This is a genomic window from Hoeflea algicola (assembly GCF_026619415.1).
Lineage (GTDB): Bacteria > Pseudomonadota > Alphaproteobacteria > Rhizobiales > Rhizobiaceae > Hoeflea > Hoeflea algicola.
In genome coordinates this window covers 4,661,224-4,776,566 of sequence record NZ_JAOVZR010000001.1, presented here as the reverse complement: position 1 = coordinate 4,776,566, position 115,343 = coordinate 4,661,224, and the positions used below count along the sequence as shown (strand labels likewise).

Below are 115,343 nucleotides of genomic sequence, written 5' to 3'. Positions count from 1 at the left end.
GATCAGCGGCGAGGAAAATGCCGACGAAATGCGCATCGGCGCCGATGGCGAGCCGGTATTCCTGTCCAACAATGCCGGTGGCATTCTGGGCGGCATCTCCACCGGACAGCCGGTGATCGCCCGTTTCGCGGTCAAGCCCACTTCCTCAATCCTCAACGAGCGTCGCTCGATCGACGCCGATGGCAACGAAGTGGATGTGCGAACCAAAGGCCGGCATGATCCTTGTGTCGGTATCCGCGCCGTGCCGATCGGTGAAGCCATGGTCGCCTGCGCGCTGGCCGACCATTATTTGAGAGACCGCGGCCAGACCGGCCGCCTCGATTGAGAGACTGCCTTATGAGCTATGATCAAGCCCGCGTCGTTGACGCCATTCGCGCTTTTGAAGCCGGTGAAATTGTTGTCGTCACCGATGATGGCGGACGCGAGAACGAAGGTGACCTGATTGTCGCCGCAGTTCATTGCACGCCCGAAAAGATGGCCTTCATCGTGCGCCACACATCCGGTATTGTCTGCACGCCGATGCCGCGCGAGGAAGCCAAGCGGCTAAACCTGAACGCCATGGTGGCCGATAATGATTCGGCCCACACCACCGCTTTCACAGTGTCGGTAGACTACAAGCACGGCACCACCACCGGTATTTCAGCCGATGACCGGACGCTGACGGCACGCAATCTGGCCAATCCGAATGCCGGCGCCAGCGATTTCACCCGTCCCGGTCATATCTTTCCGCTGATCGCGCGCGAGGGCGGCGTGCTGATGCGCTCGGGCCACACGGAAGCCGCGGTTGACCTGTGCAAGCTCGCCAGCCTGCCTCCGATCGCCGTGATCTGCGAACTGGTCAATGACGACGGTACGGTGACGCGCGGCGAGCAGGTCGATAGTTTTTCCGCCAAGCACGGGCTCAAGCAGGTTTCGGTGGCTGATCTGATCGCCTACCGGCAGCGCAAGGAAACGCTGATCGAGCATATCGACAGCTTTGAGGTGGAAACTGTGGCGGGCAAGGCCAAGGCCTTTACCTACAAGCTGCCATGGGATCCGATGCACCATCTGGCGGTCGTCTTTGGCGACATCCGCGACGGCGTTGGCGTGCCAGTGCGGTTACACCAGGAATCGGTGGTCAATGACGTGTTCTCAAAACAGGAACCGATGAACGCGGTGATGGAGAAGATGGCGTCGGAGGGCCGCGGCGTGGTGATCTATCTGCGCGAGGGCTCGGTCGGCGTCGGGCCGCAGGCGTCACGCCGGACCACCGTGATTGAGGGCGAAGGCCATGCCGAAGCGCAGGCGCGCGAAGACGAATGGTTGGAAATCGGGCTTGGCGCGCAGATCCTGAAGGATCTCGGCATCACCTCTATCAAGCTCTATGCCTCGCGCGAACGCCATTATGTCGGGCTCGAAGGTTTTGGCATCAAGATAGCCTCGACCGAGATCATCTAGAACGCTTGTAAGCTTTCACTGCCTCACCGAAGGCCTGAAACAGCGACCTGTTCACCGGATTTTTCTGCGGGTCGTATTCGGCGTGCCATTGAACGCCGAGCGCGAAGCCGTCCGCATCCTTGAAACGAATAGCTTCGATGGTGCCGTCTTCAGCCACGCCTTCGGCGATGATTTTGTCGCCGAGTTCGAGAACACCCTGGCCGTGCAGCGAATTGACTCGGACCAGGTCGCTTCCCAGAATGCGGGCGAAGACGCCATCCGGGATCAGCCGGACATTATGGCGGTCAGCGAAAACGACAGTTGGATCAGGGTGGATTTCGCCTGTTTCAAGGCGCGGCATGCGGTGGTTAATCCGTCCCGGCAATTCGCGGATTTCCGGATGCAGCGAGCCGCCGCCTGCGACGTTCATTTCCTGAAAGCCGCGGCATATCCCGAACAGCGGGACAGCTCGTTCGACGCAAGCCTCGATCAGCGGCAGGGCAATTGAATCCCGCCCCTCATCATAGGGCTCATGCCGGGGATCGGGTTCGGCGCCAAACCGGCTTGGGTGGACATTTGCCCTGGCTCCAGTCAGCAGTATGCCATCCACCACGTCCAGCAAGTCCGATATGTCCGTCATTTGTGGATCGCCAGCGAAAATCAGCGGCAAGGCGTCCGCGACATCGGCGACGGCCTGTAGGTTGTTCTCCCCGGCCATCTGAACAGAAAACCTGTTTTCCACACTGTAGGTATTGCCGATGACGCCGATGACAGGCCTGCTCATGGAATTGTCTCGCATTCGATTTCTGACCACCCGGATTAGAGCGGTTCACCTTGAAATGGAAGCAATTTGAGCGCCGAGCAAATTCACGATGGCCGATTCCAGCCTTCCGCATAGACAATGTCGCTGACACCGGCGAAACGGGCAACGCGGGCGAGTTCGGCATCGAGCCGGGCCATGCGGCCCGCTGAGGCGCGGATTTTCGGTTCCAGCCACAGCCGAGTGACATTGAGCGTGCCCGTCTTGCGGTCGGCCTTCATGTCGATGCGGCCGATCAGCCTGTCGCCTTCAAGCAGCGGGAATACGTAGTAGCCAAATTCGCGCTTGGCTGCGGGGACGAACACCTCGATGCGGTAGCGAAAGCCGAACAAGCGCTCGGCCCTGTCGCGGCCGCGCAGCAGCGGATCGAAAGGGCTGAGTACGCGGATGCGGGCGGGTGGTTCAGGCCAGTCGTCGGCATTTGCCGACAGATGAGAGAATGCGTAGCAAGCGCGCGCCTTGCCGCCGCCGACGCACTCGATTTCGACATCGTCGAGCGTATCGCGGTTTGCCGCAACCCAGCCCTTGGCCTCCTCCGGCGAAACCAGGTCCCAAAACGCCGAGATCTCGCCATGGGTGGCAAAGCCGAGCCGCTCGAGTGCGGCGCGACAGGCCCAGTCAACGAAGGCTGCATGCGTAACCTCGCTCTCGCGGTGATGATCCGGGATCACCCGTTCGCTCAGGTCATAGATCTTCTGGAAATTCTCCCGGCCACGAATCGCAAGCTTTCCTGTTTGCCAGAGGAATTCCAGCGCGGTCTTCGATGGATGCCACTCCCACCAGCCGCCGGATTTGTGACCGGTCTGCCTGACCTCGCGGGCCAGCACAGCACCGTTTTCGACAATGCGTTGATAGGTTTCATCAAATGACTTGTCGAAGCCTTTGCCGTGCCATTTCGCCCAGCGCTCGCGCATCCGCTGTTCCTTGCGGGCAAAGCGGTGCTTCCAATAGGGATAAAACGCAGTAGGAACAATCGAGGCATCGTGGGTCCAGTGCTCGAACAGCGCCCGGTCCTCTTCCAGCAATTGGCGCAGGTGATCGCGTTTGTAAGTCTGGTTGCGCGAGAAGATGATCTGCTGATGGGCGCGCTCGACAGTGGCGATGCTGTCGACCTGCACGAAACCGAGATCATGGATCATTTGCAGCAGATCGGGCTTGGACAATGCCCGTGACGGCTGGGCTGAAAGCCCCTGTTTGGCGAGAAAGATCCGCCGCGCCGCTCTGTTCGATAGTTCAATGACCATGCGTAGAGGGTACACATGTTCGCTGTTTGTTCAAGCAATAAGCCGCACTTTCCTGCCCCTGCTCCCGGAACCTTCCATGACTGGCAGCGCGGCCCCGGCGAAATGCGTGCCCTCAGGACTGGTTGGCCACGTATTGAAACCCGGGCTTGCCGTGCACAAACCCGTTCATCCGCTGCGCGGGAACGCTCGTCTGGTCGAGAATGGCATCGAGTTCGCTGGCGCTGATCTCGCCATCGAGCAGTTGCCGATAGGCTGATGCTACCTGGACCATGTCGCAGCTGTGGGGCGACAGCCTGAAGGCCGTCACACCTGCCTCTTCCAGCGCCGGCAATTCGGAGGACAGGGTCAGGTATTTTTCCGACAGGGTCTGAATACCGTTGACTGACAGGAACGGTTTGCCGGAGTGGGTTTTCAGATCCATGCCGTCAGGGTCTTTTTCGCAGACAAATTGGCAATTGTCCTTGGTGCGGTTATGGGCACGGGCGTGGTAGCAGCGCGCCGACAGCGCCAATGATACTTTGCCAAACACCTGCACCTCGACGCCTGCGCCGGTTTCACCAGCCGCTTTCGCCAGTTCCGCCACCGCCGGCATCGGCAATTCCACCGGCAGGCAGAAATGGGTGGCGCCGTTGTTGGACAAATGGCGCACCGTCTCCTCGTTGTAGATGTTGAGATACTGGCCGATCCGGTGCGGCCTGCCTGTCAGATAGTGCAGCGCCGAGACGTCATTGGCCTCGACTTCGTCAAAACCGCAGAAAGATTCGATGACCTTGCGGTCAAGCTTGTTGACGACCTCTACCAGCGTTGACCAGACCACCCGCTTGCCGCCGCGCTGCAGTCGCTCGGCAACAGCTTCGAGGCTGTGATCAAAAAACGGCGTGCGCTTCGAGCACACGACTTCGCCCAGATAGGCAACATCGACAGGCGCCTCGTCGGCGATCCGGAACCAGAAATCTCGTTTTTGCTGTTCGGGCCAGTGAAACAGCACCGGTCCCATGGTCAGGTTTGCGGTCACCGTCATCTCCACTTCTTGGTCTTGAAGGCGCCCTGGGTCTCCTTGCCGCCTTCGGACAATTGCGCGAGACCACTCAGATCCGGTCTCTGGCCTGTGGATATGTCGTCAACTGCACGGCGGAAGGCCGATACCACCATCTGCACATAGGAGCGCGAGCGCTGCCTGCCCTCTATCTTCAGGGCGGTAACGCCGGCATTCATCAGATCGGGCAGCAACGAGGACAGGTTGAGGGTAATCGGTTCCTCGAACGCGTAATAAGGCTCCGGCCGGTCGGCATTGGTATAGCGGCCCTTGCAGATTGTCGGGTAGCCGGTGCTTTGTTCGGCCGAATAGCAATCAATGTCGAACGGCCCCAGTTCCGCCGATGTGCCGCCATCGGGCTGGCTAACATATTGCACCGCGCTGGCCGGCGAACAAACGCCATGCATGTTGGTGGACACGCCAGTGGCATAGTTGGTCAGGCTGCAGCGCCCTTCCGACATCATGCCGATATTGCCGAACACGAAGGCCTCGATCTCGCACGGGATCTGGCGATGGATGGCGCTGATTTCGGCGACCGTGAGAATCCGCGGCAACACCACCCGCTTGACGCCAAACTGCTCGCAATAATATCGGATTGCCTCTGGCGAGGATGCGCCTGCCTGCACCGACAGATGCAACCGCAAACCCCGATGACGTGCCGCCACGTAAGCCGCCACGCCGATATCGGCGACAATGACCGCATCGGCGCCGAGTTCGGCTGCAATATCGACCGAGATCCTTCCACAGCTGCGTGCGCGGCGCGGTGGCGAACGAGTTGACGGCCAGCAACACCTGGGCATTGCGCTCATGGGCATAGACAATCGACTGGGCCAGCGAGTCGGCGGAAAAATTCAACCCGGCAAAATTTCTGGCATTGGTTTCGTTAGCCAGGCCGCAATAGATCGCGTCGGCGCCGGCATCGACCGCGGTGCGCAACGCCGCCGGGGTTCCCGCCGGGCAAACCAGCTCTGGTTTGCGGCTCAGTGCGGGCTCGGTCATGGCTGGTCTCCCGGTTTTGCCTTGCGCAGCCGCGTCAACGCGAACCGCAGCGGGGCGTAGAGTGGCCCGCTCATATGCACCAGATCCTCGATAATCGAGCCTTCAAGATCATCGAGCGCACTGCGCAGGCAGACTGCGGCTTCGGTGTTGCCGCTGATGGAAATATCTCTGGAGAAAAACAGCGCGTCGGAATCTGCAGTGCCGTCCATGACATCAAACAAGGCCGAAAACGGGCCGGCAATTGTGGCATCAGGGTCGAGTTGCTCGGTGCGTCTGTGTGCGGTCAGGCCGGGTGCATCCGGATCAGGTCGCAAACGCAGGACAAATGACAACTCGGCAACATCGATGACATAGGTGGAATGGATGTGCGGGCCGAGCCGCTCGAACAGTTCCGGACGCTGCCGCGCCACTTCCCGCACCATCCGCCGCAGGATCGACTGAATCGGAAACAGCGGCAGTGGCGCCGTGATCTTGCCGATGAGCCTTGGCAAATTGTCAGCAGCAAAAACCGACTGCCGGGGCAGAGCCGGTGCTGCGCGGCTTGTCTGGTGCGGCATCTCGCCAACCTTCGGGATATGCGATCAATCCGACATCGGATCGCTCGACTGATGGTTTGGGGTAACACAGGGCCGATACCGGCTTTTGATCTAGATCAACGAATCTGCACGTAGGGGCTGCAGGGAAAAGCCGCGTCAATTTGGCACTTCTGCGGGCTTGCAGGCGCACAGGCTCCACGGCGCCGGCCTCGGACGTCTGCCGCTGCAGCCAAACAGATGCAGGGGGCAAAGGCGCTCGGCACTGGAATCGTCGAGGTTTCATCGCTAGATAGAAATGATGAGCACGTTTTATTATTCCAATCCCATCGGCCTCGAACACATAGTGCCCACCGGCCACCCGGAACGTCCGGACCGGTTAAGGGCGCTCGAGGCAGTCTTTGAACACGAGCATTTTGCCTCGCTCGAACGCCATCTGGCGCCGGAGGCGGCGGCTGAAAGCGTGCTGCTGGCACACCCGGAATCACATCTCGCGCGGGTCCGCGCGGCGATCCCCGAATCTGGCATGGCGCAAATCGATGCCGATACGGTGGCAGGCCCGCGGGCAATGGAAGCGGCCCTGATCTCGGTTGGCGGGGCAATGGCGGCGGTCGATGCAGTGTTTGCCAAGGAAGCCGACAACGCCTTCGTCGCCACGCGCCCGCCGGGACACCATGCCGAGAAAGACCGCTCGATGGGGTTCTGTCTGTTCAACCAGGCGGCGATCGCTGCGCGGCACGCGCAAAAGGTTCATGGCGCAGAGCGGGTGGCGATCGTTGATTGGGATGTTCACCACGGTAACGGTACGCAGGACATTTTCTGGGACGACGAAAGCGTGTTCTACTTCTCCACCCACCAGATGCCGCTTTATCCGGGCACCGGTGCGCTGGGCGAGACCGGCAAGGGCAACATCTTCAACGCGCCACTGTCGACCAATGACGGCAGCGACCATTTTCACGAGGCGTTCCGCACCCGGATCCTGCCGGCGCTTGAGGCTGCGCATGTGGATCTGATCATCATCTCGGCCGGGTTCGACGCCCACCACCGCGACCCGCTGGCCGAAATCAACCTGGTGGCTAACGATTTCGACTGGGCCACAGGCAAGGTGATGGAAATCGCCGGCCGTCACGCCAATGACCGGGTCGTCAGCCTGCTCGAAGGCGGGTATGATCTGGTTGGTCTTGCCGAATCGGCGGCCGCCCATGTCATGCGCCTGCAAAAAGGTTGATCGATGAGCCAAGCCAACGACATTTCCGAGATGAGCTTCGAAGCTGCAGTCTCCGAACTCGAACGTATCGTCGAGCAGCTCGAACGCGGCGACGTGGCGCTCGACAAGTCGATCGAGATCTATGAACGCGGCGAAGCGCTGAAGGCCCATTGCGAAAAGCTGCTGTCAGCCGCCGAGAAACGGATCGAGAAGATCCGCCTCGACCGGCAGGGCCAGCCGACCGCGACCGAGCCGCTCGATACCAAATAGAAACGCGGACACAGGAGCATGGCATGAGCTTTTTCCCCGGCGGCGACCCGGAACCCGGCGACGCCTTTTCCTGTGATGCGATCGAACATCTGATCATCCCATCCTCGCGCGATATCGGCGGTTTTTCGGTCAAGCGGGCGTTGCCGACAGCGCGCCGCCGGATGGTCGGTCCGTTCATCTTTTTTGACCGCATGGGCCCGGCCATTCTCCGCGCCGGTGATTTCATGGACGTGCGACCGCACCCGCATATCGGACTGTCGACTGTAACCTACCTGTTTGACGGCGCGATCCGCCACCGCGACAGTCTGGGCACGGAAATGGTGATCAAGCCCGGCGACGTGAACCTGATGACAGCCGGTCGCGGGATTGTTCATTCAGAGCGCTCGCCCGAGGAAATGCGTGGCGGCGACATGCCGATGTCAGGACTGCAAACCTGGCTGGCGCTGCCCGACCATCTTGAAGAAACCGATCCGGTATTCTCGCATACCGACATTGCGGCATTACCCGAAATCACCGATGCGGGCGTGCACGGCCGCGTGGTGATGGGCAATTTTGGCGGGCTGGTCTCTCCGGTGCCGCAGCACATCGGCACGCTCTATGTGGATCTGGCACTGGCGCCCTCGACCTCGGCACCGTTTGATGCCAATTGGGAGGAACGGGCGCTGTATCTGCTGGAAGGCGAGGTCGAAATCGCCGGTGACCGGTTTGGCCCGGATCAGTTGCTGGTGTTCCGACCCGGCGACGCCATCACAATAACTGCCGGCACGTCCGGCGCACGCATGATGCTGTTTGGCGGCGACAGCATTCCCACCAAACGCCATATCTGGTGGAACTTCGTTTCCTCGTCGAAAGAACGCATCGAGCAGGCCAAGGCGGAGTGGCGCAGCGGCCGTTTCGACATTGTCCCGGGGGATGCAGAAGAGTTTATCCCGCTGCCCGATTGACGCCTGCATTGTAAGGCCTACCTTGCGGATCAACCCGCGCAGGGCAAGTTGACCCTGCGGTGTTGCGACGTTGGACCGGGTTTACACGTCAATCTTTCCGGGTTACGGCGTGATCGATTGTGAGGCATAATTTGACAAACCTGCCAGCTACCCCGCTTCTGGACACCGTCCGGATACCATCCGACCTGAAGAACATCGACGACAAGCAATTGCCGCAACTGGCGGAGGAATTGCGCGCCGAGATGATCGACGCGGTGTCGCGGACCGGCGGACATTTGGGCGCAGGCCTTGGTGTGGTCGAACTGACGATTGCCATCCACAAGGTGTTCGACACACCCCATGACCGGCTTATTTTCGATGTCGGGCACCAGTGCTACCCGCACAAGATCCTGACCGGACGGCGCGACCGAATCCGCACCCTGCGCCAGGAAGACGGCCTGTCGGGTTTCACCAAGCGCGACGAAAGCCCCTACGATCCGTTTGGCGCGGCACACTCGTCGACGTCGATTTCCGCCGGGCTGGGCATGGCCGTGGCAAGCGAAATGACCGGCACGCGACGCAATGTGATCTCGGTGATCGGCGATGGCGCGATGTCGGCAGGGATGGCCTATGAGGCCCTCAACAATGCCGGTGCGCTGGATGCGCGGTTGATCGTCATTCTCAACGACAATGACATGTCGATCGCGCCGCCGACCGGTGCGATGAGCGCCTACCTGGCACGGATGGCCTCGGGGCGCACCTATATGGGCTTCCGCGAAGCCGGCAAGAAATTGACGGCCTATCTCGGCAAGAACATCGACCGGGCAATCACCCGCGCCGTCGAGCATGCGCGCGGCTATGTCACCGGCGGCACCATGTTCGAGGAGCTGGGGTTTTATCACATCGGACCGATTGACGGTCACAATCTCGAGCATCTGTTGCCGGTGCTGCGCAATGTGCGCGACAATGGCGACGGGCCGGTGCTGATCCATGTCGTCACCCAGAAGGGCAAGGGTTATGCGCCCGCCGAAGCAGCGGCGGACAAATATCACGGCGTCAACAAGTTCGATGTCATCACAGGCGCTCAAGCCAAGGCCAAGCCGAATGCGCCGAGCTACACCGCCGTCTTTGGCGAGACCCTGACCCAGGAAGGCGCTCTTGACGACAAGATCGTGGCTGTCACCGCCGCCATGCCATCGGGCACCGGGGTGGACAAGTTCGCCAAGGCATTTCCCGGACGCACCTTCGATGTCGGTATCGCCGAGCAGCATGCAGTGACCTTTTCCGCCGGCATGGCGACAGAGGGCATGAAGCCGTTCTGCGCGCTCTATTCGACCTTTCTGCAGCGCGGCTATGACCAGGTGGTCCATGATGTGGCGATCCAGCGGCTCCCGGTCCGCTTCCCGATTGACCGGGCCGGGTTTGTGGGCGCCGATGGCGCCACCCATGCGGGCTCGTTCGACACCGCCTATCTCGCCTGCCTGCCCGGTTTCGTGGTGATGGCGGCGGCTGACGAGGCCGAGCTCAAGCACATGGTGCGCACGGCCGCTGCCTATGACGAAGGCCCGATCTCGTTTCGCTATCCGCGCGGCGAAGGGGTTGGCGTAGAAATGCCCGAACGCGGGCAGATTCTCGAGATCGGCAAGGGCCGGATCATGCGCGAAGGCACCAAGGTGGCGCTGTTGTCGTTCGGCACCCGGCTTGCCGAGTGCCTGCTGGCGGCAGAAGACCTGGAAGTGGCCGGACTTTCGACCACTGTGGCCGACGCTCGTTTTGCCAAGCCGCTCGATCATGAGCTGATCCGGCAACTCGCGCAGCACCATGAAGTGCTGATCACCATCGAGGAAGGCTCGGTCGGCGGTTTCGGCAGCCACGTGCTGCAGTTCCTGAGTACCGAAGGGCTGCTTGATGGCGGGCTGAAAGCACGAAGCATGGTGATGCCCGACATCTTCATGGATCACGCCGCACCGGCGACGATGTATGCGCGTGCAGGGCTGGACCGCAAGGGCATTGTCGACACCGTGTTTGGTGCGCTGTCGACCTCGCGCGCCAAGCTCGATGCGTCGCGCGTACTGTAGCCTGCACGGCGCTCGAACGCTTCCGGTTACCTTCTTGAAACCATAGGTGTTTGTAGCCTCGTAACCACGTCTTTTGGGCGTTCCGAAAGGTCCTTCTGCTAGTCTCTGGCCAATGACCGGGGACTTCAGGACGATGTTTCAATGACGCTGCCCAGACCAAAAATAGATACTTTCGCCTGGCTTCTGGCGTTGCCGGTTCTGGCGCTGGTAACGGCTTCACACGCGGTCGCAGCTGACGGCCAACCGCGCTACGACCGGCGGATTGAGGAAGCTGCGATCCGCATGCTGCAACCCAAGCTCGGCAGCATCCGCGGCACGCTGGATCTTCACACCGAGGACCACATTTTCCCAAGATTGCGCCAGCGTCTGGCCGACAGCGGCACGCCCAACTGGCCTCCCGATGCGTCTGGTGACACCCGGCTAGGCAGCATCATACGCTACTGACAATCGCGCTATTTGCCATAAAGCGCTTGCCCTGACCCCGCTTACGGGCCAAGACGGCGTCATGTCCAATATATCTTCGCCCCCCTTCGCCCGATAAAGACCGGTTGGACCAGATGCTGGTGCAACTCGGACATTACGACAGCCGCTCGCGTGCGCGCGATGCCATTGCCCGTGGCGCTGTGGTGGTCGACGGCCACCCCGTCACCAAGCCCGGCACCCAGGTCAGCGCAACCGCCGCAATCGAGATTTCCGACCCGGCGCGAGACTATGTTTCGCGCGCGGCCCTGAAACTGAAAGCCGGGCTGGAAGCGTTCGACTTCGATCCTGCCGGACGCGATGCGCTGGACATCGGTGCATCAACCGGCGGCTTTACCCAGGTATTGCTCGAAGCCGGCGCCACCCATGTGGTGGCAGTCGATGTCGGCCATGACCAGTTGCACCCCACGCTTGTCGCTGACCCGCGTGTCAGCAATCTCGAAGGCGTCAACGCCCGCGACTTGACGGCCGCCCATCTTGAGGGCCGCACGATCACGGCAATCGTTTCCGATGTGAGTTTCATATCGCTGAAACTGGCGCTGCCCGCCGCCCTTGAACTGGCCGCGCCGGGCGCCTTTGCCGTGCTTCTGGTCAAGCCGCAATTCGAAGCCGGACGAGCCGCCATCGGCAAGGGCGGGATGCTCAAATATCCCAAGCTCGGCCGGCAGATCGCCGAGGATCTGGTGCAATGGCTGGCTTCCCAGCCAGGATGGCAGGCGGTAGGTCCGGTCCCTTCGCCTATTGAGGGGGCGACGGCAACCGCGAATACCTCATTGGAGGCGTCAAGGCATGAGCACACGCACACTCGACATTACCCGGCTTGGCGGCCAGGGAGACGGCATCGCCGAGACTCCGGAAGGGCAGATCTTCGTGCCGTTCACGCTGCCCGGCGACCGTATCACCGCGGCCGTCGACAAGGGGCGTGGCACGCTGATTTCGCTGATCGAGCCGTCACCTGACCGGGCAACCCCGCCCTGCCCGCATTTCGGCGCCGACAGCGACGAAGCCGGATGTGGCGGCTGCGCGATGCAGCATGTCGCCGATGCAGCCTACCGCGACTGGAAACGCGAGCTTGTGGTCTCGACTCTTGAGGGGCGTGGCATCATGGCCGAAGTTGCCCCACTGGTGACCTGCGCACCCGGCGCCCGGCGCCGGGTGGTGTTTGCCGCACGACGTACCGACAAGGGCGCGATTCTGGGTTTCAACCGCGCCTCCAGCCACCAGATCGTGCCGATTGAGACCTGCGTTGTCGCCTCGGAGCGAGATCAACCAGGCACTGCCGGCGATCCGGCGACTGGCGACAGCGGTTGCCGTCGGCAAGGAGGCGTTCCGCCTTTCCGTGCTCGACACGCTGTCGGGCTTCGATCTGGCGGTTGATGCCCCATTCAAACTGTCGGAAGCAGACCGTTTGCGGATCAGCGCGTCGGTGCGCAAGGAAACAGGCGTGACCCGGCTCAGCTTCAACGGCGAGATCCTGATCGAAATTCAACCACCTCAACTGGTCTTTGGCGATGTTGCCGTCAATCCGCCACCAGGCGGTTTCGTGCAGGCAAGCGAGGCGGCCGAGACGCTGATGGGCGATCTGGTTACAGCGCATCTGCAAAAATGTAAACGGGTGCTCGACCTGTTCTCGGGGTCAGGCACCTTCGCGCTGCGGCTGGCCAGGCAAAGCCATGTGCATGCGGTGGAAAGCGACGGGCCCTCGCTCGCGGCGCTGGACAAGGCCGCACGGCGCGTGCCCGGGCTCAAACCGATAAGGGTGGAAAAGCGCGACCTGCTGCGGCGACCCTTGATGACAGCGGAGCTGAAGACCTATCAGGGGCTTGTATTCGACCCGCCACGGGCCGGCGCGGAGGTGCAGGTGCAGGACATCGCCCGCTCGACCGTCAAACGCATCGCCGCCGTCTCCTGCAACCCGGTTACGCTGGCTCGCGATCTCGAGATCCTGATCAAGGGGGGCTACAAGATCACCTCGATCACCCCCATCGACCAGTTTCTCTGGTCGGCCCACGTGGAAGTGGTGGCGCTGCTGGAACGGCCGAAAAGGTAGGCCACTGCCTCCTGCCTTCTCATTCCGGCCGGAGCCTGTTGCACAAGCCCAGCAATAACAGGAACAAAGCGCCGAGATGAAAAGGCTCGGCGCGATGCCATTAAGCGCACCCTGAAATCATCAATCGCCATTGCCAAGCCAAGGCGCAGCCTTCACGGTGAAAGCATGCGGTCCTTCGATCCGCTTCCAAGGGAGACTCACGATGAACAAGACCATCGCCGTGGCCGCAATCATGCTGACTTCATTGGCGTTACCGGCCAGCGCCGGACCAATGCCATCGGGGGCGTCAAGCCTGCCGGTTCTTTCGTTGGTTCTGACAATTGCCGCCAACACAAATTGCGAAGGTCTGAAGACTGACCTCGATGCTGTCCAGGACGACAGGGACGCTTACAATGGCAATGAGGAGAACTGGGCGCTCAAGGACGAAATCAGAGACCTCGACGAAAGGCTCGAAGGCATCCGGGACGAAATGTCCGCCGCCAGCTGTCCCTGACCTCACCGGGGTCCCATTCTAGCAGGCCCCTTCGACACCCCGCCTGGATCTGGCATGGCCGAGCTTGCCAACCCGACAAGGTGATTTCGGTGCGCGCCCCAACCCGCGGGCCAGCGTTCGGGAATGCAGAGACTTGGAATGCCGGCAATTGGCAGGAGGAAACCCTGCTATTTCTTGCGCGCCATGAAGTTCTGGAACGCGGCCAGCGCTTCGGCGCTCTTGAGCTGGTTGCCGAAAAGTTCAGCTTCCTCGCGCATCCGCGCCATCACCAGTTCCGGATCGGGTTTGACCAGGCGGCGGGCAATGGCCAGCGCCTTGGGCGGCTTCTGTGCGAGATTTTCGGCGGCGGCCATCACCGTGGCTTCAAGCTCATCCGAGGACACTGTCTTGTAGATCAGGCCGGCGCGTTCTGCTTCATCACCTGAAAACGGGATGCCGGCGGCGAGCAGCGCAAAGGCTTTCTGATGTCCCATGGCGGCGGGTGCCAGCAGGCTGGAGCCGGCTTCGGGCACCAGTGCCAGATCGACAAATGGCGTGTGAAAGCGCGACTCCGGCGTGGCAAAGGTCAGATCGCAATGCAGGTTGATGGTCGCGCCGACGCCGACGGCCAGGCCATCGACACCTGAAATGATCGGCTTGCCGGCGATTGCCAGCGCTGCCAGAAAATCCAGCACCTCGGTGCCCATCGATCCACCCATGGCGACTGCCATAAAATCCTGCATGTCATTACCGGCGGTAAACGCGCCTTGCGTGCCGAGCATGACATGGACGCGAACGCTGTCGTCATTGTCGCCGGCGATCAACGCCCGGGCCATCGACGTGTACATGGCGCGGGTAATGGCGTTTTTCTTTTCCGGGCGGTTGAAGCGGATCACGTTGATGGCGCCGTTGGCGCCAGCGCGCTCTGTCAGGATGTGGTCGGTCATGGGTATCCTCTTGAAAATCAGGCGAGTGCTGCGGTGGCGAGCTCGAGGCTTGCCGACCCGCTGGTCACGGCAGTCACAAGGCCTGCGGTCTCGGGCGCCAGATTGAAGGCTGCAAAGCGGGCAAGTGCTGCACGTCCCTGGGCTTCCGGCGCGTCCTGATCGGCCAGTGCACCGCGCACCAGCATGGCCGTGGTTGCGGTCAGGCCGAACAGCCGTAGATAGGGTGTGGCGCCGGTCAGCGCGTCGACCTGACGGCCTTCCGAGGCAGCCGATTGCAGATAGGTGGTGGCGGTTTCAAGATCGGCAATCGCCCGATCGAGTCCTTCGGTGACACCGGCAAGTGCCGGTGAATTCGAGGCCCGGGCGGCCTCCGCGTCGGCTTTGAAATCGGCGATGAAGGCAGCGACCGTCGCGCCACCCGAAAGCGGCAGCTTGCGCATTACCAGATCGATGGCCTGGATGCCGTTGGTGCCCTCATAGATCGGCGCAATGCGGGCGTCACGCAACAGCCGAGCTGCGCCGGTCTCCTCGATGAAGCCCATGCCGCCATGTACCTGGACACCGAGCGAGGCGACCTCGAGACCGATATCGGTGGCAAAAGCCTTGGCAATCGGTGTGATCAGCCCGGCGCGTTCCGACCACGCCTTGGCTTCGTCGCCTTCGCTGACGCGGGCCATGTCGAGCGCCTCCGCGCAGGAATAGCAGATGGCGCGCGCACCCTGGGTCAGCGCCTTCATGGTCATCAGCATGCGGGCGACATCGGGGTGTTGGATGATCGGGCTCATGCCCTCACCCTTGTATCCCGCTACGCGGCCCTGGGTGCGGTCCTTGGCGTAGGCCAATGCCTTCTGGTAGGCGGCCTCGGCGATCGCCACGCCCTGCATGCCGACAGCGAGGCGGGCGTTGTTCATCATCGTGAACATGCAGGCAAGGCCGCGATTTTCCTCGCCAATCAGCCAACCGATGGCGCCGGGCTGGTCGCCAAACTTGCCGTCGCCGTAAATCATCGTGCAGGTCGGAGAGGCGTGGATGCCGAGCTTGTGTTCTAGGCCCGAGCAGAACACGTCATTGCGTTCGCCCAGCTCGCCATCATCGCCAACAAAGAATTTCGGCACCAGAAACAGCGAGATGCCGCGGGTGCCGGCCGGTGCATCCGGCAGGCGCGCCAAAACCAGATGGACGATGTTGTCGGTCAAATCATGCTCGCCATAGGTGATGAAGATTTTCTGGCCGAAAATCCGGTAGGTGCCATCGCCAACCAGTTCGGCGCGGGCCTTGAGCGCATTGAGGTCGGAGCCTGCCTGCGGTTCGGTGAGGTTCATCGTCCCCATCCATTCGCCGGTCACCAGCTTTTCAAGATACTTAGCCTTGAGATCGTCAGTGGCGTGCTTGTCGAGCGCTTCGACCGCGCCCATAGTCAGGGTCGGGCCGATGCCGAAGGCCAACGACCCGGAGTTCCACATTTCCAGCGCCGCCACCGACAACAGCATCGGCAGCCCCTGCCCGCCATATTCCTCGGGACCGGTCAGGCCGTTCCAGCCACCGTCGATCCAGTTCCTGTAAAGTTCCTTCCAGCCCGGCGGTGTCGTCACGGCGCCATCTTCAAGCAGCGCACCATGGCGGTCGCCGATCTCGTTGAGAGGGGCTATTTCATCGGAGGCGAAGCGGCCGGCTTCGCTGAGTATGGCGTCGACCAGATCCTCGCCCAGATCACCAAACCGACCCGCATCAAGCGCCTTGCGCAAGCCTGCAACGGATTTCAGTGTATGGGCAATTTCATCAACCGGCGCACGATACATCAAGTCTTCTCCTGTTTGCCGCCTGCCGCTTACGCAGGGCTCCAATCGCGGTTATCGCTAAGTGATTTTTACGTAAACGTCAATTTACGGGGCGCGCCAATCTGGACAAGGCGTCGACTCCTCGCAACAAAACACCATTTTTTAACCATGTTTCCGCCAGCATGGCCAGTCATCCCTTCGCGCAACCCGAAGGGATCGGGCCCTGGACGGAGCCACGCATGAGATTTTGCTTTTCACTATGGCCGGCGCTTGTCGTTGCGGCCTTGCTGGCAGCGCCTGCGACAGCCGCGGACACGCAGCCATGGAAGACCACCAGCAACGCGCTGGTGATCGACGCCTACGAGATGAACATCATCGATTGGGAAGAGATGCTGGGCGACAGCCGGATTGCCGCCTTTGTCAGCAAGGCATCGGACGGGTTGCCGGAAAGCTACAGTTGCAAGGACGGCCACAGGGGTGACACGCTGGGGCATTGCCGCACCATGTGGCGCAAATATGCCGTCAGCCGCGAGCTCTACCAGACCCGCCGGATGCTGGCTAAATCGAGGGGCTTGCTGTGGGGCGCCTACCATTTGGCGCGGCCCGGCAATCCGATCGACCAAGCCAACCACTTTCTCGATTTCGCCGAGCCGGCTGAAGACGAAATGATGGTTATCGACATTGAAGACATCAACGCCGACAAATTCATGTCGCTTGAGGACGCGGATATCTTTGCGCGCCACGTCAAGGCGAGAACCGGGCGCTACCCGGTGCTCTACACCAACCATGTCACCGCCAAGGCCATCGCCGCCAACCGCGACGCCTACCCCGTGCTGGCGCGATTGCCGTTGTGGTATGCACGCTACAAGCCCTCCATCGCCGGGGTGTTTCCGATGGGCAATTGGCAGAGCTATGCGCTGTGGCAATTCTCGACAATGCACAATTGCAAGCGGAAATCCTGCCCCTACCGGGTGCCCGGCACGCTCAAGGACATTGATGTCAATGTCGTCGCCATGGACAGAAAGACGCTTGAAAAGACATGGCCGTGGGGTGAATTGGTTCCGGAACGCGAACCGGGCGATGCTGCGACAGTGCTGGTTGCAGCCAGCAGCACCAATACCGATACGATCCTGACCGGATCGATCAATGCCACCGCACGGCTTATGTCGCCAGCCGCTGACACCGGTCTGCATCCGGCGCCGCGCCTGAAAGATGGCGGCATCCCCATCCCGGTGCTGTCGCATCGCTGGGAACTGCCGGAGGTGGCCGCCTACCGCCATGTGCAACTTCCGGCAATGCCCGAGGCGGGACCGCGCTGGACCGGTACTGTGGCAGGCGGTCTGGTGCTGCAGCCAACCAGGGCGAAGACCTTTTTGCGCGTCCGTCTTTGCCAACGCCTTCGCCGCGGATAGACGTCGCAACCGGTGTGGAGGCCTCCCCTCTGCCTGCCGCTTCTTCCCGAGTCGCTTCACATTCGGCACGAGGCCGGATCGATCCCAGATAGCTTGGCACAGCGCCTGGGCATGGTGCTGCGACCACGCGTGTGTTGCGCACCAGTGGTACGGCTGATAGAGCGGCGGCAGATATAATGGACACCTCCGGCATGGCCCGCATTCTTCCGATTTCCGACCCGAAAACACTCGATGCCGCACTCTCAGCGCTGCAAAGCGGCGAAGCAGTGGCGGTTCCCACTGAGACCGTCTACGGACTGGCGGCGGACGCTACCAACCCGGCAGCGATCACCCGGATCTACGAAGCCAAGGGCCGTCCGCGGTTCAACCCGCTAATTTCGCATATGGCGGACCTGGAAATGGCCCGGGCGCATGTGCTGTTTTCACCGCTTGCCGAAAAGCTCGCAGCGGCCTTCTGGCCGGGTGCGTTGACACTGGTGCTGCCGCTCAACCCGGAAGGCGACATCCACGATCTCGCGACAGCCGGACTTACTACGGCTGCGGTCCGGGTTCCCGAGGGCTACGCCCGCACGCTGATTGCCGCATTCGGCCGTCCGTTGGCCGCCCCCAGCGCCAATCTTTCGGGCCGGATCAGCCCGACATCGGCACAGCATGTTGCCGACGATCTGGGTGATCGGATCGGCCTGATCCTCGACAATGGCGCCTGCCGCATCGGGGTGGAATCAACAATCGTGGCCGTTAACGACGAACAACTGACTTTGCTCCGGCCGGGCGGAGTTGCCGTTGAAGATATCGAAGCGGTCGCCGGTGTTTCGGTCGGGCGGCGCGCGCCCGGACAGCATGGCGCGGTGATGGCTCCGGGCATGCTGGCCTCGCATTACGCACCGCAATCGACGGTGCGGCTGAATGTGCAGATGGCAGAGCCGGACGAATCGGTCATCCGTTTTGGTGGCCAGGCGCTGGCAAACGAGGAACAGGCGCATGCGGTCATGGACCTCTCGCCCGCCGGTGATCTGCGCGAGGCCGCAGCCAACCTATTCTCCCTGCTCAAGCGTGCCGACAAGGCCGGTGGTCGGGGCATCGCGATCGCGCCGGTTCCTACCCACGGACTTGGCGAGGCCATCAATGACCGGCTGGCGCGGGCGGCCGCGCCGCGCGACTGATCCGCTCGCGTTATAGCTGTCACCGCATCATTGTGACACGCGCCCTCTCGACTTGGGCCGGTCGCAGCGGTAAATCCCGATCATGCCCTATCCCTTGACAGACCCCGCTCTGATTGATCGTTTCGCCGCCATCACCGGCCCAGCGAATGCGTTTACCGATCCCGCCGACATTGCTCCGCATCTCATCGAGCTGCGCGGTCTCTATCAGGGCGAAAGCCCGCTGGTGCTGCGCCCGGCAAATACCGACGAAGTGGCGGCTATCCTCAAGCTCGCCCACGAGACCGAAACAGCGGTGGTGCCGCAGGGTGGCAATACCGGGCTGGTGGGCGCGCAATCGCCCCGCGCGGACAAGGCTGAAGTAGTGGTCTCGCTGTCACGCCTCAATCGGATCCGCTCACTCGACCCGCTGGGTCAGACCATGGTGGCCGAAGCAGGCGTCGTGCTGGGCCGGGCGCAGCAGGCAGCCAGCGAGGCGGGCCTGCTGTTTCCATTGTCGCTGGGCTCGGAAGGCTCCTGCCAGATTGGCGGCAATCTCTCGTCCAACGCCGGCGGCACCGCGGTGCTTGCCTATGGCAACATGCGCCAGCTTTGTCTGGGTCTCGAAGTGGTGCTGCCCGATGGCGAGATCTGGCATGGCCTGCGGGCGCTCAAGAAAAACAATACCGGGTATGATCTACGCGACCTGTTCATCGGTGCCGAGGGCACGCTCGGGATCATCACGGCAGCGGTCCTCAAGCTCTACGCCGCACCGCGCGGGCACGAAACCATCTATGCCGGCGTCGACAGCCCCGAGACGGCACTGAAGCTGTTCCGGTTGGCCCAGGATCTGTGCGGCCCGTCGCTTACCGGGTTTGAGCTGTTGCCGCGGATCGGCATCGAGTTCACCACCCGCCATATCAATGGCGTCCGCGACCCGCTTAGCGCGCCCCATCCCTGGTATGCGCTGATCGATATTTCATCGGGGCGGTCCCAGGAGGCAGCGCGGGCAATGCTGGAGGACCTGTTCGTGGCCGCCGATGCGCAGGGCCTGATCCGAGATGCGGCAGCGGCGGAAACCGAGGCCCAGCGTCAGGCATTCTGGAAACTGAGAGAATCCATGTCCTGGGCGCAAAAACCCGAAGGCGGTTCGATCAAGCACGATGTTTCGGTGCCGGTGGCGCGGGTGCCTGAATTCCTCGCCCTTGCCGACCGAGCCGTGCTGTCGGCCATCCCAGACGCGCGGATTGTCGCCTTCGGCCACATGGGCGACGGCAATATTCATTACAACATCTCCCAGCCCGTCGGCGCCGACAAGCAAACGTTTCTGGCGCGGTGGGGCGAGATTAACAAAATCGTCCATGCAATTGTTTTGGAATTGGACGGATCGATTTCCGCCGAGCACGGAATTGGCCAGCTCAAGCGCGATGAACTGGCCGCCATCAAGTCCCCGGTGGAAATGGCGATGATGCACCGCATCAAGCAGGCGTTTGATCCCAAGGGTATCATGAACCCGGGCAAGGTGCTTGCTTCCCGGTAACCTTTCCAAATCGGAAATGGGACGGTGTTCTTTCGCTAACCATCTCCAAAACATAGCTTTTCTTAACCCAAAAATTTAAGGCGGCGGGAACGGCCGCCGGGGCATTGTCCGTCTTGTGAGAGGGCGAAAAGCCCCGGACGAGAAGACCGGATAACCGGCTCTCAAGGGTTACAGAAGGCGATAATAATGACCAACACAGTTTTGAAGCCCGTATGGGCCGGGTTCGAACTCAGACTGGACCCAGGCAATTTTCCGCAACGGGTGTCCTATGCGGCACGTGACGACCTGCAGGAAGTTTCGGTGACGCTCGATCACCGTGGTGCGGTGGTCAAGAAGATGCTGTCGAAATCAGGCCTGCCGCTGTCGATCGCGCTGCCTGCCCGCGCCTTCAAGGGTGTAGCGGCGCGCGCCATCGATCATGGCGACGGCACGGTGACGGTAACGCTGGAACTGCACCACAGCGACAGCGCCTTGTGCGTGCCGCTGCTGGTTGCCCATGATCTTGACGATATCGCCGCCGACTGGCGCACCTGGGCGGAAATCTATGGCCTGCCGATGATGATGGTGGAGGCCGATGGCATCGCCCGTCCGCTCGACGACGGCCAGAACCAGCCGGCAACGGCGCCGACACGCCGCCGCCGCCACAACCAGATTGCCGACCGGCGTCCGCGCTTTCTGGTGCGTCGCTCCACCGGCAAGATGGGCATTCGCATGCGCATCGAGGGCCGCGAGATCATCGCGCGGCGCTAAACCATCATAGCGAAACGACCCAAAATCCCGGTTGCTTGAAAGAAGCGGCCGGGATTTTGCTTGTCACGGGAGTGCGGTGTTCAGGCGAGCAGCGCTGTAATGAGGCCAAGAAACACGATCAGACCGACATGGCTGTTGGCCTTGAACAATGCCAGGCACTGGTCGGCATCGTCAATATCGATGACCCGGATCTGCCAACCAAGCAGGACAATCGCCAACGCCAGTCCGGCATAGGCGGGCCATGCGACCGCAGTCAGAACGAAAGCCGACAACGCAAGTGCTGCAAACAGCCCGTAAAACGCAACCAGCCAGGCTTTGGTGTTGGCGCCAAACAGCCGCGCGGTGGACCGCACGCCGACCAGCGCGTCGTCCTCCTTGTCCTGATGGGCATAAATCGTGTCATAGCCGATGGTCCAGGCGATCGCGCCGGCATAAAGCAGTAGCGGCGGCAGCGACAGGGAACCAAACATCGCCGCCCACCCCATCAGCGCGCCCCAAGAAAATGCCAGGCCGAGAAAGAATTGCGGCCAATCGGTAAATCGCTTGGCAAAGGGATAGATCGCCACAACAGCGAGCGAGGCTATGCCCAGCGCAATCGAAAACCCATTGAACTGGACCAGCACCAGAAGCCCCACCAAGGCCTGGATGAACAGGAACGCAATTGCCGCACGGCGTGAAATTCGGCCCGACGGCAAGGGCCGCGACCGGGTGCGCGCCACCATCGCGTCGATCTTGAAGTCGACCAGATCGTTCCAGGTGCAGCCGGCGCCGCGCATGGCAATCGCGCCGGTCATGAACAGGATAAGGTGCCAGAGCGTGGTTGCGGGCGTCCAAATGCCGGCCTGGCTGGCTACATTGGCGGCAAGCCCTGCCGACCAGAAACATGGCCACATCAGCAATTGCCAGCCGATCGGGCGGTCCCAGCGGGCAAGCTGGGCATGCGGCCAGAGCGCGCGCGGCAGCACCCGGTAGACCCAGTTGCCCGAGGGCGCATCGGCGACCCTGGCGGTTTCGGTTTCGGATTCGGTGGTTTGTGGAGCTTCCGACATGGCGCGACTGTTGGCAGCAGTGCCGGCTGGCGTCAAGTTTCGCGCTTCAACATCCTGCTTTCGGGCGATTGGCATGGGAGCAGACACACGCCTTGTCTTGACGCTGAGGCTGCTATTCCCTACCCCGTCCCCACGCCCGCAAACTGCGCGCGGGAGCTTGCAACGGAGTGCGCAAAGATGAAAATCCTGCTGATTGGATCGGGCGGCCGCGAACATGCCTTAGCCTGGAAGATGGCACAATCGCCGATACTCGACACCCTGTTTGCCGCACCCGGCAACCCGGGCATCGCTGAGCACGCGACGCTGAGCGATCTCGATGTCGGCGACCATGCCGCCGTGATTGCATTCTGCCGCGACAAGAATATCGACCTGGTGGTTGTCGGACCGGAAGCACCGCTGGTTGCCGGTCTTGCCGATGCGCTTGTTGGCGCCGGCATCCGCGTGTTCGGCCCCTCGGCGCAGGCGGCACAGCTGGAAGGCTCGAAGGGCTTCACCAAGGATCTGTGCGCGAGCCAGAACATTCCCACCGCTGCCTATCAGCGTTTCAACAATGCGCCAAAGGCCAAGGCCTATGCACGGGCGCAAGGCGCACCGATCGTGATCAAGGCCGACGGGCTGGCCGCCGGTAAAGGTGTCACCGTGGCGATGACCATCGAGGAGGCGATGGCCGCGATCGAGGATTGCTTCGAGGGCGCGTTTGGCACAGCCGGCGCGGAAGTCGTGGTCGAGGAGTTCCTGACCGGCGAGGAGGCCAGCTTCTTTTGCCTGTGCGACGGCAAGACAGCGCTTCCGTTCGGTACGGCCCAGGACCACAAGCGTGTGGGCGACGGCGACACCGGCCCCAATACCGGCGGAATGGGCGCCTATTCACCGGCGCCGGTGCTGACCCCTGAACTGATCGAGCGTACCATGAAGGAAATCATCGAGCCGACCATGCGCGGCATGGCCGAGATCGGCGCGCCGTTTACGGGTGTTCTCTATGCCGGATTGATGATCGACGCCGACGGCCCCAAGCTGATCGAGTACAATGTGCGTTTCGGCGATCCCGAATGCCAGGTGCTAATGATGCGGCTCAAGGACGACATCGTGGTGCTGCTCAACGCCGCCGCCCAAGGTGGCCTCGCCCATGTTTCGGCACGCTGGAGCGACGAGGCGGCGCTGACCGTGGTGATGGCGGCCTCAGGCTATCCCGGCACACCCAAAAAAGGGACGCCGATTGCCGGACTGGCAGCGGCCGAAGCAGACGGCGCCAAGGTGTTTCACGCAGGCACAGCGCTCAACGGCGCAGAACTGGTCGCCAATGGCGGGCGCGTGCTCAATGTCACCGCGCGAGGGCCGGGCGTCAAAACCGCGCAGGCGCGGGCTTATCACGCAGTGGACGCGATTGACTGGCCGGACGGCTTTTGCCGCCGCGACATCGGCTGGCAGGCGGTTGCGCGCGAGTCCTAGAGAATTTCAGGGGCTGTTTGAAGCACTCCATCTTAATCAATTGGTTACCTCTTTCGACAACCGGATCGTAACGGCCCTGAGCTAGAGTGAACTCACCAGAACCGGTATTTCCGGCGAAAAGGGGAGTAGCCACCATGCTGAGATTGATCCTGACGGCGAGCCTGTGTGCAGGTGCCAGTGCAGCCAGCGCCTCATCGATCGGACCGTACACGGCGACCGGGAGCGAGCGGACCAGCATCGTCGAAATCGGCTGTCCGGCTTGCGTGCGCGAAGCTGCGGAAAAAGCCGCCGCCGAAGCCGAAGTCAAACTCGGGCTGGGCGAGCAGATCATTGAGGTCCGGGAAGTCGACGGCCAGATGATGATCTACCGCACCGAAGGGTGGCTGGGCGGATCGCCGGTGACCATGGTGCGCAAAGCCAGCGACATGGACCTGGTTGCGCTGGGTGTCTCCCAGCCAAGTGAAACCCAAATTGCAGACCTGCCCAAGGCTGCCGACGACGTTGCGGCTGATCAGCCGATGACTGCTGCGGCCATCATCAAAACCGACATGCCACGAACCGCAACGCCGGTGACCGAACCGGTGCTGGTGGCACCGCCGCTGTACAAGCCGGTGATCGCCAACACCGCGCCCGGGATCGACACCGAGGCCACGACGTCGGCGCTGGGCATTGATACCGCCGAAGCAGCCAAGCCGTTTGATGCGTCAAAATTCGAGCTCAGGCTGAACTAGCCCTTCCCTGCCCCGCACAGACCCCAACACCGGGTCGTCGCGAAGGCACCAGGCCGGCGCCCTCCTCCAGGGGTTGCCGGCTTCGGGCATTGGAGCTTTCCCACGCACGAACTCTGACCACAGGCTGTGGCCTCGGCTGACCGGCAAACCGGGCCGGCTTGCGAGAGTTGCTATCCGGCGATACGGGAGAAGTCGGCGACTGCGCCGGTGGCCTGACGGATCATGGCGAGCAACGCGAGGCGATTGGCCCGAGCACTTTCAACTTCTGCGTTTACCAGCACTGCTTCAAAAAATGAATCAACGGGTTCACGTAAAGTGGCAAGTGCGCTCATGGCGGCGGAATAATCTTCATTCCCAATCGCTTGAGTCGCTGCGCTGACAGATTGATTCACCGCAGCAAAGAGGTTTTTCTCGGCATCGAACTCGAACAACGCCGGGTCAACCGTCTCGGCAACAGCCGTGCCCTTCTTCTCCTCGGCGGCAAGAATATTGGCGGCGCGCTTGGCGCCGGCCAGCAGGTTCTTGCCGTCCTCGGTATCAAGGAACGCACCCAGTGCCTCGACGCGGCGGGTAATGTCCAAGAGGTCATCGGAGGACGGCGTGATCACCGCGTCGATGAGATCGTGGCGGGCACCCTTGTCACGCAGGTAAACCTTGAGGCGGTCGTGGAAGAAGGATAGGAGGTCATTTGACCGTTGTATTTCCCAGTCCTGAGGCGGAATGCGGAAACTCTCGCTAGTCAACACATTGACCGCTTTGTCGGACACGTCAGCAAGCTCAGCCACAGTTTTTGCCATCTCGCTATTCAACTCAACAATTGGAAGCGAAATTTTCTGAGCGTACGCAGTCTTCAGCATTTGTCCCATGACTCTTCGCCCGGCAATAACAAAGCCAGGCCACCACCCCAACTCTATTTGATTCTCGACCACTATCCGGATCATGCCCAGCGCCGCGCGGCGGAGAGCATAGGGATCCTTCGACCCTGTCGGCTTTTCGTCGATGGCCCAGAAGCCGACCAGCGTGTCGAGCTTGTCGGCCAAGGCGACGGCGATCGACACCGGGTCGGTCGGCACTTCATCTGACGGGCCTTGCGGCTTGTAGTGTTCTTCGAGGGCTGCTGCGACGCTCGCATTCTCGCCCTGCAGGCCGGCATAGATGCGGCCCATCACGCCCTGCAATTCGGGGAATTCGCCGACCACTTCGGTGGTCAGATCAGCCTTGGCGAGCAGTGCCGCGCGGGTGGCCAGCGCCGGATCGGCACCGACCGTTGGCGCCAGTTCGGCCGCCAGTTTGGCGATGCGCTGAACGCGTTCGCCCTGCGAACCAAGCTTTGCGTGGAAGGTAACGTTCAACTGATCCAGGCGCGCCATGCGCTGATCGAGCGGCTTGGTCATATCGAGTCCGAGCTTTTCAGCCGAAGTTTCAAGCTTGGCCATGTCGGGCAGATTGGCCTGGTCGGTGGTCCAAAAATAGAGTGCATCGGAAAGCCGCGCGCGCACCACCTTGGCGTTGCCGAGGGCGATTTCCTTGCCGCCGTCGCTGGCCTCGATGTTGGAGACCAGGATGAACTTGTTGGACAGCCCGTTGCCGGGCTTTCTGAGCACGAAGCATTTCTGGTTGGTCTTGATGGTCAGCCGGATAATGTCGTCGGGGATCTGCAGGAAATCCTCCTCGAACTCGCCCATCAGCACCACCGGCCATTCGACCAGTCCGGAGACTTCGTCGAGCAGCGCCTCGTCCTCGACCAGTTCCAGCCCGGAGGCAAAGGCGAGGTTGCGGGCATCGGAAAGAATGATTTCCTTGCGCCGGTCGGCGTCGAGCACCACATGCGCGCGCTCGAGCTTTTCGGCGTAATCGTCAAACCGCCGCACGGTGAACGGATCGGGCGCGTGAAAGCGGTGGCCGGCGGTCTGGTTGCCGGCGACAAGACCATCAATGGCAAAATCGATGACGGTCGGGTCCTCGGTTTCCGGGCCGAAAGTGCAGATGATCGATTGCAGCGGCCGCACCCATCTGAGCGCTTCGCCACCCTTGCCTTCGATGCCGTTGTAGCTTGCGCCCTTGGGCATAGAGGCACTGCCCCAGCGCATTGATTTCGGCCAGGAGAAACCGCGAATGATGCCCGGCATCACGTCGGCGATGATCTCCTCGGCGGACCTGCCCGGTCGGGAAATGCGGGCGAGATAGAAATCGCCCTTCTTCGGATCGGTATGAATATGGGCTTCGGAAATGTCGTTGAGCCCGGCCTTGCGCATGAAGCCGGCGATTGCCTGTTCCGGCGCCTTGGTGGATGGGCCCTTGATCTCGTCTTTGACGTCCTTGGACCGAGCGGTCAGGCCGCGAACATCCAGCGTCAGCCGTCTCGGCGTCCAGTATTCGCGCGCGGCCTGGTAGGTCAGGCCCGCATCAACCAGTGCGTCGGTCACGGATTTGCGCAAATCGCCGGCAGCCTTGCGCTGCATGCGTGCGGGAATTTCCTCGGAGCGGAGTTCAATCAGTAGGTCGGGCATGGGATATCCTGCAATCGGAATTCGGCCGGGACTTAGCAAGCCCGGCCGGAAATGTCATCTGTCGATTGAGGATTATCCGCCCAAGCAGGGACGCGCCCTGTGCGAGAAAGGGACAATGAGGACACCTGGCTCAGTCGAGCGACTGACCGAACGCGATGTCGCGGCCATCGGGATCCTGGATACCGAACTCGAGCACTCCGTAATCCTGGACGCAGGGGCCGTAATCGATCGGCGCGCCGGCTGCGACAAATTCCGCATGCAGCGCCTTGGCGTCATCCACCCAGAAATAGGCGTTCCAGAGCTTGTCCTTGATATGCCAGTTGGGGATGATTTCGTGACCGGCAGGCTTTTGCGACAGCATCAGATGCATGCCGTCGCGGCGAAGGATGGCGAAATCCGGCGGGTCCCCCCACAGATTGGCGGTAAAGCCGCACCGGGCCTTCCAGAATTCGACGCTCTCGATCAGATTCGAGGCCAGCATCACCGGAGCCTGTGCCGTCAATCTCGCCGGTGTCATCACACAGCCAACGCCTTGTGCGAGCCATCGCAAAAGGGTTGGCCGTCGGTCTGTTTGCAGGCGCAGAAGAATTTCGCCCCACTGGCTTCGGCGGTCCATTTCACCGGGGAAAATTCGGTACCCTTGTGGCTGCCGTCGCAAAAGGGCTGCTTGGCCGAACGACCGCAGGCGCACCAGAAATAGTTCTTTCCGGCCTCAACCTCGATGCGAATGGGGGCGGTTCCGGCGATTTGACCTTTGGCCATGGCACTATTCCTGTCTACGTCTTTCGAAGCAATTGCGGTTTACGATACGCACACGCACACGTAGCGCAAGCACAGCTTCGGTTGACAATGCGTCAACATGGCAAACGAGACAAAAAAGCGCAGATGGAGGCCGATTTACCAGCCACCACCGCCGCCGCCGCCACCACCGCCGCCGGAAGAACCGCCGCCGGACGAGCCAGATGAACTCTTGGGCTCGGGCATGGATGCGGCCATCGCCGCAGATACCGCTGCCACCGAGGATGCGGCTGCCGCGCCGATATTGCCGGGCGACCATGAATTGCCGTGGTACCAGCCAGGGTGATAGTCATCAGCGCGGTCGGGGGCTACCCGCGCCAGATGCGAGGCCCAGGCTTCCGACCAGGGCTTTTCAACGCCCAGACCCGCCGCATAGGGCAGAAACCGCTCAAACAGCTCCTCCGACATTTTCGGCGCGTCGCGCAGATTGAGCCGGTTGGTTTCAGCGGTTTCGAGGTAGAGCTTGAAGCCCTTGATATCGGTGAGAACTTTGGCGCCAAGCGCGGTCGGTGCGCCCAGTAACCAATGCATCAGGATGATCACCGCGAAGCCGATAACAACAAGCACGGCGGCCAGGCGATAGATCGGCACCTCGCCGGGCATCGCCACCACGGCGACGCCGCCACCCAAAAACACCGCGGTGCCGATGAACAGCAACAGGCCACCAAAGAAACGGCTGACACTCCCTGCCCCGGGGCTGCCGTACACAACCCGACCGATGACCAGGATGACGCCGCCGAACAGCGAGGTGAGCAGCACCGGGATCAGATACCCAAGTCCTTCGTCCGGTGGGTCCTGCAGAATGATGCCAACTATGAATGTGACAATCGCGATGGCAACGCCGAAGACGAACCATGCAGTGTTGGCACGATAATACTTGCCCTGATATTCGACCTGTATGGCGCTGCGTAGGGCTGCCTGCGCACTCTGCAAGGCGGGTCCGTTGTGCTTGTCGAGATAGATTTCGGAGCGATTGCCGAGCAGGCCTGCATAAAGCGCGTTTTCACCGGCAGGCAAGGCAGGCTGCGGGTTCTTGCCGGCGACAGGCCCGCGTTTGAAGGCGATGTTGCCATCCTGATATTCGTCGATTGTCAGGAAGCGTTTCACGCCCAGCGACAAAAGTGCTGCGATGAAAGACAGGTCAGCTCCCTTGGCGCCCTGGCGAAACCGGTTGAAATGGGCATAGGAAAGTGCTGCCGGCGACAGATTGTCAGGCGCATGAAACAACGGAATAATGGGCGGCGACGGCGGATCACGGCCGACCTTGTTCCAGGCAAACAGGAAATAGAACGGCACAATAAGCCAGCCCAGGATCAGCAGGAATATGCCGACATTGCTGCCAAACCCGCCCCCGGATCCGTCCGCATCGGCAGAAACCACGCCCTTGGTGAAACCCACGGCAACGGTCATGCCTTGTTGTGGATCGAGCGCCTTGGTGAGTTGGAACCGTGCTTCGGAGGTCCCCTGCCCGGAGGCTGTATAATCGCTGCCATTATCGCCAAAGCCGCCAGTATAGGCGGCAAGCTGTTGGGCGCGGGCGCCGTCGGGCAGATGCACGCGGGCTTCGGCGGCGAGAATCGGAAAACTCCAGAAATTGCCGGTCACGTTCCAGTAGAGCTCATCATAATCATCGAAAAACCGCAACTGCCGGGTGGTCAGGTAGCGGATCGTGTAGGTGTGCTCACCGTGCGGGATGATGGTATCGGCATCACCGATATAGATCCGGAAGAAGCGACCCTGCCATTCAGTGTTGTAGGGCGATGGCTGACCGTTGTGGAGCACCTCGATGAGATCGAAGCCATTGCTCGACCACAGCCCCCACTCATCGAGCGCACGCAGCGGAATATCGCGATAAATGCCGCGCCGGATGTCGCCGCCCTCGGCATTGACCGTGATCGTTTCGGTGACCTCGATCGCCGCATCGGTGCGAACCTCGATGTCAGCGATGTAGGAGCGTATTTCCTCGCGCGCCGTGGCTGCTTGCGGAACAAGCAGCACCCAGCAGGCAACGATCGCGATAAGCCAATGCCGCATTGTCTGGCCTCCCTGGAGAGAGTTTCTTACTGGAAAGAAACCTTGGGAACGGCGCGGTCGGCCTCTTCCTCGATTTCGAAATACTCGGCCTTGACGAAGCCAAACTGGTTGGCAATCAGCACCGAGGGGAAGGTTTCCACCGAGACATTGAGATTGCGTACCGCGCCGTTGTAATAGCGCCTGGACATCGAGATCTCGTTTTCAGTCTCTTCGAGTGCCTGCTGGAATTCCTTGAAATTCTCGCTGGCCTTGAGGTCGGGATAGCTTTCAGCCACCGCCATCAACCGGCCAAGCGCACCGCTCAGCGCGCCTTCGATCGACGCCCTTTGCTCGGGCGAACCGGTGTTGCCGGCGACAGCCTGGCTGCGCAGCCGGGTTACTTCCTCGAGAAGTTCCTTTTCGTGCGACATGTAGCCTTTGACTGCTTCGAGAAGATTGGGGATCAAATCCGCCCGCCGCTTCAATTGAACGTCAATGCCGCTCCAGCCCTCACCTGCCATCTGGCGGTTCTTGACCAGCGTGTTGTAGAGCGAAACCCCGTAGACCACGATGCCAACCAGCACCGCCAAAATAATCCAAGTCATCATGCGCCACACTCCCCTTTTATAATTGATTTGCCCAGGCACGACCGAACAAGATTGCGACCTTATGCCGGAAGCCCGGAAAAATCCACGGGACAAGGCAAGTAAACCGGTGTTGTTACAATGAAATCTGCAGATTACTGCTGTGTGCCAAATTTGGCCGCCGCAGTGATTTTCCACGGGGTTTCGTCAAGCATTACTTTACCATTGGCAGTCGATAATCGGCCACATGGATTCAGACGCGCCTGGCAACGACGCAAGCCGGGCTGCCTCTTCAGAAACAGGGACGCCGATTGAATGAATAATTCCGAGACCGGTATCTTCGACTTGGCGCCGATTGCTATGTGGATCGAGGATTTTAGCGGCGTGAAGCTGCTGTTCGACCGCTGGCGTGCTGACGGCGTTACCGACATCCGCGCCTTTCTGAAGGAAGACATTGCGAGGGTTGCTGCGTGTTCGGCGGCGATCCGGGTTCTCAAGGTGAACCAGAAAACACTGGACCTGTTCGAAGCGGACAGCCCGCAACACCTCATCGACAATTTGTCAGTCGTGTTTCGCGACGAAATGCTCGATAGCCATGTCAACGAACTTGCCGAGTTGTGGGACGGGAAAACCGACTTCCGCAGCAATACGGTCAATTACTCGCTTTCCGGCCAACGCATGGACATCCTGCTCCGCGGCGCTGTGCTGCCGGGCCATGAGCAGACGCTTGACCGGATCCTGCTGACCACCGAAGACGTTACCCAGCGCGAGGATGCGCGCCGCAACGAAGTCCAGAGCCGCCGTTATGCCGAAGGCCTGTTTGAATATTCGCCGGTATCGCTCTGGGTCGAGGACTTCAGCCAGATCCGGAACCTGCTTGAAACCGTGCGCAACCGTGGCATCGAGGATTTTCGCGTGTTCATGGATGTGCATCCGGAATTCGTGCAGCAATGCATGAGCGAAATCCGGATCATCAATGTCAATCAGGCAACGCTCGACCTGTTCTGCGCACCCGACGTTCAGACGCTGCTGCAGCGCCAGGTCGAAATTTTCCGCGATGAAATGGAAAAGCCGTTCAGAGAACAATTGATGGATCTCTGGGAGGGACAGTTGTTTCATTCCCGGGAAGTGGTCAACTACGCCCTTGATGGCACCGTGCGGCATATTCTCTTGCATTTTTCGGTGCTGCCCGGGCATGAGAACGACTGGGCGCAAGTGCAGGTCGCACTAACCGATATCACCGCGCGCAAGAAGGCCGAAGCCTATCTCGAATATCTCGGCAAGCACGACGTGCTGACAAAGCTGCACAACCGTGCGTTCTACAAGGACGAAATGAACCGCCTCGAACGCAAGCCGCTGCGTCCGGTGTCAGCCATCGTGATGGACCTCAATGGTCTCAAGCAGGCCAACGACCAGCTTGGGCACGACGCCGGCGATGCGCTGCTGCGCCGATTTGGTGAGGTGCTCAACTCGGTGGTGTCACGTCCCAATCATGCCGCCCGCGTTGGCGGCGATGAATTCACCGTGCTGCTGCCCGGCGCCGACAAGAAAACCGCCGCCGCCATGGTCGAGACCATCAATGAATTGCTTCACATCAACAACCAGTTCTATTCCAATGCGCCGATCAGTGTCTCCATCGGTACCGCCACCAGTCAGGATGGCGAATCGATGGAGGATCTGGTCAAGCGCGCGGACCGGTTGATGTATGAGGACAAGCGCGCGTACCATAATGACCGCTTGTTCGATGTTACCAAGGACGGAGAAAAGCCCGTCATCAACAAATCGATCTCCGCGGCCTGAAACCATGCCGGCAAAATGGCAGGGTGCGACGCGCGGCGTCTGATATCGTGAGAATGCGCGCCGCGCCGCTGGCGCGGTCTATGCGACACGCCCATCAGGCGCGGGCGTCAATAACCCGAATTACTGCGCCGCCTGAAGGAACTGTGCGCCACCAGCATCGGTCAGCAAGAACGCTTCGCCGCATTGCCGCGAGAGATTGCGCACCCGCAAGATATAGCCTTGGCGTTCCGTCACCGAAATGACGCCGCGGGCATCAAGCAGGTTGAATACGTGGCTCGCCTTGATGCACTGGTCATAGGCTGGCAGCACGCATCTATGAAGCGCGCCAGGTTCTGTCGGCGCGCCGGCCTTGAGAATTGCCTCGCATTCCTTTTCGGCGTCCTCGAAATGCTTGAGCAGGATCGCCGTATCGGCGATTTCGAAATTGTAGCGCGAATATTCCTGCTCAGCCTGCAGGAAGACATCACCATATGTGACCTTTTCAGCCCCCTCGCGGCCGTTAAAATTGAGATCGTAGACATTGTCGACGCCCTGGACATACATCGCCAGCCGCTCGAGCCCGTAGGTCAATTCGCCCGCCACCGGCGCGCACTCGATGCCGCAGACTTGCTGGAAATAGGTGAACTGGCTGACTTCCATGCCGTCGCACCAGCATTCCCAGCCGAGCCCCCAGGCGCCAAGCGTCGGGCTCTCCCAGTCGTCCTCGACAAAGCGGATATCATGCAGCAACGGATCGACGCCGATCGCCGCCAGCGAGCCCAGATAAAGCTCCTGCAGGTTCGACGGGTTCGGCTTGAGGATCACCTGATACTGATAATAATGCTGCAGCCGATTGGGGTTTTCGCCGTAACGGCCATCCTTGGGGCGGCGTGAAGGCTGCACGTAAGCGGCGTTCCAGGGCTTCGGCCCGAGCGCCCGCAAGGTGGTTGCCGGGTGGAAGGTGCCTGCGCCGACTTCCATGTCATAGGGCTGCAGAATCACGCAGCCATAATCCGCCCAGTAGCGGTGCAGTGCCAGAATCAGGCCCTGGAACGAACGGGTGGGATGGTTGTGATCGGCAACGGTCATGGCTTGGATCCGAATAAAACGCATGGTCTTCCCGTCGCCTCTACTGCGCCCGGGAAGTGCGGCGACAGGTGCCATGGCTCGTCATTACGGTCAAGGGTGTCTGCGGGGTGGAAGCACACACGAGGCCGCGGCGTTGTTGCTGACGCGGCCATGCGGCAAGCCTATTCGTCGGGTTTGCGCAACCGGTACTCACCCGTTTCAGGGTCCTCGATCAGGGTGCCCTGCGCGCCAGACCGGGTTTCCTTCTCGGCGGCGCGCACTCGGGCGCTGACCCGCGCAGCCTCGGCCACGAACCGCTTGTAGCCGAGCCAGGCGACGGCGCCCGCGGCGGCGAGCAGAAGAAGCTGCGGCATATGCGATCCTTTCCCTGTTTCCGGGCCAGATTTCCGGCCTGTTTGTCTACCGGTCACGCGGCCCGCGTTCGAGCCCGGTTTGCGGTTACAGCCCGTAGCGCGACCAGAGCGCCCGTTCGTCCAGTGCATTCAACCCTGCTTCGCCGATCCCGGCAAGCGCTTCGGCGGCCATTCCTGCGGAAACACCCGGCGACCGACGGCCGAACATGCCGCGCTGCGGCGCGATCAACCGCATTTTCACCTTGTCGCCATAGCGATCGCGCAGGGTTGAGCGCAGGTCGCCCAACCCATCAATCAGGCCCAGATCCATGCCGCGGATCGCCGTCCAGAACCGACCGGTGAAGAGAGCGGGATCTTCCTTGAGACGGCTGCCGCGGCTGTCCTTGACCAGATCGATGAAGACCTTGTGGATGTCGAGTTGGAGTTCCTTGAGGTAGGCGATGTCGTCAGGATTTTCCGGCTGGAACGGATCGAGCAGCGACTTGTTCTCGCCAGCGGTGTAGACCCGGCGCTCGACGCCGATCTTGTCGATCAATCCGGTAAAGCCGAATCCAGCGGAAATCACTCCGATCGAGCCGACAACGGAGGACGGGTCGGCGATGATTTCGTCACCAGCGCAGGCGATCATGTAGCCGCCGGAGGCCGCGACATCCTCGACGAAGACGAGGACCTTCTTGTTCTTTTCAGCCGCCAGATCGCGGATACGCTTGTAGATAAGCCGCGACTGCACCGGCGAACCGCCCGGCGAATTGACCATGATCGCTACCGCCGGTGCTCGTTTGTCAGCAAAGGCGCGCGCCAGCAGCGGTGCAGCCTGGGCAATATTTAGATTGGAACGGAACTGGCTGCCGCCGGCCATGATCGCGCCATGCAAGCGAACCACCGGGATGACAGTGACATCCTTGCGGTAACGGGCAGGCAGAAACGAATTCAAAGAGACCATGGCAAACAAATCCTGTTGTCAGCGATGCGTAGCAGCATCGACCCGGGAGTCGCTCCCCGGCACGATCCATGTATGTCTTTTCGGCTTCAGTGCAATGGCAGTGGCAAGCGCGCGGTACACGTTTTGACGCCGGTGCACGCAGTATTCAACGTGGGGGGCGTGTTTTCGAGCGACGCGGCCAGGTGGTGCGGCCATTGCTGAGATCATTCATCTGCGGCGACAAGGCATGGCCCGGTCCGTCATGAATGAGGATCCGGTCGCGCAACAGCAACCGCGCGCGGCTGCCCTTGATGGCGGTGACGAGGATGCGGATGGCGTCGTCGCCAAGGCGGGGGCGGACGGGAGTTATTTCAATTCCACCAAAGCGCTTGCCCATCCCCATGAGGATGTCGCCCAATGATTCGGGCCGTGCGATGATCGAGACCTGCCCTCCCGGCTTGAGGATGGCGTTGGCGGTCCTCAGCCATTGCTCGAACAGATCCTCGATTTCCATGGCGTGGGCTTCGGCTTTGAGCGGATCGGGGGTCTTGCGATCATGGCTGGAATTGAAGGGCGGGTTCATGATCACGTAATCATGGGCCTCGTCGGCAAGCCCGGCAGCCCGCCGCTGGGCGCCACGCAACGTCACATCCACCTCGATCACGCGGGCGCGTGGCGCAATGTGGGCATTTTCCCGCAATTTAAGTGTGGCACGCGCGCAATGTGCCATCGCCGCGGCGCGTTCGACCAACACCACGTTAAGATCCGTGAGCCGGCATGCCGCCGCCAGACCCGCAGCGCCGGCGCCTGCGCCCAGATCGGCAAGCGAACCACGCGCAGCCTCAGGCACCGTCGCCGCCAAAAGCATGGCGTCCATGCCGGCGCGATGGCCGGCGCCTGACGGCTGCAACAGGTGGAAAGCGCCATTGTGGAACGCATCGACGGTAAAGCCGGCAGGCACGTAGCCGGGATCAATACCGGCGCTGGTCGCGGCAACAGTTGCACGCCCCTCGCCGCTCTGCCCGGAAGCCGGCGCCGGAACCACGCCGATGCTGATCTCAGGTTCCGGCATCAACTACCGTGCCATGGTCTGAGCTCGGCCTCGAGACCAGCATCGATGACGATGCGACGCGCCTGAGTGGCCATCTCTGTCTCCACCAGGATGCGCCGTGGGATGACACCCACCGAGCCCTCGAGAATGCTCATGCCGCTGTCGGCCACCATGCAGCCAATACCGGCGTCACGCATCAGGCTCTCGACAAAGGAAATGAGCACAGGATCGTTGGTGCGGATAAGATCATGCATAGGTTTTCCTCTTCATCCCTTTGTTTCATCCCAATGTATGACTTATCAAGCCCCGCCGCGCCAAATCGCCGCTTGCGATGGTGTTCGGGGCTGAATAATGTGGCGCTCAACATGCAACAGGAGTCCAGTCCCTTGGGCGTAGTGATATCACTGGAAGACGGAAACCGCCGCGATGCCTCGGTCAAGCCGCTGGTCGACAACACACGTGCCGACATGGACCGGGTCAACCAGTTGATCCTGTCCAAGGCCGGGTCGGACGTGGCGATGATTCCGGAGGTTGCCAACCACCTCATTTCGTCGGGCGGAAAGCGGCTCAGGCCGATGCTGACCCTCGCCTCGGCAACCATGTTCGGCTACGATGGTGAAGCCCATATAAAGCTCGCCACAGCAGTTGAATTCATGCACACGGCAACATTGCTGCATGATGACGTGGTCGACGAAAGCGACCTCAGGCGCGGGCGCTCCACAGCGCGGATGATCTGGGGCAACCAGGCCAGCGTGCTGGTGGGGGATTTCCTGCTCGGCCAGGCCTTCAAGATGATGGTCGAAGTGGGCTCGCTCGATGCGCTCGACGTGCTGTCGACAGCCGCGGCCGTGATTGCCGAAGGCGAAGTGCTGCAGCTGTCGGTGGCCAAGAACATGGAAACCACCGAGGATGATTACCTGTCGGTGATCCGGGCCAAGACCGCCGCGCTGTTTTCGGCGGCCTGCGAAGTCGGACCGATCATCGCCGAGGCCAGCAAGGCCGAACGCAACGCGCTCAGGTCCTACGGGATCAATCTCGGCCTGGCGTTCCAGCTGATCGACGATGTGCTCGATTATGGCGGCTCGGCCCGTGATCTGGGCAAGAATGTCGGCGACGACTTCCGCGAGGGCAAGATCACCCTGCCGGTGGTGCTGGCCTATCGGCGTGGCAACGAATCGGAACGGGCGTTCTGGCGCGAGGCCATCGAAGGCGGCAACAGCGACGAACAGGCGTTGGAAAAGGCGCTCGGACTGATCACCAAATATGGCAGCCTGAAAGACACCACGGCACGGGCGGAACATTATGCATCGATCGCCCGCGATGCGCTGGCGCCGTTGCCTGACTCGGAACAAAAGGCAGCGCTGCTGGAAGTCATCGCGTTTTGCGTCAACCGGGCCAGCTAGACGTTTCATGCAGGTATCGCCTGCTTTGATGTAGCTATCATGCCACTGCACCGCGCAGCCCTTGTCGCACTGCGCCAAAAAAGCCATGGTGTGGGGTAATTATGCTTCGGCAATTGGCCGGTGCATGGCCAGATCGAACATGAGGCACGACTTGATGCGGCGACACATGACAGCCCGGTTTGCGGCCAGCCTTGCGCTGGGCGTTTTTCTATCCATCGGTGGAGCAACGGAGACACTCGTCAATCCGGCTGCTGCCGCGACTGAAGATGAGCAGCCAAACTTCCTTGGCTTCGCCGGCGCATTCCTGGCCGGACGGACTGCCGATCTCGACAACGACACCAGTCACGCTATCGAATATTACCGCAAGGCGCTGGAATTCGACGCGGAAAACACCGACGTCAAGCAACGGCTGATGGTGGCGCTGTTTACCGATGGCCGGTTTACCGAAGGCGCCGCGCTGGCGCGCGGACTGAAAGACGATCCGGCCGTTGCCCAGGTTTCGCGGCTGGCGCTTGCAGTCGAAGCCACGACGATGCGGGAATACCGCAAGGCCGGAACCCTGCTTGATCTTGAAGACAGCAACCCGATCGATCGGCTGCTCAACACGCTGCTCAAGGCCTGGGCCGATTTCGGCGATGGCAAGGGCGAGGCAGCACTGAAATCGATCCTGGCGCTGGACGGATCGCCCTGGTACCCGGTTTTCACCCGCTACCATGCCGGCGCAATGGCGCTCGCCATGGGCAAGAAGGCCGAAGCGCGGGCCCATTTCAAGGAACTTGTTGCCGACCCTCAAGGCGGCGCGGCGGCACCCGACACCTATATTCGCACGGTGATGGCACTCGCCAGCCTGGAAGCACGGGACGGCAACAAACGCGCGGCGCTGGACACACTGGCCGCCGGCGAGGAATTTTCGCCCGGCTATGCACCGCTGGCTGCGTTGCGACAGGTGATCATGACCGACGGAAAGCCCGAGCCGGGCGTGAAGACGGCACAGCAAGGCGCGGCAGCCGTATTGTTCACGCTGGGCAGCGCGCTCAATCGCGAAGGCGCAGAAGAAACGGTTGCGGTGTATCTGCAATTTGCCCGGGCGCTGGACCCCAACAACGCGGCCACACTGGTCATTCTTGGCAGCCTGAAGGAAAGGCTCCGCAAAATCGACGACGCCATCGCGCTTTACTCGGAGGTGCCGGAAAATTCGCCGATGCGCCGGGTCTCAGAATTGCAATTGGGGCTGGCACTTGCCGACGAGGGACGTAACGCCGAGGCCAAGGACCACCTCAAGGCGCTGATCGCATCGGATCCGAAGGATATCAGAAGCTACCTCGCCTATGGCAGCGTGCTGTCGCAGGACAAGGACTATGCGGAAATGGCGCTCAATTACGAGACCGCCATCGCAGTGGTTGGACCGACGCCGACGCGCAACGACTGGAACCTGTTCTTTCAGGCCGGTATCGCCCAGGAACGGTTGAAGCAATGGCCACGGGCCGAGCTGCATTTCAAGCGCGCGCTGGAACTGTTTCCGGATCAACCACAAGTCATGAACTACCTCGGCTATTCCTGGATCGACATGAACATGAACCTCAAGGAGGGCATGGATCTGATCCGTGCTGCCGTCGATCTGAGGCCGAATGACGGCTACATCGTCGATTCGCTGGGCTGGGCGCATTACCGGCTCGGCCAATATGACGATGCGGTGCGTGAACTTGAACGCGCGGTCGAGCTCAAGCCGGCCGATCCGACCATCAATGATCACCTTGGCGACGCCTATTGGCGCGTTGGCAGGACACTTGAAGCCACATTCCAGTGGAACCGGGCGCTTGCCAATGAACCCAGTGATGAACTCAAGCCGCAGATCGAGCAGAAGCTGCGCGACGGGTTGCCGACTGACGCCGGAGCAATGCCGACGACCGCCGAAGGCGGGCTCAAGGACAGCGGCGCGGTAGTGCCAGAAGCGGGCACTGCGGGCACCGACAAGAAGAGTGATCTGGCACCGGAGAACGGCAAGCTCCTGCAGCAAGGCTGAGCGGCTTTGCTATCTGGCAATAGTTTGAGACACAGCATCAATGCTGACAGCTAATGCTCCGGCCAAGATCAATCTGGCGCTGCACGTGACAGGACAGCGGGCTGATGGGTATCACCTGATCGAGAGCCTCGTGGTCTTCACCGAACTCGGAGACGAAGTGTCGGTCAGTCTGGCCGATACCGATTCGTTTGATCTTGGCGGGCCTGAAGCCGGCGCCTTGTCGGGGCTGGCAGCGGACGGCAATCTGGTGACCCGGGCGCGCGATGCGTTGCGGCAGACTGCACAGGCTGCGGGTCATGCGGCGCCGCCGGTGCAGATCAGGCTCGACAAGCGACTGCCGGTGGCCTCTGGCATCGGCGGCGGCTCTGCCGATGCAGCGGCTGCTCTCAGGCTACTGGGGCAGATTTGGCGCTTTCAGCCGGACACCAAAACGCTTTCGGAAATCGCACTCAGCCTCGGGGCGGATGTGCCGATGTGCCTGACGTCGCGCCCGCTGATTGCTTCAGGAATCGGTGAAAATCTATCTGCGCTCGATATCGGCCTTACGCTCGACATGGTGATCGTCAATCCACGGATCGCGGTGTCAACACCGGCCGTCTTTGCCGCACTTCAATGCCGTCAGAACCTGCCGCTGCCACATCCCGGTCGGCTGGATGACAGGGAAGCATTCACAGCCTTTCTGACAACCACCCGCAACGATCTTGAAGTGCCCGCAGGAAAGAAGTTTCCGGAGATTTCTGCCTGTCTTTCCGCGCTTTGCGAGATCGGGTGCTGCATTTGCCCGCATGTCGGGATCCGGGGCTAGTTGTTTCGGGCTCTATGACACCACGGAGGCAGCGCGTGCTGCGGCAGCGTCAATCCAAGCTGCACACTCCGACTGGTTCGTCACTGCAACACGGACCCTGTCTGCAAACAAAGGGATGGCCCCATCATCCCTGTGACCTGACAGAACCGCTGGCGAGGGATGCTTACTGATCGTGGCTGCCGGCTGTCTCAGCGATGCGCCAGAACTGCGGCGGGAACGATCTCGCATTTGAGCCGCTTCATCGCCAGGCCGCGACCCAGACTTTCAAGCGCATAGCCAGATTTGGCATTGGCGATGGCCTGCGCCTTGGGGACAAGCACGCCGTGTTCCAATGCGGATGCGCGATGGCGAAACCGCGCCAGGAACGGCAAACGGTACTCCCGTGACCGGCTCATCCGCGCCGCCTGCCCGCCGACAGCCAGATGCTGGCCAATGTGATCGATCCAACCCAGCAGCGGGCGCGCGCCTGGCTCCAGCAGCAACAGCCAGTCGCCGCGCGCCGAACGCACCACATCTCGAAGATCGGGATCTTCAAGAAACCTGCACCCTGCCGCATCGGCAAGCTGTGCGGTGCCGTCGCTGGAACCACGATCGAGGATTACCACCTCAGCCACCAACCCTTCGACCGCACCGGCGACAAGCACCGACAACGTCGCCGCAAGCGCGCTTTCCTGGTCCTTGCATTCAATAAATACGCTGATCATCGCCCCTTCTAGTCGATGATTGGACGATAGACCAGAAGCTGGTTTGGCGTGAAATCATGGAAATGCGAACAGCTTCCGCATTTTGTTCTTGCTTTGTTCGTCTCTCTAGCCTAGGAATATAATCACGATTATCGCCCCGAACCATTGTCCCGATAAGCCGCATGGAGGTGTCATGCCCAGTCTTTCATCTTTGAAGCAGACAGCCTTTGCGCCTGGACTGCAGGCTGTGGAAGCCGATGCGCTGGTCAAAGCCAGCGGCTTTCGGGTGAGCGATGAGCGGATTCGCGGTCGCGGCGCCGGGCTCAACATGACCGGCCGTTATGAGCTCAAGACCCGCGAAGTCTTCGATGATGGTTGGAGCAGCCTCGAAGAGCTGGCGCCGTTCAAGACCGAAGTGCAGGTGGAAAAGCCGCGCACCATCATTACCCGGAACCAGTCGCCGGATCTGTCATTTGATCGCTCGATCAATCCCTATCGTGGCTGCGAGCACGGCTGCGTCTATTGTTTCGCCCGTCCCACCCACGCCTATATGGGATTGTCGGCGGGGGTGGATTTCGAAGCCAGGTTGTTTGCCAAACCAGATGCGCCGCGGCTTCTCGAGCGCGAGTTGTCGCGTCCAGGCTACAAGGTCCAGCCGATCGCCATTGGCACCAACACCGACCCGTATCAGCCGATCGAGCGGCAATGGCGCATCATGCGGCAATTGCTCGAGGTCCTTGAAGCTGCCGGGCATCCGGTGGGGATCGTCACCAAATCGGCACTGGTGATGCGGGACATCGACATTCTGTCGCGGATGGCCTCAAAGGGGTTGGCGCGGGTAGCGCTGTCGGTGACAACGCTGGACCGGAAACTGGCGCGGACCTTGGAGCCAAGGGCCTCGACGCCCGAAAAGCGGCTTGAAGCAATGCGTGCGCTTTCCGATGCCGGCATTCCGGTTTCGGTGATGGCAGCCCCGGTGATCCCTGGTCTCAATGACCACGAGATCGAACGCATTCTCGATTCTGCCAAGGCAGCGGGCGCCGATGCCGCCGGTTACGTGATGCTGCGCCTGCCGATCGAGGTCAGCCCGCTGTTTCGCGACTGGCTGCTCAGACACTACCCTGACCGCTATCGACATGTGATGTCGCTGATCCGCTCGATGCGTGGTGGCAAGGATTATGACGCCGAATTCGGCAAGCGAATGCGCGGGACCGGGCCCTATGCCTGGCAGATTGCCCGTCGTTTCGATCTCACCGCAAAGCGACTTGGGCTCAACCTGCGCAAGGCACAGCTGAGAACCGACCACTTCATCCCGCCCCGTGGTGAAGGAGTACAATTGAGCCTGCTGTGAGGCTTACCCCGAGGCTTGCCTAATCTGGGGAACAACAGCTCCATTTACACCAAATCAGGCGAGCACGTGGCGCTTGTTGAGAATATCGAGCGACCTTTGCGTGTTGTGTAGACGCGCGACGCTCTTGAAATCCGGACCGCCAACCGCCCCGTCCAGGCGGTCCGGCGCCCGAGCGGCCTCCCGTCCCGAGCCGCCGGGCCTTGCAGAGGATCGGGCGGGTGTGCGAGCCTCGCCGCAACATGGCCCGCACCCCGCCCGATTCCCTGTTTCCCGATTACCCGGCGATGCCCGATGACCGCTTCGAGCGACATTTGGCGGTGCATGGGCTTGTGGCCGGACTCGACGAAGCCGGACGTGGCCCGCTTGCAGGGCCCGTGGTCGCTGCCGCAGTGATTCTCGACCTGCAAGCCCTGCCCGACGGACTCAATGATTCCAAGGCACTGTCTAAGAAGGCCCGCGAACGGTTGTTCGAGGAAATCCTCGTCACATCCACGGTTTCTATCGCCAGCGCCTCGGCGCGGGAAATCGAGGCCACCAATATCCGTGCCGCAAGTCTCACTGCAATGAGCCGGGCATTGCACTCGCTGCCGCTGATACCAAGTTATGCGCTGGTCGATGGCCGCGACATACCGCCAGGGGTCAAATGCCCGGCGCGAGCGCTGATCAAGGGGGATGCACGTTCGCTGTCGATTGCAGCAGCCTCGATCATCGCCAAGGTGACGCGCGACCGGATGATGACGCGTGCTGCCGCAATCTACCCGGCCTACGGATTTGACAGCCACATGGGCTATGGATCCGCCCGTCACCTTGTGGCAATTACCGAGCACGGGCCCTGCCCGCTGCACCGAATGACATTTCGTCCATTGCGCAAGGACTAAAAGGGCGGGCAGTGTTCGAACGGGCCTGGCTGAGCATCTCCGGGTATTTAGTCACGCGACCGGCGTCAGTTAGCCACCAGGTCCACCGCACACACCCAATACCGAGACGTCCCGCGTGCGGCTGCGGCGAGCTGTCTGTGAATCAAAAAAGGCCAGGATAAGATCCCGGCCTCAAATGCTGCTTATCAGGCGTATGCGTCAGTTGAGCTGCTTCTTGAATTCCTCAAGCGACGATTTGAACAGGCTGCCGGAAACCTTGTTGTCGACCTTTGAGCCGATCAGGTTTTCGGCCGCTTTCATCGCCAGATCCACGGCGGAAGCCCGGACCTCGTTGATCGCATCTGCCTCGGCCTGCTGGATCTTCTGCTCGGCCATCGCTGTGCGGCGGCTGACGAACTCCTCGGTCTTCACCTTGGCTTCTTCACGCAGCTGCGCAGCTTCCTTTTCCGCAGCGCTGAGAAGGCCAGCAGCCTCGACTTCAGCTTCCTTGCGCTTGCGCTGATACTCGGCAAGCAACTGCTGGGCTTCTTCACGCAGCTTGGTGGCCTGTTCGAGTTCATTGCGGATCTGGTCGGATCGCTTGTCCAGCGCAGCGCCCAACATCGCAGGCACTTTGACGTAAGCCAGAATGCCCAGGAAGATAACAAGACCGATAAAGGCCCAGAATGTTGCGTCCATGGTCGTCTCTCCCGCTTACTTGCCGGATGCAGCGCGGATCGCGGAGGCGACCTCGGCTTTGGTCACGGAGCCGCCAAGCAGATGCTTGACCACATCCGTGGCAGTTGTCTCGGCGATGGCGTCGACATCGGCCAGTGCCTTTGCCTTGATAGCGGAGATGCTTTTCTCGGCATCGACCATCTTGGCTGCGATTTCGGCTTCGTTCGCTGCCCGTTCGGCATTGGCAGCAATCTTGGCCTTTTCACGGGCGGTTTCGGCAATGGCAGCGGCCTTTTTGCGGGCTTCTGCCAGTTCCTGCTCATAAGCGGCAATTGCGTTGTCGCTCTCTTCCTTCAGCCGATTGGCCTCATCGAGATCCTGGGCAATCCGGTCACGCCGGTGTTCCAGGATTCCGCCGATCCGGGGCACAATGACCCGCGCCATCAGCAGATAGAACACACCGAAGGTGATCGCCAGCCAGAGCAACTGCGAGGCAAAATATTCGGGGTTGAAGGGCGGAAATACGCCGCCGCCATGGGCGTCGCCGCCGATCGCGCCGGTTTCCGAATGGGTCCCTTCGGTAGGGTTGGACTCGGCGTAAGCCGGGGTCACAACAAACATGGTCACCTCCAGATGAACCGCCACGCCGGAAAGCCGGCGTGGCAAGCCTGATCAACGTTCGTCTATTAGACGGCGAAGAGCAAAAGGAGAGCAACGAGCAGCGAGAAGATGCCCAAGGCTTCGGTCACGGCAAAGCCGAAAATCAGACGGCCGAACTGGCCGTCGGCTGCCGACGGGTTGCGCAAGGCGCCCGACAGGTAGCTACCGAAGATGTTGCCCAGGCCAATGCCCGCGCCGCCCATGCCGAGGCAAGCGATGCCGGCACCGATGTACTTTGCTGCTTCTGCTTCCATGATTGAACTCCTTTGGAATGGGATAATGCAACTGTTGTTTGGCGGCAATCCGCCGGTGAAGTGATCCTAGTGGCCCGGATGCAGGGCGTCGTTGAGGTACAGGCAAGTCAGTACCGCAAAGACATAGGCCTGCAGAAAGGCAACGAGGAATTCGAGGGCGGTCAATGCCACCGTCATCAGCAGCGGCAAAAGTGCGCCGCCTATGCCAAGTGCGCCCATGCTGCCAAGCGACACGACAAACCCGGCAAAAACTTTCAGGGTGATGTGGCCTGCCAGCATGTTGGCGAAAAGACGAACAGACAGGCTGACCGGGCGCGACAGGAAGGAGATGATTTCAATCAACACCACCAGCGGCAGCAACATGCCCGGCACGCCCTGCGGCACGAACAGCTTGAGGAAGCCCAGCCCGTGTTTCCAGAAGCCGTAGACCACCACGGTGCCGACAACGAACATCGACAATGCGAAGGTAACGATGAGATGGCTGGTAATCGTAAAGAAGTAGGGAAACAGGCCGATCAGGTTGGCGACGAGCACGAACATGAACAGCGAGAACACCATCGGGAAGAAACGCATGCCCTGCGATCCGGCCCCGTCACGCAGCATCGAAGCCACGAATTCGTATGACATTTCGGAGACCGACTGCAGCCGCGATGGCACCAGTCCGCGATTTGCTGTGGTCAGGAACAGAAATCCGGCCGCCAGGGCAACCGTACCGACCATGAACAGCGAGGAATTGGTGAACGACAGGTCAAGCCCGCCAATCTCAATGGGAACAAGCTTGCTGATCTGGAACTGGTGAATTGGATCGGTGGCCACCTGACGCCTCTTTCTCACTACCCGGACTATCCGGACTTTATTGCCTGTCGTCTTCTTCGCGTCCACCGGCCATATTGCGCCCTGTCGAGTCTGACTGGGCAACCGCGCCGGTCGAGCGCAGAACATTGAGCACTCCGGCACAAAACCCCAGGAGCAGAAAAACAATCATGCCCCAGGGCGCTGTGCCCATAAACTTGTCGATCAGATAGCCAAGCAGCGCTCCAACGATCACGCCGGCGATGAACTCGCTCGACAATTTGACCGCAAGCGCATAGCCGTTGGCAGCTTCCTGGTTTGAGGTCTTCTTCGGATCCACCTTGCGGCGGGCGAGAAGTTCGGCATCCAGGCGCTGACGACGGACGTCAAGGCTTTCCGACCGGCCGGCCTCCCTGCCATCGCTTTCACCCGGGTTTTCCGGGCCGTCAGACCCGCGCTTTTCATCCATGGATGCGCATCCCCGACACACCAGCGACAGCCGAAAAAGGCCGCTTCGAAGTCGGGCGCAACATAGTTTTAGGCTTGGGCATAGTCAAGGCGCGGAGGGTGCATCATATTGACCAATTTTTCTCATGTTTTTCAAACACTTGAAATGAGACGACGGCGTCTCGCTACGGAAGTATCAGAAAAACTTGGTGCTTGCGGAGAGACTCACACCGAGCTGTTGGCATCCTGCCATGGTATAATCACGACCAGCCGCCGCCATAGGTGACATAGAAGATATGCAGGCCGATGCGGCCAACCTTGCGCATCTTGCGGGCCCAGGGAGGGCTGACATAGGTGGCGTGGTAGTGGGTGGCGGAGCCGACCTGGTCAAGCCAGATCTTGCCTGCGGTGGTGGCAAGCGCAATTTCCTCGGCCATTTCCCAATGCTTGGGCGAGCGGACCCGGTCCTTGATACCGTCGCAGGCAAAGGAGAACTGGCAGCGATTGCGCCAGGTTTTATTTTGATAAACCACACCGCAAATGCTGTTGGGATAGGTCGGATTGCGGACCCGGTTGAGAATCACCTGGGCAACGGCAGCCTGGCCTTTGACGTTCTCGCCACGGGCTTCGAAATAGATACCGGCAGCGAGGCAGCGTTGCTCGGCTTCTGAAAACGCCTTGGCCGGCAGCGGCGTCGCGGCCCAATCATGATCCAGCTTGCCAACCGGCGGGATGAAGCGGCCGCGCTTGGTCTCTTCGCGCAGCACCGAGCTAAACGGCGACTGGCGCGCATAATCCGGCGCCGGCGGCGCATAGGCGGTGGCCAGAATGTCGGCGTTGTCGTTGGTCACCAGACTTGCCAGCATGGCCGGAACTTGCGGCGCGGCCTTCTGCTTGCCGGTGGTATAGAAAGCGGTGGCAATCTTGAATTCCTTGCCGCGAATGTCAGGCTTCAGGAACGCCATTGCATCCTTGGCGTCATCGGCCGGACGCAGGAGGTTGGACTGCCGCTCGAGCACGGAACCCGCGGAAAAGTCTTTCGGTGGCTGCACCGGGGCAACCGTCATCACCCTGCCCTTCTTGAGCGATCGGGTAACCCGCTCCTCGTCCGGACGCGGATCGGCAACACCGATCTTGCCCTGAAAGGCGATCTTGTCGCCATTGGCCAACGTGACGCCTGCTCCCGATGCGGTAGACGCCGTCAGGATCGGGTCGACGAAGGTCAGTTCCGCAGCCTGGATGGAGCCGGCGGGCGAGGCTGTCAGATTGGTCTTCCAACGGCTGTCTGCGCTTTCGCCGCCAGCCAGCATGGTGGCCATGTCGGCATGGGAGGTAATGGTGGGGGTTGAGACAAATGCCGCGAGACCGAAGATTACGGGCGCGGACAGACGGCTAAGCAGGGAACGACCGCTGCCGGGCAAACGACTCTTCTGACGCAAAACACTACTCCGCAACTCAAGGACACGTACGCGAGACTACGGTCAAGAATGGAGCATTAACCTTGATGGAGCGTTAATCGCGGCACCGACCTGACAACATCATCCGAAAAACTGAGCGGAAGGCTGAGAGCCGCCATGGATGCGCAGTGGTCGCATAACCGTCAAACCCAGTCCCTGGCTGCGAGAACAATTCTTACGCGTGGCACAACGCGCTTATGAGTTCGTCCAGGCTGTCATCGCCTGAAATAACTCAATTGAAGGTGATTTGAATCAGCTGCTGCGGCGCTTGGGCGCGAGCTTTCCCGATTTTGTGGCCCTGGCCGACTTTTTCGGCATCAGCGAAGGCCGCTTGGCCTTGCCGTCCTTCGGCGCATAGGGGTTGGCACCGCTGCGATAAACCACACGCAGGGGAATCCCGGGCATGTCAAAATCCTTGCGCATCGAATTGAGCAGATAGCGGGTGTAGGATTCAGGAACCGCTTCAGGCCGGGTACAGGAAATCATGAAACCCGGTGGGCGGGATTTTATCTGCGTCATGTATTTGAGCTTGAGGCGACGCCCCGACACGGCCGGAGGCGGATGATGGCCCTGCGTATGGTCCAGCCAACGATTGAGCTTGGCGGTCGAAATGCGTTTGTTCCAGGTCCTGTGGACCATCGCGATGTTTTCCATCAGCTTGTCCAGCCCGTCACCGGTCTGGCCAGCCACTGTCACCGCGCGGATGCCGCGGATCTGCGGCAACAGGCGTTCGGTCATCTCGCGCAATTCGGCGAGCTTTTCCTGGCGGTTTTCGATCAGGTCCCATTTGTTGAAGGCAATGACCGGCGCCCGGCCCTCGCGCACCACCAGATCGGCGATCTGCAGGTCCTGCTTTTCGAACGGAATGGTCGAATCAAACACGATCACCACGACCTCGGCAAAGCGAATGGCGCGCAGCGCATCGGCGACCGACAATTTCTCCAGTTTTTCCTGAACCCGCGCCTTGCGACGCAGCCCGGCAGTGTCGAACAGTTTGATCTTGCGGCCTTGCCACTCGAAGTCGACGGCAATGGAATCGCGGGTGATCCCGGCCTCCGGGCCGGTCAGCAACCGCTCCTCGCCCAAAAAACGGTTGATCAGGGTCGATTTGCCAGCATTGGGGCGGCCGACAATGGCGACCCGCAGCGGCTTGGTTTCGTCATATTCGGGGCCTTCATCCTCATCATCCGCGTCGCCGGGAATCGGGATGTCGACATCGGTGATGGCCTCGCCCAACGGGCCATCTTTGGACGGAAAGCAACGCTCTTCGCCGAAAGCTTCGACAATGGCGTCGCGCAGATCGAGCATGCCGCCGCCATGTTCGGCCGAAATCGGACAAGGTTCGCCCAAGCCCAGACGAAAGGCATCATACATGCCTGATTCCGAGCCCTTGGATTCGGCCTTGTTGGCAACCAGAACCACCGGCTTGCCGCGTTTTCTCAGGATATCGGCCAGCAATTCGTCAGCCGGGGTCAGCCCGGACTTGGCGTCAATCAAGAACAGCGCGCCGTCGGCCTCATCCATTGCCGCTTCGCTTTGCGCCCGCATGCGGCCTTCAAGCGTGTCAGGTCCTGCAACTTCAAGGCCCGCAGTGTCGATCATGCGGAACCGCAGGTCGACCAGTTTGGCGTCGCCCGGACGGCGATCGCGAGTCACACCCGGCGTGTCGTCAACCAGCGCCAACTTGCGTCCCGCAAGCCGGTTGAACAGCGTCGATTTGCCGACATTGGGGCGCCCGACAATGGCAAGAGTGAGGCTCATGATTGCTCCTTGCCCGAAGGCGCGGCTAAGGCACGGACGTTCAGGTTGTGCCGCCACGTGCGGCAATAAGGTCAAGCATGATGCCGGCGCGCGTTGCGATGCCATTGGGGGACTGGGTGTCGGCGGCGATGTCGCCAAACCACTGCGCGGCCTTGGCCAGATCGCCAGCCTTGAACGCGGCGGTTCCCAGTGCTTCACGGGCCGAGTGGCGGGCCGGGTTGCCCGGAACTGCCAATTGCTCGACTTCAGCGGAAACATCAGCGTAGCTGCCGTGATCGACCAGCAGGTAGGCAGCCCGCAGCCGTGCCGCGTCGCGGATCGCCTGGGGCTGCGAGGAATCCTTGGCAACCGATGAAAACGCTGAAATTGCCGCCGCCGTGTCGCCCTTGTCGGCAAGCACGGTGGCCGCACGCATCTGTGCCAGCACCGGATAGGCGCCGTAACCGCTCTTTTCGATTTCCTGGAAGCCGGCAAGGGCTGCATCGGCATTGCCGTCGCGCGCCTGTTCGAGCGCCGCCAGAAACGCATCGCCGGATTCTGCCGCCGTGGTTTCTTTCCAGTGTTCCCAGCCACGCAGGCCTGCGGTAATCGCCACGATGGCAACCGCGGCGCCGACGATGACGAACCGGAAGCGCTTCCACAGCGCTTTCATGAGATCCGAGCGCAGGTCGTCATTGACCTCGCGGATGAATGTTGAATTGTCGTCGCTCATTGCGTCACCGGCACGTGCCGGTCCTCTCAAAGTCTTGCCGCTCGCGGCGTTCCGTGTGGCCTTCTAACCGATTTTGCAGCATCTGTAAGGGGGGCTGTGACGAAAGCTAGGCGGCCCGCACCCGCTCAGGTCAGTTTATCACGATTGGCGACACGCCAATCAGCCATCTGTGCAACCAGACCAGAAACACCACATAGAACACGAGACCGCCAATAACGGCGATGATGTCCCACTTCACCGGCCCGGCGACGGGGTTGCTGCTGATGCCTGCCCGCAGCCGCTTCTTCTCGGAAATCCGGTCGATAACTGCCCAGGCGAGAAAGCCGCCAAACAGCAGCACCGAGGCAAGATCGCCATTGACCAGCAAATGCGCGAACGCCCAGATCTTGACGGCGAGCAAGGTCGGATGCTTGACGGCTGCCTTGATGCGGCCGGCTGGCAATTGTGCTGCAACCAGCAGGATCATGACGAAGACCATCAGCAGCGCCACCACATGGCTCATCCACGAGGGCGCCGTCCAGAACACGATCGGGTCCTGCCGGGCCACCGAAAAGCCCCAGACAAGAACCACAAACCCGACAATCGAGGCCAGCGAATAGATGCCCTTCCAGGCATTGAGCCCACGCGCATCGATTTGAGCCTGGCGGAATGCCGGGGCGACGATGCGAACCGAATGAATGCCCAAGAACAACACCAGTCCGACAATTAGCCAGATCATCTCTTCATCTCCCCTATCGCGCGGCAGCTTGTGCAGGGCGCGTTTGCGCGCGACCATAGCCTGAGCACTCAAGTTTTAGAAGCGGGGGTTATCAAGCAATTGAATCATGCCTCTGCCTGGTTCAGAGTGGCGGGATGGAACCTGATCTGGAGGCCGCTCGGAAGCGGCTGGCTGAAAAGAAGGCCGAACTGGAAACGATATCGGCCATGACCGAACAAGCGCGCGCGCCGGTGATGCTTGACCAGCAGTCGGTTGGCCGACTGTCGCGCATGGATGCCATGCAGCAGCAGGAAATGGCGGCAGCCCAGGAGCGTATCCGCAAACGCGACATGATGCGCATCGAAATGGCCGAGCGACGGCTTGGCGACGGTGATTACGGCTGGTGCGTCGAGTGTGGCGAGGTGATTCCCGACAAGCGGTTGGCGATCGACCCGATGGCCGAAAAATGCGTTCACTGCGCCTCCGGCTGAAACGCCACGCGCTCGCCTGAATGCGCAACGGCAGGTTCATAACGCTGCCGCAATTGCCGGGCACTCAACCGGGTCTCGTTCCTGATCACGCGTTATCCCGGGTCCTCTCACACAATGAACTCCCCTGCGAACTCCCTTGCCCCCTCGACATTGCCATTTCGGCACCAGCTGGCTGCAGGCTGCGCAATCATCGCCGGTCTGGCGGCAACGATTGCCGCAACACTGCCCTCGGTTGCCTCGGGGGCTGGTTCGAGCAAATTGCCGGATCAGCTGGTGATCATCTCGTTTGATGGCGCACATGACAACAGACTGTGGGACCGCAGCCTGAAGCTTGCGGCACGCAGCGGTGCGCGGTTTACCTATTTTCTGTCCTGCACCTTCCTGACCGAGAAAGCCGAGGCCAGACGCTACAAGGCTCCGGGTCATACCGCCGGCCGGTCCAATGTCGGCTTTGCCAAGGATCGGGCCGAGGTACTGACGCGGCTTGACCACGTCTGGACCGCCTATCGGGCCGGCCACGAGATCGGCAGCCACGGTTGCGGCCATTTTGACGGCAAGGGCTGGAGCGAGGCACAATGGCAATCCGAATTTAACCAGTTCGACGATGCGCTGTTGAATGCCTGGGCCAACAATGGCGGCAAAACCCCTGCCGGTTGGAACAGCTTCGCCAAATCCGCCATCAAGGGGTTTCGCGCACCCTATCTGTCGACGGGCAAGGAAATGTTCGCGGCGCTTGAAAAGCACGGCTTTACCTATGATGCCAGCAGCGTATCACGGGGGCCGGCGATGCCGGATTTCAGCCACCTTACCGCCCGCTTCGCGCTGCCGCTGATTGCCGAGGGGCCGAAAGACCGGCGGATCATCGCGATGGACTATAATCTGTTTGCCCGGCACTCCGACGCGATCGAGACGCCGGCGAAATCCGCCGAATTTGAAGAACGGGCGCTGAGCGCTTTCCGGACTGCCTTCGCAGCGGAGTATTCGGGCCAACGCAAGCCACTGCAACTGGGATTTCATTTCGTCGAAATGAACGGCGGCGCCTATTGGCGTGCACTCGAACGCTTTGCTGGTGAGACCTGCGGACGGCCGGGCGTTGCCTGCGTGACCTACCAGGAAGCGATACGGCGGCTCAGAGCAGAAGACGGATCGGCGAGTTAGGAAGCCACCCACCCCGTCGGAACAACCCGTTTATTTCGGATCGTCAATTGTCTGCACCGCATCCGGCCCGCCAGCACCAGGGGCAGGGTCGGGGAGCGATTGGGCAAACCCGTCGCCCTGGCTGGAGAGGTAGTTCATTTCAAGTTCGGAAAGCTCCTGACCTTTGAATACGGCTTCAAAGGCGTGCAGACGTTTGTAGATCGATATCAGCTCGACAATCGTGGTCCAGGAACTGACCAGAAACTGGAACGAGCTGGAAACCTGACCGAAAGCGGTGAGGATCTGCTGCCAGATGCCAAGCGTGATTTTGCCCGCTACAATGGTGGGCACCAGAAGGACACTCACATAGATGTTGTCGGCCTGGAAATAGAGACTGCGTGCAACATTGAAATACATGTAGTGGAAATAGAGCCGGAAATAATTCTTCCGGACATTGTTGAACAGCTCGACCACGGTGGCCGGTTGGGCGCGGTCCGCATTGTCTTCGCCATAGACCAGTTCCTTGCGGTAGGCAGCCTCGACGCGCTGGTTCTTGAACTCGAGCCCCGGCAGCTTGACCCCGACAATGGCCAGCAATCCGGTACCGAAGGCCGCCCAGAACAGCAGTGCGGTGAACAGGGCGTGCGGAATTTCACCGACCAGCGGCAGCTCCGTCACGTATTGCGATAAACCCCACAGAACCGGCAGAAACGCCACCAGTGTCATGATCGCATCTACAAAGGCCACGCCGAGGCCTTCCATGATCGAGGCGAAGCGCATGGTGTCTTCCTGCACACGCTGGGACGCACCTTCGATGTGGCGAACACGGGTCCAGCGCTCCATGTAGAAATCATTCATCGCCGTGCGCCAGCGGAAGACATAATGGCTGACGAAAAAGCGGGTAATGACATAGACGCCAAGCGAGACAAAGGCGATCTGGGCAAAGATCAGAAGCAGGCCATAGAGATCGCCAGCACTCACCGAACCGTCCCCGGTCAATGCCTGCTGGAACTGATCGAAAAACGGACGGCGCCAATTGTTGATGGCGACAGAGACCTGCACGCCAAAATAGGTGCTGAAGAGAATGAAGATCGAACCGAGGATCGACCAGAGCTGCCATTTGTGAGGTGAAAAGTTAAACCAGAAAACCGTGAAGATCAGCGACCAGACGGTGTAAAAGATATAAAACCAGAGAAATGACGGGGTATAGAAATAATACAGCCCGACAATTGGTTCACCTTCTGTCGCAGGCAAGTCGAAGCCAAGTGCTGCGCCGATGGAATCGCCCACCGTGTACCAGATGAAGATGCCCAGACCTGCCCAAAACAACATTGACGAGAAAAAGAGTTTTGGTCTGGGGAAAAATGATTCAAACACTGGGCGGATCCTGGAAATGGTCCTGGCGGGCAGAACATGATTCGTCGTGAGTCGTGGATTTACCTAAAACACTGCGAACAGCACGGCAATTGCGCCGTTCAGCAATCACGGCATTGTGCTAAAAAAATGGCCCGCCCCAGGGAGATGGGGCGGGCCGGATTTTGCTGGTCAATGAACAGAGCTACTTGCCCTTGAGCATTCGGTGCTCTTCCATCAAACCCTTGTAGGTAGACCAGATCATCAGCAACAGCAGTGCTGCGAACGGCACCCCTGTGGCCACCGCTGCAGCCTGCAGCGCGCCGAGCCCACCGCCAATCAGCAGCACGATGGCAACAATGCCCTCGAACGTGGCCCAGAACACCCGTTGCGCCACCGGTGCATCAACCTTGCCGCCAGCAGTAATCGTGTCGATGACGAGCGAACCCGAATCCGACGAGGTGACGAAGAACACGATCACCAGCACGATGCCGATAAAGGAAGCAATCTGCGTGATCGGGTAGCTCTTGAGCATCTCGAACAGCATCACTTCCTGAACCGAATTCTTGACCACTTCGTTGCCGTGGGTGATCACCTGATCGATCGCGGCACCGCCGAAGGTCGACATCCAGACGATGCTGACGGCTGTCGGCACCAGGATCACGCAGGTGACGAATTCACGCACGGTACGGCCGCGCGAAACACGGGCAATGAACATGCCGACAAATGGCGACCAGGAAATCCACCAGGCCCAGTAGAATGCAGTCCAGCCGTGCATGAAGTTGGTGTCTTCACGCCCAAACGGGTTGGACAGCGGAATGATTTCCTTGACGTAGGCCACGGTGTTTTCGAACACGCCGGTGATAATCACCAGCGTCGGACCAGCGATCATCACGAAGGCTAGCAGGATGAAGGCGAGGATCATGTTGATCTCGGACAGGCGCTTGACGCCGGCGTCGAGTCCAGCAACCACGGAGCAGAGTGCCACGGCGGTAACCAGCAGGATCAGAACGATCTTGGATGTACCGGTGATCTCGATCCCGAACAGGAAATTGAGACCGGCGATGGCTTGTTCCGCGCCGAAACCGAGCGACGTGGCAAGACCGAACAGCGTGGCGAATACCGCCAGCGTGTCGATCACATGCCCGGGCCAACCCCAGACCTTTTCACCCAGCAATGGATAGAATGCCGAACGCAGGGTTAGCGGAAGCCCACGATTGTAGGAGAAAAACGACAGAGCCAGTGCCACAACGGCATAGATCGCCCAAGGGTGCAGACCCCAGTGGAAGATGGTGGCCGCCATGGCATTGAGCCGAGAGGCTTCAGCATCGCCAACCGCACCGGCAAGCGGCGCCCAGTCGGTGCGCACCCCGTTTTCAACGACGGCGCCGCCAAACGAGCTTGCATAATGGGACAGCGGTTCGGAAACACCGAAGAACATCAGGCCGATGCCCATGCCAGCTGCAAACAGCATCGCAAACCAACCCATGTAGGTGTAGTCCGGGGCCGCATCGACGCCGCCGAGGCGGATATTGCCCAGCGGCGTGACAATCAGCGCGAGGCTGAACAGCACGAAAATATTGCCGGCCATCAGCAAAGGCCAGTCAAACAAATCGGTCAGTGCCGGGCGCAACCAGCTGAAGAAAGCGGTGGATGATTCGCCGAACATGAGCGTCAGAATGACGAAGCCCACGATAATGATGGCGGAAACAAAGAACACGGGATTGTGGACATCCAGGCCCATGACCTGAATGTTATCCTGGCCAGCTTCGAACTCCGAGCTCGGCTCCAGGTTAGTTGTATCGGTATCTGACAATGTTATCCCCCCTTTGGTAACGCGGCTGGGCAGCCGCTGTTAACGCGAGCCAAACAACCTTTGGGTGGTCCGCTCGCGTGTTTGCCATTTAATCAGTCATCGCTGGGGATGTTTCAGCGACCGACCGGCATCGAATGCCCCATATGCGTCATTTTGACTTATTAGACCACAGTCGAATGCGAAAATTCAGCCCCGGTAGGGAACTGGCTTGCGAAACAGCAGCACAATCGTCCCCGAGATCAACAATCCGGCGGCGGCGGCGAGGCTGGCCCAGGTGTAGGTTCCCGACCAATCTGCCAGGTACCCGGCAACGACCGGGCCGAGAATCTGGCCCACGCCAAAGGCTGCGGTCATCATCGCCAGGGCACGGCGCGGGCTTTCTCCGACCAATTGGCGGCCTACCTGCAGGCCGAAGGCGGTGACCATGATGAAGGTGCCGCCCAGCAGCACACCGCCGATAATCGGCCCTACCGGCAGCGGCAGCAACACGCTGGCGGCTACCCCCAGCGCCTCGACCACGCAGCCAATTGTAAACACGTGGATCAGCCCCAGACGCCTTACCACCGGCATCCAGTAGGCAACCGACGGGGCTGCGGCGAGGCCGGTAAACAACCAGACGCTGGCTTCAAACAACGACGATCCACCGCCATCGCGAACGATCGCCACCAGGAAGGTCGCGGTGACAATGTAGCCAAATCCGAAGATGCCATAGGCCAGCGTCAGCGCAATCAGCGGCGCGGTCCAGACCAGTTGCGGCTCCTTTTTGGCCGGGCCGCTGCGCACCACGTCGGACGGCAGGTAGCGAGTAACAACCGCGATTCCGACACAGGCCAGCAACGCTGCCAGGACCCAGGCCATGCGCCAGCCGCCCTGCCCGAGAATGATCAAGCCGAACATCAACGCCGAAGCGGTGATGCCGACGCCGACGCCGCCAAAATGGCTCGACTGCACCCAGGACTTGCCCGCCGCAAGCCCGTGCGAAAGCACGATGGCCGAGGTGAAGACCATCACGAAGGCACTTGCAATTCCGGCAAGAAACCGGATCAGAGACATTACCAACACGTCGCTCGACAGCCCCATGGCCAGCAGCAGCAAGGCGGTGGCGATCAGCCCGAAGAGGGCTACCTTACGCTCGATGCCTTCGGCCCAACCCCATGCGGCGAGAATTGCGCCCACCAGATAACCGGCATAATTGGCCGAAGCGATCCATCCGGCTTCGGTCGGGCTGAGGCCAAGGCCGGCCATCATGGCCGGCAGAACCGGTGTGTAGAAAAAACGACCAAGGCCCATTGCCACTGCCATGGCGATCGATCCGGCAACAGCCGTTGCCAGTATCTGTCGGTCATGGCCAGAGCCGGTGGCGAAAATTTCAGATTGAGACATGGAGGACGAATGCGCCGAGCGGTTGTTGCAACAGATTTTCTCAATGGACCCGATAATTAATTGAGACAACCCGCAGCCGCCACGGCATCACCGTAAAATTCCGCCAGTTGACCGAAACTTGATTGGAACTGTAGCAATGAGTTCTTACGTTTGCAGTGCAGCAACCAAAATGCGTTGCAACATTTTTGAAAGGACCACTCCCATGAAAACCGTGATCATTACCGGATCCACCAGCGGTATCGGCCTTGGCATCGCTGAAAATTTCGCCCAGGCGGGCTATAATGTGGTTCTCAACGGGTTGGGCAAGGATGCGGAAATAGAGGCTACCCGCATGCGTCTGGCGTCGCTCGGGGGCGGTGACGTGATCTTTCATGGCGCCAATATGCTCAATCCAGATGAAATTGCCGATCTGGTGCACACGGCGGAAAAGAAATTCGGCTCGGTCGAGGTGATCGTCCCAAATGCCGGGATTCAGCATGTCGAGAAGATCGAGGATTTCCCGATCGGCAAATGGGACGCGATCATCGCCATCAACCTGTCATCCGCTTTCCATCTGATCCGGGCCGCGATGCCGGGGATGAAGAAGCAGAAATTCGGCCGCATCATCGCCATCGCCTCGGCCCATGGCCTGGTCGCCTCGCCCTACAAGAGCGCCTATGTCGCGGCCAAGCATGGCATTGTCGGCCTGGTCAAGACGGTGGCGCTGGAAGGCGCGGAGTTCGGCGTAACCGCCAATGCGATCTGCCCCGGCTATGTCGAAACGCCGCTGGTTTCGGGCCAGATCGCCGACACCGCCAAGGCGCGCGACATGAGCGAAGAAGACGTCGTCAACGAGGTGATTCTCAAGGCGCAGCCGACCAAGCAATTCGTCAAGGTCGCCCAGATCGCCGCGTTTGCAGCCTATCTGGCCTCTGACCAGACAGCGCAGATCACCGGCGCAGCGCTGCCGATGGATGGCGGATGGACCGCGCAATGACCCGCGCCAAGGCAACGGCTGGCAGCGGGCAGATGGTCAACCTGGCACTGCAGGGCGGAGGCGCGCATGGCGCCTTTGCCTGGGGGGTGATCGACCGGTTGCTCGACGAGACCGATATCGGGTTCGAAGGCCTGTCGGGAACCAGCGCCGGCGCGGTCAACGCGGTGGTGCTGGCCCATGGCCTGATGTCCGGCGGACGCAAGGGTGGTCAGGCCGCGCTCGAGGATTTCTGGCGCAAATCGAGCCGGTCCGGGTCTGTCTGGTCGCCGCTACAGGCATTCCCCGATGCCACCGTGCCGGGGATGGAATTGCTCAATGCCGCAAGCTTTGCCGCTTTCGATACGCTGACACGGACATTCTCGCCCTATGAGTTCAACCCGTTCGACATCAATCCGATGCGCGACCTTCTGGTCGACAGCATCGATTTCGATGGTTTGCGCGAATGCGCCGAGACAAAACTGTTTTTGAGCGCCACCAATGTGCGCAGCGGCCGGGTGCGGGTTTTCAAGACCAATGAAGTCAGCGTCGACGTGGTAATGGCGTCGGCCTGCCTGCCATTCCTGTTCAAGGCGGTGGAGATTGATGGCGAGCATTTCTGGGACGGCGGCTACATGGGCAACCCGGCGCTGTTTCCTTTCTTCTACGAATGCGAAAGCCGCGATGTGATGATCGTTCATATCAACCCGATGGAACGCCACGAATTGCCGACTACCGCGCCGGAAATCCTCAACCGGATCAATGAAATCTCGTTCAATTCATCGCTGATCGACGAGATGCGGGCAATCAATTTCGTCACCCGGCTGATCGAGCAGGACTGGCTCAAGGATGAGCACAAGGACAAGATGCGGCATATCTTGGTGCATTCGATCCGCTCGGATGAGGCGATGGAGGATCTTCCGGTTTCGTCCAAATTCGATGTTCGATGGTCGTTCCTGACCAAGCTCAGGGACCGCGGCCGGGTGGAGGCCGAGAACTGGCTGAAAACCAATCGAGACGCCATCGGCAATAATTCCACCGTCAACTTCGAAAGTCAGTATCTTGGATTGCCCGGCGCCATTCACCCGCTGGACGCGGAACCGAAGGTTGATTGACCGGCTTTGCCTGAAACTGTTGCATGCGTATGGCGGTCTTTCCCAAGGTGACTGGCTGGGTTAGGTTTTGTCCAGTTGATCTAAAATTTTACGAGGCGACATGGCCCAGTCCCACCGCACATCCATCCGATTCATTCTCAACGAGCAGACCGTGGAACTCTCCGGTTTTGCCCCGGACCTGACGTTGCTTGACTGGCTTCGGCTCGAGCGACGTCTGACCGGAACCAAGGAAGGCTGCGCGGAAGGCGATTGCGGCGCCTGCACGGTTCTGGTCGGGCGGATCGAAAACGGGGTGCTGGTCTATGAAAGCGTCAATGCCTGCATCCGCTTTGTCGGCTCGCTCGATGCCACCCATGTAGTAACAGTCGAACACCTCAACCGGCCCGATGGCGCGCTCAGCGCCGTGCAGCAGGCGATGGTGGACAATCATGGTTCGCAATGCGGCTTCTGCACGCCGGGCATCGTTGCCTCGCTGCACGGGTTGTGGCTCTCCGATCCGGAACCGACCGACGCGGACATCGAACGTGCACTGCAGGGCAATCTGTGCCGCTGCACCGGCTATGAACCCATCGTCAAGGCGGCGCAGGCTGCTGCGAGGACCATTCCGACTGCCGACAATGACCGGCTGGTGGCCGCCCATGACGCCACCATCGCCACGCTCCACGAGATGGCCGACGGCGCCCGGGTGACCATCGAACACAAGTCGGGTACGACCCTGATCCCCGGCGATGTCGACGATCTGGCCGAACTTTACGAAGCTCACCCGAACGCCACCATCGTCGCCGGCTCGACCGATGTCGGGCTTTGGGTGACCAAGCACATGCGCGATATTTCGCCGGTCATCCACATCAGCCATCTCGACGGCCTCAGGCAGATGTCGATCGAGGAAACCGGCGTCACGCTCGGGGCTGGCGTGTCCTACTCCTCGGCGCGGATGGCGCTGCTGGCGCTGTTTCCGCAGCTGGAAGAACTCTGGGACCGGATTGGCGGCGAGCAGGTCCGCAACATGGGCACGGTCGGCGGCAACATCGCCAATGGTTCGCCGATCGGTGATACGCCGCCGCCGCTTATTGCGCTCAACGCCACGGTGACCTTGCGCAAGGGCAAAAACCGCCGGACTGTGCCGCTTGAAGCCTTCTTCATCGAGTACGGCAAGCAGGACCGGCAGCCCGGCGAGTTTGTCGAAAGCGTGTTTGTGCCGGCGCTTGAAGACGGAGCATTTTTCTCGGTCTACAAGATTTCCAAGCGCCGCGATGAGGACATTTCGGCCCTGTGCGGAGCGTTTTTCGTGGCCCTCGATGACGAAGGACTGGTGGCCTCCGCGCGGATCGCCTTTGGTGGCATGGCCGGCACGCCCAAGCGAGCGGCAAAAGCGGAAGCCGCGCTGATCGGCCAAGCCTGGTCATGGGAAACCATTCAGACCGCGCGCACCGCGCTTGCGCAAGACTACCAGCCGCTCAGTGACTGGCGGGCAAGCGCCGATTACCGGATGCTTTCGGCGCAAAACCTGATGATCCGCTTCTTTCTTGAAACCTGTGGGGCGCCGGTTCGCATCCAACGCCACCCGACCATGGAGGAGGCTTGATCATGGGCGCTCACACACCACGCAGCAAAACCGAAATTACCGGCGGTACCCATGTCGCGCGACAGCATGATTCAGCCCACAAGCATGTCACCGGCAGCGCCGACTATATTGACGACATGCCCGAACCGGCCGGCACTTTGCACGCCTATCTGGGCCTGACCGACCGGGCACATGCGCGCATCACCGCGCTTGATCTCGACGCCGTGCGCGCTGCCGAAGGCGTGGTCGCGGTGCTGACCGGCGCCGACGTGCCCGGCGTCAACGATATATCTCCGACCGGACGGGACGACGAACCGGTGCTGGCGACCGACACGGTGCTGTTTCACGGCCAGCCGGTGTTTGCCGTCATTGCCGAGACTCGAGACCTCGCACGCCGCGCCGCCAAACGGGCGGTGATCAGTTATGAAGATCTGCCGCACATTACCGATGTGCGGGCGGCGATAGAGGCCAATTATCCGCTTGTCACCGACCCATTGAAGCTTGAGCGCGGCGATATCGCCGCCGGCCTCAGCGCCGCACCACGACGGCTGCAGGGAGAGATGCGGATTGGCGGCCAGGACCATTTCTATCTCGAGGGTCATATCGCCATGGCGATCCCGGGCGAGGATGACGAAGTCACTGTCTGGTCCTCGACCCAGCACCCGAGCGAAGTTCAGCATATGGTGGCGCACGCGCTTGGCACGGTGTCGAACGCGGTGACCGTGCAGATCCGGCGCATGGGCGGCGGCTTCGGCGGCAAGGAAACCCAGGCCAACCAGTTTGCGGCGATTGCGGCGATTGCTGCCAAGAAACTCAACCGCGCCGTCAAGATCCGGCCGGATCGCGACGACGACATGATCATCACCGGCAAACGCCATGATTTCGTTGTCGATTACGATGTCGGCTTTGACGACAGCGGCAAGATCCACGCACTCGACGCCACATTCGCGGCGCGCTGCGGCTTCTCCTCAGACCTTTCGGGGGCGGTGACCGACCGGGCCCTGTTTCATGCCGACAATTGCTACTATTTCGAAGACGTGCGGCTGACCTCCAAGCCGATGATGACCAACACCGTCTCCAACACCGCTTTCCGCGGCTTTGGCGGGCCACAGGGGATGCTCGGCGGCGAGCGCGTGATCGAGGAAGTGGCCTATGCGCTGGGCCGCGATCCGCTCGAAATCCGCAAGGCCAATTTCTATGGCGGACCGGGCCGTGATCTCACGCCCTATCACCAGACGGTGGAAGACAACATCATCGAAAGGGTGGTCGACGAGCTCGAAACCTCTTCTGATTATCAGGCTCGCCGGGCAGAAATCATCGACTTCAATGAAAACAGCCCGGTGATCCGGCGCGGCATCGCGCTGACGCCGGTCAAATTCGGGATTTCGTTTACCGCCACCTGGTTCAACCAGGCCGGTGCGCTAGTGCATGTCTACCAGGATGGATCGATCCACCTCAATCATGGTGGCACCGAAATGGGCCAGGGGCTCAACACCAAGGTGGCTCAGGTGCTGGCCGACGAGTTCCAGGTCGATCTCGACACCATCCGCATTACCGCCACCACCACCGGCAAGGTGCCCAACACCTCGGCCACGGCAGCTTCGTCGGGCACCGACCTCAACGGCATGGCGGTTGCCAATGCGGCGCAGCAGATCAAGACACGACTGGTGGCGTTCGCGGCGGAAAAATTCAACATTCCCGAAGACCAAGTGGAATTCGAACCCAACCATGTGCGGGTGGGCAACGAGTTGATGCCATTTGGCGATTTCATCAAGCTCGCTTATCAGGAACGGGTCCAGCTTTCGGCAGCCGGGTTTTACAAGACACCGGACATTCACTGGGACCGCGCCGCCGGCAAGGGCCGACCGTTTTACTATTTTGCCTACGGCGCTGCCGTCTCCGAAGTCTCGATCGACACGCTGACCGGCGAATACCAGGTCGACCGGGTCGATGTGCTGCACGACACCGGACGCTCGCTCAACCCGGCTCTCGACATCGGCCAGATCGAAGGTGCCTTCGTGCAGGGTATGGGCTGGCTGACCACGGAAGAATTGTGGTGGGACGACAAAGGCCGGCTTCGGACCCATGCGCCGTCAACCTACAAGATCCCGTTGGCTTCGGACCGGCCGAAGATCTTCAACGTCAAGCTGGCGGACTGGGCCGAAAACCGCGAGCCGACTGTGCGCCGGTCCAAGGCTGTCGGCGAACCCCCCTTCATGCTGCCGATCTCGGTGCTCGAAGCACTCGGCATGGCCGTGGCTTCGATCGCCGATTACAAGGTCTCACCGCGACTTGACGCCCCGGCCACACCGGAGCGGGTGCTGATGGCGGTGGAGCGGCTCAAGGCGATGGCCGACGAACAGCCGGCCGAGAACAGCGAAAGCTGATCGAAATGGCACGGCTTGCCGCCTACCAAAAATTCGAGCAACGAGCCGGCGGGAACGGTTTCGTGCTGGTTCGCGTGCGCGAAGCCAAGGGATCGACACCGCGGGACATCGATGCCTGGATGCTGGTGTCAAAAGACGGGCTATTTGGCACCATCGGCGGAGGTCGACTGGAACTCGAAGCCATCGACCAGGCGCGCGATGTGCTGGCCGGCCATGGTGCTAAAGACCTGGCGCTGCCTCTGGGGCCGGCCATCGGCCAATGCTGTGGCGGCCACGTGACGCTGTCGTTCGAGATCGTCACCGAACCCCGTTATGACGAAATCGCGACGATGGTCAGCACCGAGGATGCTGCCGACCCGGAAGTCTGGCTGTTTGGCGGCGGCCATGTCGGCCGGGCGCTGGCGAATGCGCTATTGCTGTTACCGGTCAAGGTTCATGCCGTCGAGACAAGAAGCGACGAGCTCGAACAAATGCCCGAGGGCGCCAGCCGGCACCTGACCGCCCTGCCCGAAAGTCTGGTTGCAGATATTGCACCGGGAAGCGCGGTAATTGTTCTCACCCACGACCACGCGCTGGATTTCCTGATCGTCACGGCGGCACTTCAACGCGATGACCTGGCGCGGGTGGGCATGATCGGATCGGATACCAAGCGCGTCACCTTCGAGCATCAATATGTTCGCGAAGGCGGCGACAAGGCGCGGCTTGCAAGGCTGGTCTGTCCTATCGGGCGCAAGATTGCCGACAAGCGGCCTGAAGTGATTGCTGCGACCGTGGCCGCTGATATCATTGCCGCACTTGTTGATCGGCGCGAAGACGCCCGTCAGGTATTGTCCTGAAGCACTAGTTCTGATGCCCGCCACGCCGTGGCCATGGCCGCGGCATTGGTGTTACCGGTGACGATATTCGGGAACACCGAGCAGTCGACCACGCGCAAGCCGCCAACACCATGCACCCGCAGCCGTGAATCGACCACGGCACGCGCAGGATCAGGCCCCATGCGGCAGGTGGCAACCGGATGGTAGACCGTGCCGGAACGGCGACGGAAATCCTCGATCAAGGCCTCATCCTCGATCACATCGGGACCGGGCAGCAATTCCGTCTCAATGTAATCGGCCAGCGGCCTTGTCGCCGCCATCCGGCGTATGATCTTGCCGGTCGCCAACATCTCCGCGACATCGTCGGGATGCGATAGCGCATTGGCGGCAATCTTCGGCGGCTCGAACGGATCGGCCGAACGGATCATGATTTCGCCGCGGCTCTTGGGGCGGCAATTGGACCAACCGATGGAAAAGCCCGGCCACGGGTCGGGGCTCAGGATCGGCCGTTCACCGGGTCGTGGAAGAACCGTGGAGAAGGCCTGAAAATAGAGTTGCATATTGGGCCGCGTGCGGTTCGGATCAGTGCGGATGAAGCCGCCAGCCTGGTTGAGACTGACCGACAGCGGTCCGTCGCGCATCAGCAGGTAGCGCATGCCGGCTGACAGTTTTCCCCACAAGGGCCCGAGTTGCTGGTTGATGGTCGGGCAATTGGCGCGGAAGGTGTAGTTGGTGCCGATATGGTCTTCAAGATTGCGCCCGACATGGGCGTTATCGGCACGAACTCCGATCCCGAGGGATTGGAGATGATCGGCGGGGCCGATGCCCGAAAGTTGCAGCAATTGCGGCGAGTTGACCGATCCGCCGCTCAGGATCACTTCACACCCGGCCTTGATCGTCACGGTCTTGCCGCGGCGCATATAGGTCACGCCGGTGGCGCGCTGGCCGTCGAAAGTCAGACCGGTGACGTGGGCGCCGGTGATCACCCGCAGATTGGGCCGCGACATCGCAGGCCGCAGGAAGGCCCGTGCCGACGACAACCGCCTGCCCTTGTGAATGGTGAACTCGAACAGGCCGACGCCATCCTGGTTATCACCGTTGAAATCGGGATTCATCGGCAAGCCGATGGCCTGCGCGCTTTCGAACCATTTGCGGGTCAGCGGATGCACGGTCTTGTTGGGTACAAACAGCTTGAGCGGACCGGAACGGCCGCGCACGGCATCGTCACCAATGGCCGCACATTCGATCTCACGGAAAGCCGCGCAGATCTCGTCCGCCCCCCAGTCCGGATTGCCGGCATCGCGCCACTCGTCGAAATCAGCCCGCGCGCCGCGAACCCACACCATGGCGTTGATCGAGGATGAGCCACCGAGCACGCGCCCGCGCGGCCAGTGATCGATATTGCCGGCAAGCCCCGGATCCGGTTCCGCGCGGTACATCCAGTTGACCCGCTTGTCGAAAAAGGTCTTGCCGTAGCCCAGCGGCATCTGCACGAAAAAGCGCCTGTCGTCGCCGCCTGCTTCCAGCAGCAGCACCTTGTGGCGGCCAGAGGCAGACAGGCGCTCGGCCATGACGCAACCGGATGAGCCGGCGCCGACAATGATGAAATCGGGATTGTCCATGAGACCGCCGCACCAACCTGTTGCCTGACCCAGCGTTGTCACATTTTGCCATCGCGATCAACGGATTTGCATACCCGAAGGAGATCCCTCCCACCGTACAATTGCCGCGCGGTTTAGAGGCTATTGCCAAGGATTTTCGGCAATGGGGATGCTCTGCTCTACACGGAAAATTGTATGGACGACGCTTGTTCCATAAGCATGCTTACAATATATGGCGCTTATGAAAACAGCCACCATCGATCAATTCGGATTCCTGGTCCACGACGCCGCACGCTTGCTGCGCAAAAGTTTCGAGGCGCGGGTGCAGGAGCAAGGCTTGTCGTCAGCGCAATGGCGGCTGCTGGTGCGGGCGGTGCGCGAGGAAAACGCCACTCAGGCGCGGCTGGCGGAGTTGCTGGAAATCGAACCGATCAGCGTCTCACGACTGATTGACCGCATGGAACAGGGCGGCTGGGTCAAGCGCTGCGCCCATGAAAGCGATCGCCGGACCAACCGGATCATTCCGACGGAAAAAAGCATGGCTGCCTATTCGACGATCAAGGCGGTGGCAGCCGATGTGTTCGAGATGGCGATGACGGGACTTGATGACGACCATCGTCAAACGCTGGTCTCGGCACTGACCATTGTTGTTGAAAACCTGTCCTCCGATGAACCCCAGGCGGCTGCCGATGCCGCCGAATTTCAGGCTAGTTGATGAGCACCCAGACCAAACTCTCCGCTGCAAATGCCGACATTCCTACCTCGAAAGACGCGCGCCCAGGCGCGGCGCCGGTGGCAACATCGAACGCCCCTGGGGCAAAGAGCGGCGAGCCGGCGCCGATAAAGAAGAAGTCGAAGGCTCGACGCACCGTACTGATGCTGCTGGTGCCGAGCCTGCTCATTCTCGGTGGCGCCTATGCCTGGATCTCCGGCGGCCGGTTCGAGGAGACCGAGAACGCCAATCTGCGGCTGTCACGGATCAGCATCGCCAGCGAAATCGCCGGGAGGGTTGTCAGCGTCAATGTCAGCGAAAACAAGCCGGTCAAGAAGGGCGACGTGCTGTTTCAGGTCGATCCCGAGCCGTTGCAGATCGCCCTCAACCAGGCCAATGCCGCCGTTGAAAGCGCTCGCCTGAACATCATCCAGTTGCGCGCTGCCTACAAGCAGGCACTGACCCAGGAGCGGATCGCTTCCGACGATGTCGCCTTTTACCAGGACAATCTCGACCGCCAGAAGGCACTGACAACAAAGGGCGTGACAACCACGTCTTCACTCGACGATGCGCGCCACACCGCGCGCAAGGCGGCCGAAGACCTGATCGCAGCACAACAGAGCGTGTCTACCGCCAAGGCAGCTTTGGCCGGCAATCTGGATGGCGACATCGATTCCCACCCAATGGTGGTTGCCGCCAAGGCCGCGCGCGACAAAGCCGCCTACAATCTTGCCGTAGCCACGGTTTATGCCCCCGCCGACGGGCTGGTTTACCAGGCTTCGTCGTTCCGACCGGGCGAATATGTGACACCGGGTGCGGCGCTTTTTGATATTGTCGAGACTTCAAATTCCTGGATTGACGCCAATTTCAAGGAGCCGCAACTGGCCCATATGAAGCCGTCGCAACCGGCCGAAGTGGTATTTGACATTTTTCCAGACCGGCGGTTCAAGGCTTCAGTGGATTCAATCGGCGCCGGCACCGGTGCGGAATTCTCGTTGCTTCCGGCACAGAACGCCACCGGCAACTGGGTCAAGGTTACGCAGCGAATCCCGGTCAGACTGACGCTCGACAACCCCGAGGCCAACATCCTGGCGCGTTCGGGCCTGAGCGCCACCGTGACCGTGGACACCGGCGCAAGCCGCAGCTTTGGCGACCTTTTCAGTTCAGCCAAAGCCGCGGAATAATTTTCACGCCGGAAACCAACAGCCATGAGCACTTCCATCGATCCCGGCCATGATGTGCCGCATCGCGGCCTGATCACGGTCTCGATCATGCTGGCGACAATCATGCAGGTGCTCGATACGGCGATCGCCAATGTGGCGTTGCCGTCGATGGTCGGCGATCTGGAAGCCTCCCAAGACACCATCACCTGGGTTCTCACCTCCTATATCGTGGCAGCGGCGATCATGACGCCGGTCACCGGTTGGATCGCCGACCGGGTTGGCCGACGACAGTTGTTCCTGTTGTCGATTGTCGGCTTCACCATCGCCTCGATGGCCTGCGGGATGGCACCGAACCTTGAAGTGATGGTGGGGTTCAGAATTCTGCAAGGCGTCTTCGGCGCAGCAATCGTGCCGCTGTCACAGACTTTCCTGCTCGACATCAACCCGAAAGAACGGCACGGACAGGCGATGGCGATCTGGGGCGCCGGCATCATGGTCGGTCCTATCATCGGGCCGACGCTGGGTGGGTGGCTCACCGATACGCTGAACTGGCGGTGGGTATTCTTCATCAACCTGCCGGTCGGCATTATCGCCTTCATGGGCTGTGCGGGCTATTTGCCGGAAGTGCCGCGGCGGTTGCGGCGCTTCGATTTCTTCGGCTTCGCCATGCTTTCGCTCGGCGTCGGCGCCTTGCAACTGATGCTTGACCGCGGCGGCGAGGTGGACTGGTTCGAAGCCTGGGAAGTATGGATTGAACTGGCGCTGGCGATCACCGGTTTCTGGGTGTTCATCGTGCATCTGGCCAGCAATGACGACACCTTCGTCGATCCAAAAATCTTTGCCGACCGCAATTTCGCGACCGGTCTGGTGCTGATTTTTGTCGTCGGTATTGTGCTGCTGGCCAGTCTGGCGTTGCTACCGCCGATGCTGTCGCGGGTATTCGGCTATTCGACCATAACAACGGGACTGGTGATGGCGCCGCGCGGCATGGGCACGATGGTGTCGATGCTGCTGGTGGGGCGGCTGGTGCGCACCGTCGATGCCCGCTATCTGGTCATCACCGGGCTGCTGCTGACGGCATACTCGCTGCACATGATGACCAGTTTTTCCCCGCAAATGGACAGCTGGCCGGTGATTTCCACCGGCATCGTTCAGGGGCTTGGTCTCGGCCTGGTGTTCGTGCCGCTGTCGACCGTGGCTTTTGCCACGCTGCCGGTGCAGTACCGCACCGATGCGGCCAGCATGTTCAGCCTGGTGCGCAATATCGGCTCATCGATCGGCATTTCGGTGGTGACGCTGTTCCTCAGCCGCAATCTGCAGATCAACCATGTCGAACTCGGCGCCTTCATAAACCCGTACAATCCAACGCTGAAAAGCGTGATTCCAAACGCGGCATCCAGCCCGGAAATGCTGCAGGTGCTCGACGGGCTGGTCAACCAGCAGGCGCTGATGATTTCCTATAACAACGATTTCAAGCTGATGATGGTGGTGACGTTGTGCGCGGTTCCGCTGGCGCTGATGCTGCGCAAGCCGAAGATGGCCGCAGCTCCCGCCGGTGCACCCGCCGCGCATATGGACTGACAGACTACAAACAAGCGCCTTTACGGCACGGTCTGCGTGGGCCCGAGCCCGATTGGCCAAACCCGCAGGTCGGTCTATCCGGCCGGGATAATATCAGCGATGCGCTTGCCCTCAGCATCGAATGCCAGCAGCCGTGACGGGTCCACCGCCAATCCTGCTTTGTCGTCGGGCTTGGGCAGGGTGACCTCGCCGTCGATGCGCACCACCACATTGTCGCCGGTGGCAGTCAGCATGTGCACCAGCGTTTCCGCACCGAGCGGCTCGCAGAAATTCACGGTCGCGTCAAACAGGCCGCCCCCCGGTGCAACGAGCGAAATGTGTTCGGGCCGCACGCCGATTACCGATCCGGCGCCAAGGTCCCTGCCCCGCACCTGATACCCGCCGCCAACCGTGGCGGTGCCATCGGTGATCTCGGTCTTGAGCACATTCATCGGCGGCGAACCGATGAACCCCGCCACAAACAGGGTCTGCGGGTTGGCATAGACCTCGAGCGGCGCGCCCATCTGTTCGGCGACGCCAGCATTCATGACGATCATGCGGTCAGCCAGCGTCATCGCCTCGACCTGATCGTGGGTGACATAGAGCGCGGTGACGCCGAGCTTGCGCTGCAACGCCTTGATCTCGAGGCGCATCTGCACACGCAGTTTGGCGTCGAGATTAGACAGCGGCTCGTCAAACAGGAAAACCGCGGGTTTGCGGACAATCGCCCGGCCCATGGCCACGCGCTGGCGCTGGCCGCCGGAGAGTTGCCGCGGCTTGCGGTCGAGATAGGGCTCGAGTTCGAGCATCCGCGCCGCCTCGGTGACACGGTCGAGGATATCCGGCTTTGGCACATTGGCTATCTTGAGCCCGTAGGCCATGTTGTCGAACACGCTCATATGCGGATAGAGCGCGTAGTTTTGAAACACCATGGCGATATCGCGTTCACGCGGCTCGAGATCGTTGACCACCCGGTCGCCGATGGTGATCTCACCCGAGGTGATAGTCTCAAGCCCGGCAACCATGCGCAGCAGAGTAGACTTGCCACAGCCCGACGGGCCGACAATGACGATGAACTCGCCGTCGCTGATCTTTGCATCGATGCCGTGGATGACCTCGGTGCGGCCGTAGTTCTTCCGGATTGCCTTGAGGGTAATTTCAGCCATTGGAACTCATTTCTCGCTTTCGACCAGACCCTTGACGAAGAGCTTCTGCATGCCGACCACCACCAGCACCGGCGGCAGCATGGCGAGCATGGCGGTGGCCATGATCACCGGCCACTCGACTGTCTGGTCGCCGGTCGGCAGGATCTGCTTGATGCCCATGACAACGGTGTTCATCGACGGGTCGGTGGTGATCAGCAACGGCCAGAGATACTGGTTCCAGCCGTAGATGAAGAGGATGACAAACAGGGCAGCGATGTTGGTGCGCGACATCGGCAACAGGATGTCGATGAAGAACCGGATCGGTCCGGCGCCGTCGACACGGGCCGCCTCGACCAGCTCGTCGGGGATGGTCATGAACAATTGGCGGAACAGGAAGGTGGCCGTAGCCGAGGCGATCAACGGCAGGATCAGCCCGGTGTAGCTGTTGAGCAGCCCGAGGCTTGCCACCACCTCATAGGTGGGAACGATGCGGACCTCGACCGGCAGCATCAGCGTGACAAAGATCATCCAGAAGAAGAACATCCGGAAGCGGAACCGGAAATAGACGATGGCATAGGCCGACAACAGCGAGATGGCGATCTTGCCGATGGTAATGCCAAGCGCCATCACCAGCGAGTTGAACAGCATCTTCCATACCGGCGCATTGCCACCCGCCAGCAGCGCTTCGAGGTAGTTGTCAATGAAATGCGGCCCCGGCAGCAGCGGCATCGGCGGGCGCACCAGATCGGCCTGCGTCACCGTGGAGGCAACAAAGGCAATCCAGATCGGAAAACAGATAATCGCCACGCCAAGAATCAGGCCGGCATGGGTGAGCCAGATTCCGACGCCTCGTTTTTCGACCATGCCGCTCATCAGTAATGCACCCGCCGTTCAATGAACCGGAACTGGACCACCGTCAGGATTGTCACCAGCACAAGGAGCACCACTGACTGCGCTGCCGAAGATCCGAGATCCTGGCCGATGAAGCCATCGGCGAAAACCTTGTAGACAAGGATCGTGGTCGATTGTTGCGGGCCGCCCTGGGTAATCGTGTGAATGACCCCGAAGGTATCGAAAAAGGCATAGATGACATTGACCACGAGCAGGAAAAAGGTGGTCGGCGACAACAGCGGGAAAACGATGGTCCAGAACCGGCGCCAGAAGCTGGCGCCGTCGATCGCCGCGGCCTCGATGACGCTTTTGGGGATTGCCTGCAGACCGGCGAGGAAAAACAGGAAATTGTAACTGATCTGCTTCCAGGCCGAAGCCGCCACCACCAGCGCCATGGCTTCGCCGCCATCAAGATTGTGATTCCAGGCATAGCCCAGTTGAGACAGCATCCAGGCGATGATGCCGGTGAACGGATTGAACATGAACAGCCACAGCACGCCGGCGATTGCCGGGGCAACGGCATAGGGCCAGATCAGCAGAGTGCGGTAGGCGCCCGAGCCCTTGATCACCCGGTCAGCCAGCACCGCCAGCCATAGAGCAAACGACATCGACGAGACCGTCACCAGTACGGAGAAGACGCCGGTGGTGAGAAACGCCTCGCGATAATACTGGTTGGAAAACAGATATTCGAAATTGCCAAGTCCGACGAACTGGGTCTTCAGCCCGAACGGATCGGGAATGAAGGCGGACTGGTAGATCGCCTGTCCGGCGGGCCAGAAGAAGAACACGATCGTGACAAGCAGTTGCGGCGCCACCAAGAGATACGGCAGCCAGCGATTGTCGAAGACGACGCGCTTTTCCATGGTTCACCCGAAACAAGATTGGGATCGGCGGGGCTCTTGTGAACCCCGCCGAAGACTGTGTTGTTACTTGTTGGCCTGCTCGAAACGGCGGAGCAGTTCATTGCCGCGCGAGACAGCCGAGTCAAGCGCATCCTTGGCCGACTTGGAGCCGTTCCAGACACCTTCGAGTTCTTCATCGATGACGCCGCGGATCTGGTCGAAGCTGCCGAGCCGTAGACCCTTGGAGTTGGCAGTCGGTGCCTTGCCGGTCATCTGGATAATGGAGATGTCGGTGCCCGGGTTTTCGTCATAGAAACCGGAAGCCTTGGTGGCGTCATACGCCGCCATGGTGATCGGCAGATAACCGGTATCCTGATGCCACTTGGCCTGGATGTCCGAGCTGGACAGGAAGTTGAAGAAGGCTGCAACGCCCTTGTATTCTTCCGGGGTCTGACCGGCCATGGCCCACAGCGAAGCGCCGCCGATGATGGTGTTTTGCGGTGCGCCTTCGACATCGCTCCAGTAAGGCAGCGGGCGAATGGCGAAATCGAAGGTCGCTTCCTTCTTCACGCCGGCATAGCCAGCCGACGATTCGGTGAACAATGCGCATTCACCGGCACGGAACGGTGCACCACCTTCGTTGCGACGGCCCGAATAGATGAACTTGCCGTCCTTGGCCCACTGGCCCATGGTTTCGATGTGCTTGACCTGAACATCACCGTTGAAGGTGAGTTCGGTGTCGAGACCGGCAAAACCGTTCTCCTGCGAGGCAAAAGGTACATTGTGATAGGCAGAAAGGTTCTCAAGGTGAACCCAGCTCTGCCATGCAGTCGTCAGCGGGCACTTGTTGCCCGATTCCTTGAGCGCGTCGAGAGCCGTTCCAACCTGTTCCCAGGTCGAAAGATCCATTTCTGGATCGAGACCAGCAGCCTTCAGCGCATCCTTGTTGACGTAGAGCACCGGGGTCGAGGAGTTGTAAGGCAGCGACAGCATCTGGCCTTCGGTGGTCGTGTAATAACCGGCAACGGCGGCAAGATAGACTGACTGATCGAACGGCAGGCCGGATTCGGCCATCACTTCATAGACCGGCTTGATGGCGCCCTTGGCTGCCATCATCGTGGCAGTGCCGACTTCGAACACCTGAAGGATGTCAGGCTGCTCGCCCGCACGGAAGGCGGCGATGCCGGCGTTGAGCGTTTCGGAATAATTGCCCTTGTTGGTGGCAACGACCACGAACTCGTCCTGCGACGCATTGAACTTGGAAACCTGCTCGTCAAGAAGCTCGCCGAGGCGTCCGGTGAAAGCATGCCAGAAATCAACCTGGGTGGCGGCGGTGGCTGGTGCGACACCAGCCATGAGTGCGGCGATGACGCCAGCAGCGATGTATCTTTTCATTTAGTCTTCCTCCAAAGATGGGAAACACGTGAAACGAACGCATCCCGAAAGGGAAACGTACCGTTGCCCCTTCTAATGCGCAAATGAAAACAGTTATGTGACGGTCAAAATGAAAATCCGGGGGTCGTCGGCCCTTTCGCGAATATTCCGACAATCGCGAGGATTTTCAGGCAAAACCCGGAACTGATTAAACGCCGGAACATCCAACTCAGGCTTCCCATTGTGCGCCACATTGCGCATCATGACGGTAGCAAGCACCGAAACATCAAAGGCTTTTTGGGGGACCCACATGTACGAATACGCCCTGGCATGGGAATGGCTGAGCTTCGCCGTACGCTGGCTGCATGTGATCACGGCCATCGCCTGGATCGGATCATCGTTCTATTTCATCGCGCTGGACCTTGGCCTGGTGCAACGGCCGGGCCTGCCCGAAGGCGCCTACGGCGAAGAATGGCAGGTGCATGGCGGCGGCTTCTACCATATCCAGAAATACCTGGTCGCGCCGGAACGGCTGCCCGAACACCTGACCTGGTTCAAATGGGAAAGCTACGTCACCTGGCTGTCGGGCTTTGCGATGCTGTGCGTGGTCTATTACGCCGGCGCCGAGCTTTATCTGATCGACGCCAATGTGCTTGATGTCTCCGCCCCCATCGCCATTGCCATTTCGGTGGCGTCGATCGTGCTGGGATGGATCATCTATGACCTTCTGTGCAAATCACCGATCGGCAACAGCACGACCGGCTTGATGGTGGTGCTGTTTGCGGTGCTGGTGGCGATGGCCTGGGGCTATACCCAGGTATTTACCGGCCGCGCCGCTCTGTTGCATCTGGGTGCCTTCACCGCGACAATCATGAGCGCCAATGTGGCGATGATCATCATTCCCAACCAGAAGGTAGTGGTCGCCGACCTCAGGGCCGGACGCAAGCCGGACCCGAAATATGGCCGCATCGCCAAGCAGCGCTCGCTGCACAACAACTACCTCACCCTGCCGGTGATTTTCCTGATGCTGTCCAACCACTATCCGCTTGCCTTTGCCACCCAGTGGAACTGGCTGATCGCTGCGCTGGTGTTTTTGATGGGGGTTACCATCCGCCACTGGTTCAACACGGTGCACGCCCGCCAGGGCAAGCCGCACTGGACCTGGGCCGTCACCGTGGCGCTGTTTGCCGCCATCATGTGGCTGTCGAGCCTGCCGCGGACCGACGAACCGGTCGAGGAAGCCCAACTTGCGCCGACCTTCCAGCGGTTTGTCGACAACGCCCATTTCGAAGCCGTCAGCGAGACCGTGCTCGGCCGCTGCTCGATGTGCCACGCCGCGGAGCCGTTCTGGGACGGCATCGCCCATGCGCCCAAGGACGTCAAACTCGAAACCGAAGCGCAGATCGCCCGTCACGCACGGGAAATCTATCTTCAGGCAGGACGCAGCCACGCCATGCCGCCCGGCAATGTCAGCTTCATCGAACCCGAAGAGCGTCGCCTGATCGTCGCCTGGTATGAATCGGCCGTTGCCGGAGAGACTGCTCAATGACGACCAGACTGCTGCGTGGACGAACCTTGAGTTTTGTCTCCCGCCCGCAAGCGCGGGATGACCATGAAAGTTACATCTATGAGGAAGACGGTGCGCTGCTGATCGAGGATGGCAAGATCTCTGCTGCCGGCACCTATGCCGATATCAAACGGACGGCGCCCGAAGGAACGGAGATCATCGACCACCGGCCGCTGTTGCTGATGGCGGGATTCATCGATCCGCATATCCATTTCCCGCAAATGCAGGTGACGGCAAGCTATGCCGCCAATCTGCTGGAATGGCTCAACACCTACACATTCGTCGAGGAACAGCGGTTTGCCGATGCCGATCACTGCGCCCGTTTCGCCAAGCTGTTCTTTGATGAATTGCTGCGCCAGGGCACCACGACAGCGGCCGCCTATTGCTCGGTTCACAAGGGGTCCGCCGACGCCTATTTCGCCGAAGCCACGCGCCGCAACCTGCTGATGATCGGCGGCAAGGTGATGATGGATCGCAATGCGCCGGAGCCGCTGACCGACACAGCGCAATCGAGTTACGACGACACCAAGGCCGTTATCGAGAGCTGGCACGGCAAGGGCCGGAACCATGTCGCAATCACCCCGCGGTTTGCCATCACGTCGACGGCGGCGCAGCTTGATGCCGCCGGCACGCTGGCACGTGAATATCCCGATTTATTGATCCAGACCCATCTGTCGGAGAATGACGCCGAGATCGCCTACACGCTCGAACTCTATCCCGACGCAAAGGACTACACCGATGTCTATGCCCGTCACGGTTTGCTGAGCGAAAAGGCGCTGCTCGGGCATGCGATCCATCTGTCGGACCGGGAGATGGCAGTCATCGCTGAAGCCGGTGCGGTTGCCGTGCATTGCCCGACCTCGAACCTGTTCCTGGGCTCGGGCCTGTTTGATCTCAAGCGGATCAAGCAGCATGGGGTGCGCACGGCGATTGCCACCGACATTGGCGGCGGCTCGAGCTACTCGCTGCTCAGAACCCTCGACGAGGCCTACAAGATCCAGCAATTGCGCGGCTACCGACTGCCGCCACTTGAAAATTTCTGGCAGGCAACGCGCGGCAATGCCGAAGCGCTGGGGCTGGTCGAGCGGATCGGCACGCTGGAGGCCGGTAGCGACGCCGACATTATCGCGCTGGATTCGTCGGCGACACCAGCGATGCAGATCCGCCGCGAAACGGTATCGACGCTGGAAGAGGAATTGTTCCTGCTGCAGACACTGGGCGACGACCGCACGGTGCGCCAAGTCTACGTGGCCGGCGAGGCAGTTTGAGCAGAACCGCTAACAGACCGGGAAATCGTCACAATTTTGTCTTAACCTTTTGTTAATCACCTTCCTGCAAGCTGGTTTCCAGCAGCGGTCTTTCCGAAGATCGCAAACAAAGTCGCGTGAGCACGGATGTACTGCCACGCGGCTTTCGCTTTTTCCGGCTTGCCGTTTTCACTTGCAAGCCCACAGCCTGCCAGCCAACGAGCGAATCTGGTGGCGCGGGATGAGATACAAACCAGCTCTATGTTTGAGATGTTGCCGGGCGCATTGCGTCCGGCCCGGGCCGTCAGTTAGCTGCTAACTTCAACTACCGCGATAGGTTGAATAGCCGTAAGCCGAGATCAGCAGCGGTACGTGGTAATGAGCGCTGGTGTCGGCTATGCCGAAGCGGATCGGGATAACATCGAGAAACGCCGGATTGGGCAACTCTTCGCCCACCGAGCGCAGATAATCACCAGCATGAAAAACCAGCTCGTAGACTCCACTCGTCAATTCGCCAGCCGACAGCACCGGGCTATCGACGCGTCCGTCGGAATTGGTTTGCACGGTCTTGACGTGGCGTCGATCCAGTCCGTCAACCTGAACGAGTTCGATGACCAGATGGGCGGCAGGACAGCCGCGTGCGGTGTCGAGAACATGGGTCGTCAGGCGTCCGGTTGCGAGCGGTGTGGCGGGCATGGGCTTCTCCTTCGAAGGGAACTTCAAGGCGCGGTGATGACATAGGGCGCGGGATACCCGATCTCTTCGAGATTGGTGCCGTCGCCTTCACGGTCCATTACCAGAAAATTGCAGGGTTCACCCACCGCGATCAGCGGATGATGCCAGATATTGCGAGCGTATTGAACACCAACATTGCCCGGCACCCTGAACGCGCGCGGCGGCCCCGGAAGGCCATCCTCGTCCTCAGCGACAACCGCAATCCAGGCCCGGTTGGTGACCGGGAAAAACGCCTGGCTGCCAAGCGGGTGGCGTTCCATCATGGTGATCTTGTAGGGAAATACCCGGGGCTGGCCGCGAAACAGCGACAGAATGGTGCGGCCACCCTCTGTTTCTGTATCGGCCGTGGCGAGCGCATGGAAACGCTCAGTTGTGCCTTCATTGATCATCCGCTTTTCAGCGAGATCAGTGTCGAGCACGGTGCCGAAGGGAGCAAAGGCTTTGGCCGTCAGCGGCTCGAGTGTGAGTTCTTGCATCGGCGATCAGGCCTCCGGCAGGAGAGCGGAAATACGAAAGCCGGCGATTTTCTCGACTTGCGCACATGCGGTTTCGAATTCTGTGGCCTCGTCGTTGCTGACGCGGGTCTCGAAAGCCGCCAGAATGCTGTCCTTGTCGTGCCCCTTGACCGCGATGATGAAGGGAAAGCCGAAATCGCGCATGTAGCGGGTGTTGAGCTCGGTAAAGCGGGCATGTTCGTCGGCATTCAGCCGGTCAAGACCGGCGCCGGCCTGCTCGCTTTTCGATTCCACGGTCAGGTCGCCGGCAATGGCGAGTTTTCCAGCCAGGTCCGGGTGAGCCTGCAGCACGCCCAGCCTCTGGTCGTGGTCGGCGGCGCGGAATTCGGCGCACAAGGCCTCATGTACGGGACCGGCGCGCAATGGCTCGACGATGCGGCCATTGTCGAAAGCCTGCTCCGCAATCCACGGCGAATGCTCGAACACACCGCCAAACCGGCCGACAAACTCATCGCGGTCCATCATTTCGTTTTCTCCGGATGGTGATGGGCGTGCCAGTGATTGGCGATGTCGATACGGCGGGTCACCCAGGCCTTGTCGTGGGAGGCGACATAATCGAGGAACCGCGCCAGTGCTGCGGCACGACCTGGCCGGCCGGCCAGGCGGCAATGCAGGCCGATCGACATCATCTTCGGGCTGCCGGCGGCGCCCTCGGCCATCAACACGTCGAATGTATCCTTGAGGTAGGTGAAGAACTGGTCGCCCGAGTTGAAGCCCTGAGGGGTGGCAAACCGCATGTCATTGGCGTCCAGCGTATAGGGCACGATCAGATGTGGGCCCTTGGGGCCATCGACCCAATAGGGCAGTTCATCAGCGTAGGAATCGGCTGAATAGACAAAACCGCCCTCCTCCATGACCAGTTGCAAAGTATTGACGGACGGCTTGCCCTGGTAGATGCCGAGTGGCCGCGAACCGGTAACCTCGGTGTGGATGCGGACGCATTCGGCTATGTGGCGATGCTCTTCGTCCTCGGAAAAATCTTTGTACTCAAGCCAGCGCAGGCCGTGACTGGCGATCTCCCAACCGGCTTCGTTCATGGCGGCTACAGCGTCGGGATTGCGCTGCATGGCAGCCGCCACGCCGTACACCGTAACCGGCATATTGCGCTCGGTGAATAGACGCCACAATCGCCAGAAGCCCACGCGCGATCCATACTCGTAGAGCGATTCCATGTTGGTGTTGCGCTGTCCCGGCCAGGGCTGTGCGCCGACAATTTCCGACAGAAGATTTTCTGAAGCGGGATCGCCATCAAGAATGCAGCTCTCGCCGCCCTCTTCGTAATTGACAACAAACTGAACCGCGCAATGAGCGCTACCGGGCCATTGCGGGTCAGGTGGGGTACGCCCGTAGCCAACCATGTCACGAGGGTAAACAACCTGGGTCATATTTGAATCCGCCTTCTTTATGCACGCCACGCTAGCAGCACCTTAGCAAATGTCGAGGCACGGACTTTGAAGAAAATCCTCAAACTGTTCCGGCGATAACTGCCATTTCCGGCACGGCAATGGCTTGACTGTATAATCGGATCACCGAGCCTTGCCGAGATGGTGCGCGACGGAAAAACTATCGGGCATATCGGGGCCGCCGCCGCCGGTGATTTCAGCGACCAGGCAGTCAGCCATGCGGTGGGCCACGCCAAAGCTGATCTTGAAGCCGCCGGCCATCGCCAAAATTCGCGGCGCGCCCGGCACCGGACCCAGCATCGGGTCGCGACCAATGGCACGCGGCCGCAGCCCGGCCCAGCGCTGCACCACCGGCGCATGCCTGATCAGCGGGCAGAGCCTGCGAGCGCCCTTGATCACATCGTCCAGCAGCACATCGGTGCCGTGCGGATCATCGAATTCACGTTCGCTGGTCGAACCGACCGCAACCTGGCCACTGTCATGGGCGATCACATAGATGCCGTCATCATAAACCAACGGCAGATCCGGCGATGCATCGGCGTCAAACAGCGCCGCCTGCCCCTTGATCGGGCCACCAAGAGATACCGATGGCTGGTCCGCCGCGGCGGCCAGAAAGGCAAAAGCGTCAACGCCATTGGCCAGTGCAAGATGGCCGAAACCGATGGCCGATCCATCCGAGAGATGGGCGACGCTTTCCTGCCTGTCGATCGAGAGCAGGCCAACGCCGAGGCGAATATCGACATTTGGCATTGTCGCCAGACGCGCAGCCAGAGCCGCAGTCAGGGCCGGTGGCATCAGCCGCGCCGACAGGGTTTCGTGAACCAGCCCGCGCGGCGCGGAAACGATGTTGGGCCAATTGTGACGGTCGGGGGTATGGTTGACCTCAAAGCCAAAACGATCGCCCCAGTTGGCTTTCGCCTCGGCAATTCGCTCAAGCGCGGTGGTCCGTGCCCGCTCGCTGGTCAGCGGCATCAGTCGGCCGACGCGGCGGTAGCCGCAACTCAGGCCGGTTTCTGCCTCCAGCGTGGCGATTTCGCTCTCCAGATCGACAAGTGCGCGAAACTGGAAATCCTTCTTGCCATTCCAGCGCTCGGGGCTGTGCGGCATCAGCGCACCCAGAAACCCGCCGCTGGCGCCGGCGCCGACATGGGCGCGCTCGGCCAACAATACCGACAGGCCAACGCGCGCCGCCTTCAACGCCAGCCACAGGCCGGTCACGCCGGCGCCGGCGATCAGCAGATCGGGCGCGGCTTGACCACCGTGCGCCACGCGGCTATCGCCAACCATCATGAACACACTCCCCGACCCAAATGAAACCAAACCGAGCGCCCCAGACCAACTGTCCTGGCGCGAGGGCGATATGCCTTATTCAGAGGAATTTGGCGACTTCTATTATTCCAAGACCGATGGCCGGTCGGAGTGCCGACATGTATTTTTGGCCGGAAACGATCTGCCGGAGCGGTTTGCCGGCAGCAATGTGTTCACAATCGGCGAACTCGGGTTCGGCACCGGACTGAACTTCATCGAGACCTGGTCGGCTTGGCAAATGGCCGCACCGGAAGGGGCGAGGCTGGAGTTTCACTCGTTCGAGCTTCATCTTCTCTCACGCGAAACGATGTTGCGCGCACTTTCGGCCTGGCCGGATCTTGCAGGCCGCAGCCAGCAACTGACCGATACCTGGCCGCAGCGCCCGGAAGGCGACATTGAGCTGGAGTTTGTCAGCGGATCAAAAACGGTGAGCCTGCGGATCCATCATGGCCAGGCGCTGTTACGTCTGGGCGAGGCCCGGCTGCTAGCCGATGCCTGGTATCTTGACGGCTTTTCCCCCGCACGCAATCCGGAAATGTGGTCGGCAGAGCTGCTGGGCGCGGTCGCGCAGAAAACCGCTCCAGGTGGGACTGCGGCAACCTATTCGGCGGCCGGATGGGTGCGGCGCAATCTGCAGGCGGCAGGCTTTGCCGTTGAAAAACGTCCCGGACACGTGGGAAAGCGCGACATGAGCGTGGGCCGGCTCATCGGCTAAATAGCTCAGACCACCTGGCTCATGCCCGATTGATGCGCGCGGCGATTTCGGCCGGAAGCCATTCGTGGATTTTCGCGTCCAGCTTCTCCGGGCTGATCGGCTTGGAAAGATAATCATCCATGCCCGCTGCCAGGCAGCGCTCCTTGTCGCCGGTGAGCGCATGGGCGGTAACGCCAATCACCGGGGTATGGCCAAGCTCGGGGTCAGCTGCTTCGGCTTCGCGGATCGCCTGGGTCGCCTGGTGGCCATTCATCACCGGCATCGAGACATCCATCAGGACCAGCGCCGGGCGCATTGTCTTCCACATATTGAAGGCGCTGCCGCCATTGTCGGCAATCTTGTAACGCACGCCAAGATCTTCAAGGATCTGGGTGAAGACGATCTGGTTGACCTCGTTGTCCTCGGCCACAAGGATGTCGATCGATCCGCGTGCCGGAGCAGCCGGCGCATCGACCTGACCGCGGGACTCGGGCTTGTTCGGTGAAACGGACTGCGAAACCGGTGCGACGGTGGCCACAGGTGACGCGGCATCGGCCGGCGGCGGCACCGCAGCGGCCTTTGACCGGGGCTGAGCCGCGACCTGCAAAATATCAACAATGGTTTCCAACAGAAGTGACGATCTCGCAGGCTTCATCAGCGTCGCCTGGACCACGCCATGGAAGAAATTCGTCTCGGACGATCTCACGTCCATCGAGGTTAACATGACGATCGGCAGCGAGCGCGAACCGTGCGTCTCGCGGATGGCGCAGGCGGTGGCCACTCCGTCCATATCCGGCATGTGATAGTCAAGCACGACAGCATCCACGGTGACACCGACATCGCTGGCTGCGCGCAGGACATCTATCCCCTCCTGTCCCGAGACCGCGGCGCAGGCATCAAACCCCCAGGCCGTGAGCTGTTCGATCAGGATCTCGCGATTGACGGCATTGTCATCGATAACGAGGATTCGCGACCCGCTGACGTCGACCGGCACGATCCGATCCGGTGCAGCCTGGCGGTCAATGGCCATCGGCAACTCAACGGTGAACACCGAGCCCTCTCCCGGGGTGCTGGTGGCACCGATCTTGCCACCCATCAGGCTGACCAACCGCGAGGTGATGGCCAAGCCCAGGCCGGTCCCCTCGTGACGCCGGGTGGAGGAATTGTCGACCTGTGAGAACTTGTCGAACACCGCCTCAAGCTTTTCAGGCGGGATACCCATGCCTGTGTCCTGAACCTGCAACTTGAAATCAATCATGTCTTCAGCAGCAGAGGTGCCGGTCAACTCGATCAGAACGTGACCTGTCTCTGTGAATTTGATGGCATTGCCGGCGAGGTTGGTGACGATCTGACGGATCTCGCCCCATGTCACCGACAACCTGCGCCGGAAGCGCCGGATCGATCCGGACGATCAACTCGATGTCCTTCTCCGCGGCCCGACTGGAAATCAGCGTGGCGACATCCTCAATGGTCTCGCGCAAGTCAAACGGCGCTGAATCGAGAACCAATTGCCCGGCATCGATCTTGGAAAAATCGAGGATATCATTGATGATGGTCAGCAGTGCGCTGCCGGATTTGACGATAATGTCGGTAAAGGTGCGCTGTCTGGTATCCAGTTCAGTACGCGAGAGCAATTCCGCCATGCCCAGCACACCGTTCATCGGGGTGCGAATTTCATGGCTCATATTGGCCAGAAATTCGGACTTGGCACGATCGGCGATCTCCGCCTTGCCGAGCAAATCCTTGAGTTCGGCTTCGCGGTTCTTGGATTCGGTAATGTCGGTATAGGTGATGATCATCGACCGGTTTGCGGTCGGCTTTGCATCGATCCTGAGCCAGCGTTCTCCGGTTGTCTGCCGTTCGAGTGAATGCGCCACCGCTTTGCGATGGTTGTCGACTATTTTCGCCCGGGTTGCCTCAGCGTTATCGTCGTTGCCGTAATCGCCACGTGCCAGACAATAATCAAAGTACTCCTCCAGACGGGTTCCGGGCGTCACCACCTTCGGTGGTATCTCGAGCAAGTCCTGGAAAGCATCATTGGAAAACTGGATCTCGCCGTCCCGGGTTACAAGCAGCCCTTGCGCCATGGCGCCGGCAGCGCCGCGCAGCAGTTCGCTGGTGCGCTCGATCTCGGCGCGGGCGCATTTGAGCTCTTCTTCGCGCTGCTTGAGTTCGGTGATGTCGAAATAGGAAATCATACGCTTGTTTTCAGACAAGGCACGGACTGAAAAAATAACGGTCTGACCGTCGGCACGGGCAAACTCGCGCGGCTCGACATAGCCACCACGAATTTCCGTCATCCGGGCTTCGACGTAGTCTTCGAATTCTCCGTCTTCGACATCGTACACGCCGTTGTGCCGATTGACATCAATCAACTTGCGGAAGGATTTGCCGATATAGGCGTCATCCGGCGCGATCTTCCAGATATCGAAAAACGCGTCATTGATGAGCTCGATATTGAGATCGCGGTCGACGACGACGACTCCCATATGCATGGCGTCGATTGCGCTTTCGAGATCGGAGCGATGCACCTCGGCGATCCGCTGCGCCTCGAATATCTCTTCTTCGCGGCTTTTGCGCTCACTTACATCAAGCGTCGTGCCCAGCAGATACCGCTGTCCGCCGGGGTCGGTGAAGACGATCTTGCGGTCGATCAGTTGAAGACGTTTTCCGCTGCCGGTGGTCAGTTCAACCTCGCGCTCGACAAGCACTTGCCCGTTCATCACCTCGCTGTCGGCCTCACGCAGTTCGTGCCCTTGCTCGCCGAAAATGTCGAAATCGTCCTTGCCGATCATCTCGTCCCGGCTGAACCCGGTCAGCTGGCCATGAGCGCGGTTGACGTAGGTATAGCGGAAATCCTTGTCCTTGACGAAGCTGGAGACCGGCATTTCATCAAGGATCGCACGGAACAACTCGTTTTGCGCGACATGGGTCTGAAGGGCGGCCTCCCGTTCCTTAAGTTCGGTGACATCAACGCGCAGGCCGAGCGTGTAGCCATCGCCGAACGTGCGGTTGACGATGCGCAACCAGCGACCGTTGCGAAGCTGCTCAACAGTTGCACGGCCAAACTGGCGATGCGCAACCAGCCGCCGCTCTATCCAGGCCTTCCGACCGACAGCGTCGGTTTCGGCGCTGACCGGGCAGGTTGTCTCGAGCACTGTCAGCAAGGATGTGCCTACCTGCAGACTGTAATCAGGCGCGGTGATCGCATGCATCGCCGGGTTGAGATAAACCAGCATGTCATCGGGATCGAACAGCACGATGCCGACGTCGATCTGGTCGAACATTTCGTTTAACCGCGCCAGCAGCGAATTTTCGTCCTGCCGTGCAAGCATGCTGCCGGGCGAATGATCGCGCCGGACCTGTTCGTCGCCGGCTTGGCGATCACTGTCGTCGTCCACGCTCGCCACGGCGGTGCGCAGAACGCCACCGTCTGGCAACGGCGTCTCCTGCCATGGACCCTCGGCATGATGGTAATGACGGCTTGTAACAATCAGGTTTCTGTCTGCGTCGAGCACAGCAACCGGTTGGATCATGGTTTCGATTGCCGCATGCAGCAATTTATGATGGCCGCGCAGGGCGACTTCCTGTTCGGGTGGCTTCGGGACACTTGGAGCCGTGGACACGTTCTGTCCCTGCCCTGATTCGAACCGGACCCCGGCAATCGCCTCGAAATGACCGACAATGAAGGTCTTGCCGCAGGCCTGCCGTTTGCGATGAATCCGCACCCGGTAACGGCCGCCCTTGAGCGGGTGCGCAAACAAGGCCACCTGATCCTTGCCGAATACCAGGCTGCGCCGTTCCTTTTCATCGCGGTCGTTCTGTTCTACCGAATCGAAATGCTGATGACTTTGCTGGCCAATCAAAGATGCCGACTGGCAATCCCACAGCTTCGCATAGGCCGTATTGACCGCGACATAGCGAAGCTCGGAATCCTTGATGAAGGCCGGATTCGGATCGCTGGCAATCTGGGCGCAGGCGTTTGCCAGCGTTTCATCGCTCTCTTTGCTTCCCGCGTCTCCCACTCGTCCGCCCTCGTCGATGTATGCATTGGTTTTTCCAGCCCGTTCACATTGCAGACCGGTCTTAAAGAAAGTGTTAACCAACAATCACCGGTTTAAACCGGGCGGCTTTTGCGAAACTGTTCGGATCAACCGATCTCGCTTGCGGGACAGGGTTGAATTATGGGCACTTGACCGGCTTGCGGGAAATGTAAACCCGGCATAGCGTTGGGATTGAAGCCAGAACAGCCACACATGCCGGTTGACTGACCGGTCTCGACAACGCGAAGCGAACGGGAGCAGCCCACATGAGCAGCATCGATGATATTTTCCCCGCCGCGATCGAAAATACCGCCGGTGCTCCGGAACGCCGCAGACGAGCCGGTGGCGGCCGGGGTGGAGACAGGGGCAAGGGCCGCAAGGCGCCGGTGACCCTGCGCTATCGTTCGATACTCAATACCCAGCAGCCTTCGCTGCTTCTGTCGGAAGAAGGGCTCGACGCGATCCACGAAGCGTCGCTCAAAGTGCTCGAAGAAATCGGCATGGATTTCATGCTGGCGGAGGCTCGCGAATTGCTCAAGGCGGCTGGCGCGGATGTCAGACCCGGCAGCGAACGGGTGAGGTTTGATCGAGATCTGGTGATGAGCCTGGTCACCAAGGCCCCCGGCCCGTTTACGCTGCATGCCCGCAACAGCGAACGCAACATCGAAATTGGCGGCCGCAACATTGCATTCGGCCAGGTCGCCTCCGCCCCCTATTGCTCCGACAAGGACAATGGTCGCCGCACCGGCACCCAGGCCGACTTCCGCAACATGATCAAGCTGGCGCAGAGCTACGATATCATCCACATGACCGGTGGCTATCCGGTCGAGCCGACGGATCTGCACGCCTCGGTCCGCCACCTCGATTGCCTTTCGGATCTGGTCAAACTCACCGACAAGCCGTTCCATGCCTATTCCCTGGGCAGGGAGCGTAATCTTGATGCACTTGAGATCGCCCGCATCGGGCGCGGCATCAGCGTCGAACAGATGGATGCGGAGCCATCGCTGTTTACCATCATCAACGCCTCGTCACCGCTTCGCTACGACGCGCCGATGCTGCAGGGTATTATGGAAATGTCGGGGCGCAACCAGGTGGTGGTGATCACGCCGTTTACCCTGGCCGGCGCCATGGCCCCGGTCACCATTGCCGGTGCGCTGGTGCAGCAGAACGCCGAAGCGCTGGCGGGCATCGCGTTTACACAGATCGTGCGCCCCGGCGCTCCGGTGGTCTATGGCGGCTTCACCTCCAATGTAGACATGAAATCAGGCGCGCCTGCGTTTGGCACCCCGGAATACATGAAGGCAGTGATGGCGGGCGGGCAACTGGCGCGACGCTACGGGATACCCTACCGGACCTCCAACACCTGCGCGGCCAACACGCTTGATGCCCAGTCCGCCTATGAATCGATGATGTCGCTCTGGGGCGTCATCCAGGGCGGCGGCAATTTCATCATGCATGCAGCGGGCTGGATGGAGGGCGGACTGACAGCTTCGTTCGAGAAATTCATTCTCGACGTCGACATGCTGCAGATGGTGGCGGAATTCCTCACCCCGCTCGACACCAGCACCGACGCGCTGGCGATGGACGCCATCAGCGAAGTGGGACCGGGCGGACATTATTTCGGAACCGCACATACGCTGTCGCGTTACGAGAGCGCGTTCTACTCGCCGATCCTGTCGGACTGGCGTAATTTCGAGAGTTGGAGCCTGGCCGGTCAACCGACCACTTTCGAGCACGCCAACCGTGTCTGGAAGGAAACACTGGCCCATTACGAAGCGCCTGCGCTTGATCCGGGCATCGCTGATGAACTCGACGATTTCGTCAACCGGCGCAAACGCGAAGGCGGCGTGGCGACGGATTTCTGATCAGGCCACAAGCCGGGTCTTGCGGTTGGTAAGCCATACCCCGATGACAACAATCAGGGTACCGGCGATCATCGGCAGGGTCAGTTTTTCGGAAAACAGAAACCAGCTCTCGACGGCAACCGCCGGCGGCACCAGATAGGTCAGCGAGGCGGCGCGGGATACCTGACCACGGCGGATGAGATAGAGCAGCAGCATGATCGACACCAGCGACAGACCGAACACCGACCAGCCCATAGCGAGGACGAATTCAAGGGTCCAGTCGATCTGCATCGGCTCGTAGAGCAGCGCAAGCGGCATCACCACCAGAAAGCCGCCCACATATTGCAGGGTGGCGATCGCCCTCAAATCGCCCTCTTGCAGATGACGCTTCTGGTAAAGAGTACCAGCCGTCACCGAGATCATGCCGATCACATTGACCAGCAGCGGTACCAGCGCGATCTGCAGCGTGGCAGCATCAAGCGTCAGCAGCCTTGGCAAAATCGCAACAGCCAGACCGACGAAGCCTAGGAAAACGCCAAGTTTCTGCGGCCCAGTCAGCCGCTCACCGACAATGTAGGGCGCAGCCAGTGCCGTCATCAACGGCTGCAGTGCCGCGATCAGACCGGAGACCGAGGATGGCACCCCCTGATCAATCGCCCACCAGATGCCGGCCAGATAAATGCCATGCAGGAGAACCCCGGAAAAGACCGCATGCGCCCAGCCGCTTCTGGTTGACGGCCAGGTCGCACGGCTGACAAGCGTGATCACGGCAAACAGGATGGCTGCCAGCGTGAACCGCAGACTCAGGAAGGTCAGCGGATCTGCATAGGGGCTTGCGTATTTGGCGACTATCCAGCCGGTGGACCAGAGCACGACAAACAGGGCTGGAGCGATGCGGTAGAGGGTCACGAACTGTCCTCGTCGGCGCTGAGGCTTCGCTGGCCTATGGCAATAGGTCGGCACTCTTCAGCTGTTTGAAACCATGCTTCAGGCTTGTCGGATATCAGGTCCGGAATTCGGACTGCTAACGTCGAGCCAGCGACCCTGCCCGTGCGGAACAAGGTAATTGCGCAGCGATAGTCGCGGCTGCATGTATGCGCAAGCGGGATGTCCTTCGGTGGCAATCGGTCACAGTCGGGCTCGCATGCAACTGCGACCTTACGGCCACACACACAAGAAAAAACCACATGTTTTCCTGGCAGCAGACAATACTGCATGGTTCTTGCTTTCTTTCCTGTGATGCGATCTTATGAACTTCAAAGGGGAGCACCAAAAACGTGCCATTTGATGAAATGCTGTCCAACGAGGCCGAGCCTCGCCCGCCCTACCAACGCTATTTTGACTGGTATTCCGAACAGAAAAATTCCGACCTGATCAAGAAATCACGGGATGCGGAAAACATTTTCCGGAAAACCGGCATCACCTTCGCTGTGTACGGCAAGGAAGATTCCGCGGAACGGCTGATCCCGTTCGACATCGTGCCGCGGATCATCTCCGGCTCGGAGTGGCGGAAGCTGGCCCAAGGCATCGAACAGCGCGTGGTGGCGTTGAATGCGTTTCTTGACGACATCTACCACAAGCAGGAGATCGTCAAGGCGGGTCGAGTGCCGCGCGAGCTGATCGAGAACAACGCCGCCTTTCTTCCCGAAATGATTGGCTTTCGCCCGCCCGGCGGCGTCTACACCCACATCATCGGCACGGATATCGTGCGTACCGGCGAGAACCAGTTCTACGTGCTCGAGGATAATGCACGGACCCCCTCGGGCGTGTCCTACATGCTCGAAAACCGCGAAACCATGATGCAGATGTTTCCCGAGCTGTTTCACCTCAACAAGGTACGTCCGGTTGAAAACTATCCAAAACTGCTGCGCCAGAGCCTGGCCGCCGTCGCCCCTCCCGGCTGCAACGGCAAACCACGGATTGCGGTGCTGACTCCTGGCATCTTCAATTCGGCGTTTTACGAACATGCCTATCTCGCCGATCAGATGGGCGTGGAACTGGTCGAGGGCTCCGATCTCAGGGTCATCAACGGCAAGGTGGCGATGCGGACCACCCAGGGCTTCGAAGCCATTGACGTGCTCTATCGCCGGGTCGATGACGACTTTCTGGATCCGATGACATTCCGCCCCGATTCCAACCTCGGCGTGCCGGGGATCATGGATGTCTACCGGGCAGGCAACATCACCATCGCCAATGCTCCGGGAACCGGAATTGCCGATGACAAGGCAATCTATTCCTACATGCCGGAGATCATCGAGTTCTACACCGGCCGCAAGCCGATTCTGGAAAATGTGCCGACCTATCGCTGCTCCGAGCCGGACACGCTGCAATATGTACTCGACAATCTGCGCGAACTGGTGGTCAAGGAAGTGCACGGATCGGGCGGCTACGGCATGTTGGTGGGGCCTGCAGCCAGCAAGCGCGAATGCGCCGAGTTCGCTCTCAAACTCAAGGCTCGACCCGCGAACTATATCGCCCAACCGACGCTGTCGCTGTCGACCGTGCCGATCCTGGTCAAGAAGGGCATCGCGCCGCGGCATGTCGATCTCAGGCCCTTCGTTCTCGTCTCCGACAAGATCCAGATCATCCCTGGAGGACTGACCCGGGTGGCGATCAAGCAAGGATCGCTGGTGGTCAATTCCAGCCAGGGCGGAGGCACCAAGGACACCTGGGTGCTGGAGGACTGAACATGCTGGGAAGAACCGCAAACGGCCTGTTCTGGATGTTCCGCTACATCGAGCGCGCCGAAAATACTGCCCGCCTGATCGACGCCGGTCTGCGCATGTCGTTGACCAGCCTGCACGACCGCGAGGAGGAATGGGCATCAGTGCTTAGAAGCTCGGGCGTTTTTGCGGCTTTCAGCGATAACTACCCGGAAGTGACCAGCGCCAATGCGGTCAATTTTCTGCTGCGCGACAAGGCCAACCCGTCAAGCGTTCTTTCGGCGATCGAATCAGCACGCAACAACGGCCGCATGGTGCGCACCGCGCTGACCCGCGAAGCCTGGGAAGCGACCAATGAGTGCTACCTGGAAATGAAGACGCTGCTGTCGCGCAAGACCGCCGAGGCCGAATTGCCGGCGATCATCGACAAGATCAAGCAGTATACGGGTCTTATCCGTGGCGCCTTCCACGGCACCATGCTGAGAACCGATCGTTACAATTTTTCACGTATCGGCACCTTTATCGAGCGCGCCGACAACACGGCACGCATTCTCGATGTGAAATACTACCTACTGCTGCCGGCGGCATCCTATGTCGGCTCGTCGCTCGACAATGTGCAATGGGAAACGATCCTGCGATCGGTCTCTGCGCATCGGGCTTATGGCTGGGTTTATGAGGGCAACTACAAGCCCGCCAACATTGCGGATTTTCTGATCCTGAACGGCCGTATGCCGCGTTCGTTGGCCTATTGCTACGACAAGATCAACGCCAATCTGTCCTATCTGGAGCGGGAATACGGAAAGCGGCATCCCGTGCAGGATACCGCGGCGGCGACGCTGGGGATGCTGCGCGAACATGAAATTCAGGCCATTATGGACAGGGGCCTGCACGAATTCCTTCAGGATTTCATCAGCCAGAACAGCCGGGTTGCTGCCGAAATCGCCAATGCCTACCGGTTCGACCAGGACTGATGACATGCACCTGAAAATTTCCCACGTTACCGATTATGTCTATGCCCATCCGGTCAGCTATGCGCTGCAACGCTTGCGGCTGACCCCGCGAAACAGCCCGCTACAGACGGTCAGTTCATGGTCGATGCATGTCGAAGGCGGCCAGGTGGAAGCGCATTATCAGGACCATTTCGACAATGTCGTGGAACTGGTCAGCGCCAGCCGCGACACAAGTGCCATTCGGGTGGTGGCCACCGGGGTGGTGGAGACATTCGACAAGATCGGGGTACTGGGTCCGCATCACAGCTACATGCCGCTGTGGCTGTACCAGCGCGAATCCGCACTGACTAAACCCGGCAAGATGATCCGCGATCTGGCCCGCAGCATCGAAAAAGGCCCGCCACTGGACCAGTTGCACGCCTTGAAGACGGCGCTGCATCAGGCCATGGAATATGTGCCCGGCGCCACCCAGACCCAGACACTAGCAGAAGATGCGCTGGCTTCTGGCAAGGGGTTTGCCAAGACCATGCCCAGGCGTTCGCCGCTTGCGCGCGGGTGATGGGATTTCCGGCACGCTATGTCTCGGGCTATCTGATGATGGAAGAAACGCCGGATCAGGCCGCAAGCCATGCCTGGGCGGAAGCGCATATTGACGGTTTGGGTTGGGTCGGCTTCGATCCGGCCAACGACATGTCCCCCGATGACCGTTATGTCCACATTGCCTACGGCCTGGATTACAAGGATGCGGCGCCGATTTCAGGTATCCGCATCGGCGCCGGTGAAGAACAGCTTGCAGTTCACATAACAGTAGAGCAATAAGACGACTCATCGGCTTGAAGGGCGGATTCTCAGACAATGACTTATTGCGTCGGACTACGCCTCAACTCAGGCATGGTATTCATGTCGGACACCCGCACCAATGCGGGCGTCGACAATATTTCCTCGTTTTGCAAGATGTACACCTGGTGCAAGCCGGGTGACCGGCTGATCACGCTGATGTCGGCAGGCAACCTGGCGACCACCCAGACCGTGGTCGGCATGCTGGAAGAGCACATGAAGGCTGCCAGTGACCGCAACCCCGACATCATGGATGTTCCGTCGATGTTTCAGGTGGCCCGGCTGATCGGCGAAACCGTGCGCGACGTGATCAAGTCTGCGACCGATGGCGGCCTGCAGAGCGAAGCGGCCTTCAGTGCCACCTTCATTGTCGGCGGCCAGATTGCCGGCGGCGAAATGCGGATGTTCCTGATTTATCCGGAAGGCAATTTCATCGAGGCCACTGATGATAACCCGTTCTTCCAGGTCGGCGAGCACAAATACGGCAAGCCCATTCTCGTGCGCGCGCTCGATCTCGACATGAGCTTTGAGAAGGCGGCCAAGCTGCTTTATGTCTCGTTCGATTCAACGCTGAAATCCAACCTGTCGGTCGGACTGCCGCTGGATTTGCAGTTTTATGAACGCGACAGCCTCAACAAGGGCTACGAGAAGCGGATTGAGGCCAACGATCCCTACTACCGGGAAATCTCAGAGGGTTGGTCCGACGCGCTGCGCTCGGCCTTCGATAGCCTGCCGGATTTCCAGCGGGACTAAGCATTTCCAACGGAACTGAGAATTATTCGGCCACCGCACGGCGGGCCAGCCCACCAGTTTCCTCGATGAAGGCCACCACTGCGTCAACACCGGCGCCGCGGCGCATGTCGGTGAACAGATAGGGCCGCCCTGCCCGGCCAGTACCGGCATCACGCTCCATCACTTTGAGATCGGCGCCGACATGGGGCGCCAGATCCATCTTGTTGATCAGCAGCAGATCCGAGCGGGTGATCCCCGGACCGCCCTTGCGCGGGATATCTTCGCCCTGGCACACCGAAATAACATAGATGGTCAGGTCGGCGAGATCCGGCGAGAAGGTGGCGGCGAGATTGTCGCCACCGGATTCGATGAAAATCACATCCAGATCTGGATGACGCTGATTGAGCGCGTCGATGGCGCGCAGATTGAGCGAGGCGTCCTCGCGGATCGCCGTGTGCGGGCAGCCCCCGGTTTCAACACCGATCACCCGGTCTGACGGCAGCGCCTGCATCCGCACCAGCGCCTCGGCGTCCTCGCGGGTGTAGATGTCGTTGGTGATGACGGCCAGCGAGTAGTGCGCGCGCATCGCCTGGCACAATTGCGCGGTCAGCGCCGTCTTGCCCGAGCCGACGGGACCGCCGATGCCGATGCGCAGAGGGCCATTGGATATGGTCATGACAGGAACAGCCGTGGTTGCAAGGTTTCGTGGTTCATGGCGGCGATGTCGGCGATGAACGCCGCCCCGCCAAGATCGTCCAGTGTCGCCACAGCGGCACGTTCGACAGCGCGCTCGATGACGGGTTCGAGGCTGGCAAGAGCCTCAGCGGCGCCTTCCTGGCCGACAATCGACAGTCTTATGGCGCATTGCAACTGGTTGGAGACGAAGGCGTGCAGATAGGCGCTTACGGTCAGTTGCAGGTCAATCCGCTCAAGCCCAGCCGCCACGCCAACAACCACTGGAAGCGGAGTAGACTTGTCGGGCATTGCGCCGCGCTCCACCCAATGGGAGACAGCCTGAATGAAGGATGTGCCCTGATTGATCGTCTCATTGTACCGCTCCAGCCCGACGCATAGCGCCAGGCATAGCTCGGACGCTTCTCTTATCGCCTGTCGATCACTGGCACTGTGATGTGCTTCAACCAGAATGACCGTGTCGTTCCACAGGGCGCCGTGAGTGATCTGCGCGGTGATCCAGTCCGCCAACGTACTAAGATCATGGACATGGCCGGCGTGAACCGATTGCTCAAGCCCGGCGGAGTAAGCAAAACCGCCGATCGGAAACACCGGTGACAACCAGCTCATCAGCCGCAAAAGTGCCTTTGTGTCCGTCATCTGCCGCCCTCGCGGCGTAGCCATTCAGCGACCGCATCGCCCATGGTCGATCCTGTATGCGCCTTCATCCAGGCCATGAAGGATCGATCGAACCTGAAATGATCGCCAATCTCTGCGGTGAAAAAGCGGCGCACGTTTTGCGTGTTGCGGTAGCCTGAATCAATCACGGTCTTGCTGGTGATCGGATCGCTGTGCCAGTCCCGCCGGTCAGTCATGGCTGTGCCCGTGCGAATGCGCATGGCCATCGTCATGATGATGGCCCGCATGTGCGCCACCATAGGCGCCACCTTCAGGGTCAAACGGTGCATCGATATCAACGACGCTGGCGCCGAGTCCAATGAGCATGTCGCGGATGACGTGGTCCCGCCGGAGCCGAATTGTTTGTTCCGTAATTTCCGCTGCCAGATGACGGTTGCCGATCTGCCAGGCCAGCGTCAGCAGGTGCCGCGGGTCGCGGGCGCGAACTTCCATCAACGCCTCGGGTTTGGCGCGCACTTCGATGATGCGGCCATCGTCAAGCACCAGGCCGTCGCCATGGCGCAGCAGCCTTGCTTCGGGCAGATCGAGCAGGAAGGCGATTGTCGAGCCGTTTTCCAGCCGATCCGAGACCATCCGCATGCGGCGGCGGTGCCGCGCGGTTTCATCCAGCGTGATGGATGCGACCGGATCATGGAAATGGCGGATGACAGAAGAGCAGGTCAACATCAGCACGACCCGGCGTCTGAACCGGGGTCCCACTTCAGCACCGCCAACTGCTGGGAAGCCATTTTCGCCAGCCGCGACGTTACCGCTGTGCCTAAGATTGTGACGTCAGCCCTAGAGCCGATCCGTAGCGGCGCGGACAGCTGCAGCGCGGGTGGTACCACGGGCGCGGAATGTCGATTCAGGAGTCTTGTAGAGCATGTCCACCTCGCGCGCGACGGAAATGGTCGTGGCGACACCGTCGAATGCGCGACCGATATTGGTGAGAACGGAACGATAATTGTAAGCCATGACGTTTTTCCTGAATATTGGATCGAATCCATCGTAAACCTCATATTGCACCGCACAATCACCTGAAGGGTGTGCCAGCCATGCAATTGGCGCATGGCTGGCTGTTCCTGTTCAGATGGCCGTTCCGTGACCATGCGCGCTTCTATTCAAAGAGCAGTTTTTCAATTTCAGGTATTGGATGCCTGGTAAGATCCTTGTTCAACTCGGAGATGATCCGGTCAGCGACGGAACCCGACAATAACTTGCGCAGTTCACCGATGACGACGGCGGGCGCAACAAGGACCAGTTGTTCGAAACGGTCAGCACGAGCACTGTTCTCAAGAACTGAAGCGATCTCGCGGGCGAATTCATGCTTGGCCAGGCGATGCCAGTCAGTCTCTTGCACCGCGCTGCGATGGGCATTGCCGGCGCCATTGGACACCCTGCCTGGACGATCCGTTCCCTGAGCGGCGGTTTTCGGGTTTGGCTGCTCAAAGGCATTGAATACTTGCAGCGCCGGATTATTCGGTGTGCCTGCGTTTTCCAGGAACAGCGCCTTCTCGCCGTCTGCAACCACGACCCAACCCTTGTGCTTCAATCTTATTCCGGACATTGAACTCTCCATCCTGAATTGCTGGAGGCCCATCCAACCCCATTTCGGGGATTTACGGCTTGACCGGGATCAATGGTGGCAAAAGATATCAAAACAGGAAATACCTTTGCGCCATCGGCAGTTCGGTCGCGGGCTCGCAGGTCAGCAGTTCACCATCGGCGCGGACTTCGTAGGTTTCCGGATCGACTTCGATATGCGGCAGGGCGTCGTTGAGCTGCATCGATGCCTTGGAAATGCCACCGCGGGTGTTTTCAACCGCGCACATCTGCTTGGCGGTGCCGAGCTTGTGGGCCAGCCCGTCCTCGATTGCTGCCTGGCTGACGAAGGTAACCGACGAATTGGTCCGCGCCTTGCCGTAAGCGCCGAACATCATCCGGTAGTGCACCGGCTGCGGGGTCGGGATCGAGGCATTGGGATCACCCATCGGTGCCGCAGCGATCATACCGCCGAGCAGCACCATGTCGGGTTTGACGCCGAAAAAGGCCGGGTTCCACAGCACCAGATCAGCGCGTTTGCCGACCTCGATCGAGCCGATATGACCAGACAGGCCTTGGGCGATGGCCGGGTTGATGGTGTATTTGGCGATATAGCGCCGGACTCTGAGATTGTCGTTATCTCCGGTCTCGCCGGGCAGAGGTCCGCGCTGGCGTTTCATCTTGTCGGCGGTCTGCCATGTGCGGATGATCACCTCGCCGACGCGGCCCATGGCCTGACTGTCCGAGGCAATGATCGAAAAAGCGCCGATATCGTGCAGGATATCCTCGGCGGCGATGGTCTCCTTGCGGATTCGGCTTTCGGCAAAGGCGATATCCTCGGGGATCGAGGCATCGAGATGGTGGCAGACCATTAGCATGTCGAGGTGCTCGGCGATGGTGTTGACGGTATAGGGTCGGGTCGGGTTGGTCGAAGACGGGATCACGTTGGTGAGCCCGCAAACCTTGATGATATCGGGGGCGTGGCCGCCGCCGGCGCCTTCGGTGTGAAAGGCGTGAATTGTCCGGCCCTTGAGTGCGTCCACCGTGCTTTCGACAAAGCCGCTTTCGTTGAGCGTGTCGGTGTGGATCATCACCTGGACATCAAACCGGTCGGCCACGGTGAGGCAATTGTCGATGGCCGCGGGTGTCGTGCCCCAATCCTCGTGCAGCTTGAGCGCACAAGCGCCACCGAGGATCATTTCTTCAAGCGCGCCAGGCAACGAGGCGTTGCCTTTGCCGGCGAAAGCCAGGTTCATCGGGAAGGCGTCGGCGCTTTCGATCATCCGGGCGAGATGCCAGGGGCCGGGGGTGCAGGTAGTTGCCAGCGTGCCATGGGCAGGCCCGGTGCCGCCGCCGAGCATGGTGGTCAGGCCGCTCATCAGTGCTTCCTCGATCTGCTGCGGGCAGATGAAATGAATATGGCTGTCAAAGCCTCCGGCGGTGAGGATCTTGCCTTCGCCGGCGATGATCTCGGTGCCGGGTCCGATGATGATATCGACGCCGGGCTGGGTGTCAGGATTGCCGGCCTTGCCGATGGCGACAATGCGTCCGTCACGAAGCCCGATATCGGCTTTGAAGATGCCGGTGTAATCGACAACCAGCGCATTGGTAATGACAGTATCGACCGCGCCATCGGCGCGCGTCACCTGGGATTGGCCCATGCCGTCGCGGATCACCTTGCCGCCGCCAAACTTGACCTCTTCGCCATAGGTGGTGAAATCGCGTTCCACCTCGATGAACAATTCAGTGTCGGCAAGCCGCACCTTGTCGCCGACGGTGGGGCCATACATGGCGGCATAGGCGGCGCGGGAAATGCTGGCGGGCATGGTCGGTTCCTCAGGGCGTTCACAGTGGACACACAATGCGAAGCAAAAACCGGGCCACAAGAGTCCAGCACGTTCATATCAATGCAAACTTCTCCCGAAAGCGCAGGCGCGACTTGACGCCAGAATGAGCCATATACGCTATCGTCCGAATGCGCCCCGTCCGTCCATGCTTCAGCGGCTGTACAAACCCTGTGAAAGCACTTCAATGCGCTCGCGCGTCAGCCGCGCCAGGCACAGGCTACCAACCATTGGCTGCGCGGTTCCGCCGAACACCTCATAGGCTTCATACTCACATTGGGCGTCGCGAAACTTGATCCAGGCGCGCTGGGCCGTGCGCAATGCTTCGAGCGTGGTGGGCACATCAGTGCCCTCTACCTGCTCGGCCACGTATTCATCATTGGCCTTGGCAGCCGCGACAATGCTGGGCCACAGTGCATTGAGATCATTGTCTGCGTCTTCGTAGTCCACGCTGGCACAATAGGTCATTCCGTACTGGGACTGCGGATTAACGCAATCGGGCATTTCGTCGGCCAAGGCAGGCACTGCAAATACAGTCAAAAACGAAAGAGGGCGCGCAACCATCCGCAAGACAAACATGATATTTCCCTTCCTGGCCGAAAACTGGCCATTTGCCGGCACAAAAAACACGCAGATCATCTTACCTGACCCGATGCCGGTTTATGCTCCATTTGATCCCCATCAGAGCGGCGATGGCGCTCAACACCAAGGAAATGTTCATCACACCAAGCTGCCAGTCGCCATTGCCGGCAAATGCGGCCATCGCGTCAGCCATAGTCACATCGCCCCAAAACCGGAACAACGAGCTCCCCTGATCAAAGCCATGCTATACAATAGGAATGGCAGCGTGAGTGTCGACCATAGGTAGCACTCCCAGTCGGGTACGCATTTCCGGAGATACATGACCAATGCCGACCCTATAAGGATGATCGACGCACCTCCGATCCAGACAAATGCAACCCCAGCAAATACATAAGCCATGTTCACACCATCAAAATGACAGTATGCATATTGCCCATCTCCCAGGCTCACCATTCCAATATTATACAAAGTCAAGAAAACATACAGCGTCAAAACCATGACAACCGGTGAGTAACGAAACACTCCAGGTTTCTTTTTAGCGGAAACTTCTGACATTCCATCCATACATTTTACGCATGCACCTCGTTTTGAAAGCAGTCGAGCAAGCCATCCCGGTCAAACCAAGCAAGACCGGGTGTGGCAAACATCGCGTTATTTGAGGAACCCGTATCAGCTTTTCTTTTGACGTGCGCCGACACCGCCGGTCAGGCGCTTGCGGTTGGCGCGTGCAGTTCTGGTCAGCGGTGCGATCGCTGCGGCAAGGATTTCATCGGGCCTGCCTCCGGACGCGGCCATCTTCGCCGCAGCCTGCGAGGCCTTGGCAAAGGCGACTGGCTTTTCCGAAAGCATTTTCTGGTTTTCGGCTTTGCCAACCGGCCACAGCCCGGCCATCCCGAGCATCCGCATGTTGATCACCGACTGGGCTTCGAACGCCAGCACGCCGAGGCCGGACCAGGACTGCCAGATCTGCGCCGGGGTCACCGGCTTCTTCGCCATTACAGCTTGCCCATGATCTGCTGACGGAAGCCGTAGACGGTGCGCTCGCCCGACAACGCCACCAGCGATACATCGCGCTGCTGCCCGGGTTCAAAGCGAACAGCAGTGCCAGCTGCAATATCCAGCCGCTTGCCGCGGCTTTGCGCGCGATCGAAGCTCAACGCCGGATTGGATTCGAAAAAGTGGTAATGGCTGCCGACCTGAACCGGCCGGTCGCCGGTGTTGGCAACCTTGAGCGTGATGGCCTCCAGGCCACTGTTGAGCTCGATATCGCCATCCGGCGTGATGATTTCACCTGGGATCATATAGGCGGTTCTCCATGAAGTTTGGTGGTGCGCAGACGAAGGCTGCCGAATGAACGTGAAGTGAGATGGACCCGGCAGATTTGGATCGGTTGACCCGAAGTATGCGGCAAACGGTTCTACCGGCAACAACGGAACGCTTCTCTTGTAGCACATAACGCGGAAACAATAGGCGCAGAACTTCCACGTGGTTTGAACGACGACCACGTCAGCGTCACCGCTGCCATCAAATAAGGCAAATGGTCAAAAACCAGGCACAGTCTGGTCACGAAATATGCACCAAATGACCTTGAGCGAAGATGAAACAATATCGCGCCGGTACCGTTCTTGCCCTGTCACGCACCGTCGAGGTGGGTGATTCTGGAAATCAATAGAGGACGCAATCCAATGAAATCCATGAGCAAGATTATCACGACCGCACTGATCACCACCACCCTGGCTGCCGCACCGGCGGTCGCCGGCTCGGTTGGCGCCACCGTCGGCGGCGACACCGCCGCAGGCATCACGGCCGATACCGGTTCATCCGCCGGCGCGAACACCGGTGCCGCAACCGATCTTTCAGCCAGCGCCGGCGCAACCGGACAGGCCGCCAGCGACGCCAATGTCGCGGCTCTGATCAAGGGCAACGCCGAGGCGGCAAAGGAAGTCCAGACCATGACCGACGCTGAAGCTGTGACTGTCGTTCACGTCGACACCGCGGCTGAAGCTTCCGCCAACGGCATCGATACGGCGCTGAAGGAAAACCGCGAGGCGGTTGACGAACTGCAGACTTCATTACGCGCCAATGCCGCCGTTTCCGAAAAACTGGAGGCCGAAGGCGTCAATATCGCCAGCGTTGTTGCGGCCAAGGCGGATGCCAACGGACAGTTGAAGGTATACGTGCGCTAAGCGTACAACGACGCTATCCGACAGGCGCGGGCTCCGGCCCGCGTCTTTTGTTGCTTCACCCACGATTTGGCGACCCCACATCCGGACGCGGCCGCACCGGGCTTAGCGGATTGGCTGGTGCACGGTCACCAGCTTGGTGCCATCGGGGAACGTGGCTTCCACCTGTATATCGTGAATCATCTCGGCGACGCCCGACATCACCTGGTCACGGGTAATGACATGTGCACCCGCCTCCATCAATTCGGCCACAGGGCGGCCGTCACGCGCGCCCTCGACGACAAAATCGGTGATCAGCGCAATTGCCTCGGGGTGGTTGAGCTTGACACCGCGCTCGAGCCTGCGGCGCGCGACGATTGCCGCCATGGCGACCAGCAGCTTGTCTTTTTCTCTCGGTGTCAGGTTCATGGCATGTCTTTCATAGCGACCAGACTTTCGGCACACCGCCATCGCGGTTGAGATGGTGGATCAGCGGGACAAGGATCTTGCGCAATTCATAGCTATCCTTGGCGACCAGCCTCGCAAGAAGCTTGCCAGTTCCAGCCTCCCTGCCTGGCATAAAGCTGGCACCGCCGGAGATACCGATGATGTCGCGCAGCCGGTCGAGCTTCGATTCGGCTTCCGGAGCAATCATCAGCACGGTTGCCATGGCGAGCCCGCCGTTGGCGATTGCCGAGCGCGTCAGCGCAGCGGCGATATCGGGGCCAAGCCGTGTCTCTTCGGCGTGCAGCAACCCACCCGAACCGCGCACACGCCAGCGATCACGAACGTTTCCGGAGACAACCGCTTCGCCCATCGCCAGCCTGCCAAACACCAGCGGCTCGATCATCAGCAGCCGCGCGCCGGGCGCCATGTTGACGTCAATGGTTCGCCGCAACCGCGCGCGATCAAACAGGATGGTCTCCTGCGGCAACCAGATGAGCGCACTTGATGGCGCCAGCGCCAACCTTACCGATACCGCCGCCTCGCTGAGCCCCTCGGCCTTATACGTCTTTTCGCAGGCCTGAGTGGTCAGGCTCATCTGCGTGCCCTCGCCGGCCTCGAAGCTCCAATCCATGCAGTCGCCGCCGGTCAGGCCACCGGCGGTGTTTATCAGCACCGCCTCAAGGGGCACGCCGCGAGGTACACGCGGCAAGCGGATGCGCGCCGAGCCTTCCTGATACAGGCGATCGATGCGGCTTTGGCCATCCGACAGCTTGACGGATAGCCGCCCCTCGCCGCGCGTGCGCTGCATGGCAACGCTGGCTGCGGTTGTCGGAACTGGAAATATGGAGGTCATGGGCATCCTATTTCGATCAGCGCGGATCATCGGGTCCGATAATCAAGAATGGATGGTTTCGGCGCAAGGGCGTTTCGTGTGCGCGAAGCACCGAATACCGGCCAAACAACAGGCAACCAGCCCAAACTTTGTGCAGGTGAGAGGCGACAGCCCATCCGGCCGTCATGCCGCTCAACAGATCACCCGAGTGCGATCAGTTTTTCGGGGCTGAACAAGAACGGCGGGGCGATGCCCGCCATGTCCGACAGCGGCAGCATGGAATCGGGCACATCGAACCCCATGACATCGCGCATGAAGGATGTCCGCGCGGTTATGCGCGCATGAACATCGGGATGCCGGGCCTTGAGATCGGCGCGCAGGCTATCGTCGGCGATGACAATCGTGTCCTCCATGCGGGTGGAGAAATAGACTGGTGACGAAGGAATGATGTCGACCTGCATGACGTGGCCCGAGCGCAGCGGCATTTGGGACCCCTCAAATATCGGCGACGACAACCATTCATCGGTGTCGATGAGATGACCTGGATTGAGAAACACGCCGAATTTCTCAAAGGGCAACAGACGGTCGATCTCTGCCTTCACCGCGCCGCCCGACACGCCCGGGCGCATCATCGAGAACCAGCGGTCGAGCGCCTGCACATAGGGCCCAGCGAAGGCTTCCACATAATCGCGTGACGGCTCGGGAAGGTCGTTAGCACCATGCGCCAGCCAGCCGGCGCGGCAGCAATTGGCGCGCCAGACACACATGTTGAAAGACAGTGGCTGGCCGAGTTGCAATGTGTTGCCGCTCGGGCCTGCCAGCCCCAGCGGTGCGCTGTCGTCGGTACAAAAGGTCGGATGACACCCCAGCGGCATGCCGTTCATGCCGGCTGCCTGCAGCACCTCGAAATCGCTCATGCCCTCGCGCATGGCAAAAATCATCGCCCGGACGCTGCGCGATACCACCGAGTTGGCGTGTTCGAACAGGGCGATATCATCGGCATCGGCAATCGTGCGCAAACCGTCCAGCGGGTTCATGAACATGGCGGTCTGGTTGGTGACGGCATCGTAGCCTGCCAGGGCGCGCAACGTATCGGCAATGAAGGACGGCGCCTCGATGGCGTGCGCTGGATCCGGGTGTTCGCCCTCGGTAAAATACTTCCAGCCGGCTACGCCGACGCGGGATCCGCTGCCTATCCCCTCGCCGGCCAGAATTTCGGCCAATTGGCGGCTGTCGGCGCGCGGCTGGCTGATCAGGGAGAATGGCTGGTAGCGCTCGTGCCGGATTTCGCCGACGGCAAACATCGGACTGGCGCCAAGATAATTCTCGCATTCATTGCCGACGATGAACAGCGGCAGGCGGTCCTTGCTGAGAACCAGCAAGGCTTCCTCGAAACGTGGATCGAAGCCCGTCAGCCATACCATGGTGCCGAAATGCTCGCGATCAGCGTAGACGACCAGCGTATCCAGGCCGACAAGCTCCATCCGCTCACGCGTGGCCTGCAGCCGCCGGCGGTACACGGCAGCATCGCGGACGGCAGGCAACGGTGCGGCGTCGTAATCGGGCCATTCGGTCTCAATCAGGCGGATTGGCTTGCTCATCTCGGGCTCCGTGCTGGTGGCACCGCGAAGCCTACAAGGATGGCCGGAAGAGGCAAGCGCGGGTGAAGGCGGAAACATTATTTCAGGCAAAAGGAAACCAAACGGCTCTCTGCAGCGTTTAACGATCAATGAATGGACCGAAAGGACTGACCATGTTGATTTCTACGCTTGCACTTGCAATGAGCATCGCCATGATGGTGTCAGCCATCGTGATATTGTATAATGAAACCTTGGCCCGGAAGCGGGAGCACTCGTTCGAGTAGAACCGTCTCCGTTTTTTTGTAGCCGCATCTCAATGGAGTCACCCATGAAACGTATCGCAATTTCAACGCTTGCAGCGGTTTCCCTCATTGCCCTCGCTGGCTGCACCACCACTGAACAGCGGGCTGGAACCGGTGCGGTTGTCGGGGCAGGAACCGGGGCGCTGATTGCTGCGGCTACCGGCAGCAGCGGTCGCGGTGTCGCCACCGGCGCGCTGATTGGCGGCGCAGCAGGCGCACTCATCGGTGCGGCGACAACTCCTGGCATGTGCCGCTACCGCGACGCCCGCGGTCGGGTCTATGAGGCAGCTTGCTGATTTAGCGCTGCTCTGAACAATTGAGCCCCGCCCCGGCTTTCAGGCCGTCCGGGCGGGGTTCAATTTGTCTTGGCAGCAGGCATGTCAAAATCGCGCCGGCTCAGTTACGCCAGATAGCCAGGGTCAAACGGCAAGGATCGTGGTGACGCGTTATCAAAATGCAACGTGAGGCTATCCGCTTCGATGGTAATATCGCGGACCGTCCCTTCACCGGACGCAACCCGGCACGCGCCAATTACCTGACGAATCACCACTTCACCTGCTTCCCCCAACGCAAACGCAGTCTCCACCCCGTCACGGTTTAAATCATTGCCGGCAATCGATGCCGCATGACCAAGTGACGAGGCGCGAGCGTCTTCAATGCCAAGCACACCGGTATGACGGCCAGACCATGGCGCGTAATCACGGCCGCCATTGCTGAACCACAACATGGTGACGGGCAGAACCTGCGGCTGTTTGAGAATGATGACCCGGTCGGCTTCAGCTCGGCGGGTAATGCAACTCCAACCCAGCGACCGCCCCGGTTGTTCAACCAAGGTGAGAAAATCTTCATGGCTGGTCGCCGGCGGATAACGGGTGAGATCGGCAGTGCCGCCGTCAGCCAGCGGAAAAGCGGTAAGATCGTGAGTCTTCGCCGGATAGGCGAACACCGAGCGGCCGTGAGCCGGATCCGGCTCCAGCGCGCCGGGTGGGCTCACCGCATATGATTTGGGCGAGAACGCCAGTTCGCCCCCCTCCTGCATATGCACCATGACATGGTGGGCAGCCGATACGGCGCCGGCGCCGCCAATAAACCGATGCTCCTGGTAGATAAACGGGTGGCCTGCCACCAACGTAATTCGTTTTTCAACGGTAGCGCCCATCACAAGCCGCGAAAGCCGGAATGCAGCTTGCAGACGTTTTTCTGCCTGTGTCGTGCCGATATGCTCCCAACTGCAGTTGGACGGCCAGCCATGCAAGGGTGCCTCTTCAACATCATTGCGCCCGAACGGAGCGCAGAAGAAATCTCCAGACAGGCGCTGGACTGTCAGCGGGGTGTCGGGCGGGAATGTTGCGGCCGGGTCATCGATCCATGGCGCCCGGTGCAACGGTGTCAACGTGCGCTCGCCATCGCTGACGGTGAGCCTGGCTATGTGGCCGGAGCTCGCATCAAGACTGATGGTGATTGGGTCGAAGTCAAACGTGTGAAGGGTCATGGTCTGTTCCAGAATGCGATCCGGCATTCCTACAACATCGGCTTGGAGACCGGAATTGCTTTTCGGCTTTCCGCCGGATTATGCGCCGCAGGAGGTCACGGGGTTTGTCGCAGAAGCTGCATCTGCTAGAGCCTCAGTCACAATCCGATCGGTGCGAAAACGGAGAAAAAATGTCCAGAACCACCAAAGTGGATGTGATGGTGCTTGGCGCAGGTGCTGCGGGCATGATCTGCGCCATAGAAGCCGCGCGTCGCGGCCGCTCGGTGGTCATCGTCGATCACGCCCGCGCACCTGGCGAGAAGATCCGCATCTCGGGCGGCGGCCGCTGCAACTTCACCAATCTCCATTGCAGCCCCTCGAACTTTCTGTCAGCCAATCCGCGCTTTGCCATTTCCGCGCTCAAATCCTTCACCCAGCACGATTTCATCGACCGGGTGAAAGCCCGCAACATTGCGTTCCATGAGAAAGCGCTGGGGCAACTGTTTTGCGATGGCTCGGCCCGGCAGATCATCGCCATGCTGACCGATGACATGACCGAAGCCGGTGCGCGGCTCCAGCTTGCGACCGAAATCACCGACGTCAGCCGGATCGATGAGGGTTTTGAGGTCCGGACCAGCGGCGGGGTCTGGCAATCCGATCGACTGGTGATCGCCACCGGCGGAAAATCGATCCCGAAAATGGGCGCCACCGGCCTTGGTTATGATATTGCCCGGCAGTTCGGCCACGAAGTGACAGAAACTCGCGCCGGACTGGTGCCGTTTACCTGGGCCTCCAACATGGCCGAAAGCTGGAGCGGTCTGTCGGGCGTGTCGCTGGATGTCGATGCCCACTGCAATGGCGCCCGCTTCAAGGAGGCGATGCTGTTTACCCATCGCGGCTTGTCGGGACCGGCGATGCTGCAAGTCTCTTCGTACTGGCGCGAGGGCGATGCGGTGATCGCCGACCTGGCACCCGAGCAAAATCTCTCAGACCTGCTGAAATCGGAACGGACGAACCGGCCGAAAAGCGCGCCCTGGACAATACTGGGCGAAGCCTTGCCGAAACGGCTGGTTCAGCAGCTTGAACGTGAGGCCGGAATACCAGCGGTGCGGCTGGCCGACATGAACAATGCGGCGATCGAGCAAATGGCGGCCAGGTTTCATGAATTTCGCGTGGTGCCCGGCGGCACCGAAGGCTACCGGACGGCGGAAGTCACGCTCGGCGGCGTCGACACGGCGCAATTAAATCAGAAAACCATGGAAAGCCGGCTGGTCCCGGGGCTACATTTCATCGGCGAGGTCATGGATGTGACGGGCCATCTGGGCGGACACAATTTCCAGTGGGCATGGTCATCGGGCGTGGCTGCCGGACGGCACGCCTGACACTATGGATTCTATTGAAGACAGGGAGACTAAAATGCGCATTTTGTTTACAGGCGGATCCGGCAAGGCCGGACGGCATGTCATTCCCTATCTTCTCGATCAGGGCCATCGTGTGGTCAATGTCGACCTGACTCCGCTTGACCATCCCGGCGTCGACAATCTGACCGCTGACATCACCCAGTCGGGAGAGATGTTCAACGTCATGACCAGCTACGCCAATTTCGACGAACTGGAACCGGGGACCGGAGTGCCGAAATTCGACGCAGTGGTGCATTTTGCAGCTGTGCCGCGCATCCTCATTCGCCCCGACAATGAAACCTTCCGGATCAACACGATCGGCACCTACAATGTCGTGGAAGCCGCGGTGAAGCTTGGAATTTCCAAAATCATCGTTGCCTCGTCGGAGACCACCTATGGTGTCTGCTTTGCCGATGGCGAGGTCAGCCCGCCCAGCCTGCCGGTGGAAGAGGACATGGATGTCAACCCGATGGATTCCTATGGTCTGTCGAAGGTGGTCAACGAGCAGACGGCGCGCGGCTTCCAGCGCCGTTCGGGGTTCGACATCTATGCGCTGCGCATCGGCAATGTGATCGAGCCGCACGAATATGATCTGTTTCCGGGGTTCTTCGCCCACCCCGAAGTGCGTCGCCGCAACATATTCTGTTACATCGACGCCCGCGATCTGGGCCAGATCGTCGACCGATGCCTGACGACCGACGGGCTGGGCTTCCAGATCTTCAATGCCGGCAATGACACCAATTCAGTTGACCTGCCGACGGCCGAGATCGCCGAACGGTTTTTTCCCGGTGTCGCCTTCAGTCGGGAGATGGGCGAGCACGAAGCGCTCTATTCCAATCGCAAAATTCGCGAGATGCTGGGTTTTGTCGAGGAACACAACTGGCGCAAACATGTAAAATAGCGCCTGGCTTCGACGCTGCCTTTTCCTGCAGAAAGAAGCTCGCCTTTAATCAAATACCCCTAAACCTGACTTAAGCCATAGGATTAGCCACAATGATCAGACACACAGTTACGTTCAGCCTGAAACATGAAAAAGGCTCTGATCGTGAGCAGCATTTTCTTGCCGACGCACGGCGCATTCTCTCTGCAATTGCCGGCGTCGAGCAGTTCGAAGTGCTGCGCCAAACCGGCGCCAAGAACAACTTCAGCTATGGCCTGTCGATGGAATTTGCCAATCAGGAGGCTTACGATTTTTACAACAATCACCCGGACCACGTGGCATTCGTGCGCGACCGCTGGTTGCCGGAGGTCAAGGAATTCCTGGAAATCGACTACGTGCCGATGACCGGTTGATCTGCCGGAATACACCTCAGCGACATAAACGCATAATTGACAATACCGATACGAAAACCAGCAATCGGAGGCGTTGGCCGTGGTTCCTGACGGGCGAGCGCTGCTCGGTAACAAGTTCTTGGTGTTCTTCTGTTAGGTCTTCTTCAAAGGCCAAACCATGACGATCGGAAAATCGTTTTGAACATCAATAATCTGACCGATATTCACACTTGCGAATCCGACACTTGGGAACGCGCCCTGGATGCGGCAGGCCTGGGTGTCTGGAATTGGGATCTGCGCACGGGGCGCTGTGATTACTCCGAACCGTGGTGCCGGATGCTCGGCTACCAGAGGAGCGACTTTGCGGATGACGCCGATCTATGGCTGATGCTTGTTCACCCCGACGACCGGGAACGATCGATCCGGAGCGGTGATCTGCACATCGCCGGCGAGACCGAAAGCATCGAAACCGAACTGCGCCTGCGGCACAAGGATGGCCACTGGATTTGGGTACTGGACAGGGGCGCTGTTGTCGAGCGTGATAACGCTGGACGGCCGCTCCGCGTCGTTGGTGTCCAGACCGACATCACACGCCACAAGCAGGCCGAACGAAACCTCCGCAGGGTAAACGAGCGATTCAGGCTCACGCTCGCAGCATCAGGAATGGGCATCTGGCACTTCGACATAGACCGCCAGCAGAGTAACTGGGACGCTCGGACCCGTGAGATATTCGGACTGGCACCGGGACCGGAAGATGTCGTGCCAGCCGCCTGGCACGGGCATCTTCACCCGGATGACCAGGAGCGTACCGAGCGCGAGCACCTTCAGGCGCTGACAAACAGCACCGAAGTTACCCTTCGCTACCGGATCATCCGTGAAGACGGAGAAATCCGTCACGTTGAAACGCTCGCAAAATTTGTGCCGGAGGAGGACAGCTCCGGGTTTCTGGTCGGCACCATCAGGGATGTCACCGACGAGGTCAGCGCCGCCGACGCGTTGCTGGCAGAAAAAGAGCGCTACAAGGTAACCTTGGAATCCATCAGCGATGCAGTAATCAGCACTGATGTCGACGGACGGATCACCTTTGGCAATCCGGCTGCATCGAAAATGTTGGCGCGCACGCAGCCCGAACTCGTTGGCGAGCCGTTTGCCGAAGTGTTCGGCGCGGAATTGGCCGAGGCTGGCAGCGAGGCCCCGGTCGACATCGATGGCGACTGTACTGTCACCGGCCTCAAATCCGGCATCTTCAAATGCAGGCGCAGCCCGATCCTTTCATCCAACGGTGAATTGTGGGGCAGCGTCTGCACCTTTCAGGACGTAACCGAGGAAGCAAAACGGCAACGCGAACTCGCCTATGCGGCACGCCACGACGCGCTCAGTGGACTGCTCAACCGGGTTGCCTTTGACGAAGAGCTCGAAAACGCCATCGTCAGCGCCGACAAGACACCATTTGCCATTCTCTACATCGACCTTGATCACTTCAAGGCGCTGAACGACTGTGCCGGCCATGCCGCAGGCGATGAAGCCCTGCGGATGATTGCTTCAAGCGTAAGTGAGAACCTTCCTGCCGGCGCGGTGTTTGCCCGGCTTGGCGGCGATGAATTTGCCATCCTGCTGCCGGCATCAAACGAAGCGTCTGCGAAAACAACAGCCGATACCGTTATCGAAGCAGTGCGCAGTGTCGACTTGCGCTTTACCGATGTTCGTCAGCCACTTGGCTGCAGCGTCGGCATTGCCATCATCAACGACACCTCGGTCATCCCGGCAGACGCCATGGCGCGCGCCGATGACGCCTGCTACGCCGCCAAATCGGCCGGGCGCAGCAGGCATTCGACTTTTGCCGAGGACACCAGTTTTCTCACCTCAGGGCTTACCGCAGCGCGGCGGGTTGCCGAGCTGACCGAAGCGATCGGGGAAAACCGGATTAAGCTGTTCGGCCAGGAAATCCGCTCGATGAAGACCCCGCACGAATGGTCAGGGCGGATCGAGATCCTCGCCCGCCTGCAGGATCGCGACGGCAAGATCATTCCACCGGGCGATTTCATTCCCGCTGCCGAGCGGTTCGGAATGGCATCGACACTGGATCGCTGGATCATCAATTCCGCGCTGAGCAAATATGGTCCGGTCATGGAGGCCGTCGGCCTGACGCTGGGCTTCAACCTTTCGGCCCAGACATTATGCGATCCGCAGCTCTGGCCGTTCATCAAATCGGCTATCGAGAAAACCGGGGCTCCCTCTGCGCGGATCGCTTTCGAAATTACCGAGACGGCTGCAGTGACCTGTTTTGAAACCGCTGACCAATTCGTCCGCAACGCACGCGAGCATGGGTGCACAGTTTGCCTGGATGATTTCGGCTCGGGCCTGAGTTCGTTCGATTATCTGCGCCAGTTCCCGATCAATTGCATCAAGATCGATGGTAGTTTTGTGGAGAAACTGACGGAAAGCCGCTTCGATCGCGCCATCGTTTCCTCGATGACCGGCATCGCCAAGGAGCTCGGGCTTTACATCGTTGCCGAAAAGATCGAAGACGAGGCGACCGTCGAACAGCTCCGCCAGATTGGCGTGACCTTCGGTCAGGGCTTTCACCTGCATCGTCCCGAACCACTGGCGGATTTGGTCGAGCGACGGCTGGCAACCAGCCTCAAAAAGATCGCCTAAGACGCCAAGCCTGCGATTCGGGGTCGGGGGCCGCGCTCCTGTGTCCGAGCGATCGGAGGGGAGCATGCCGGTAGCGCCATATATCCGATCCGGACAGCAAGACGCAGGACCGACACAATCGACACAATCGACACAATCGACACAATTTTGTCGGGAACCCTTGGCGCGTCTATCGGTTATGATCCTGAAAGGAGAGTGTCATGGCCAAATTCAAGAAAGGCGATCATGTCGACTGGAACTCGGAAGCCGGTCATGTCAGTGGCCACATCATCAAGATCCACGAACGGGATTTCGACTACAAGGGCCATTGCCATCGCGCCACGGCTGAAAACCCGCAATATGAAATCAAGAGCGACAAGACCGATCACATTGCCGCACACCGGGAACAGGCGCTGACCAAACTCGCAGATACCTGACCACGGTTGCAGGCTGGTTGTCCCGCGCCGGAGATCCACCCGAATCCGGCGACGAAATGAAAGCGACGCCTCTCAACCGCACAAAGTGCACCGCCAAGGGCGGTTCATGGCTCTATTGGTCCCTGCAGAAAAACCGTTGGCATACACGTCATTTCTACATTGATGCGTCGGGCGGGATCGGCTAGAAGACCTCTCACGCACCGCTTCGCGGCGCCTTCGGCGGCTTCGCCAAAGGCCTCGGATGCACCCGTAGCTCAGCTGGATAGAGCGCTGCCCTCCGAAGGCAGAGGTCACAGGTTCGAATCCTGTCGGGTGCACCATAATATAATCCAATGATCACGATGGGTTATGTATGGACGAACAAGCTGCGAATATCTCCTGGTTTGCCACCGGTCACAAACTGGTCACACTGACAGGAATTCCCAACGTGGGATCCCAACAAAAATGCAAAGACAAAGGGCAAGCACACGTTCGGCACTCAGGCCAACGTCCCCACTCTAAGAGCTTTCAAACTCACACCGATGCACTCCGCTGGATATGGCAGACCGAACAAGAGCTAGGCCGGGTGGGCCGAGCCTATGGCCCATCCATTCATAAGCGGACGACCGTTGCGGATCTGCCAAACAGATATCTTGGCTTCACTTTTCATGGGAACTGATCTCTGTCCCACCGATCAAATGTTTCATTCGCTGATTGGCGCGCTCTCCGGAATGCACCGGATGCGCAGTTGGGTCGCCGCTTCGATCTTGTAGCGGGAGAAAAGCATCGGCAGGTAAGCCTCCCTGCCCCACGGATCGAGATGATCGTCATAATGCCGACTGCGCGGATCACCCGACTGCCCGGGCGCATTGATGAAAACGCAATCATCCCAGCCACCGATATCGAGCACCATCCGAAACGATGCGCCGACAGTCATTGCGAATGTATCCGGATCGTAGTCGGCAGCGTTCGGCGTCAACCCTGAGCCACCTTTGGCGACCCTGCGTGTGTTGAGCGTATCATCGCCGAGCAAGCTCGAAAGCGGATGGAGAAACAGAGAATGGTGCAAACTGTCCCACTGCCATTTGGCGCAGTCCGCCCCGCCCCGAGATACTGCTTCCCGCCAGGCAGCAGCCAGTGTTTCGCCGACAATGAGATTGCGCGCGGCCTCAGGGGCCTCGCCAAACCGTGCATCGGGAGACTCCATCAGTTCCGTAACCAGCATCGTGTCGATCGCCGCGATATCGGTGACAGAGAAATGATCGAAACTGCCCGGGACACAATGTTCTGCAACCCGGCGCAAGAGATGCCGGCGGAACCAGATTTCAAACAGCATGGCGGGACCCGAGTCACCATCGATACTGCCGCTCCACCCGGAGAAGAATGCCTTCGCCTGCCGGGCATCGGGGTCTGAAAAATCAATGTTGGCGACGACGCCAGTAAGGCGTTCGGCCGTTGGCGAAGCAAAGCTTGTTTGCAGGCTGATGCTGTCCTTGATGGAATGCGTACCGGATTCGTCCAATTTGCGGGCAATAGCTTCATAGCGGCACGGATCGCACCATTCAAAACCGGACTTGTGACGGCGATAATCGAAATCGGCGGGCAAATTCATTTCATTGGCGGTCGCCACCCAGCCGCACTCGGGATTGAAGGTTTTCGGGTGGTCGCTGGGCGCCATAAAGCCGCGCCACTCCCGGCTTCCGTCACCGGGGACCGGCATCAGTCCGTCCCATTCGGCGCGGACAGGCACGAAGCCTGACATGATCCAGCCGATATCACCGGATGTGTCCGCATAAACATGGTTGAGCGTTGGCGTGCGCCAATGCGACCGCGCCTCGACAAAATCGTCCCAGTTATCAACCTTCTGATAGCGCAGCGCACCCAGATAGGGGGCTGATCCCGGCTCACTCCAGATCGAGCGCATCGCATAGGCCCGCTGGTTGGACGGATCAGAAAACAACATCGGGCCGTGGATCGTGAAGGCCAGCGAAACCGTTTCGGGCTCCCCGTCCTTCACCGGAATTTCTTCGGAAACAATGCTCATACGCTCCCACCGGTCCTCGAAGCGATAGAGTTCCGGGTCGTCCGGGTGAAGCTCGTAAATGTAAAGATCAGACTGATCGGCCACATGAATCGTAAAGCAAAAGGCGCTGGTCTGGTTGTGACCGATGGCAATGCCCGGCACGGCCGGTTCACCCGCACCGATCACGTCAAGGCCAGGCGCGTTGAGGTGGGATACGTAACGCAGCGATGGCAGCGACAATGTGCGGTGCGGGTCACTCGCAAGGATCGGACGACCAGTCGTCGTTCTGGCCGCGGTAATCGCCCAGTTGTTGCTACCGCCGGCATTTTCCCCGGTCGGAGCCACAGCCTGGTTGAAGTTCGGCGGCGCTGTACCGAGTTCAAAGATACGCCGCACTTCCGACGGGATTGGCTCGAGGCCAAGCCCCTCGGGCATCTGAAGTGTCCATTCAGGTTCGAGCCGTCGGCGCATCGCCTCGGCATCCACACCGCACGTATTGATAACGTCGGATCGCGTGATTTCCCGCACCAGATTGAAAAGTGGACCGTGGCTGCGAATACGCACGCAATCCTCTGCGCACCAGAGGGCGGGGCGCGTCCCGGTTCGGACAAATTCCACCGGCATCAGACCATGGTCTTTTTCTGTTTCGCCGATAAAAGCGTTGATGCCTGCGACAAACGCTTCGGTAATCGCGCGGGCATCCGCTCCGTAGCTCTCCCATTCGGCGTCCATATTCCCACGATACAGCAAAAGCCGTGCGGCACGGTCGGCTTCGATGAAAGCCGGCCCGAAATCATTGGCCAATTGTCCCAGGCCACGTTTGCGCCAGAGGTCGATTTGCCAGAGCCGGTCGCGGGCGACCGCAAATCCCTGGCCGAAAAAGGCATCATGATCGCTACCGGCAAAAACATGCGGAACTCCCCAGCGATCAATCAGGATTTCCAGTTCGCTCTCCAACCCGGAAAGCCGAAACGCAATGTGAGGAGTGGTGTGCATGGTGTCCCGTCGTCGCAGCCCCCAGGCCGCCGCTTGGATAGAAGGCAAAAGGGCGGCCCCGGAAGGCCGCCCTCAACTCGTGTTATTTCCACTTCGCCCAGTAGAAGCGCGGCATCTCATCTGGGGTGGCGTTGAATTCCAATTCGCTTGTGTAAGCGTAAGGAACAACGAACGAATGGATCGGGGCCATCAAGGCGCGTTCGGTGATTAGCTTGATCGCTTCACCATAGATTTCTTCGCGCTTTTGTGGATCAACCTCGGTGCCACCCTTTGCCACCAGTTCCGCGACTTCGGCGTCCCCGACGCGGTCGGATGACGACTGACCGCCGAAGAAGGCCGGCAGAATGGCCGAGACATCCATCAGTGAATAGGAGCCCCAGTCCCAGTACCCGATCGGTACCTGTCCCTTGCCGAATTGGTCGACCAGTGCTGCGCCCTGCATCACGCTCGCATCGGTCTTGATGCCGACCTTGGTCAGGTCTTCCTGCACCTTGGCAACCCATTGTGCACTACGCGCGCCAATTAGCTGGGTTTCAAAGCCATCCGGATAACCGGCTTCAACGAGGAGTTCCTTGGCCCTTTCCGGGTTGTAGTCATACTTCACCGCCTTATCGGCAATGCAACCGAACTGGTCGGGAAAGCACGGCGTGTCGATTGCACGCGCATCGCCCTGGACCAGATACTTGACCAACTCTTCCTTGTTGATGGCGTGCAGCATTGCCTGGCGGACTTTCACATTGGCAATGGGATTGTCCTTGTCGGTGCCGTCACCAACGATATTGAAGTTGAGAAAGCCGATCCGCATGGATTCAAAAAGGTTCGCATCGATGTTCGGCTGGGAGTTCAGCTTGTCGACCTGGTCGGCGTTGTACTTCCAGATCCAGTCGGCCTTACCGGAGATCAATTCCAGCATTTCAGTTGATTCATCGTTGACGACGCGTATTTCGATATTGCCGATCGCGGCAGGCAGTTTGGGGCTGTCGAAATAGTTCTCGTTGCGGGTCATGAAATAGCGGCTGACGCCCTCGATTTCCTTCATGACATAGGGACCGGTGCCCACCAGGTTCTTGCCCATGCCTTCGGGCCCAACCTTGCTGTGATACTCGTTGGGATAGATGAACAACGGCCCGGCGAGATATTCAAGCGCGGCCGGGAACGGCGCCTTCAGATTGACGTCAACAGTGAACTCGTCAACCTTGACTGCGTCCTTGATGAAGCTGCTGTTGTTGGGCGTAAGGATCTTGTTGGCGGGATCGACGAGGAAATTCAAAGTATAGACGACGTCATCGGCATCGAACGGCTCGCCATTGTGGAACTTGACGCCCTCGCGCAACTTGAACCGAATGGTGGTGTCATCCGTCCATTCCCAGCTTTCGGCCAGAAGTGGCGCATATTCGCCGGTGGACGGGATCTTCAACAAAAGCGTGTCCATGACCATCGAGTTGATGATGATGCCTGAACGTAGCTGGTTGAAATGTGGATCGACGTTGGGAACAGATTCTTTCCATACGATACGTAGCGTGTCATCGCTCTTGCCGGCCTGTGCCGGGGTCGCTGCGAATACGCTGGCGCTGAGTACAGCGACAAGCGTCGAAATAATTCCGGATTTCATGTTCTAGAACTCCCTGTTTGGATTAAAATCGGTCGACAGGCTCCTCAGACATCGGACCGTTTCATCGAAAAAATGCATGCGTATTGTCGGAACCTCCCTCGTTGCTTGGTCTGATTATGGGCCGGGTGGTGGAGAGAGCGCCGGAATGCCGGCATCTGGATCGATATCGAGTGCGGAGGCGAGCAGCCGCTGCGTATAGGCATGTTGCGGCGCCTGCATTACCGCCTCGGTGCGACCAACTTCGACAAGCTCTCCGAAATACATGACCGCCACGCGATCCGAGAGGAACTGCACGACCTGCAGATCATGGCTGATCAGGATCAGAGAAAGCCCCATTGTCCGACGAAGGTCGTTGAGAAGATTGAGAATCTGCGCCTGTACGGACACGTCGAGCGCTGATGTTGGCTCGTCGCAAATCAGGATACTTGGTTCGAGCACCAGCGCACGGGCGATGGCCACACGCTGACGCTGACCGCCGGAAAGCTGGTTTGGATAGCTCGACAATGTGCGCTTGGGCAGGCCAACGGCCTCGATGACAGCGGCCACTTTTTTCCGCCGCACTTCCGCATCCTTGATCCCGTGTACCCAGAGCGGCCGTTCAACAGCCTCGCCGATGGTTTCGCGCGGGTTCAGCGAGGAATACGGATCCTGGAATACAGGCTGGAGAATACGCGCCACCCCCTTGCGCGACATCCCGCCAATTGCCTCACCGTGCAAGAGCACGCTCCCCTCAGTCGGGGGCTCCAGGCCGAGCAGCAGGCGTGACAGCGTGGACTTGCCACACCCGCTTTCGCCGATCAGCCCGAGGGCTTCGTTCTTTTTCAGATCGAGCGAAAAGTGCTTGACCGCTTCGATGGTCCGCTTGCCGCTCAACAGGCCGGAGTTCAGCGTATAGGTCTTGCTGACCCCGCGCGCCTCCAGAACGATATCGGTTGTTTGTAATGCGGTCATCACAGCGCCTCCGGCAATGTGACACGATCACAGCGAACCCAGTGTTCGCCGGACCGTTGCAATTCAATATTTGCGGCGCATGCCGGCTGCGCCTCCTTGCAGCGGCTCATGAAGGTGCACCCGGTCATGTCACCGATCAAACTCGGCACAGTTCCCGGAATTACCTGCAAAGGTTGGCCGTGCCGTCCGGGCTGGGAAGTCGGCAGGCATCCAAGCAACCCCTTGGAATAGGGATGCAGCGGTCGGCGAAAAAACTCGGCAGTTGGCGCCTGCTCCACGACCTGCCCGCCATACATGACGACGATGTGGTCGGCCACGCGCGAGGCAATTGCCAGGTCATGGGTGATCAGCAGAAGCGCCAGCCCGAAGCGCTGTTTGAGATCGATGAGCAAGCGGAGAATTTGCGCCTGCACCGTCACGTCGAGCGCAGTCGTGGGCTCGTCGGCAATGATCAGTTCCGGCTCGCACATCATCGCCATGGCGATGACAACGCGCTGCCTGAGACCGCCTGACAGTTGGTGCGGATACTGGCTGATACGCTCGGCCGGATCCGGAATACCTACCTGACCGAGCATCTCGATGGCGCGGGCGCGCGCATTGGCTTTCTCTTGCGGACGATGACGGCGATACACTTCCATCAGTTGCTCGCCAACGGTCAGTGATGGGTTCAGTGCGGTCAGCGGCTCCTGGAAAATCATTCCGATCTTGTTGCCGCGAATCCGCCGCAACCGGCTTTCGCTGGCATTGCGGAGATCTTCGCCCAACAGCGAGAGCGTTTCCGCGTTTCGCTCGGCGCCGCGTGGCAGCAAATTCAGAATTGCCATCGCCGACATCGATTTTCCGCATCCGCTCTCGCCGACGATACAGACGGTTTCACCGCGTTTTACATCGAAGGATATTTTGCGCACGGCGTGAACCCGACCGGATCGATGCGGCAACGAGACGTCGAGATCCCGTACACTGAGAATGTTGGCTGCTTGGTTCATCGTCCCTTGGCCTCCGGATCGGTGACGTCACGGATCCCGTCGCCCAGCAGGTTTACCGACAGCACCAGCACCATCATCGCCAACCCCGGGAGGGTGA

Annotated in this window: 108 protein-coding genes, 1 tRNA gene and 4 pseudogenes (2 of these 113 only partly in view); 49 read left to right on the top strand and 64 right to left on the bottom strand. The window is 60.2% G+C overall.

The window, feature by feature from the left end; genetic code table 11:
- Together aroC and ribB are read left to right on the top strand one after the other, a co-directional pair.
- Positions 1-325 carry the final stretch of a chorismate synthase gene (gene aroC, locus OEG84_RS23120; RefSeq protein ID WP_267655947.1) on the top strand. It extends 770 nt beyond the left edge of the window, so only the last 325 of its 1,095 coding nucleotides appear in the window; its start codon lies beyond the left edge, outside the window; the stop codon is at positions 323-325.
- A gap of 11 nt (positions 326-336) precedes the next feature.
- Positions 337-1,437 carry a 3,4-dihydroxy-2-butanone-4-phosphate synthase gene (gene ribB / locus OEG84_RS23115; protein ID WP_267655946.1) on the top strand — a complete coding sequence of 367 codons (1,101 nt, stop codon included), beginning with the start codon at positions 337-339 and terminating at the stop codon, positions 1,435-1,437.
- On the opposite strand, the gene OEG84_RS23110 is transcribed toward ribB, so the two are convergent.
- From OEG84_RS23110 to ubiT, 5 genes are all read right to left on the bottom strand, one after another.
- Complete coding sequence (locus tag OEG84_RS23110) at positions 1,430-2,200, bottom strand: gamma-glutamyl-gamma-aminobutyrate hydrolase family protein (protein ID WP_267655945.1); 771 nt, start codon at positions 2,198-2,200, stop codon at positions 1,430-1,432. The two genes, ribB and OEG84_RS23110, sit on opposite strands and share 8 nt — an antisense overlap.
- Before the next feature lie 83 nt (positions 2,201-2,283).
- Positions 2,284-3,480 carry a winged helix-turn-helix domain-containing protein gene (locus OEG84_RS23105; RefSeq protein ID WP_267655944.1) on the bottom strand — a complete coding sequence of 399 codons (1,197 nt, stop codon included), beginning with the start codon at positions 3,478-3,480 and terminating at the stop codon, positions 2,284-2,286.
- Positions 3,481-3,592: 112 nt separating this feature from the next.
- Positions 3,593-4,501, bottom strand: coding sequence for a ubiquinone anaerobic biosynthesis protein UbiV (gene ubiV / locus OEG84_RS23100; RefSeq protein WP_267655943.1), 909 nt, complete (start codon positions 4,499-4,501; stop codon positions 3,593-3,595).
- On the bottom strand, positions 4,498-5,325 hold the full coding sequence (locus OEG84_RS23095) for a peptidase U32 family protein (RefSeq protein ID WP_324288245.1): 828 nt from the start codon (positions 5,323-5,325) through the stop codon (positions 4,498-4,500). Before OEG84_RS23095 ends, ubiV begins: the two co-directional genes overlap by 4 nt.
- 186 nt (positions 5,326-5,511) lie before the next feature.
- Positions 5,512-6,072 carry a ubiquinone anaerobic biosynthesis accessory factor UbiT gene (ubiT, locus tag OEG84_RS23090; RefSeq protein WP_267655942.1) on the bottom strand — a complete coding sequence of 187 codons (561 nt, stop codon included), beginning with the start codon at positions 6,070-6,072 and terminating at the stop codon, positions 5,512-5,514.
- Between the two features lie 277 nt (positions 6,073-6,349).
- On the opposite strand from ubiT, the gene OEG84_RS23085 reads away from it, so the two are divergent.
- The 8 genes and pseudogenes from OEG84_RS23085 (at position 6,350) to OEG84_RS23050 (ending at position 13,549) form a co-directional block, all read left to right on the top strand.
- The gene (locus tag OEG84_RS23085) at positions 6,350-7,276 is read left to right on the top strand and encodes a histone deacetylase family protein (protein ID WP_267655941.1); all 927 of its coding nucleotides are present in this window, start codon (positions 6,350-6,352) and stop codon (positions 7,274-7,276) included.
- Between the two features lie 3 nt (positions 7,277-7,279).
- Positions 7,280-7,525: an exodeoxyribonuclease VII small subunit gene (locus tag OEG84_RS23080; RefSeq protein ID WP_267655940.1), complete on the top strand. Its 246-nt coding sequence runs from the start codon at positions 7,280-7,282 to the stop codon at positions 7,523-7,525.
- A gap of 23 nt (positions 7,526-7,548) precedes the next feature.
- Positions 7,549-8,469, top strand: a complete 921-nt coding sequence (locus OEG84_RS23075) for a pirin family protein (protein ID WP_267655939.1) — start codon at positions 7,549-7,551, stop codon at positions 8,467-8,469.
- 131 nt (positions 8,470-8,600) lie between these two features.
- Entirely contained in the window at positions 8,601-10,526 is a 1,926-nt protein-coding gene (gene dxs, locus OEG84_RS23070) for a 1-deoxy-D-xylulose-5-phosphate synthase (RefSeq protein WP_267655938.1), read from the top strand.
- Positions 10,527-10,667: 141 nt separating this feature from the next.
- The gene (locus OEG84_RS23065; RefSeq protein ID WP_267655937.1) at positions 10,668-10,970 is read left to right on the top strand and encodes a hypothetical protein; all 303 of its coding nucleotides are present in this window, start codon (positions 10,668-10,670) and stop codon (positions 10,968-10,970) included.
- 113 nt (positions 10,971-11,083) lie between these two features.
- Positions 11,084-11,799 (top strand): annotated as a pseudogene (locus OEG84_RS23060) (TlyA family RNA methyltransferase).
- Positions 11,796-13,056: pseudogene (locus OEG84_RS23055) on the top strand (class I SAM-dependent RNA methyltransferase). The pseudogenes OEG84_RS23060 and OEG84_RS23055 overlap by 4 nt, the downstream one beginning before the upstream one ends.
- A gap of 202 nt (positions 13,057-13,258) precedes the next feature.
- A complete protein-coding gene (locus OEG84_RS23050) occupies positions 13,259-13,549 on the top strand; it encodes a hypothetical protein (RefSeq protein ID WP_267655936.1) in 291 nt (96 codons plus the stop codon).
- A 167-nt stretch (positions 13,550-13,716) separates the two neighbouring features.
- Here the strand turns inward: OEG84_RS23050 and OEG84_RS23045 are convergent, their stop codons facing one another.
- Complete coding sequence (locus OEG84_RS23045) at positions 13,717-14,475, bottom strand: crotonase/enoyl-CoA hydratase family protein (RefSeq protein WP_267655935.1); 759 nt, start codon at positions 14,473-14,475, stop codon at positions 13,717-13,719.
- Between the two features lie 17 nt (positions 14,476-14,492).
- Positions 14,493-16,274 (bottom strand): acyl-CoA dehydrogenase family protein, encoded by a 1,782-nt coding sequence (locus OEG84_RS23040; protein ID WP_267655934.1) that lies wholly within the window; start codon positions 16,272-16,274, stop codon positions 14,493-14,495.
- Positions 16,275-16,492: 218 nt separating this feature from the next.
- Here OEG84_RS23040 and OEG84_RS23035 point away from each other — a divergent pair, with 218 nt between their 5' ends.
- From OEG84_RS23035 to OEG84_RS23020, 4 genes are all read left to right on the top strand, one after another.
- Positions 16,493-17,665 (top strand): glycoside hydrolase family 25 protein, encoded by a 1,173-nt coding sequence (locus OEG84_RS23035; protein WP_267655933.1) that lies wholly within the window; start codon positions 16,493-16,495, stop codon positions 17,663-17,665.
- 191 nt (positions 17,666-17,856) lie between these two features.
- Positions 17,857-18,828, top strand: coding sequence for an L-threonylcarbamoyladenylate synthase (locus OEG84_RS23030; protein WP_267655932.1), 972 nt, complete (start codon positions 17,857-17,859; stop codon positions 18,826-18,828).
- 82 nt (positions 18,829-18,910) lie between these two features.
- On the top strand, positions 18,911-20,344 hold the full coding sequence (locus OEG84_RS23025; protein WP_267655931.1) for an FAD-binding oxidoreductase: 1,434 nt from the start codon (positions 18,911-18,913) through the stop codon (positions 20,342-20,344).
- A 186-nt stretch (positions 20,345-20,530) separates the two neighbouring features.
- Positions 20,531-21,094: a DUF6101 family protein gene (locus OEG84_RS23020; RefSeq protein ID WP_267655930.1), complete on the top strand. Its 564-nt coding sequence runs from the start codon at positions 20,531-20,533 to the stop codon at positions 21,092-21,094.
- Between the two features lie 80 nt (positions 21,095-21,174).
- On the opposite strand, the gene ubiA is transcribed toward OEG84_RS23020, so the two are convergent.
- Entirely contained in the window at positions 21,175-22,143 is a 969-nt protein-coding gene (gene ubiA / locus OEG84_RS23015; protein ID WP_267656301.1) for a 4-hydroxybenzoate octaprenyltransferase, read from the bottom strand.
- Positions 22,144-22,320: 177 nt separating this feature from the next.
- Here ubiA and purD point away from each other — a divergent pair, with 177 nt between their 5' ends.
- Together purD and OEG84_RS23005 are read left to right on the top strand one after the other, a co-directional pair.
- Positions 22,321-23,592 (top strand): phosphoribosylamine--glycine ligase, encoded by a 1,272-nt coding sequence (purD, locus tag OEG84_RS23010; protein ID WP_267655929.1) that lies wholly within the window; start codon positions 22,321-22,323, stop codon positions 23,590-23,592.
- Positions 23,593-23,726: 134 nt separating this feature from the next.
- Positions 23,727-24,323 (top strand): plant virulence effector HPE1-like domain-containing protein, encoded by a 597-nt coding sequence (locus OEG84_RS23005; protein ID WP_267655928.1) that lies wholly within the window; start codon positions 23,727-23,729, stop codon positions 24,321-24,323.
- Positions 24,324-24,493: 170 nt separating this feature from the next.
- Here OEG84_RS23005 and glyS read toward each other — a convergent pair whose 3' ends face one another.
- The 5 genes from glyS to OEG84_RS22980 all read right to left on the bottom strand — a co-directional run bounded on the left by glyS (position 24,494) and on the right by OEG84_RS22980 (position 30,252).
- Positions 24,494-26,833 (bottom strand): glycine--tRNA ligase subunit beta, encoded by a 2,340-nt coding sequence (gene glyS / locus OEG84_RS23000; protein ID WP_267655927.1) that lies wholly within the window; start codon positions 26,831-26,833, stop codon positions 24,494-24,496.
- A gap of 130 nt (positions 26,834-26,963) precedes the next feature.
- Positions 26,964-27,350: a VOC family protein gene (locus tag OEG84_RS22995; protein ID WP_267655926.1), complete on the bottom strand. Its 387-nt coding sequence runs from the start codon at positions 27,348-27,350 to the stop codon at positions 26,964-26,966.
- The gene (locus OEG84_RS22990; RefSeq protein WP_267655925.1) at positions 27,350-27,595 is read right to left on the bottom strand and encodes a CDGSH iron-sulfur domain-containing protein; all 246 of its coding nucleotides are present in this window, start codon (positions 27,593-27,595) and stop codon (positions 27,350-27,352) included. The genes OEG84_RS22995 and OEG84_RS22990 overlap by 1 nt, the downstream gene beginning before the upstream one ends.
- 135 nt (positions 27,596-27,730) lie before the next feature.
- Positions 27,731-29,665: a DUF2207 domain-containing protein gene (locus tag OEG84_RS22985; RefSeq protein WP_267655924.1), complete on the bottom strand. Its 1,935-nt coding sequence runs from the start codon at positions 29,663-29,665 to the stop codon at positions 27,731-27,733.
- A 26-nt stretch (positions 29,666-29,691) separates the two neighbouring features.
- Positions 29,692-30,252, bottom strand: a complete 561-nt coding sequence (locus tag OEG84_RS22980; protein WP_267655923.1) for a LemA family protein — start codon at positions 30,250-30,252, stop codon at positions 29,692-29,694.
- Between the two features lie 291 nt (positions 30,253-30,543).
- Between OEG84_RS22980 and OEG84_RS22975 the strand changes: the two genes are divergently transcribed.
- Positions 30,544-32,028: a sensor domain-containing diguanylate cyclase gene (locus tag OEG84_RS22975; protein WP_267655922.1), complete on the top strand. Its 1,485-nt coding sequence runs from the start codon at positions 30,544-30,546 to the stop codon at positions 32,026-32,028.
- A 120-nt stretch (positions 32,029-32,148) separates the two neighbouring features.
- Here the strand turns inward: OEG84_RS22975 and OEG84_RS22970 are convergent, their stop codons facing one another.
- The 5 genes from OEG84_RS22970 to OEG84_RS22950 form a co-directional block, all read right to left on the bottom strand.
- Entirely contained in the window at positions 32,149-33,096 is a 948-nt protein-coding gene (locus OEG84_RS22970; protein WP_267655921.1) for a glycine--tRNA ligase subunit alpha, read from the bottom strand.
- Positions 33,097-33,257: 161 nt separating this feature from the next.
- Positions 33,258-33,449 carry a hypothetical protein gene (locus OEG84_RS22965; protein WP_267655920.1) on the bottom strand — a complete coding sequence of 64 codons (192 nt, stop codon included), beginning with the start codon at positions 33,447-33,449 and terminating at the stop codon, positions 33,258-33,260.
- Between the two features lie 85 nt (positions 33,450-33,534).
- Positions 33,535-34,392, bottom strand: a complete 858-nt coding sequence (locus tag OEG84_RS22960; protein ID WP_267655919.1) for a S49 family peptidase — start codon at positions 34,390-34,392, stop codon at positions 33,535-33,537.
- Positions 34,393-34,537: 145 nt separating this feature from the next.
- Positions 34,538-35,443 (bottom strand): tRNA1(Val) (adenine(37)-N6)-methyltransferase, encoded by a 906-nt coding sequence (locus tag OEG84_RS22955; protein WP_267655918.1) that lies wholly within the window; start codon positions 35,441-35,443, stop codon positions 34,538-34,540.
- Positions 35,443-35,676, bottom strand: a complete 234-nt coding sequence (locus OEG84_RS22950) for a putative signal transducing protein (RefSeq protein WP_267655917.1) — start codon at positions 35,674-35,676, stop codon at positions 35,443-35,445. Before OEG84_RS22950 ends, OEG84_RS22955 begins: the two co-directional genes overlap by 1 nt.
- Positions 35,677-35,808: 132 nt before the next feature.
- On the opposite strand from OEG84_RS22950, the gene OEG84_RS22945 reads away from it, so the two are divergent.
- The 3 genes and pseudogenes from OEG84_RS22945 (at position 35,809) to OEG84_RS22935 (ending at position 39,789) form a co-directional block, all read left to right on the top strand.
- Positions 35,809-36,825: a polyprenyl synthetase family protein gene (locus OEG84_RS22945; protein ID WP_267655916.1), complete on the top strand. Its 1,017-nt coding sequence runs from the start codon at positions 35,809-35,811 to the stop codon at positions 36,823-36,825.
- Positions 36,826-36,979: 154 nt separating this feature from the next.
- Positions 36,980-38,848, top strand: a complete 1,869-nt coding sequence (locus tag OEG84_RS22940; protein WP_267655915.1) for a tetratricopeptide repeat protein — start codon at positions 36,980-36,982, stop codon at positions 38,846-38,848.
- Positions 38,849-38,888: 40 nt separating this feature from the next.
- Positions 38,889-39,789: pseudogene (locus OEG84_RS22935) on the top strand (4-(cytidine 5'-diphospho)-2-C-methyl-D-erythritol kinase).
- Positions 39,790-39,841: 52 nt separating this feature from the next.
- On the opposite strand, the gene OEG84_RS22930 reads toward OEG84_RS22935, so the two are convergent.
- The gene (locus OEG84_RS22930) at positions 39,842-40,357 is read right to left on the bottom strand and encodes a glycosyltransferase family protein (RefSeq protein ID WP_267655914.1); all 516 of its coding nucleotides are present in this window, start codon (positions 40,355-40,357) and stop codon (positions 39,842-39,844) included.
- 172 nt (positions 40,358-40,529) lie between these two features.
- On the opposite strand from OEG84_RS22930, the gene OEG84_RS22925 reads away from it, so the two are divergent.
- Together OEG84_RS22925 and OEG84_RS22920 are read left to right on the top strand one after the other, a co-directional pair.
- Positions 40,530-41,687 carry a PA0069 family radical SAM protein gene (locus tag OEG84_RS22925; protein ID WP_267655913.1) on the top strand — a complete coding sequence of 386 codons (1,158 nt, stop codon included), beginning with the start codon at positions 40,530-40,532 and terminating at the stop codon, positions 41,685-41,687.
- 239 nt (positions 41,688-41,926) lie between these two features.
- Positions 41,927-42,565, top strand: a complete 639-nt coding sequence (locus OEG84_RS22920; RefSeq protein ID WP_267655912.1) for a ribonuclease HII — start codon at positions 41,927-41,929, stop codon at positions 42,563-42,565.
- A 198-nt stretch (positions 42,566-42,763) separates the two neighbouring features.
- Here OEG84_RS22920 and OEG84_RS22915 read toward each other — a convergent pair whose 3' ends face one another.
- The 9 genes from OEG84_RS22915 to OEG84_RS22875 form a co-directional block, all read right to left on the bottom strand.
- Complete coding sequence (locus tag OEG84_RS22915) at positions 42,764-43,243, bottom strand: F0F1 ATP synthase subunit B (RefSeq protein WP_267655911.1); 480 nt, start codon at positions 43,241-43,243, stop codon at positions 42,764-42,766.
- A gap of 15 nt (positions 43,244-43,258) precedes the next feature.
- Complete coding sequence (locus tag OEG84_RS22910) at positions 43,259-43,843, bottom strand: F0F1 ATP synthase subunit B (RefSeq protein ID WP_267655910.1); 585 nt, start codon at positions 43,841-43,843, stop codon at positions 43,259-43,261.
- A 65-nt stretch (positions 43,844-43,908) separates the two neighbouring features.
- Positions 43,909-44,136: a F0F1 ATP synthase subunit C gene (locus tag OEG84_RS22905; protein ID WP_007196430.1), complete on the bottom strand. Its 228-nt coding sequence runs from the start codon at positions 44,134-44,136 to the stop codon at positions 43,909-43,911.
- A 66-nt stretch (positions 44,137-44,202) separates the two neighbouring features.
- Entirely contained in the window at positions 44,203-44,952 is a 750-nt protein-coding gene (locus tag OEG84_RS22900; protein ID WP_267655909.1) for a F0F1 ATP synthase subunit A, read from the bottom strand.
- A 37-nt stretch (positions 44,953-44,989) separates the two neighbouring features.
- Positions 44,990-45,397 carry an AtpZ/AtpI family protein gene (locus tag OEG84_RS22895; protein WP_267655908.1) on the bottom strand — a complete coding sequence of 136 codons (408 nt, stop codon included), beginning with the start codon at positions 45,395-45,397 and terminating at the stop codon, positions 44,990-44,992.
- Positions 45,398-45,635: 238 nt separating this feature from the next.
- Positions 45,636-46,814 carry a cell wall hydrolase gene (locus OEG84_RS22890; protein WP_267655907.1) on the bottom strand — a complete coding sequence of 393 codons (1,179 nt, stop codon included), beginning with the start codon at positions 46,812-46,814 and terminating at the stop codon, positions 45,636-45,638.
- A gap of 270 nt (positions 46,815-47,084) precedes the next feature.
- Complete coding sequence (gene der, locus OEG84_RS22885; protein ID WP_267655906.1) at positions 47,085-48,593, bottom strand: ribosome biogenesis GTPase Der; 1,509 nt, start codon at positions 48,591-48,593, stop codon at positions 47,085-47,087.
- A gap of 40 nt (positions 48,594-48,633) precedes the next feature.
- Positions 48,634-49,305 carry a tetratricopeptide repeat protein gene (locus OEG84_RS22880; protein ID WP_267655905.1) on the bottom strand — a complete coding sequence of 224 codons (672 nt, stop codon included), beginning with the start codon at positions 49,303-49,305 and terminating at the stop codon, positions 48,634-48,636.
- 130 nt (positions 49,306-49,435) lie between these two features.
- On the bottom strand, positions 49,436-50,095 hold the full coding sequence (locus tag OEG84_RS22875) for an NnrU family protein (RefSeq protein ID WP_324288244.1): 660 nt from the start codon (positions 50,093-50,095) through the stop codon (positions 49,436-49,438).
- Between the two features lie 62 nt (positions 50,096-50,157).
- Here OEG84_RS22875 and OEG84_RS22870 point away from each other — a divergent pair, with 62 nt between their 5' ends.
- Complete coding sequence (locus tag OEG84_RS22870) at positions 50,158-50,493, top strand: TraR/DksA family transcriptional regulator (RefSeq protein WP_267655904.1); 336 nt, start codon at positions 50,158-50,160, stop codon at positions 50,491-50,493.
- 150 nt (positions 50,494-50,643) lie between these two features.
- Complete coding sequence (locus tag OEG84_RS22865; RefSeq protein ID WP_267655903.1) at positions 50,644-51,651, top strand: polysaccharide deacetylase family protein; 1,008 nt, start codon at positions 50,644-50,646, stop codon at positions 51,649-51,651.
- Positions 51,652-51,681: 30 nt separating this feature from the next.
- Here the strand turns inward: OEG84_RS22865 and sbmA are convergent, their stop codons facing one another.
- From sbmA to OEG84_RS22850, 3 genes are all read right to left on the bottom strand, one after another.
- Entirely contained in the window at positions 51,682-53,007 is a 1,326-nt protein-coding gene (sbmA, locus tag OEG84_RS22860) for a peptide antibiotic transporter SbmA (protein ID WP_267655902.1), read from the bottom strand.
- Between the two features lie 181 nt (positions 53,008-53,188).
- Positions 53,189-54,727 carry a BCCT family transporter gene (locus OEG84_RS22855; protein WP_324288243.1) on the bottom strand — a complete coding sequence of 513 codons (1,539 nt, stop codon included), beginning with the start codon at positions 54,725-54,727 and terminating at the stop codon, positions 53,189-53,191.
- 258 nt (positions 54,728-54,985) lie between these two features.
- The gene (locus OEG84_RS22850; RefSeq protein WP_267655900.1) at positions 54,986-56,182 is read right to left on the bottom strand and encodes a YbfB/YjiJ family MFS transporter; all 1,197 of its coding nucleotides are present in this window, start codon (positions 56,180-56,182) and stop codon (positions 54,986-54,988) included.
- Between the two features lie 202 nt (positions 56,183-56,384).
- Between OEG84_RS22850 and OEG84_RS22845 the strand changes: the two genes are divergently transcribed.
- The 5 genes from OEG84_RS22845 to xdhC all read left to right on the top strand — a co-directional run bounded on the left by OEG84_RS22845 (position 56,385) and on the right by xdhC (position 63,036).
- On the top strand, positions 56,385-57,158 hold the full coding sequence (locus OEG84_RS22845) for a 3-hydroxybutyrate dehydrogenase (protein WP_267655899.1): 774 nt from the start codon (positions 56,385-56,387) through the stop codon (positions 57,156-57,158).
- Positions 57,143-58,249 (top strand): patatin-like phospholipase family protein, encoded by a 1,107-nt coding sequence (locus tag OEG84_RS22840; protein WP_267655898.1) that lies wholly within the window; start codon positions 57,143-57,145, stop codon positions 58,247-58,249. The genes OEG84_RS22845 and OEG84_RS22840 overlap by 16 nt, the downstream gene beginning before the upstream one ends.
- Positions 58,250-58,349: 100 nt before the next feature.
- Positions 58,350-59,834, top strand: coding sequence for a xanthine dehydrogenase small subunit (xdhA, locus tag OEG84_RS22835; protein ID WP_267655897.1), 1,485 nt, complete (start codon positions 58,350-58,352; stop codon positions 59,832-59,834).
- 2 nt (positions 59,835-59,836) lie between these two features.
- Entirely contained in the window at positions 59,837-62,200 is a 2,364-nt protein-coding gene (gene xdhB, locus OEG84_RS22830; RefSeq protein ID WP_267655896.1) for a xanthine dehydrogenase molybdopterin binding subunit, read from the top strand.
- 5 nt (positions 62,201-62,205) lie between these two features.
- A complete protein-coding gene (gene xdhC / locus OEG84_RS22825; RefSeq protein WP_267655895.1) occupies positions 62,206-63,036 on the top strand; it encodes a xanthine dehydrogenase accessory protein XdhC in 831 nt (276 codons plus the stop codon).
- On the opposite strand, the gene OEG84_RS22820 is transcribed toward xdhC, so the two are convergent.
- The gene (locus OEG84_RS22820) at positions 63,021-64,637 is read right to left on the bottom strand and encodes a GMC family oxidoreductase (protein ID WP_267655894.1); all 1,617 of its coding nucleotides are present in this window, start codon (positions 64,635-64,637) and stop codon (positions 63,021-63,023) included. The two genes, xdhC and OEG84_RS22820, sit on opposite strands and share 16 nt — an antisense overlap.
- A 211-nt stretch (positions 64,638-64,848) precedes the next feature.
- Here OEG84_RS22820 and OEG84_RS22815 point away from each other — a divergent pair, with 211 nt between their 5' ends.
- The 3 genes from OEG84_RS22815 to OEG84_RS22805 are packed head-to-tail and all read left to right on the top strand — an operon-like array spanning position 64,849 to position 68,072.
- Complete coding sequence (locus OEG84_RS22815; protein WP_324288242.1) at positions 64,849-65,331, top strand: MarR family winged helix-turn-helix transcriptional regulator; 483 nt, start codon at positions 64,849-64,851, stop codon at positions 65,329-65,331.
- The gene (locus OEG84_RS22810) at positions 65,331-66,512 is read left to right on the top strand and encodes an HlyD family secretion protein (RefSeq protein WP_267655893.1); all 1,182 of its coding nucleotides are present in this window, start codon (positions 65,331-65,333) and stop codon (positions 66,510-66,512) included. Before OEG84_RS22815 ends, OEG84_RS22810 begins: the two co-directional genes overlap by 1 nt.
- 24 nt (positions 66,513-66,536) lie before the next feature.
- Positions 66,537-68,072, top strand: a complete 1,536-nt coding sequence (locus OEG84_RS22805; RefSeq protein WP_267655892.1) for a DHA2 family efflux MFS transporter permease subunit — start codon at positions 66,537-66,539, stop codon at positions 68,070-68,072.
- 74 nt (positions 68,073-68,146) lie between these two features.
- Here the strand turns inward: OEG84_RS22805 and OEG84_RS22800 are convergent, their stop codons facing one another.
- From OEG84_RS22800 to ugpB, 4 genes are all read right to left on the bottom strand, one after another.
- The gene (locus OEG84_RS22800) at positions 68,147-69,217 is read right to left on the bottom strand and encodes a sn-glycerol-3-phosphate import ATP-binding protein UgpC (protein WP_267655891.1); all 1,071 of its coding nucleotides are present in this window, start codon (positions 69,215-69,217) and stop codon (positions 68,147-68,149) included.
- A gap of 6 nt (positions 69,218-69,223) precedes the next feature.
- Positions 69,224-70,060 (bottom strand): sn-glycerol-3-phosphate ABC transporter permease UgpE, encoded by an 837-nt coding sequence (gene ugpE, locus OEG84_RS22795; protein ID WP_267656297.1) that lies wholly within the window; start codon positions 70,058-70,060, stop codon positions 69,224-69,226.
- A gap of 8 nt (positions 70,061-70,068) precedes the next feature.
- Entirely contained in the window at positions 70,069-70,950 is an 882-nt protein-coding gene (gene ugpA / locus OEG84_RS22790; RefSeq protein WP_267655890.1) for a sn-glycerol-3-phosphate ABC transporter permease UgpA, read from the bottom strand.
- 63 nt (positions 70,951-71,013) lie between these two features.
- Positions 71,014-72,324: a sn-glycerol-3-phosphate ABC transporter substrate-binding protein UgpB gene (gene ugpB / locus OEG84_RS22785; protein ID WP_267655889.1), complete on the bottom strand. Its 1,311-nt coding sequence runs from the start codon at positions 72,322-72,324 to the stop codon at positions 71,014-71,016.
- A gap of 289 nt (positions 72,325-72,613) precedes the next feature.
- Between ugpB and OEG84_RS22780 the strand changes: the two genes are divergently transcribed.
- The gene (locus OEG84_RS22780) at positions 72,614-73,852 is read left to right on the top strand and encodes a urate hydroxylase PuuD (RefSeq protein WP_267655888.1); all 1,239 of its coding nucleotides are present in this window, start codon (positions 72,614-72,616) and stop codon (positions 73,850-73,852) included.
- Positions 73,849-75,138 (top strand): guanine deaminase, encoded by a 1,290-nt coding sequence (gene guaD / locus OEG84_RS22775; protein ID WP_267655887.1) that lies wholly within the window; start codon positions 73,849-73,851, stop codon positions 75,136-75,138. Before OEG84_RS22780 ends, guaD begins: the two co-directional genes overlap by 4 nt.
- Before the next feature lie 300 nt (positions 75,139-75,438).
- Here the strand turns inward: guaD and uraH are convergent, their stop codons facing one another.
- From uraH to OEG84_RS22750, 5 genes are all read right to left on the bottom strand, one after another.
- Positions 75,439-75,813, bottom strand: a complete 375-nt coding sequence (gene uraH / locus OEG84_RS22770; RefSeq protein WP_267655886.1) for a hydroxyisourate hydrolase — start codon at positions 75,811-75,813, stop codon at positions 75,439-75,441.
- Between the two features lie 23 nt (positions 75,814-75,836).
- Entirely contained in the window at positions 75,837-76,328 is a 492-nt protein-coding gene (locus tag OEG84_RS22765; RefSeq protein ID WP_267655885.1) for an ureidoglycolate lyase, read from the bottom strand.
- 6 nt (positions 76,329-76,334) lie between these two features.
- On the bottom strand, positions 76,335-76,832 hold the full coding sequence (uraD, locus tag OEG84_RS22760) for a 2-oxo-4-hydroxy-4-carboxy-5-ureidoimidazoline decarboxylase (protein WP_267655884.1): 498 nt from the start codon (positions 76,830-76,832) through the stop codon (positions 76,335-76,337).
- Complete coding sequence (puuE, locus tag OEG84_RS22755; RefSeq protein ID WP_267655883.1) at positions 76,829-77,752, bottom strand: allantoinase PuuE; 924 nt, start codon at positions 77,750-77,752, stop codon at positions 76,829-76,831. Before puuE ends, uraD begins: the two co-directional genes overlap by 4 nt.
- 141 nt (positions 77,753-77,893) lie before the next feature.
- Positions 77,894-79,060 carry an NAD(P)/FAD-dependent oxidoreductase gene (locus OEG84_RS22750; RefSeq protein ID WP_267655882.1) on the bottom strand — a complete coding sequence of 389 codons (1,167 nt, stop codon included), beginning with the start codon at positions 79,058-79,060 and terminating at the stop codon, positions 77,894-77,896.
- Here OEG84_RS22750 and mnmC2 point away from each other — a divergent pair.
- On the top strand, positions 79,059-79,793 hold the full coding sequence (gene mnmC2 / locus OEG84_RS22745) for a tRNA (5-methylaminomethyl-2-thiouridine)(34)-methyltransferase MnmC2 (protein WP_267655881.1): 735 nt from the start codon (positions 79,059-79,061) through the stop codon (positions 79,791-79,793). The genes OEG84_RS22750 and mnmC2 overlap by 2 nt on opposite strands.
- A 19-nt stretch (positions 79,794-79,812) precedes the next feature.
- Here the strand turns inward: mnmC2 and OEG84_RS22740 are convergent, their stop codons facing one another.
- Together OEG84_RS22740 and OEG84_RS22735 are read right to left on the bottom strand one after the other, a co-directional pair.
- A complete protein-coding gene (locus OEG84_RS22740) occupies positions 79,813-81,144 on the bottom strand; it encodes a response regulator (RefSeq protein WP_267655880.1) in 1,332 nt (443 codons plus the stop codon).
- Positions 81,035-83,398: a PAS-domain containing protein gene (locus tag OEG84_RS22735; RefSeq protein WP_267655879.1), complete on the bottom strand. Its 2,364-nt coding sequence runs from the start codon at positions 83,396-83,398 to the stop codon at positions 81,035-81,037. The genes OEG84_RS22740 and OEG84_RS22735 overlap by 110 nt, the downstream gene beginning before the upstream one ends.
- 48 nt (positions 83,399-83,446) lie before the next feature.
- On the opposite strand from OEG84_RS22735, the gene OEG84_RS22730 reads away from it, so the two are divergent.
- Both OEG84_RS22730 and OEG84_RS22725 read left to right on the top strand, forming a co-directional pair.
- Positions 83,447-83,893 (top strand): hypothetical protein, encoded by a 447-nt coding sequence (locus OEG84_RS22730; protein ID WP_267655878.1) that lies wholly within the window; start codon positions 83,447-83,449, stop codon positions 83,891-83,893.
- Between the two features lie 188 nt (positions 83,894-84,081).
- Positions 84,082-85,680, top strand: a complete 1,599-nt coding sequence (locus OEG84_RS22725) for a trimethylamine methyltransferase family protein (protein WP_267655877.1) — start codon at positions 84,082-84,084, stop codon at positions 85,678-85,680.
- Here the strand turns inward: OEG84_RS22725 and OEG84_RS22720 are convergent, their stop codons facing one another.
- Positions 85,681-86,568 (bottom strand): DMT family transporter, encoded by an 888-nt coding sequence (locus OEG84_RS22720; RefSeq protein WP_267655876.1) that lies wholly within the window; start codon positions 86,566-86,568, stop codon positions 85,681-85,683.
- Between the two features lie 368 nt (positions 86,569-86,936).
- Here OEG84_RS22720 and OEG84_RS22715 point away from each other — a divergent pair, with 368 nt between their 5' ends.
- From OEG84_RS22715 to OEG84_RS22700, 4 genes and pseudogenes are all read left to right on the top strand, one after another.
- The gene (locus OEG84_RS22715; protein ID WP_267655875.1) at positions 86,937-88,346 is read left to right on the top strand and encodes a circularly permuted type 2 ATP-grasp protein; all 1,410 of its coding nucleotides are present in this window, start codon (positions 86,937-86,939) and stop codon (positions 88,344-88,346) included.
- A gap of 2 nt (positions 88,347-88,348) precedes the next feature.
- A complete protein-coding gene (locus OEG84_RS22710; RefSeq protein WP_267655874.1) occupies positions 88,349-89,293 on the top strand; it encodes an alpha-E domain-containing protein in 945 nt (314 codons plus the stop codon).
- A gap of 4 nt (positions 89,294-89,297) precedes the next feature.
- Positions 89,298-90,091 (top strand): annotated as a pseudogene (locus OEG84_RS22705) (transglutaminase family protein).
- 36 nt (positions 90,092-90,127) lie between these two features.
- Positions 90,128-90,862 (top strand): proteasome-type protease, encoded by a 735-nt coding sequence (locus OEG84_RS22700; RefSeq protein WP_267655873.1) that lies wholly within the window; start codon positions 90,128-90,130, stop codon positions 90,860-90,862.
- A gap of 22 nt (positions 90,863-90,884) precedes the next feature.
- Here the strand turns inward: OEG84_RS22700 and ureG are convergent, their stop codons facing one another.
- The 11 genes from ureG to OEG84_RS22645 all read right to left on the bottom strand — a co-directional run bounded on the left by ureG (position 90,885) and on the right by OEG84_RS22645 (position 97,460).
- Positions 90,885-91,517 carry an urease accessory protein UreG gene (gene ureG / locus OEG84_RS22695; protein ID WP_267655872.1) on the bottom strand — a complete coding sequence of 211 codons (633 nt, stop codon included), beginning with the start codon at positions 91,515-91,517 and terminating at the stop codon, positions 90,885-90,887.
- Entirely contained in the window at positions 91,514-92,173 is a 660-nt protein-coding gene (locus OEG84_RS22690; RefSeq protein ID WP_267655871.1) for an urease accessory protein UreF, read from the bottom strand. The genes ureG and OEG84_RS22690 overlap by 4 nt, the downstream gene beginning before the upstream one ends.
- A complete protein-coding gene (locus OEG84_RS22685) occupies positions 92,170-92,388 on the bottom strand; it encodes a DUF6434 domain-containing protein (protein WP_267655870.1) in 219 nt (72 codons plus the stop codon). The genes OEG84_RS22690 and OEG84_RS22685 overlap by 4 nt, the downstream gene beginning before the upstream one ends.
- Positions 92,381-92,878 (bottom strand): urease accessory protein UreE, encoded by a 498-nt coding sequence (locus OEG84_RS22680; protein ID WP_267656296.1) that lies wholly within the window; start codon positions 92,876-92,878, stop codon positions 92,381-92,383. The genes OEG84_RS22685 and OEG84_RS22680 overlap by 8 nt, the downstream gene beginning before the upstream one ends.
- Before the next feature lie 111 nt (positions 92,879-92,989).
- Positions 92,990-93,166, bottom strand: a complete 177-nt coding sequence (locus OEG84_RS22675; RefSeq protein WP_267655869.1) for a hypothetical protein — start codon at positions 93,164-93,166, stop codon at positions 92,990-92,992.
- Between the two features lie 142 nt (positions 93,167-93,308).
- Positions 93,309-93,743 (bottom strand): host attachment family protein, encoded by a 435-nt coding sequence (locus OEG84_RS22670; RefSeq protein ID WP_324288241.1) that lies wholly within the window; start codon positions 93,741-93,743, stop codon positions 93,309-93,311.
- A 103-nt stretch (positions 93,744-93,846) separates the two neighbouring features.
- Positions 93,847-95,559 carry an urease subunit alpha gene (ureC, locus tag OEG84_RS22665; protein ID WP_267655868.1) on the bottom strand — a complete coding sequence of 571 codons (1,713 nt, stop codon included), beginning with the start codon at positions 95,557-95,559 and terminating at the stop codon, positions 93,847-93,849.
- A 171-nt stretch (positions 95,560-95,730) separates the two neighbouring features.
- The gene (locus OEG84_RS22660; RefSeq protein ID WP_267655867.1) at positions 95,731-96,093 is read right to left on the bottom strand and encodes a lysozyme inhibitor LprI family protein; all 363 of its coding nucleotides are present in this window, start codon (positions 96,091-96,093) and stop codon (positions 95,731-95,733) included.
- Between the two features lie 124 nt (positions 96,094-96,217).
- Positions 96,218-96,352: a hypothetical protein gene (locus tag OEG84_RS22655; protein WP_267655866.1), complete on the bottom strand. Its 135-nt coding sequence runs from the start codon at positions 96,350-96,352 to the stop codon at positions 96,218-96,220.
- Between the two features lie 476 nt (positions 96,353-96,828).
- A complete protein-coding gene (locus OEG84_RS22650; RefSeq protein WP_267655865.1) occupies positions 96,829-97,155 on the bottom strand; it encodes a hypothetical protein in 327 nt (108 codons plus the stop codon).
- Positions 97,155-97,460: an urease subunit beta gene (locus OEG84_RS22645; protein WP_267655864.1), complete on the bottom strand. Its 306-nt coding sequence runs from the start codon at positions 97,458-97,460 to the stop codon at positions 97,155-97,157. Before OEG84_RS22645 ends, OEG84_RS22650 begins: the two co-directional genes overlap by 1 nt.
- Positions 97,461-97,853: 393 nt before the next feature.
- Here OEG84_RS22645 and OEG84_RS22640 point away from each other — a divergent pair, with 393 nt between their 5' ends.
- Complete coding sequence (locus tag OEG84_RS22640) at positions 97,854-98,345, top strand: hypothetical protein (protein ID WP_267655863.1); 492 nt, start codon at positions 97,854-97,856, stop codon at positions 98,343-98,345.
- 102 nt (positions 98,346-98,447) lie between these two features.
- Here the strand turns inward: OEG84_RS22640 and OEG84_RS22635 are convergent, their stop codons facing one another.
- The 3 genes from OEG84_RS22635 to OEG84_RS22625 all read right to left on the bottom strand — a co-directional run bounded on the left by OEG84_RS22635 (position 98,448) and on the right by OEG84_RS22625 (position 101,201).
- Positions 98,448-98,750, bottom strand: coding sequence for an urease subunit gamma (locus tag OEG84_RS22635; protein ID WP_267655862.1), 303 nt, complete (start codon positions 98,748-98,750; stop codon positions 98,448-98,450).
- 10 nt (positions 98,751-98,760) lie between these two features.
- Positions 98,761-99,621 carry an urease accessory protein UreD gene (locus tag OEG84_RS22630; RefSeq protein ID WP_267655861.1) on the bottom strand — a complete coding sequence of 287 codons (861 nt, stop codon included), beginning with the start codon at positions 99,619-99,621 and terminating at the stop codon, positions 98,761-98,763.
- A 179-nt stretch (positions 99,622-99,800) separates the two neighbouring features.
- Positions 99,801-101,201 (bottom strand): M24 family metallopeptidase, encoded by a 1,401-nt coding sequence (locus tag OEG84_RS22625; protein WP_267655860.1) that lies wholly within the window; start codon positions 101,199-101,201, stop codon positions 99,801-99,803.
- 295 nt (positions 101,202-101,496) lie between these two features.
- Here OEG84_RS22625 and OEG84_RS22620 point away from each other — a divergent pair, with 295 nt between their 5' ends.
- The gene (locus tag OEG84_RS22620) at positions 101,497-101,778 is read left to right on the top strand and encodes a glycine zipper domain-containing protein (protein WP_267655859.1); all 282 of its coding nucleotides are present in this window, start codon (positions 101,497-101,499) and stop codon (positions 101,776-101,778) included.
- Positions 101,779-101,882: 104 nt separating this feature from the next.
- Here the strand turns inward: OEG84_RS22620 and OEG84_RS22615 are convergent, their stop codons facing one another.
- Entirely contained in the window at positions 101,883-102,974 is a 1,092-nt protein-coding gene (locus OEG84_RS22615) for a hypothetical protein (protein ID WP_267655858.1), read from the bottom strand.
- Positions 102,975-103,144: 170 nt separating this feature from the next.
- On the opposite strand from OEG84_RS22615, the gene OEG84_RS22610 reads away from it, so the two are divergent.
- The 6 genes from OEG84_RS22610 to OEG84_RS22585 all read left to right on the top strand — a co-directional run bounded on the left by OEG84_RS22610 (position 103,145) and on the right by OEG84_RS22585 (position 109,019).
- Complete coding sequence (locus OEG84_RS22610; protein WP_267655857.1) at positions 103,145-104,335, top strand: BaiN/RdsA family NAD(P)/FAD-dependent oxidoreductase; 1,191 nt, start codon at positions 103,145-103,147, stop codon at positions 104,333-104,335.
- Between the two features lie 34 nt (positions 104,336-104,369).
- Positions 104,370-105,254, top strand: a complete 885-nt coding sequence (locus tag OEG84_RS22605; RefSeq protein ID WP_267655856.1) for an NAD-dependent epimerase/dehydratase family protein — start codon at positions 104,370-104,372, stop codon at positions 105,252-105,254.
- Positions 105,255-105,346: 92 nt separating this feature from the next.
- Complete coding sequence (locus tag OEG84_RS22600; RefSeq protein WP_267655855.1) at positions 105,347-105,646, top strand: Dabb family protein; 300 nt, start codon at positions 105,347-105,349, stop codon at positions 105,644-105,646.
- A gap of 177 nt (positions 105,647-105,823) precedes the next feature.
- Positions 105,824-108,283 (top strand): EAL domain-containing protein, encoded by a 2,460-nt coding sequence (locus OEG84_RS22595; protein WP_267655854.1) that lies wholly within the window; start codon positions 105,824-105,826, stop codon positions 108,281-108,283.
- Positions 108,284-108,483: 200 nt separating this feature from the next.
- Positions 108,484-108,699, top strand: coding sequence for a hypervirulence associated TUDOR domain-containing protein (locus OEG84_RS22590; RefSeq protein WP_267655853.1), 216 nt, complete (start codon positions 108,484-108,486; stop codon positions 108,697-108,699).
- A 243-nt stretch (positions 108,700-108,942) separates the two neighbouring features.
- A tRNA-Arg gene (locus OEG84_RS22585) sits at positions 108,943-109,019 on the top strand.
- 362 nt (positions 109,020-109,381) lie between these two features.
- Here the strand turns inward: OEG84_RS22585 and OEG84_RS22580 are convergent.
- The 5 genes from OEG84_RS22580 to OEG84_RS22560 form a co-directional block, all read right to left on the bottom strand.
- On the bottom strand, positions 109,382-111,697 hold the full coding sequence (locus OEG84_RS22580; protein ID WP_267655852.1) for a penicillin acylase family protein: 2,316 nt from the start codon (positions 111,695-111,697) through the stop codon (positions 109,382-109,384).
- 82 nt (positions 111,698-111,779) lie between these two features.
- A complete protein-coding gene (locus tag OEG84_RS22575; RefSeq protein WP_267655851.1) occupies positions 111,780-113,309 on the bottom strand; it encodes an ABC transporter substrate-binding protein in 1,530 nt (509 codons plus the stop codon).
- 114 nt (positions 113,310-113,423) lie between these two features.
- On the bottom strand, positions 113,424-114,260 hold the full coding sequence (locus OEG84_RS22570; protein WP_267655850.1) for an ATP-binding cassette domain-containing protein: 837 nt from the start codon (positions 114,258-114,260) through the stop codon (positions 113,424-113,426).
- On the bottom strand, positions 114,260-115,246 hold the full coding sequence (locus OEG84_RS22565) for an ABC transporter ATP-binding protein (protein WP_267655849.1): 987 nt from the start codon (positions 115,244-115,246) through the stop codon (positions 114,260-114,262). Before OEG84_RS22565 ends, OEG84_RS22570 begins: the two co-directional genes overlap by 1 nt.
- Positions 115,243-115,343, bottom strand: partial view of an ABC transporter permease gene (locus tag OEG84_RS22560; RefSeq protein WP_267655848.1) — the final stretch only. The gene runs 802 nt beyond the window's last position; the window shows 101 of its 903 coding nt (coding positions 803-903); its start codon lies beyond the right edge, outside the window; the stop codon is at positions 115,243-115,245. The genes OEG84_RS22565 and OEG84_RS22560 overlap by 4 nt, the downstream gene beginning before the upstream one ends.

Coding starts and splice junctions, on each gene's coding strand:
- OEG84_RS23045 (WP_267655935.1), bottom strand. CDS start 14,475: ATGACCGACCACATCCTGACAGAGCGCGCTGGCGCCAACGGCGCCATC.
- ribB (WP_267655946.1), top strand. CDS start 337: ATGAGCTATGATCAAGCCCGCGTCGTTGACGCCATTCGCGCTTTTGAA.
- guaD (WP_267655887.1), top strand. CDS start 73,849: ATGACGACCAGACTGCTGCGTGGACGAACCTTGAGTTTTGTCTCCCGC.
- OEG84_RS22680 (WP_267656296.1), bottom strand. CDS start 92,878: ATGTTGACCTGCTCTTCTGTCATCCGCCATTTCCATGATCCGGTCGCA.
- OEG84_RS22625 (WP_267655860.1), bottom strand. CDS start 101,201: ATGAGCAAGCCAATCCGCCTGATTGAGACCGAATGGCCCGATTACGAC.
- OEG84_RS22620 (WP_267655859.1), top strand. CDS start 101,497: ATGGAGTCACCCATGAAACGTATCGCAATTTCAACGCTTGCAGCGGTT.
- OEG84_RS22635 (WP_267655862.1), bottom strand. CDS start 98,750: ATGAACCTGACACCGAGAGAAAAAGACAAGCTGCTGGTCGCCATGGCG.
- OEG84_RS22730 (WP_267655878.1), top strand. CDS start 83,447: ATGACCGACAATGAAGGTCTTGCCGCAGGCCTGCCGTTTGCGATGAAT.
- OEG84_RS22970 (WP_267655921.1), bottom strand. CDS start 33,096: ATGACCGTTGCCGATCACAACCATCCCACCCGTTCGTTCCAGGGCCTG.
- OEG84_RS22655 (WP_267655866.1), bottom strand. CDS start 96,352: ATGGCTGACGCGATGGCCGCATTTGCCGGCAATGGCGACTGGCAGCTT.
- OEG84_RS23095 (WP_324288245.1), bottom strand. CDS start 5,325: ATGAGCGCAATGCCCAGGTGTTGCTGGCCGTCAACTCGTTCGCCACCG.
- OEG84_RS22820 (WP_267655894.1), bottom strand. CDS start 64,637: ATGGACAATCCCGATTTCATCATTGTCGGCGCCGGCTCATCCGGTTGC.
- purD (WP_267655929.1), top strand. CDS start 22,321: ATGAAAATCCTGCTGATTGGATCGGGCGGCCGCGAACATGCCTTAGCC.
- OEG84_RS22810 (WP_267655893.1), top strand. CDS start 65,331: ATGAGCACCCAGACCAAACTCTCCGCTGCAAATGCCGACATTCCTACC.
- OEG84_RS22575 (WP_267655851.1), bottom strand. CDS start 113,309: ATGAAATCCGGAATTATTTCGACGCTTGTCGCTGTACTCAGCGCCAGC.
- OEG84_RS22880 (WP_267655905.1), bottom strand. CDS start 49,305: ATGAGCGACGACAATTCAACATTCATCCGCGAGGTCAATGACGACCTG.
- OEG84_RS22800 (WP_267655891.1), bottom strand. CDS start 69,217: ATGGCTGAAATTACCCTCAAGGCAATCCGGAAGAACTACGGCCGCACC.
- OEG84_RS22615 (WP_267655858.1), bottom strand. CDS start 102,974: ATGACCCTTCACACGTTTGACTTCGACCCAATCACCATCAGTCTTGAT.
- OEG84_RS22895 (WP_267655908.1), bottom strand. CDS start 45,397: ATGGATGAAAAGCGCGGGTCTGACGGCCCGGAAAACCCGGGTGAAAGC.
- OEG84_RS23040 (WP_267655934.1), bottom strand. CDS start 16,274: ATGTATCGTGCGCCGGTTGATGAAATTGCCCATACACTGAAATCCGTT.
- OEG84_RS22630 (WP_267655861.1), bottom strand. CDS start 99,621: ATGACCTCCATATTTCCAGTTCCGACAACCGCAGCCAGCGTTGCCATG.
- puuE (WP_267655883.1), bottom strand. CDS start 77,752: ATGACCCAGGTTGTTTACCCTCGTGACATGGTTGGCTACGGGCGTACC.
- OEG84_RS23105 (WP_267655944.1), bottom strand. CDS start 3,480: ATGGTCATTGAACTATCGAACAGAGCGGCGCGGCGGATCTTTCTCGCC.
- OEG84_RS22940 (WP_267655915.1), top strand. CDS start 36,980: ATGCGGCGACACATGACAGCCCGGTTTGCGGCCAGCCTTGCGCTGGGC.
- OEG84_RS22605 (WP_267655856.1), top strand. CDS start 104,370: ATGCGCATTTTGTTTACAGGCGGATCCGGCAAGGCCGGACGGCATGTC.
- OEG84_RS22590 (WP_267655853.1), top strand. CDS start 108,484: ATGGCCAAATTCAAGAAAGGCGATCATGTCGACTGGAACTCGGAAGCC.
- OEG84_RS22955 (WP_267655918.1), bottom strand. CDS start 35,443: ATGCCGGAACCTGAGATCAGCATCGGCGTGGTTCCGGCGCCGGCTTCC.
- OEG84_RS22765 (WP_267655885.1), bottom strand. CDS start 76,328: ATGCAAGAACTCACACTCGAGCCGCTGACGGCCAAAGCCTTTGCTCCC.
- OEG84_RS22925 (WP_267655913.1), top strand. CDS start 40,530: ATGCCCAGTCTTTCATCTTTGAAGCAGACAGCCTTTGCGCCTGGACTG.
- ureC (WP_267655868.1), bottom strand. CDS start 95,559: ATGCCCGCCAGCATTTCCCGCGCCGCCTATGCCGCCATGTATGGCCCC.
- OEG84_RS22710 (WP_267655874.1), top strand. CDS start 88,349: ATGCTGGGAAGAACCGCAAACGGCCTGTTCTGGATGTTCCGCTACATC.
- OEG84_RS22750 (WP_267655882.1), bottom strand. CDS start 79,060: ATGATGGTTGGCGATAGCCGCGTGGCGCACGGTGGTCAAGCCGCGCCC.
- OEG84_RS23110 (WP_267655945.1), bottom strand. CDS start 2,200: ATGAGCAGGCCTGTCATCGGCGTCATCGGCAATACCTACAGTGTGGAA.
- OEG84_RS22845 (WP_267655899.1), top strand. CDS start 56,385: ATGAAAACCGTGATCATTACCGGATCCACCAGCGGTATCGGCCTTGGC.
- OEG84_RS22905 (WP_007196430.1), bottom strand. CDS start 44,136: ATGGAAGCAGAAGCAGCAAAGTACATCGGTGCCGGCATCGCTTGCCTC.
- OEG84_RS22950 (WP_267655917.1), bottom strand. CDS start 35,676: ATGCATGATCTTATCCGCACCAACGATCCTGTGCTCATTTCCTTTGTC.
- OEG84_RS22990 (WP_267655925.1), bottom strand. CDS start 27,595: ATGGCCAAAGGTCAAATCGCCGGAACCGCCCCCATTCGCATCGAGGTT.
- OEG84_RS22700 (WP_267655873.1), top strand. CDS start 90,128: ATGACTTATTGCGTCGGACTACGCCTCAACTCAGGCATGGTATTCATG.
- ugpE (WP_267656297.1), bottom strand. CDS start 70,060: ATGGTCGAAAAACGAGGCGTCGGAATCTGGCTCACCCATGCCGGCCTG.
- ubiA (WP_267656301.1), bottom strand. CDS start 22,143: ATGTCGGAAGCTCCACAAACCACCGAATCCGAAACCGAAACCGCCAGG.
- OEG84_RS23030 (WP_267655932.1), top strand. CDS start 17,857: ATGGCCCGCATTCTTCCGATTTCCGACCCGAAAACACTCGATGCCGCA.
- OEG84_RS22910 (WP_267655910.1), bottom strand. CDS start 43,843: ATGTTTGTTGTGACCCCGGCTTACGCCGAGTCCAACCCTACCGAAGGG.
- OEG84_RS23075 (WP_267655939.1), top strand. CDS start 7,549: ATGAGCTTTTTCCCCGGCGGCGACCCGGAACCCGGCGACGCCTTTTCC.
- OEG84_RS23035 (WP_267655933.1), top strand. CDS start 16,493: ATGAGATTTTGCTTTTCACTATGGCCGGCGCTTGTCGTTGCGGCCTTG.
- OEG84_RS23080 (WP_267655940.1), top strand. CDS start 7,280: ATGAGCCAAGCCAACGACATTTCCGAGATGAGCTTCGAAGCTGCAGTC.
- xdhB (WP_267655896.1), top strand. CDS start 59,837: ATGGGCGCTCACACACCACGCAGCAAAACCGAAATTACCGGCGGTACC.
- OEG84_RS22645 (WP_267655864.1), bottom strand. CDS start 97,460: ATGATCCCAGGTGAAATCATCACGCCGGATGGCGATATCGAGCTCAAC.
- OEG84_RS23050 (WP_267655936.1), top strand. CDS start 13,259: ATGAACAAGACCATCGCCGTGGCCGCAATCATGCTGACTTCATTGGCG.
- OEG84_RS22565 (WP_267655849.1), bottom strand. CDS start 115,246: ATGAACCAAGCAGCCAACATTCTCAGTGTACGGGATCTCGACGTCTCG.
- OEG84_RS22580 (WP_267655852.1), bottom strand. CDS start 111,697: ATGCACACCACTCCTCACATTGCGTTTCGGCTTTCCGGGTTGGAGAGC.
- OEG84_RS22690 (WP_267655871.1), bottom strand. CDS start 92,173: ATGACGGACACAAAGGCACTTTTGCGGCTGATGAGCTGGTTGTCACCG.
- glyS (WP_267655927.1), bottom strand. CDS start 26,833: ATGCCCGACCTACTGATTGAACTCCGCTCCGAGGAAATTCCCGCACGC.
- OEG84_RS22640 (WP_267655863.1), top strand. CDS start 97,854: ATGAGCAAGATTATCACGACCGCACTGATCACCACCACCCTGGCTGCC.
- OEG84_RS22685 (WP_267655870.1), bottom strand. CDS start 92,388: ATGACTGACCGGCGGGACTGGCACAGCGATCCGATCACCAGCAAGACC.
- OEG84_RS22870 (WP_267655904.1), top strand. CDS start 50,158: ATGGAACCTGATCTGGAGGCCGCTCGGAAGCGGCTGGCTGAAAAGAAG.
- OEG84_RS22675 (WP_267655869.1), bottom strand. CDS start 93,166: ATGGCTTACAATTATCGTTCCGTTCTCACCAATATCGGTCGCGCATTC.
- OEG84_RS23025 (WP_267655931.1), top strand. CDS start 18,911: ATGCCCTATCCCTTGACAGACCCCGCTCTGATTGATCGTTTCGCCGCC.
- OEG84_RS22975 (WP_267655922.1), top strand. CDS start 30,544: ATGAATAATTCCGAGACCGGTATCTTCGACTTGGCGCCGATTGCTATG.
- ugpA (WP_267655890.1), bottom strand. CDS start 70,950: ATGGAAAAGCGCGTCGTCTTCGACAATCGCTGGCTGCCGTATCTCTTG.
- OEG84_RS22855 (WP_324288243.1), bottom strand. CDS start 54,727: ATGGGCCTGGATGTCCACAATCCCGTGTTCTTTGTTTCCGCCATCATT.
- OEG84_RS22780 (WP_267655888.1), top strand. CDS start 72,614: ATGTACGAATACGCCCTGGCATGGGAATGGCTGAGCTTCGCCGTACGC.
- OEG84_RS23005 (WP_267655928.1), top strand. CDS start 23,727: ATGCTGAGATTGATCCTGACGGCGAGCCTGTGTGCAGGTGCCAGTGCA.
- OEG84_RS22815 (WP_324288242.1), top strand. CDS start 64,849: ATGGCGCTTATGAAAACAGCCACCATCGATCAATTCGGATTCCTGGTC.
- OEG84_RS22965 (WP_267655920.1), bottom strand. CDS start 33,449: ATGCCGCAGCTTCTTCTGCTCGCCGCCGCGGGCGCCGTCGCCTGGCTC.
- xdhC (WP_267655895.1), top strand. CDS start 62,206: ATGGCACGGCTTGCCGCCTACCAAAAATTCGAGCAACGAGCCGGCGGG.
- ubiT (WP_267655942.1), bottom strand. CDS start 6,072: ATGCCGCACCAGACAAGCCGCGCAGCACCGGCTCTGCCCCGGCAGTCG.
- uraD (WP_267655884.1), bottom strand. CDS start 76,832: ATGATGGACCGCGATGAGTTTGTCGGCCGGTTTGGCGGTGTGTTCGAG.
- der (WP_267655906.1), bottom strand. CDS start 48,593: ATGAGCCTCACTCTTGCCATTGTCGGGCGCCCCAATGTCGGCAAATCG.
- OEG84_RS23020 (WP_267655930.1), top strand. CDS start 20,531: ATGACCAACACAGTTTTGAAGCCCGTATGGGCCGGGTTCGAACTCAGA.
- uraH (WP_267655886.1), bottom strand. CDS start 75,813: ATGCCCGCCACACCGCTCGCAACCGGACGCCTGACGACCCATGTTCTC.
- OEG84_RS22850 (WP_267655900.1), bottom strand. CDS start 56,182: ATGTCTCAATCTGAAATTTTCGCCACCGGCTCTGGCCATGACCGACAG.
- xdhA (WP_267655897.1), top strand. CDS start 58,350: ATGGCCCAGTCCCACCGCACATCCATCCGATTCATTCTCAACGAGCAG.
- OEG84_RS22920 (WP_267655912.1), top strand. CDS start 41,927: ATGGCCCGCACCCCGCCCGATTCCCTGTTTCCCGATTACCCGGCGATG.
- OEG84_RS22915 (WP_267655911.1), bottom strand. CDS start 43,243: ATGGACGCAACATTCTGGGCCTTTATCGGTCTTGTTATCTTCCTGGGC.
- OEG84_RS22980 (WP_267655923.1), bottom strand. CDS start 30,252: ATGATGACTTGGATTATTTTGGCGGTGCTGGTTGGCATCGTGGTCTAC.
- ugpB (WP_267655889.1), bottom strand. CDS start 72,324: ATGAAAAGATACATCGCTGCTGGCGTCATCGCCGCACTCATGGCTGGT.
- OEG84_RS22650 (WP_267655865.1), bottom strand. CDS start 97,155: ATGGCGAAGAAGCCGGTGACCCCGGCGCAGATCTGGCAGTCCTGGTCC.
- OEG84_RS22985 (WP_267655924.1), bottom strand. CDS start 29,665: ATGCGGCATTGGCTTATCGCGATCGTTGCCTGCTGGGTGCTGCTTGTT.
- OEG84_RS23065 (WP_267655937.1), top strand. CDS start 10,668: ATGACGCTGCCCAGACCAAAAATAGATACTTTCGCCTGGCTTCTGGCG.
- OEG84_RS22840 (WP_267655898.1), top strand. CDS start 57,143: ATGGACCGCGCAATGACCCGCGCCAAGGCAACGGCTGGCAGCGGGCAG.
- ureG (WP_267655872.1), bottom strand. CDS start 91,517: ATGACCATATCCAATGGCCCTCTGCGCATCGGCATCGGCGGTCCCGTC.
- OEG84_RS22960 (WP_267655919.1), bottom strand. CDS start 34,392: ATGGTCTCTTTGAATTCGTTTCTGCCTGCCCGTTACCGCAAGGATGTC.
- mnmC2 (WP_267655881.1), top strand. CDS start 79,059: ATGAACACACTCCCCGACCCAAATGAAACCAAACCGAGCGCCCCAGAC.
- OEG84_RS22570 (WP_267655850.1), bottom strand. CDS start 114,260: ATGACCGCATTACAAACAACCGATATCGTTCTGGAGGCGCGCGGGGTC.
- OEG84_RS22600 (WP_267655855.1), top strand. CDS start 105,347: ATGATCAGACACACAGTTACGTTCAGCCTGAAACATGAAAAAGGCTCT.
- ubiV (WP_267655943.1), bottom strand. CDS start 4,501: ATGACGGTGACCGCAAACCTGACCATGGGACCGGTGCTGTTTCACTGG.
- OEG84_RS22610 (WP_267655857.1), top strand. CDS start 103,145: ATGTCCAGAACCACCAAAGTGGATGTGATGGTGCTTGGCGCAGGTGCT.
- OEG84_RS23085 (WP_267655941.1), top strand. CDS start 6,350: ATGAGCACGTTTTATTATTCCAATCCCATCGGCCTCGAACACATAGTG.
- OEG84_RS22930 (WP_267655914.1), bottom strand. CDS start 40,357: ATGATCAGCGTATTTATTGAATGCAAGGACCAGGAAAGCGCGCTTGCG.
- OEG84_RS22995 (WP_267655926.1), bottom strand. CDS start 27,350: ATGACACCGGCGAGATTGACGGCACAGGCTCCGGTGATGCTGGCCTCG.
- OEG84_RS22725 (WP_267655877.1), top strand. CDS start 84,082: ATGAGCAGCATCGATGATATTTTCCCCGCCGCGATCGAAAATACCGCC.
- OEG84_RS22805 (WP_267655892.1), top strand. CDS start 66,537: ATGAGCACTTCCATCGATCCCGGCCATGATGTGCCGCATCGCGGCCTG.